Origin of the sequence: Pararhizobium arenae (assembly GCF_001931685.1) — a bacterium.
Lineage (GTDB): Bacteria > Pseudomonadota > Alphaproteobacteria > Rhizobiales > Rhizobiaceae > Pararhizobium > Pararhizobium arenae.
The window spans coordinates 449649-562163 of record NZ_MOOY01000003.1; the positions used below are offsets into that span (position 1 = coordinate 449649).

General features: G+C 60.9%; 109 protein-coding genes and 1 tRNA gene (2 of these 110 running past the window's edge). 55 read left to right on the top strand and 55 right to left on the bottom strand.

The features are described from left to right. From BLX89_RS08710 to BLX89_RS08725, 4 genes are all read left to right on the top strand, one after another. Positions 1 to 1916, top strand: the 3' portion of a protein-coding gene (locus BLX89_RS08710) for a Tex family protein (RefSeq protein ID WP_075290251.1). 424 nt of this gene lie to the left of the window's left edge; the window shows 1916 of its 2340 coding nt (coding positions 425-2340); its start codon lies off the left edge, out of view; the stop codon is at positions 1914 to 1916. Positions 1917 to 2093: 177 nt separating this feature from the next. Further along, on the top strand, positions 2094 to 3533 hold the full coding sequence (locus BLX89_RS08715) for a lipopolysaccharide biosynthesis protein (protein WP_158025943.1): 1440 nt from the start codon (positions 2094 to 2096) through the stop codon (positions 3531 to 3533). Continuing rightward, positions 3502 to 4689 carry a glycosyltransferase family 4 protein gene (locus tag BLX89_RS08720; protein ID WP_075290253.1) on the top strand — a complete coding sequence of 396 codons (1188 nt, stop codon included), beginning with the start codon at positions 3502 to 3504 and terminating at the stop codon, positions 4687 to 4689. The genes BLX89_RS08715 and BLX89_RS08720 overlap by 32 nt, the downstream gene beginning before the upstream one ends. Next, positions 4683 to 5876 (top strand): glycosyltransferase, encoded by a 1194-nt coding sequence (locus BLX89_RS08725; RefSeq protein ID WP_075290254.1) that lies wholly within the window; start codon positions 4683 to 4685, stop codon positions 5874 to 5876. Before BLX89_RS08720 ends, BLX89_RS08725 begins: the two co-directional genes overlap by 7 nt. A 7-nt stretch (positions 5877 to 5883) precedes the next feature. On the opposite strand, the gene BLX89_RS08730 is transcribed toward BLX89_RS08725, so the two are convergent. Both BLX89_RS08730 and BLX89_RS08735 read right to left on the bottom strand, forming a co-directional pair. Then, positions 5884 to 6588 carry a hypothetical protein gene (locus BLX89_RS08730; RefSeq protein ID WP_075290255.1) on the bottom strand — a complete coding sequence of 235 codons (705 nt, stop codon included), beginning with the start codon at positions 6586 to 6588 and terminating at the stop codon, positions 5884 to 5886. Position 6589: 1 nt separating this feature from the next. After that, positions 6590 to 7780 (bottom strand): endo-1,4-beta-xylanase, encoded by a 1191-nt coding sequence (locus BLX89_RS08735; protein WP_158025944.1) that lies wholly within the window; start codon positions 7778 to 7780, stop codon positions 6590 to 6592. 191 nt (positions 7781 to 7971) lie between these two features. Between BLX89_RS08735 and BLX89_RS08740 the strand changes: the two genes are divergently transcribed. Further along, positions 7972 to 8334, top strand: coding sequence for a hypothetical protein (locus tag BLX89_RS08740; RefSeq protein ID WP_075290257.1), 363 nt, complete (start codon positions 7972 to 7974; stop codon positions 8332 to 8334). Between the two features lie 121 nt (positions 8335 to 8455). Here BLX89_RS08740 and BLX89_RS08745 read toward each other — a convergent pair whose 3' ends face one another. After that, positions 8456 to 8698 (bottom strand): hypothetical protein, encoded by a 243-nt coding sequence (locus BLX89_RS08745; protein WP_075290258.1) that lies wholly within the window; start codon positions 8696 to 8698, stop codon positions 8456 to 8458. Between the two features lie 296 nt (positions 8699 to 8994). On the opposite strand from BLX89_RS08745, the gene BLX89_RS08750 reads away from it, so the two are divergent. Further along, positions 8995 to 9084: transfer RNA gene (locus BLX89_RS08750), tRNA-Ser, on the top strand. A gap of 522 nt (positions 9085 to 9606) precedes the next feature. On the opposite strand, the gene BLX89_RS08755 is transcribed toward BLX89_RS08750, so the two are convergent. Then, positions 9607 to 11829, bottom strand: coding sequence for a caspase family protein (locus tag BLX89_RS08755; RefSeq protein WP_075290259.1), 2223 nt, complete (start codon positions 11827 to 11829; stop codon positions 9607 to 9609). A 281-nt stretch (positions 11830 to 12110) separates the two neighbouring features. Between BLX89_RS08755 and BLX89_RS08760 the strand changes: the two genes are divergently transcribed. The 3 genes from BLX89_RS08760 to BLX89_RS08770 all read left to right on the top strand — a co-directional run bounded on the left by BLX89_RS08760 (position 12111) and on the right by BLX89_RS08770 (position 14293). After that, a complete protein-coding gene (locus tag BLX89_RS08760; RefSeq protein WP_075290260.1) occupies positions 12111 to 12467 on the top strand; it encodes a PilZ domain-containing protein in 357 nt (118 codons plus the stop codon). A gap of 217 nt (positions 12468 to 12684) precedes the next feature. Further along, positions 12685 to 13056 (top strand): pilus assembly protein PilZ, encoded by a 372-nt coding sequence (locus tag BLX89_RS08765; RefSeq protein ID WP_075290261.1) that lies wholly within the window; start codon positions 12685 to 12687, stop codon positions 13054 to 13056. A 124-nt stretch (positions 13057 to 13180) separates the two neighbouring features. Then, positions 13181 to 14293, top strand: coding sequence for a pyridoxal phosphate-dependent aminotransferase (locus tag BLX89_RS08770; RefSeq protein ID WP_075290262.1), 1113 nt, complete (start codon positions 13181 to 13183; stop codon positions 14291 to 14293). Positions 14294 to 14404: 111 nt separating this feature from the next. Here BLX89_RS08770 and BLX89_RS08775 read toward each other — a convergent pair whose 3' ends face one another. After that, positions 14405 to 14671, bottom strand: a complete 267-nt coding sequence (locus tag BLX89_RS08775) for a sel1 repeat family protein (protein ID WP_075290263.1) — start codon at positions 14669 to 14671, stop codon at positions 14405 to 14407. Positions 14672 to 15190: 519 nt separating this feature from the next. Here BLX89_RS08775 and BLX89_RS08780 point away from each other — a divergent pair. From BLX89_RS08780 to BLX89_RS24790, 3 genes are all read left to right on the top strand, one after another. Beyond that, entirely contained in the window at positions 15191 to 15532 is a 342-nt protein-coding gene (locus BLX89_RS08780; protein WP_075290264.1) for a DUF2147 domain-containing protein, read from the top strand. 482 nt (positions 15533 to 16014) lie between these two features. Next, a complete protein-coding gene (locus tag BLX89_RS08785; RefSeq protein ID WP_075290436.1) occupies positions 16015 to 16197 on the top strand; it encodes a hypothetical protein in 183 nt (60 codons plus the stop codon). 25 nt (positions 16198 to 16222) lie between these two features. After that, on the top strand, positions 16223 to 16396 hold the full coding sequence (locus tag BLX89_RS24790; protein WP_198935135.1) for a hypothetical protein: 174 nt from the start codon (positions 16223 to 16225) through the stop codon (positions 16394 to 16396). On the opposite strand, the gene BLX89_RS08790 is transcribed toward BLX89_RS24790, so the two are convergent. Continuing rightward, a complete protein-coding gene (locus BLX89_RS08790; protein ID WP_075290265.1) occupies positions 16381 to 17826 on the bottom strand; it encodes a glycosyltransferase family 4 protein in 1446 nt (481 codons plus the stop codon). The two genes, BLX89_RS24790 and BLX89_RS08790, sit on opposite strands and share 16 nt — an antisense overlap. Positions 17827 to 18400: 574 nt before the next feature. Here BLX89_RS08790 and BLX89_RS24995 point away from each other — a divergent pair. From BLX89_RS24995 to BLX89_RS08815, 6 genes are all read left to right on the top strand, one after another. Next, positions 18401 to 19915, top strand: a complete 1515-nt coding sequence (locus tag BLX89_RS24995; protein WP_280950571.1) for a VpsF family polysaccharide biosynthesis protein — start codon at positions 18401 to 18403, stop codon at positions 19913 to 19915. Continuing rightward, complete coding sequence (gene recO, locus BLX89_RS08795) at positions 19818 to 20504, top strand: DNA repair protein RecO (RefSeq protein ID WP_245292796.1); 687 nt, start codon at positions 19818 to 19820, stop codon at positions 20502 to 20504. The genes BLX89_RS24995 and recO overlap by 98 nt, the downstream gene beginning before the upstream one ends. 28 nt (positions 20505 to 20532) lie before the next feature. Further along, positions 20533 to 21060 (top strand): PaaI family thioesterase, encoded by a 528-nt coding sequence (locus tag BLX89_RS08800; protein ID WP_075290266.1) that lies wholly within the window; start codon positions 20533 to 20535, stop codon positions 21058 to 21060. Between the two features lie 70 nt (positions 21061 to 21130). Continuing rightward, complete coding sequence (locus tag BLX89_RS08805; protein ID WP_075290267.1) at positions 21131 to 24007, top strand: DUF2339 domain-containing protein; 2877 nt, start codon at positions 21131 to 21133, stop codon at positions 24005 to 24007. 30 nt (positions 24008 to 24037) lie between these two features. Then, on the top strand, positions 24038 to 24694 hold the full coding sequence (locus tag BLX89_RS08810; protein ID WP_075290268.1) for an HD domain-containing protein: 657 nt from the start codon (positions 24038 to 24040) through the stop codon (positions 24692 to 24694). 80 nt (positions 24695 to 24774) lie between these two features. Then, the gene (locus BLX89_RS08815) at positions 24775 to 25620 is read left to right on the top strand and encodes an MOSC domain-containing protein (protein ID WP_075290269.1); all 846 of its coding nucleotides are present in this window, start codon (positions 24775 to 24777) and stop codon (positions 25618 to 25620) included. A gap of 8 nt (positions 25621 to 25628) precedes the next feature. On the opposite strand, the gene corA is transcribed toward BLX89_RS08815, so the two are convergent. Continuing rightward, on the bottom strand, positions 25629 to 26621 hold the full coding sequence (gene corA, locus BLX89_RS08820; RefSeq protein ID WP_075290270.1) for a magnesium/cobalt transporter CorA: 993 nt from the start codon (positions 26619 to 26621) through the stop codon (positions 25629 to 25631). Between the two features lie 290 nt (positions 26622 to 26911). Between corA and BLX89_RS08825 the strand changes: the two genes are divergently transcribed. The 6 genes from BLX89_RS08825 (at position 26912) to BLX89_RS08850 (ending at position 33776) form a co-directional block, all read left to right on the top strand. Beyond that, positions 26912 to 28147: an MFS transporter gene (locus BLX89_RS08825; RefSeq protein ID WP_075290271.1), complete on the top strand. Its 1236-nt coding sequence runs from the start codon at positions 26912 to 26914 to the stop codon at positions 28145 to 28147. 165 nt (positions 28148 to 28312) lie between these two features. Beyond that, entirely contained in the window at positions 28313 to 29389 is a 1077-nt protein-coding gene (gene nadA, locus BLX89_RS08830; protein ID WP_075290272.1) for a quinolinate synthase NadA, read from the top strand. Between the two features lie 227 nt (positions 29390 to 29616). Then, complete coding sequence (locus BLX89_RS08835; RefSeq protein WP_075290273.1) at positions 29617 to 31215, top strand: L-aspartate oxidase; 1599 nt, start codon at positions 29617 to 29619, stop codon at positions 31213 to 31215. An 81-nt stretch (positions 31216 to 31296) separates the two neighbouring features. Next, on the top strand, positions 31297 to 32199 hold the full coding sequence (gene nadC, locus BLX89_RS08840) for a carboxylating nicotinate-nucleotide diphosphorylase (protein WP_075290440.1): 903 nt from the start codon (positions 31297 to 31299) through the stop codon (positions 32197 to 32199). A 229-nt stretch (positions 32200 to 32428) separates the two neighbouring features. After that, positions 32429 to 33127 carry an EF-hand domain-containing protein gene (locus BLX89_RS08845; RefSeq protein ID WP_158025948.1) on the top strand — a complete coding sequence of 233 codons (699 nt, stop codon included), beginning with the start codon at positions 32429 to 32431 and terminating at the stop codon, positions 33125 to 33127. 136 nt (positions 33128 to 33263) lie between these two features. Continuing rightward, a complete protein-coding gene (locus BLX89_RS08850) occupies positions 33264 to 33776 on the top strand; it encodes a superoxide dismutase family protein (protein WP_075290275.1) in 513 nt (170 codons plus the stop codon). A gap of 29 nt (positions 33777 to 33805) precedes the next feature. Here BLX89_RS08850 and BLX89_RS08855 read toward each other — a convergent pair whose 3' ends face one another. The 9 genes from BLX89_RS08855 to BLX89_RS08895 all read right to left on the bottom strand — a co-directional run bounded on the left by BLX89_RS08855 (position 33806) and on the right by BLX89_RS08895 (position 39803). Continuing rightward, positions 33806 to 34630: a mechanosensitive ion channel family protein gene (locus BLX89_RS08855; protein WP_075290276.1), complete on the bottom strand. Its 825-nt coding sequence runs from the start codon at positions 34628 to 34630 to the stop codon at positions 33806 to 33808. A 74-nt stretch (positions 34631 to 34704) separates the two neighbouring features. Beyond that, positions 34705 to 35667 (bottom strand): NUDIX hydrolase, encoded by a 963-nt coding sequence (locus BLX89_RS08860; RefSeq protein ID WP_075290277.1) that lies wholly within the window; start codon positions 35665 to 35667, stop codon positions 34705 to 34707. Then, positions 35657 to 36196 carry a tyrosine phosphatase family protein gene (locus BLX89_RS08865; protein ID WP_075290278.1) on the bottom strand — a complete coding sequence of 180 codons (540 nt, stop codon included), beginning with the start codon at positions 36194 to 36196 and terminating at the stop codon, positions 35657 to 35659. The genes BLX89_RS08860 and BLX89_RS08865 overlap by 11 nt, the downstream gene beginning before the upstream one ends. Position 36197: 1 nt before the next feature. Then, positions 36198 to 36806: a YfbR-like 5'-deoxynucleotidase gene (locus BLX89_RS08870; RefSeq protein WP_143523553.1), complete on the bottom strand. Its 609-nt coding sequence runs from the start codon at positions 36804 to 36806 to the stop codon at positions 36198 to 36200. Further along, positions 36803 to 37642: a CAF17-like 4Fe-4S cluster assembly/insertion protein YgfZ gene (ygfZ, locus tag BLX89_RS08875; RefSeq protein WP_075290280.1), complete on the bottom strand. Its 840-nt coding sequence runs from the start codon at positions 37640 to 37642 to the stop codon at positions 36803 to 36805. The genes BLX89_RS08870 and ygfZ overlap by 4 nt, the downstream gene beginning before the upstream one ends. Positions 37643 to 37733: 91 nt before the next feature. Then, positions 37734 to 38480, bottom strand: coding sequence for a hypothetical protein (locus tag BLX89_RS08880; RefSeq protein WP_075290281.1), 747 nt, complete (start codon positions 38478 to 38480; stop codon positions 37734 to 37736). 12 nt (positions 38481 to 38492) lie between these two features. After that, entirely contained in the window at positions 38493 to 38762 is a 270-nt protein-coding gene (locus tag BLX89_RS08885; protein ID WP_143523554.1) for a hypothetical protein, read from the bottom strand. Positions 38763 to 38889: 127 nt separating this feature from the next. Then, the gene (locus BLX89_RS08890) at positions 38890 to 39273 is read right to left on the bottom strand and encodes a TIGR02301 family protein (RefSeq protein ID WP_083637402.1); all 384 of its coding nucleotides are present in this window, start codon (positions 39271 to 39273) and stop codon (positions 38890 to 38892) included. 122 nt (positions 39274 to 39395) lie between these two features. Then, entirely contained in the window at positions 39396 to 39803 is a 408-nt protein-coding gene (locus BLX89_RS08895) for an NUDIX hydrolase (protein WP_143523555.1), read from the bottom strand. Positions 39804 to 39882: 79 nt separating this feature from the next. Here BLX89_RS08895 and BLX89_RS08900 point away from each other — a divergent pair, with 79 nt between their 5' ends. Beyond that, entirely contained in the window at positions 39883 to 40647 is a 765-nt protein-coding gene (locus BLX89_RS08900; RefSeq protein WP_075290283.1) for an SOS response-associated peptidase, read from the top strand. 13 nt (positions 40648 to 40660) lie between these two features. Here BLX89_RS08900 and BLX89_RS24795 read toward each other — a convergent pair whose 3' ends face one another. Next, entirely contained in the window at positions 40661 to 40804 is a 144-nt protein-coding gene (locus tag BLX89_RS24795; protein WP_198935136.1) for a hypothetical protein, read from the bottom strand. Between the two features lie 432 nt (positions 40805 to 41236). Between BLX89_RS24795 and cysS the strand changes: the two genes are divergently transcribed. The 8 genes from cysS (at position 41237) to BLX89_RS08945 (ending at position 49306) form a co-directional block, all read left to right on the top strand. Then, entirely contained in the window at positions 41237 to 42691 is a 1455-nt protein-coding gene (gene cysS, locus BLX89_RS08905) for a cysteine--tRNA ligase (protein WP_075290284.1), read from the top strand. 104 nt (positions 42692 to 42795) lie between these two features. Then, the gene (locus BLX89_RS08910) at positions 42796 to 43179 is read left to right on the top strand and encodes a VOC family protein (protein WP_075290285.1); all 384 of its coding nucleotides are present in this window, start codon (positions 42796 to 42798) and stop codon (positions 43177 to 43179) included. 21 nt (positions 43180 to 43200) lie between these two features. Then, on the top strand, positions 43201 to 43692 hold the full coding sequence (locus tag BLX89_RS08915) for a GFA family protein (RefSeq protein WP_075290286.1): 492 nt from the start codon (positions 43201 to 43203) through the stop codon (positions 43690 to 43692). Beyond that, complete coding sequence (locus BLX89_RS08920; RefSeq protein ID WP_075290287.1) at positions 43689 to 44189, top strand: GFA family protein; 501 nt, start codon at positions 43689 to 43691, stop codon at positions 44187 to 44189. The genes BLX89_RS08915 and BLX89_RS08920 overlap by 4 nt, the downstream gene beginning before the upstream one ends. Then, positions 44186 to 44662, top strand: coding sequence for a GFA family protein (locus BLX89_RS08925; RefSeq protein ID WP_075290288.1), 477 nt, complete (start codon positions 44186 to 44188; stop codon positions 44660 to 44662). Before BLX89_RS08920 ends, BLX89_RS08925 begins: the two co-directional genes overlap by 4 nt. Then, on the top strand, positions 44635 to 45612 hold the full coding sequence (pip, locus tag BLX89_RS08930) for a prolyl aminopeptidase (RefSeq protein ID WP_425348600.1): 978 nt from the start codon (positions 44635 to 44637) through the stop codon (positions 45610 to 45612). The genes BLX89_RS08925 and pip overlap by 28 nt, the downstream gene beginning before the upstream one ends. Before the next feature lie 229 nt (positions 45613 to 45841). Beyond that, entirely contained in the window at positions 45842 to 47458 is a 1617-nt protein-coding gene (gene cimA / locus BLX89_RS08940; protein ID WP_075290291.1) for a citramalate synthase, read from the top strand. A 195-nt stretch (positions 47459 to 47653) separates the two neighbouring features. Then, entirely contained in the window at positions 47654 to 49306 is a 1653-nt protein-coding gene (locus BLX89_RS08945; protein ID WP_075290292.1) for a M10 family metallopeptidase, read from the top strand. 71 nt (positions 49307 to 49377) lie between these two features. Here BLX89_RS08945 and BLX89_RS08950 read toward each other — a convergent pair whose 3' ends face one another. Continuing rightward, a complete protein-coding gene (locus BLX89_RS08950) occupies positions 49378 to 49788 on the bottom strand; it encodes an ester cyclase (protein WP_075290293.1) in 411 nt (136 codons plus the stop codon). A gap of 43 nt (positions 49789 to 49831) precedes the next feature. Next, positions 49832 to 51817, bottom strand: coding sequence for a bifunctional 2',3'-cyclic-nucleotide 2'-phosphodiesterase/3'-nucleotidase (locus BLX89_RS08955; protein WP_075290294.1), 1986 nt, complete (start codon positions 51815 to 51817; stop codon positions 49832 to 49834). A gap of 201 nt (positions 51818 to 52018) precedes the next feature. Here BLX89_RS08955 and rarD point away from each other — a divergent pair, with 201 nt between their 5' ends. Further along, on the top strand, positions 52019 to 52972 hold the full coding sequence (gene rarD, locus BLX89_RS08960; RefSeq protein ID WP_075290295.1) for an EamA family transporter RarD: 954 nt from the start codon (positions 52019 to 52021) through the stop codon (positions 52970 to 52972). A gap of 77 nt (positions 52973 to 53049) precedes the next feature. Here the strand turns inward: rarD and BLX89_RS08965 are convergent, their stop codons facing one another. Further along, positions 53050 to 53670 carry an LOG family protein gene (locus BLX89_RS08965; protein ID WP_075290296.1) on the bottom strand — a complete coding sequence of 207 codons (621 nt, stop codon included), beginning with the start codon at positions 53668 to 53670 and terminating at the stop codon, positions 53050 to 53052. Positions 53671 to 53919: 249 nt separating this feature from the next. Between BLX89_RS08965 and BLX89_RS08970 the strand changes: the two genes are divergently transcribed. The 4 genes from BLX89_RS08970 (at position 53920) to pssA (ending at position 59654) form a co-directional block, all read left to right on the top strand. After that, a complete protein-coding gene (locus BLX89_RS08970; protein WP_425348601.1) occupies positions 53920 to 55794 on the top strand; it encodes a LysM peptidoglycan-binding domain-containing protein in 1875 nt (624 codons plus the stop codon). A gap of 167 nt (positions 55795 to 55961) precedes the next feature. After that, positions 55962 to 57845 carry an ABCB family ABC transporter ATP-binding protein/permease gene (locus BLX89_RS08975; protein WP_075290298.1) on the top strand — a complete coding sequence of 628 codons (1884 nt, stop codon included), beginning with the start codon at positions 55962 to 55964 and terminating at the stop codon, positions 57843 to 57845. Positions 57846 to 57985: 140 nt separating this feature from the next. Then, on the top strand, positions 57986 to 58702 hold the full coding sequence (locus tag BLX89_RS08980) for a phosphatidylserine decarboxylase (protein WP_280950574.1): 717 nt from the start codon (positions 57986 to 57988) through the stop codon (positions 58700 to 58702). Between the two features lie 79 nt (positions 58703 to 58781). Next, on the top strand, positions 58782 to 59654 hold the full coding sequence (gene pssA / locus BLX89_RS08985; protein ID WP_075290300.1) for a CDP-diacylglycerol--serine O-phosphatidyltransferase: 873 nt from the start codon (positions 58782 to 58784) through the stop codon (positions 59652 to 59654). A gap of 67 nt (positions 59655 to 59721) precedes the next feature. Here the strand turns inward: pssA and BLX89_RS08990 are convergent, their stop codons facing one another. The 8 genes from BLX89_RS08990 to BLX89_RS09025 all read right to left on the bottom strand — a co-directional run bounded on the left by BLX89_RS08990 (position 59722) and on the right by BLX89_RS09025 (position 67877). Then, entirely contained in the window at positions 59722 to 60462 is a 741-nt protein-coding gene (locus BLX89_RS08990; protein ID WP_075290301.1) for an SDR family NAD(P)-dependent oxidoreductase, read from the bottom strand. Between the two features lie 208 nt (positions 60463 to 60670). After that, positions 60671 to 62155: an amidophosphoribosyltransferase gene (gene purF / locus BLX89_RS08995; protein WP_075290302.1), complete on the bottom strand. Its 1485-nt coding sequence runs from the start codon at positions 62153 to 62155 to the stop codon at positions 60671 to 60673. A gap of 150 nt (positions 62156 to 62305) precedes the next feature. After that, a complete protein-coding gene (locus BLX89_RS09000; RefSeq protein WP_075290303.1) occupies positions 62306 to 62935 on the bottom strand; it encodes a CvpA family protein in 630 nt (209 codons plus the stop codon). A gap of 146 nt (positions 62936 to 63081) precedes the next feature. Beyond that, a complete protein-coding gene (gene radA, locus BLX89_RS09005; RefSeq protein ID WP_075290304.1) occupies positions 63082 to 64485 on the bottom strand; it encodes a DNA repair protein RadA in 1404 nt (467 codons plus the stop codon). After that, positions 64485 to 64799, bottom strand: coding sequence for a type II toxin-antitoxin system RelE/ParE family toxin (locus BLX89_RS09010; RefSeq protein ID WP_075290305.1), 315 nt, complete (start codon positions 64797 to 64799; stop codon positions 64485 to 64487). The genes radA and BLX89_RS09010 overlap by 1 nt, the downstream gene beginning before the upstream one ends. After that, on the bottom strand, positions 64796 to 65062 hold the full coding sequence (locus BLX89_RS09015) for a type II toxin-antitoxin system ParD family antitoxin (protein WP_075290306.1): 267 nt from the start codon (positions 65060 to 65062) through the stop codon (positions 64796 to 64798). Before BLX89_RS09015 ends, BLX89_RS09010 begins: the two co-directional genes overlap by 4 nt. A 170-nt stretch (positions 65063 to 65232) precedes the next feature. Beyond that, positions 65233 to 66369, bottom strand: a complete 1137-nt coding sequence (gene alr, locus BLX89_RS09020; protein ID WP_075290307.1) for an alanine racemase — start codon at positions 66367 to 66369, stop codon at positions 65233 to 65235. 5 nt (positions 66370 to 66374) lie between these two features. Beyond that, positions 66375 to 67877, bottom strand: coding sequence for a replicative DNA helicase (locus BLX89_RS09025; protein WP_075290308.1), 1503 nt, complete (start codon positions 67875 to 67877; stop codon positions 66375 to 66377). Between the two features lie 339 nt (positions 67878 to 68216). On the opposite strand from BLX89_RS09025, the gene BLX89_RS09030 reads away from it, so the two are divergent. The 3 genes from BLX89_RS09030 to BLX89_RS09040 are packed head-to-tail and all read left to right on the top strand — an operon-like array spanning position 68217 to position 71465. Next, positions 68217 to 68663: a MarR family winged helix-turn-helix transcriptional regulator gene (locus BLX89_RS09030; protein ID WP_075290309.1), complete on the top strand. Its 447-nt coding sequence runs from the start codon at positions 68217 to 68219 to the stop codon at positions 68661 to 68663. 4 nt (positions 68664 to 68667) lie between these two features. Next, a complete protein-coding gene (locus BLX89_RS09035) occupies positions 68668 to 70392 on the top strand; it encodes an MFS transporter (RefSeq protein WP_075290310.1) in 1725 nt (574 codons plus the stop codon). A gap of 20 nt (positions 70393 to 70412) precedes the next feature. Continuing rightward, entirely contained in the window at positions 70413 to 71465 is a 1053-nt protein-coding gene (locus tag BLX89_RS09040) for an HlyD family secretion protein (RefSeq protein ID WP_075290311.1), read from the top strand. 73 nt (positions 71466 to 71538) lie between these two features. Here BLX89_RS09040 and rplI read toward each other — a convergent pair whose 3' ends face one another. The 5 genes from rplI to BLX89_RS09065 all read right to left on the bottom strand — a co-directional run bounded on the left by rplI (position 71539) and on the right by BLX89_RS09065 (position 76310). Continuing rightward, a complete protein-coding gene (gene rplI, locus BLX89_RS09045; RefSeq protein ID WP_075290312.1) occupies positions 71539 to 72114 on the bottom strand; it encodes a 50S ribosomal protein L9 in 576 nt (191 codons plus the stop codon). A 12-nt stretch (positions 72115 to 72126) separates the two neighbouring features. Further along, positions 72127 to 73110: a DUF2232 domain-containing protein gene (locus tag BLX89_RS09050; protein WP_075290313.1), complete on the bottom strand. Its 984-nt coding sequence runs from the start codon at positions 73108 to 73110 to the stop codon at positions 72127 to 72129. 211 nt (positions 73111 to 73321) lie between these two features. Next, positions 73322 to 73570 (bottom strand): 30S ribosomal protein S18, encoded by a 249-nt coding sequence (gene rpsR, locus BLX89_RS09055; RefSeq protein ID WP_056314955.1) that lies wholly within the window; start codon positions 73568 to 73570, stop codon positions 73322 to 73324. Between the two features lie 18 nt (positions 73571 to 73588). Next, positions 73589 to 74032 carry a 30S ribosomal protein S6 gene (rpsF, locus tag BLX89_RS09060; protein WP_075290314.1) on the bottom strand — a complete coding sequence of 148 codons (444 nt, stop codon included), beginning with the start codon at positions 74030 to 74032 and terminating at the stop codon, positions 73589 to 73591. Between the two features lie 289 nt (positions 74033 to 74321). Beyond that, positions 74322 to 76310 (bottom strand): putative bifunctional diguanylate cyclase/phosphodiesterase, encoded by a 1989-nt coding sequence (locus BLX89_RS09065; RefSeq protein WP_075290315.1) that lies wholly within the window; start codon positions 76308 to 76310, stop codon positions 74322 to 74324. A 280-nt stretch (positions 76311 to 76590) separates the two neighbouring features. Between BLX89_RS09065 and BLX89_RS09070 the strand changes: the two genes are divergently transcribed. After that, positions 76591 to 77634 (top strand): class I SAM-dependent methyltransferase, encoded by a 1044-nt coding sequence (locus BLX89_RS09070; protein ID WP_075290316.1) that lies wholly within the window; start codon positions 76591 to 76593, stop codon positions 77632 to 77634. A 78-nt stretch (positions 77635 to 77712) separates the two neighbouring features. Here the strand turns inward: BLX89_RS09070 and BLX89_RS09075 are convergent, their stop codons facing one another. Continuing rightward, positions 77713 to 78756 carry an aldo/keto reductase gene (locus BLX89_RS09075; protein ID WP_075290317.1) on the bottom strand — a complete coding sequence of 348 codons (1044 nt, stop codon included), beginning with the start codon at positions 78754 to 78756 and terminating at the stop codon, positions 77713 to 77715. A gap of 257 nt (positions 78757 to 79013) precedes the next feature. Here BLX89_RS09075 and fabD point away from each other — a divergent pair, with 257 nt between their 5' ends. The 4 genes from fabD (at position 79014) to fabF (ending at position 82836) form a co-directional block, all read left to right on the top strand. Continuing rightward, complete coding sequence (gene fabD / locus BLX89_RS09080; protein WP_075290318.1) at positions 79014 to 79961, top strand: ACP S-malonyltransferase; 948 nt, start codon at positions 79014 to 79016, stop codon at positions 79959 to 79961. A 107-nt stretch (positions 79962 to 80068) separates the two neighbouring features. Beyond that, positions 80069 to 80806, top strand: coding sequence for a 3-oxoacyl-[acyl-carrier-protein] reductase (fabG, locus tag BLX89_RS09085; RefSeq protein WP_075290319.1), 738 nt, complete (start codon positions 80069 to 80071; stop codon positions 80804 to 80806). A 312-nt stretch (positions 80807 to 81118) separates the two neighbouring features. Further along, positions 81119 to 81355, top strand: a complete 237-nt coding sequence (locus tag BLX89_RS09090) for an acyl carrier protein (protein WP_056314938.1) — start codon at positions 81119 to 81121, stop codon at positions 81353 to 81355. Between the two features lie 218 nt (positions 81356 to 81573). After that, entirely contained in the window at positions 81574 to 82836 is a 1263-nt protein-coding gene (fabF, locus tag BLX89_RS09095; protein WP_075290320.1) for a beta-ketoacyl-ACP synthase II, read from the top strand. 8 nt (positions 82837 to 82844) lie between these two features. Here fabF and BLX89_RS24210 read toward each other — a convergent pair whose 3' ends face one another. Beyond that, positions 82845 to 83066 (bottom strand): hypothetical protein, encoded by a 222-nt coding sequence (locus tag BLX89_RS24210; RefSeq protein ID WP_143523556.1) that lies wholly within the window; start codon positions 83064 to 83066, stop codon positions 82845 to 82847. 75 nt (positions 83067 to 83141) lie between these two features. Here BLX89_RS24210 and mltG point away from each other — a divergent pair, with 75 nt between their 5' ends. The 3 genes from mltG (at position 83142) to gmk (ending at position 86009) form a co-directional block, all read left to right on the top strand. After that, entirely contained in the window at positions 83142 to 84320 is a 1179-nt protein-coding gene (gene mltG, locus BLX89_RS09100) for an endolytic transglycosylase MltG (RefSeq protein ID WP_075290321.1), read from the top strand. A gap of 136 nt (positions 84321 to 84456) precedes the next feature. Further along, positions 84457 to 85344 (top strand): YicC/YloC family endoribonuclease, encoded by an 888-nt coding sequence (locus tag BLX89_RS09105; protein WP_075290322.1) that lies wholly within the window; start codon positions 84457 to 84459, stop codon positions 85342 to 85344. 2 nt (positions 85345 to 85346) lie between these two features. After that, positions 85347 to 86009, top strand: coding sequence for a guanylate kinase (gene gmk, locus BLX89_RS09110; protein WP_075290323.1), 663 nt, complete (start codon positions 85347 to 85349; stop codon positions 86007 to 86009). Between the two features lie 26 nt (positions 86010 to 86035). Here the strand turns inward: gmk and rsmA are convergent, their stop codons facing one another. The 8 genes from rsmA to BLX89_RS24630 all read right to left on the bottom strand — a co-directional run bounded on the left by rsmA (position 86036) and on the right by BLX89_RS24630 (position 94581). Next, complete coding sequence (gene rsmA, locus BLX89_RS09115; RefSeq protein ID WP_075290324.1) at positions 86036 to 86866, bottom strand: 16S rRNA (adenine(1518)-N(6)/adenine(1519)-N(6))-dimethyltransferase RsmA; 831 nt, start codon at positions 86864 to 86866, stop codon at positions 86036 to 86038. Further along, positions 86866 to 87894 (bottom strand): 4-hydroxythreonine-4-phosphate dehydrogenase PdxA, encoded by a 1029-nt coding sequence (gene pdxA / locus BLX89_RS09120; RefSeq protein ID WP_075290325.1) that lies wholly within the window; start codon positions 87892 to 87894, stop codon positions 86866 to 86868. Before pdxA ends, rsmA begins: the two co-directional genes overlap by 1 nt. Positions 87895 to 87900: 6 nt before the next feature. Then, on the bottom strand, positions 87901 to 88857 hold the full coding sequence (locus BLX89_RS09125) for a SurA N-terminal domain-containing protein (RefSeq protein WP_075290326.1): 957 nt from the start codon (positions 88855 to 88857) through the stop codon (positions 87901 to 87903). A 243-nt stretch (positions 88858 to 89100) separates the two neighbouring features. Then, on the bottom strand, positions 89101 to 91443 hold the full coding sequence (locus BLX89_RS09130; RefSeq protein WP_075290327.1) for an LPS-assembly protein LptD: 2343 nt from the start codon (positions 91441 to 91443) through the stop codon (positions 89101 to 89103). Further along, entirely contained in the window at positions 91443 to 92528 is a 1086-nt protein-coding gene (lptG, locus tag BLX89_RS09135; RefSeq protein WP_075290447.1) for an LPS export ABC transporter permease LptG, read from the bottom strand. The genes BLX89_RS09130 and lptG overlap by 1 nt, the downstream gene beginning before the upstream one ends. Beyond that, positions 92528 to 93703, bottom strand: a complete 1176-nt coding sequence (gene lptF, locus BLX89_RS09140) for an LPS export ABC transporter permease LptF (protein ID WP_075290328.1) — start codon at positions 93701 to 93703, stop codon at positions 92528 to 92530. Before lptF ends, lptG begins: the two co-directional genes overlap by 1 nt. A 307-nt stretch (positions 93704 to 94010) precedes the next feature. Continuing rightward, the gene (locus BLX89_RS24625) at positions 94011 to 94352 is read right to left on the bottom strand and encodes a type II toxin-antitoxin system PemK/MazF family toxin (protein WP_158025945.1); all 342 of its coding nucleotides are present in this window, start codon (positions 94350 to 94352) and stop codon (positions 94011 to 94013) included. Then, positions 94345 to 94581 (bottom strand): ribbon-helix-helix protein, CopG family, encoded by a 237-nt coding sequence (locus BLX89_RS24630; protein WP_075290329.1) that lies wholly within the window; start codon positions 94579 to 94581, stop codon positions 94345 to 94347. Before BLX89_RS24630 ends, BLX89_RS24625 begins: the two co-directional genes overlap by 8 nt. Before the next feature lie 177 nt (positions 94582 to 94758). On the opposite strand from BLX89_RS24630, the gene BLX89_RS09155 reads away from it, so the two are divergent. From BLX89_RS09155 to BLX89_RS09165, 3 genes are all read left to right on the top strand, one after another. Beyond that, positions 94759 to 96252, top strand: a complete 1494-nt coding sequence (locus BLX89_RS09155; protein WP_075290330.1) for a leucyl aminopeptidase — start codon at positions 94759 to 94761, stop codon at positions 96250 to 96252. 7 nt (positions 96253 to 96259) lie between these two features. After that, positions 96260 to 96709 (top strand): DNA polymerase III subunit chi, encoded by a 450-nt coding sequence (locus BLX89_RS09160; protein WP_075290331.1) that lies wholly within the window; start codon positions 96260 to 96262, stop codon positions 96707 to 96709. Positions 96710 to 96865: 156 nt separating this feature from the next. Continuing rightward, positions 96866 to 98422 (top strand): DUF2235 domain-containing protein, encoded by a 1557-nt coding sequence (locus tag BLX89_RS09165; protein ID WP_075290332.1) that lies wholly within the window; start codon positions 96866 to 96868, stop codon positions 98420 to 98422. 57 nt (positions 98423 to 98479) lie between these two features. Here the strand turns inward: BLX89_RS09165 and BLX89_RS09170 are convergent, their stop codons facing one another. After that, a complete protein-coding gene (locus tag BLX89_RS09170) occupies positions 98480 to 99403 on the bottom strand; it encodes a Gfo/Idh/MocA family protein (RefSeq protein ID WP_075290333.1) in 924 nt (307 codons plus the stop codon). A gap of 151 nt (positions 99404 to 99554) precedes the next feature. On the opposite strand from BLX89_RS09170, the gene BLX89_RS09175 reads away from it, so the two are divergent. Next, the gene (locus BLX89_RS09175) at positions 99555 to 100397 is read left to right on the top strand and encodes a GNAT family N-acetyltransferase (protein ID WP_075290334.1); all 843 of its coding nucleotides are present in this window, start codon (positions 99555 to 99557) and stop codon (positions 100395 to 100397) included. A gap of 3 nt (positions 100398 to 100400) precedes the next feature. On the opposite strand, the gene BLX89_RS09180 is transcribed toward BLX89_RS09175, so the two are convergent. The 6 genes from BLX89_RS09180 to pgsA form a co-directional block, all read right to left on the bottom strand. Then, the gene (locus tag BLX89_RS09180) at positions 100401 to 100622 is read right to left on the bottom strand and encodes a hypothetical protein (protein ID WP_075290335.1); all 222 of its coding nucleotides are present in this window, start codon (positions 100620 to 100622) and stop codon (positions 100401 to 100403) included. An 81-nt stretch (positions 100623 to 100703) separates the two neighbouring features. Beyond that, on the bottom strand, positions 100704 to 102587 hold the full coding sequence (locus tag BLX89_RS09185; protein ID WP_075290336.1) for an ABC-F family ATP-binding cassette domain-containing protein: 1884 nt from the start codon (positions 102585 to 102587) through the stop codon (positions 100704 to 100706). A 70-nt stretch (positions 102588 to 102657) separates the two neighbouring features. Beyond that, a complete protein-coding gene (locus BLX89_RS09190) occupies positions 102658 to 103737 on the bottom strand; it encodes a GGDEF domain-containing protein (RefSeq protein ID WP_158025946.1) in 1080 nt (359 codons plus the stop codon). Positions 103738 to 103901: 164 nt separating this feature from the next. Continuing rightward, positions 103902 to 104390 carry a molybdenum cofactor biosynthesis protein MoaE gene (locus tag BLX89_RS09195; RefSeq protein ID WP_075290338.1) on the bottom strand — a complete coding sequence of 163 codons (489 nt, stop codon included), beginning with the start codon at positions 104388 to 104390 and terminating at the stop codon, positions 103902 to 103904. Positions 104391 to 104394: 4 nt separating this feature from the next. Continuing rightward, positions 104395 to 104655, bottom strand: coding sequence for a molybdopterin converting factor subunit 1 (moaD, locus tag BLX89_RS09200; RefSeq protein ID WP_075290339.1), 261 nt, complete (start codon positions 104653 to 104655; stop codon positions 104395 to 104397). Continuing rightward, positions 104652 to 105257, bottom strand: coding sequence for a CDP-diacylglycerol--glycerol-3-phosphate 3-phosphatidyltransferase (pgsA, locus tag BLX89_RS09205; RefSeq protein WP_075290340.1), 606 nt, complete (start codon positions 105255 to 105257; stop codon positions 104652 to 104654). Before pgsA ends, moaD begins: the two co-directional genes overlap by 4 nt. Before the next feature lie 272 nt (positions 105258 to 105529). Between pgsA and BLX89_RS09210 the strand changes: the two genes are divergently transcribed. Next, complete coding sequence (locus tag BLX89_RS09210) at positions 105530 to 106630, top strand: helix-turn-helix transcriptional regulator (protein ID WP_083637391.1); 1101 nt, start codon at positions 105530 to 105532, stop codon at positions 106628 to 106630. A gap of 2 nt (positions 106631 to 106632) precedes the next feature. Here the strand turns inward: BLX89_RS09210 and uvrC are convergent, their stop codons facing one another. Then, the gene (gene uvrC / locus BLX89_RS09215; protein ID WP_075290342.1) at positions 106633 to 108657 is read right to left on the bottom strand and encodes an excinuclease ABC subunit UvrC; all 2025 of its coding nucleotides are present in this window, start codon (positions 108655 to 108657) and stop codon (positions 106633 to 106635) included. Then, positions 108654 to 109418 carry an SDR family oxidoreductase gene (locus BLX89_RS09220; protein WP_075290343.1) on the bottom strand — a complete coding sequence of 255 codons (765 nt, stop codon included), beginning with the start codon at positions 109416 to 109418 and terminating at the stop codon, positions 108654 to 108656. The genes uvrC and BLX89_RS09220 overlap by 4 nt, the downstream gene beginning before the upstream one ends. 365 nt (positions 109419 to 109783) lie before the next feature. Here BLX89_RS09220 and BLX89_RS09225 point away from each other — a divergent pair, with 365 nt between their 5' ends. Continuing rightward, positions 109784 to 110422 (top strand): outer membrane protein, encoded by a 639-nt coding sequence (locus BLX89_RS09225; protein ID WP_075290344.1) that lies wholly within the window; start codon positions 109784 to 109786, stop codon positions 110420 to 110422. Between the two features lie 79 nt (positions 110423 to 110501). Here the strand turns inward: BLX89_RS09225 and BLX89_RS09230 are convergent, their stop codons facing one another. The 3 genes from BLX89_RS09230 to BLX89_RS09240 form a co-directional block, all read right to left on the bottom strand. After that, complete coding sequence (locus BLX89_RS09230; RefSeq protein WP_075290345.1) at positions 110502 to 111092, bottom strand: glutathione S-transferase; 591 nt, start codon at positions 111090 to 111092, stop codon at positions 110502 to 110504. Between the two features lie 28 nt (positions 111093 to 111120). After that, on the bottom strand, positions 111121 to 111867 hold the full coding sequence (locus BLX89_RS09235; protein ID WP_198935137.1) for a ribonuclease T2 family protein: 747 nt from the start codon (positions 111865 to 111867) through the stop codon (positions 111121 to 111123). 177 nt (positions 111868 to 112044) lie between these two features. After that, positions 112045 to 112515: the 3' portion of a 23S rRNA (adenine(2030)-N(6))-methyltransferase RlmJ gene (locus BLX89_RS09240; protein ID WP_075290347.1), read on the bottom strand. It continues 393 nt past the right edge of the window; only the last 471 of its 864 coding nucleotides appear in the window; its start codon lies beyond the right edge, outside the window — the gene reads right to left on this strand; its stop codon occupies positions 112045 to 112047.

Sequence of the window (112515 nt, forward strand, 5' to 3'; positions counted from 1 at the left end):
GCATCGCGCCTGCCGAACGTGCGACGGCGTTTCTGACCGCCGACGTGACCGACGTAAAGATGGCGCTGGAAGGCGCGCGCGACATCATCGCCGAAGGTATCACCGAAAATGCGGATCTGCTTGGCCGTCTGCGCACGCATATGCGCAGTGCTGCCTTCCTTCGCGCTCGCGTGGTCGATGGCAAGCAGGAAGCCGGCGCCAAGTTTTCCGATTACTTCGATCATTCCGAGCGCTGGGCGACCGTTCCCGGCCACCGGGCGCTCGCCATGCTGCGCGGCTGGAACGAGGAAGTCCTTTCCGTCGATATCGTCGTCGATCAGGATGACACGTCCCCGGTCAAGCCTGTCGAGCGCACCATTGCCGCCGCCTATATGGTCGGAGGCACGCTGCCGGGCGATCAGTGGTTGATGGAGGTGATCGGCTGGACATGGCGCGTCAAGCTCTCCATGTCGCTGTCGCTCGACCTGATGCGCGAGTTGCGCGAGCGGGCTGAAGAGGAAGCAATCCACGTCTTCGCCCGCAACCTCAAGGACCTGCTTCTTGCCGCGCCGGCCGGCTCGCGCGCCACCATGGGTCTCGACCCCGGCATCCGCACCGGCGTCAAGGTCGCCGTCGTTGATGGCACCGGCAAGCTGCTCGAAACCACGACTGTCTATCCCTTCCCGCCGAAGAACGACATTCGCGGCACCCAGGCGGAACTTGCAAGCCTCGTGCGCAAGCACAAGATCGAGCTGATCGCCATCGGCAACGGCACCGGCAGCCGCGAGACCGAGCGCCTCGTCGCCGATATGCTGGCCCAGATGCCCGCGCCGAAACCCACCAAGGTCATCGTCTCGGAAGCCGGTGCCTCCGTCTACTCCGCCTCGCAAGCGGCCGCCGATGAATTTCCCGGTCTCGACGTGTCGCTCCGCGGCGCCGTCTCCATCGCTCGCCGCCTGCAGGACCCGTTGGCCGAACTCGTCAAGATCGATCCGAAGTCGATCGGCGTCGGCCAGTATCAGCACGATGTCGATCAGGGCCGCCTCAGCCGCTCGCTCGATGCTGTCGTTGAAGATGCCGTGAATGCCGTTGGCGTCGATCTCAACACCGCTTCCGCCCCGTTGCTCGCCCGGGTGTCGGGTCTCGGAAAATCCTCCGCCGAAGCCATCGTCGCCCATCGTGATGCCACTGGCCCGTTTGAAAGCCGCAAGGAACTGATGAAGGTTCCGCGCCTCGGTGCCCGCACCTTCGAACAATGCGCCGGCTTCCTGCGCATCCCCAATGGCAAGGAGCCGCTGGATGCTTCTGCGGTGCACCCGGAAGCCTACGGCGTCGCCAAGAAGATCGTCGCCGCCTGCGGCCGCGACCTGCGCGCCATCATGGGTGACAGTTCCGTTTTGAAGGCGCTCGATCCGCGCGTCTTCGTCGACGAGCGCTTCGGCCTGCCGACCGTGAAGGACATCCTGTCGGAACTCGAAAAGCCGGGCCGCGACCCGCGCCCGAGCTTCAAGACCGCAACGTTCGCCGATGGCATTGATGACATCAAGGATCTGAAGCCCGGCATGCTCTTGGAAGGGACGGTGACCAATGTCGCCGCCTTCGGTGCCTTCGTCGATATCGGCGTGCATCAGGATGGTCTTGTTCACGTCTCCCAGCTCGCCGATCGTTTCGTCAAGGACCCGCATGAAGTCGTGAAGGCCGGCGATGTCGTGCAGGTTCGCGTGACCGAGGTCGACGTCCCCCGCAAGCGTATCGGCCTCACCATGCGCAAGGATGGTGGCGCAGAGTCAGGTAATCGCGCGTCAAACGGCGATACCCGCAACGCAAAACCGCAGGGCGGCCGCCCGCAGACGTTCAAGCCTGCACAGAGCAAGCCGCAGGCACCTGCCCAAGGCGCCTTTGGCGCGGCGCTCGCAGAGGCAATAAAGCGCAAATAGCCGGCGCGTCGGCACGCACCTGACACATGCTTGAAAGCCGGGCCGGCTGCGTTCGCGGCCGGCTTTTGCATGACGTGAAAACAGTACGAGACAAAACCTTCCGGTTGTGCTTGGCTGTGTGCTGTTGACACTCCCGGATGCGTTTACCAGATGCTTCTCAGGCAGACCGGATCTTACTTGCCAGCCCAGATCGGCGCGCCGCTTGTACAACTGGCGGCGGTCGTCGTTTGGGCCCATCTTCTCCCGGCCGAGGAACTCGGCAAGCTCATGCTTGTTGTCGCCCTTCAGGATATTCTTTTTTCCCTCTGCCTTGTCTGGTGGTCGCAGTTCATGCTGCGGCATGCGCCGCGCTTACCGCTGATCGGGCAGAAGGGCGGGATGGCAGGGGCGGAATCTGGGGTTGTGGCGGTGTGCCTGCTCGCGCAGTTTATGTTCCTGGCTGTCATCCTGCTCCTCTACATCCCCTCAGCCGCCCTTTCGTTTCATGTCGCCGCAGCGACCTTCGTAACCGTCAGATCGCTCGCCAGCTATTGCGCGGAGCGGGCACGCGCCACGGGCCGGGTGCTGGCCTATAGCGTCATCCAGCTTGTGTTGCCTGCCGCCGCCTTGCTGCTAGCACTCTTCGCCGCGATGCTGCTGGCACCTCGGGCCGATGTCGTTTTGCTGTTTTCCGCCCTTCCGCTTCTTGCCGCTCCTTTGTTCGGCGGCATGAATGTCGCCGGGTTTGGCTGGGATGCAAGGCTCGTGCGGGAAGCCTGGGCTTTTGGACTTCCCGCAATGATCGCCGCTTTGCTCGCGGCTCTCGCCCTGAACATGCCGCGCATCCTCGTCGATCTCTGGTTCGGCCACGCCGTGGCGGGCATTTTCTCGGTCGCGTTCGGGCTCGGCGTCAGGCTATCGGCTGTCGCCGTCATGCTGGTTACGGCAGGCGCTTATCCGCTGGCGGTAAGGCGTATGGAGCTGGAGGGCAGGGCGGCCGGCTTCTCGCAGTTATCGGCAAACATGCTGCTGCTCTGTCTTGTCGCTGCCCCGCTGGGCCTTGGCTTTGCGGGCATAGGTGGCTCTGTCGCCAGCCTGCTCCTGCCCGCGTCCATGCAGGCCGATGCATCCGTCATTCTGCCGTTGGCGGCACTCGCAGGCCTCGTTCGCTACCTGCGTTCCCATACGACGGATCAGGTTTTCCTGTTGATGGCAGATACCAGGCCGGCGGCGATCATCGCTTTCATGGAGTTCTGCATGACGGTGCTGCTTACCGCCACGGCGATCCGGTTCTTCGGCCCTTCCGCAGGCGCGGCAGGCCTGCTGGGTGCCGCGTCTGTCAGCGCGACGGCGAGCATCGTCTGGGCGGTGACGAGGTTCGGTTTTGAGCCGCCCGTCCGTGCGCTTTCCCGGATACTGCTCGCAGCGGCCCTCATGGCGCTTTGCGTGCATATGATGGGGAGGGCGCCTTCCCTGCCGGCTCTTGCCGTGCCGATTGCTTGCGGGGCCTCTCTCTACGCTGTTTGTCTGGCCTTGCTTTTTCCCGGCGAAGTGCAGGCTTCTATCGTCGCTGGCGGGGTTCTCGCGATGCGCAGAAGGGTGCGGGATGAAGATCATGATCCTCTCCAGCGAGTTTGATCCCTTCCGGGGCGGCATCGGAACCTACGCGCGGGAGATGGCGCTTGCCGCAACCGAACTCGGTCATCGCGTAACCGTCGTCGCCGCCGATTATGGAGCAGAGGAAGCAGCCACATCCTTTCCGTTCCGGGTTTTGCGGTATCCCGGCGGGCAGCACCACATGCGGGACGTCCCGGCCAAGATCGCGCTCGTGCGCCGACTGGCGCGGCAGGAACCGGCATATGATATCGTGCACGCCATCGACTGGCCGTTCTACATTCCGCTCGCTCTGTGTGCCTATCGCTCGGCCACCCGCTGCATTCTCACCTTCCATGGAACAGAGGTTGATTTCATCCAGAAGCCCATCCGCGCCGTACCGCTCTCGCTGCTGAGGTTCTGGAATGGCTGGGCACACTATGTCGCCAACAGCCATCATACCGCCCGACGGCTCCGCGTGGCGGTAGGGTTGGAAGAATGCGCCGTCCGCGTCGTGCATCCGGGTGTCGGCCGGGAATGGCTCGCCGCACGGGTGGAGAAGGCCTGTGCTCGCCAACGTCTGGGAATTTGCCAACATCAGTTCGTCATCGCAACGCTCGGCCGGGTTGTTCCGCGCAAGGGGCATGATGTGCTCGCCGAGGCCCTGCAAAGGCTTCCAGCGGAGATCGTCCGTCGGGTCGAATGGCACATCATCGGACCGCTGCTTGACCAGGCATACGAGGCGCAACTTCGCCGCATAACGGAATCCTTGGGGGGGAAGGTCGTCATTCATGGCCCGCTGGCACAGGGCGAGGTCAGTCTTCGTCTCTCCGCTGCGGATGTCTTCTGCCTTCCGGGACGACAGCTGGAAGGCGGTGGTGTTGAAGGCTTCGGTCTCGTCTATCTCGAGGCGGCAGCCCTTGGCCTGCCATCCGTCGCCGCGGATATGGGTGGCATTTCAGAGGCCATCGACCATGGCGAGAGCGGGCTTCTGGTTCCGGAAAACGACCCGCAGGCGCTTGCGCAAGCGCTCGCGAGCCTCATCGCCGATCCGGTTGAACGAAACCGCCTGTCCCGTGGCGCCCGGCATCGCGCCGAAGCGTCGACCTGGCTTCGCGCGGCTCGCGAGATTTACGGATCTCAGGATAATCACCCAGGGCAAGGCGCGTCATCGATCGTGCCAACGGAAATGTCATGCTGACCGGTCAGAGCTTGCCGGCCACACCATCTCGACCGGTCGTCGTCTTCCTCATCAATTCCCTGACCGGCGGCGGAGCGGAGCGGGTCATGGCCGCTTTGCTCGCCGCATCATCTAAGTGGGCGCAGCGCTACGAGCTTCATCTGATCCTGCTTGATCGAGAGGCGGATGCCTATCCGCTGCCGGAATGGCTGCAGGTGCATCGTCTGGACAGCCGCTTTTCCCTTGGCCGGTCGCTGCGGCTTTCCGTGCCGCTGATGAGAAGATTGAAACCGGCTGTTTGTCTGAGCTTCCTGACGCGTGCCAATATCGTTGCGGTCGTCTCTTCGAGGTTATGCGGCTTTCGGGCGATCATCAGCGAGCGTGTCAGTCCGGCGAGCCACCACGGTAGCGGCCCGCGTGGTGTTTTTGCACGACAGACGACACGCTTCTTTTATCCGTTGGCCCATCGCATCATCTGCCCATCCGCGGGCGTGGCCGCCGATCTCGTCGAGGGCTATCGGGTGGCAAGAAGCCGCATCGACGTTATTCCCAATCCTCTGAATATCGATGATATTCGCAGCCGCGCGACTGCGGTCACGTCATGGAAAACTCAGCGCCCCTATATCGTCGCGGTCGGTCGCCTCGTCGAAAACAAGAACTTCGCGCTGTTGCTCTCAGCCCTTGCCAAGAGCAGAGTCCCGCTGGACTTGGTCGTTCTGGGAGAGGGGCGGTTGCGCAAGGCGCTGGAAGAAAATGCCTTCCAACTGGGCCTTGCCGGACGCATACATTTCCCCGGTTTTGTCGAAAATCCGTTTCCGATCATCGCCCAGGCCGAGTTCTTCGTTTCGTCGTCCAATGCGGAAGGCTTCCCAAACGCTGTTGTCGAGGCGATGGCCCTTGGCGTTCCCGTCATATCCACCAATTGCCGCTCCGGTCCATCCGAAATTCTGGACGAGCGCGAGGAGCTTTCGATCGATCGGCTGCATGAGGGACAGTACGGCATGCTGGTGCCGGTGGGGGATGTGGATGCCCTGGCGCAGGCAATCGGAAACATGACGGCTGGCGCTACGCGAGACCGTTATCGCAAGGCAGCCTTGCTCGGAGCAGATCGTTTCGCGACCGCCGCAGCTTTGCGGCGCTACTGGGATGTCGTTGAAGAGCAGATCGGGCGCCCCGTCCGCACGGCGGACGAGGCGGACTTCGCGTGAAATCGAATCATGCGCGCCGAAGCATCAGCACCGGGCCGTCCGATCCGGTGGAGGCGTTCATTGCCGGCGCGTTGGTGGGAAGACTGCCGTAGGGCTGGCCCGCTTCAAGGTAGCGCCAGGCATTGGCGCCGGCGATCTCGTTGCCGTCATTGTTCAGGACATGGCCAAGCAACGCACCGCCGGCCCGGCGTACGGTCGGCAAGGTGCCGGCCGTCTTGTTGAGGGCTGCAAGCCAGTATTGGCCAGGCACGAGCGACCACGAGACCGTGATCGTCTTAAGGCTCGCTGCTCCGGACAGATCGATAACGCCGGCATCGGCGAAAAGCGTACCCGGCAGATCGGTAAAGCTATCCGTACGGTAGAGGCCGAGCCGCATTTCCCCGCCCGTCTGGCCGGTCACGAGCCAGAGTGCTATGCGATCGATGCTGGTGCGGCGATGAACGAGCAGCGGCATCATCGTAAGCTTGTTGGCCGCGACCTGACCGTCATTGACGGCGTAAATGTGGGCCGGCGGGCGATAGTACCCAGGAGGCCATGCGGGCGCGGGCGCGAGCCGAACCCACTGCGCGGCGCCGGTGGTCACGCTGATCGCTTTCCACATCTGCCTGGTCAGCGTGTTGTACCATTCCGATCCCGTCGCATAGCCTTCCGTCCCGTCATTGGCGGCAGACGGATCGGTGGAAGCGGCGATATTGTCCGTGATGCTGGTCATGTCAGAGGTCCTCGAAAGCGGCGCGGATCGCGCGGTAAAGCGGTTTCGGTTGAAGGTTTGTGTCGAAGGGGTGAGGGCGCTCGCCTTCCTCCGCGTCCGGCGGAATCCATGGCGAGATGCGATCGGAAAGCCCCCAGCAAAGCACCGGTTCGCTTCCGACGAAGGGAAGGGCGATATCGAGGTAATGCTTGACGATATCGGCCGCGCGCCGGTCGTAGGACGTCGCGCTGTAGGCCGAGGGCGGCGCTGTATCCTCCTGAGAACCCGTCTTGTAGCCGGTGCGGATATCCAGTTCGCCGATCATGATCTTCAGGCCCAGCGAGGAGGCGTCGGATAGAAAGCTGCGCAGCTTCACGGCGTCGAAACCGAGGCGAATGGTCAGATGCGCCTGGGTGTTCAGCCCGTCGATCGGAGCCCCCGCCGCAAGCTGGCTCTCCAGCATCGACAGGATGTTGGCTGTGTGGCTCTCGTGATAGCCATCGGTAATCTGCTCGCTGTGATCGTGGCAGACGAAAAGCGGCGTCTGCGGCCAGAGTTCCCGGGCTTTTTGGAAGGCATAGGTGATATAGCCCGGACCACCGGCGGCCTGATACCAGGTGTTGGGACGATAGCCGTCGGTCGCGATCTGGGCCGCATCCATCACTTCGTTGACGACATCGATATTGACGGCGAGCTGCGACCACCAGCGTGTGGCGATCGCCGCGAAATGGGTATCGATCTTGTTGCGCCAGTTTTCGGCATTGACCGTGGTGGTGTTGACCCAGGCCATGTCGCGCACCGCATACAGCAACTGATGGATGCGGAATTTCTTATTCTCGGACACGGCGCGTGCGGCAAAGCCATCGGCGGCCGTAAAGGTGAAAACACCCTCCACACCTTGGATACGCGACGGCTGCATGTCGGTGTCGGCGACATAGATCGCCGCTTCCCGCCTCAGGAGTGCCGCGTAAGCTGGATCGGCGGCCAGCTTGTCTGCCGGCGGCAAGGCAGTGCCGAAGCAGATGCCCTTTGCCGCGGCGATACTGCGAAGCTCCGCCGCTGGTGAAAAACGGCTCGCGGGACGGACGCGCCGCTCCGCGCCTGAGGACGCAACCCTTTGCCCGCCGTCTACTGCCGAGCGAAGTACATTTTCCGGCGGTGTCGCGGGACGGTCCATGCCGCCCGGCTCTATCGCCAATCGTGAAATCTGCATGGATGCCATCCTTTCCCTTCTGCCGCAGGTTTGGGCAGCTGATCTGCGCCAAGCATGGCGGAGACTTCGGTGGCGGGAATTCACGGGGATGAAATCACCCAGTTTTGGTGCATGGCGCCGCCCTTCACGGGATTTCGCTGGATGCGGCAAACTGTTAAATTCATGCGCGTTTTGAACCCGGGGGAACATCCATGAAAAAATATCTTGCCTATGCCGCAGCGAGCCTTGCTTTCGCATTGCCTGCTCAGGCGCAGACCGTCAGCGCAGGTACCTACACAGTCGAAGGCACGAACCTTGACGGTTCTGCCTACAACGGAACGGCAACGATCACGCTGACCAGCGAAACCACTTGCGTCATCGAATGGAAGACCGGCGGCACGACGTCCGAAGGCGTCTGCATGTTGCACGAGGACGCTTTCGCTGCCGGCTACGTGCTGCAAGATGCGGTCGGCCTTGTCGTCTACAAGGTCAAAGATGGCGGCGTGCTGGAGGGAAGCTGGACGATTACCGGCAAGGACGGGGCCGGCGCCGAAAAGCTGACGCTCCAGCCTTGATTGCGCGCTGGCTGACGGCTGTTTCGCAGCAGATCCATGGCTTCAAATCGCGTTTATCGCAAACGCCATCAGGTGTCGTGATGTATCGACAATCCCCGCCGTGACGGCGGGGATTTACACGTTACGTTTTCCGCTCAACGCCGTAAGGCACGCCATCCTCGGAAGCGGATGAACCTGCGAGACCGCCGCCAAGACATATGTCGGCAAGTGCTAGGCGTTCGAGAAGTCGTTTGCGTTCCTCCAGCAGCGACCGAATGGCGGCCCGCACATCGCCCCGGTGCCGGCCGATCAGAACCGCCACATCGTCTATGGGCATGTTGTAAACGACATCATGCAGGATGGGGTCCATCGTCCTGACCGACATGGAAGCACTCCCTCGGTTGCTCTCGGGTTTCAGAAGTTTGCAATGCGAATTTTTGTTCATTATTTGTTCTTGTTTTTGGGTTGAGAGTCAAGACTGATAGTTTCTTTGCCGCGGTATGGGAGAGCGATCGGTAATCCCAAACGATGCGCAGAGCGACGGGCTTCCAGGCGCTGTTTGCTGCCAGTGCACCGGCCACAAACAAGCCGGAAAAGCTCCAGCCTAGATTTCGCATTTTCACCGCATAAACTGAAAAACCGCTTGATCGGTCGGGCGTTTCACCCTATCAGGGCGTCAACGGAGAGGTGGCCGAGTGGTCGAAGGCGCTCCCCTGCTAAGGGAGTATACCCGGAAGGGTATCGTGGGTTCGAATCCCATCTTCTCCGCCACTTTCCTTCACATGAAACCACGGATGACCGGAGTGTGATTGTCGCTTCAAAATGCGGCAAGGACGTTGGAACGTCCTGTATCTGGATACGCAACCTGCACTCCGCTTGTGTTGACGGGAGCCTTGGAGAGTGACGGTGCGACACACATACCAGATAGATTTGTCATGCCCTCGTTGTGGAGCTGAAGGTCGCGCCGACGTTGCACAGGTTGAAAAAGCATACACCAACAAGCTCGACTTCCTCGTCGATCGCGTGAGCAAGGGCTTTTATGTATCCAGGCTCACGAACTCCCCGGCAACCACCGAAATTCGGTGCGGGCGTTGCGGCACCGTCGCGGCTCAGCAGTAGACAATTTCCCTCTTGATCGGCGGCTGCGCCCATCTTCCGAAGTCGGAACGCGTCAACAAAAAAAGCCCCCGCTGACGCGGGAGCTTGTGGCTTTATTCTATCGGGGACACCAGACGTTTAATCTGATTTGAGCGCACCCACATCCTTGGAATTTTTAGGGAAACGATGCCGGTTTCACCCTTTTTGTGCCAGCCGGTCTATGGCGGCCTGGGTCGAGGCCCCGAAATCGCCGTCCAGAGGGCCGCTGTAGAAACCTCTTTCTTTCAGGAGCGCCTGGAACTCGCGACGGAATTCGGCGGTGAAATTGTCGGGCTTGGTGCGAACTTCGTCGAGCTTGCCCTGATCGCCCCCCTCGATGCTGGCCGCCGCCCAGCGCACGGCCTCTCTCGGGTCGGGCTTGGTGCCGAGGCCGAAGTCGTAGAGGCGGCTGAGGCCCCCCATGGCATAGGCGCTGCCGGCATTGGCGGCCATCTCGTACCAGTTGCGCGCCTGCTCGTAGTCCTGCGGCACGCCGTTTCCGACATCGTAGAACCAGCCGAGCAGCGCCATCGAATAGGCGTCGCCGACATTGGCGGCCTTCTCGTACCATTTCTTCGCCTCTGCATAGTCCTGCGCCGTACCGAGCCCGTTCTGATAGGCCCAGCCAAGCGAGGACATCGCATTGGCATCGCCACCGTCGGCTGCCTTCAGGTACCACTGGAGCGATTGCGCATAGTCCTGCTTCACGCCCTTGCCTTCACGGTAGAACCAGCCGAGGGTCGCCATGGCATTGGCATAGCCTTGCGCGGCGGACGCCTCGTAAAGCCGCCGGGACTGCTCAAAATCCTGCGGCACGCCGCCGTAGCCTTCGCGGTACAGCCAGCCAAGCGAGGCCTGGGCGTAGGCGTTGCCAGCGTCCGCGGCCTGTTCGAACATGCGCTTGCCGGCGTCGATATCGACCGGACCGTCGGTGCCGTAGATCGAAAACCAGGCGAGATTGGTCAGGGCGTACATGTTGCCGCCATCGACGGCCTTCTGGTAGGTGCGCCGCGCCTCGGCATAGTTTCGGCCGGCGTCATAGGCGCGGCCGAGCATGTTGACGAGCATCATGTCGTCAGGGTTTTCGTTGACGGCCTGGGCGCAGGCCGTCAGAGCCCGCTCCGAATCGATCTTCAGGAAGTTGACGCCCAGGAACCCGGGCATGGACTGCGGTTCGCCGGCGAGCAGGTAGCAGTCGCGCGAGGCCTGCGTGTCCTTGCCGGTCTGCGAGATGTTCAGGCCTTTTTTCGGCTCGAGTGCCGCGATCTGCTGTTCAGCCTCACTCTTGTGCTTGCTGTCGGGATAGCGCTCGAGGAAACGGGTGAGGGCGGCCGCATCCGTCGATTGCTTCAGCGCTTCCCAGGCGATTTCGTCGGGACTGGTGGTGGCGGTGGCTGCTGCCTCGTCCAGAAGCCTCAGCTTCTTCTCTGCCAGCATCTTGTAGACAGGGTCGCTGCCATGCTTTTCCAGGAAGACCTCGATCAGTTCCTTGTCGGCGAGATCGCGGATGTTCTGCCAGTCGGCCGCAGCGGCGGACTGGCCGTTCGGCGACACCTGCTGCTGGCTGTCGGTGGTGACGTTGATATTGATTTCCTTGATGTTCAGGAAAATCTGCGCCCCGCCAAGCGAGCCATAGACGAACGGCTCCTGTTCCCGGTTGGTGACTTCGACCACCTCGTCGCGCACCTTGCCAAGCGCGATGCGAACATCCACGCCCGGCTCTGTCAGATATTTGGAGAGTGCAGTCGCGAAAGGGCTGTTCTTGCCTTCGCCGTCCATCGCAACGGTGCCCGCCTTGGAGGCGAAGGCGATGAGCAGGTCGGCGGCTTCCGGCTCGACACGGGCAAGACCGCGGCTGACGGCGCGGGTGGAAATCGAGCGGGTCATGGATTGCTCGAAAGGATTGTTGCGGCAGGCGTCGAGGATCACCAGCTTCAGCCGTTTTGCGCCTTCCAGCGAGCGCTGCACGCGGTCGAGCGGGATCGCCTCGTCCTCCACATCCTTGTCGCTCTTCAGGGTGACATCGACCGGCAGAAGGAAGTTCTCGCCGTTCATCTCCATGCCGTGGCCGGAATAGTAGATGATCGCCACTTCCGCGCCGGCCGCCATATCCTCGAAATCGCGCAATGCCCGAACCATCGCGCCGCGCGTCACGTCGTGAACCGTGGTGACGCTGTCGAACCCCGCCTGCTCGAAAGCCGCCTTCATGAGCTCGACATCGTTGGCGGGATTGTTGAGCTGCGAGGTCGCCTGGTATTTCTGATTGCCGATCAGCAGGGCAACGCGGGCGGCGGCCTCGGCCACGCCATACTGACATACCAGAACCGAAAGACACAGCACGACTGTCCGCAGGCTTCGCGGCACAAGCGATTTCAACATGCTTCTCCCTCCGCCATCAGGCCCGCTCGCGGACGCGAGGAAAGGGCTGCATGGCATTCCCGTCATGGGCGGTCCGGCCGCCCATGTTTTTCAGGAAGTATTACGTATGGGAGAGGCGGTTTCAATGTAGCTCGCTGTGGATTTTTTGCTTGGTTGAATGGCGTTACACGCGCCGCACAAGTTCAACGCAAGCAAGGCCGTGGAAACTTCGGGAAAATTTGAAATCGGTGACAGGGCATTTGACCCCGTCCGGGTCTGCCGCGGATTTCAGGGAGTTTCAAATGTCTATGCGCATGCATATGGCCGAGCCCCGGCCGGGTGAACTGACGACCACCCACAAGCATTTCTATGTCGAGCGGCCTTGCCGCATCCTGATCATCGGCGAGCATCTGAAGGCGAAGACCAGATACAACTGCCTTCTGCGGCATATCTCGATTGGCGGCGCCATGCTCGATTTCAACCCGAATATCCCGCTGCCGAAAAATTTCTTCCTGGAGATCGAAGGCTTCAAGGAAGAGATCGGCTGCACCCAGGTTCACCGTCTGGGAACCGAGCTTGGCGTGCGCTTCAACATGCTGTTGTCGCAGGAATTCATCCGCCGACTGATCCGCAGTGCGTTCCAAAGCAGCGGTATTTAACCGAAATCCTAAAATATGAACAAATCCTTTCAAGGGTTTGAAACATCCTTGTCCAATCCTGCATGAACGGCCGCTTCCGGGGAGGGAAGAAGGTCGGCGTGTCGAAGGCAGGCGGAATGAACGCCGGTGACGGCCATATCGGCTATCGAACGGCGCCGCCGCAATCACTGATGCAACCCATGTCGTGCTCGATGCAGCGGCTGGACAAGGAGGGAAGATGCAGCAGGAAACGACGATGTACGCGACTGTACGTTCGAAGCTCTATGAGGAGCGTTACGAGCGTTTCAGGGTGGGGCAGGCGGGGACGCTGATGTCGGTCAGGCCGGGTCTCGCCGGGGTCTCGACACGGATATGCAAGATGCTGGAAATTTCCCGTGGCGGCGCGGTTTTTTCCGTGAACACCACGATCGGCTTGCCGATTCACTATTATCTCTCGATCGTCGGCATCAAGAAGCGCATCGGCTGTGCCGAACTCTTTCGCAAGGAAAACCGCATCCAGGTCCATTTTATCGCGCCGATCGATGAAGAGCTGCTCCACGAGATCGTGCGCCACGAGTTCTTCACCGGAGAAAACCAGAAAAAGCACTGATGCAAGAACGAAAACCAGGCGATAGGGACGGCCTGCCCTTAATTCTTGCGGCGGCGATTTCGGTTCGGCGATTTATGCAGTAGTGTCCGCGCCGATTTGTCCTCCTTCGGATCCGTAGAGCCAGATGTCCGCCTTTTCCCGTTTCACGCCGCTTGCGGCCTCCCTTCCATCGACCGTTCCCTTTGTTGGCCCCGAGGCCATCGAGCGTCAGCGCGGCCGTCCTGTTCTGGCGCGCATCGGCGCCAATGAAAACGGCTTCGGTCCGGCGCCTTCTGTGTTGACTGCCATGGCCGAGGCGGCATCCGGCATCTGGAAATACAACGATCCCGAAAATTTCGAGCTGAAGCAGGCGCTTGCCGAACATCTCGGCATTTCCCCGTCAAACCTCGCGATCGGCGAGGGCATCGACAGCCTGCTGGGGCAGATCGTTCGCCTCATTGTCGATCCCGGAACGACCGTCGTTTCCTCGTTCGGGGCCTATCCCACCTTCAATTTCCATGTCGCCGGGCATGGCGGCCGCCTGGTTACGGTTCCTTACGTCGCCGACCGCGAAGATATGGAAGGGCTGCTTGCTGCTGTGCGCCGCGAGAACGCGCCTATCGTCTATTTCGCCAATCCCGACAATCCGATGGGCAGCTGGTGGGATGCGCAAAGCGTTGTCGCCTTCGCGAAGGCTCTGCCGGAGACCTGCCTGCTGGTGCTGGACGAGGCCTATGGCGAAACCGCGCCTGCCGGCTCGATCCCGCCGGTCGATGCCTTCATCGACATGCCGAACGTTGTGCGCACGCGCACCTTTTCCAAGGCCTACGGTCTGGCCGGTGCGCGTGTGGGCTATGCGATCACCACAGCGGGAACCGCTCAGGCCTTCGACAAGATCCGCAACCACTTCGGCATGAACCGCATGGCAACGGCCGGCGCGATTGCGGCCTTGAAAGATCAGGACTATCTCCGGCAGGTGCTGGATCAGATTTCCGCGTCCCGTACCCAGATTTCAATGATCGCAGATCGGAACGGATTGAAGGCTTTGCCGTCGGCCACCAACTTCGTCGCGATCGATTGCGGCCATGATGCCGTCTACGCACGCGCCATCGTCGACAGGTTGATGGCGGATCACGGCATATTCATTCGCATGCCGGGTGTCGCGCCGCTTAACCGCTGCATCCGTATCAGCACCGGGCCGCAAACCGACATGGCGCGTCTGGAAGAGGCCTTGCCGGCAGTGTTGAAGGCTCTCTGATCCTCCAAAACCGAAAGCCCTTGCAGCCGGGAGGGAAACCCGTGATGGCAAGGGCTTGCGGGCATGAGCGCCTTCTGGAGGCAGGCGCATCGGTATTCCGGGGAGAAGATTTTAGTGGAGCGTCATCCATTCGCGGGCGGCGCGCAGCGCCGTCGCGAGTTCGGTCTTGCTCATCGTAGCCGCGAGGTCGGCGCGCAGCGCAGCTGCACGGTCCGAACCCTTGATGGCGGCGATGTTGAGCCATTTGTGAGCTGCGACCAGATCGATGTCGCAGCCACGGCCGGTTGCATACATCAAGCCCATTTCGCAAAAGACGTCCGCGCGGTTTTCGCCACCCATTGCGGCATCCGAAGCATTCTGAATGTCAAAGCGTGCCATTTTCGTGTCCCTGTTTGCCTGGTTGGTACTTTTGTAGTCCCTGTTTTTTGAGCCTTAAGGGCCGTGCCATCTTCGTGGCTTTCGGTCCCTCAAGGTTTGTCGGCGGGGTGTGTTCCCCTGCTCGTCTTGTGGTTTTGAGTATGCCCAAGGTCTTTCAATGGCCGCTTAAAATCCATGATTAATGTGACGCAAACAAAGTTCAAATGATTGGTAAAATTGGATTTTCGTTAAACATGGAAGTCGTTTGAAAACGGGGCTTTCGGCTCAATTTTTACGAAAAGTTCAATTGTCGATTTCAACGGAATGCTAACCACGAAAAACGGTCGCATCGCGGAGATCCACGGGCGGACCTGATTTCCAAAGTCCGTATCGAGCTTGGAACCTGCGATTTTCAACGGAAAACTCCGACTGCTTGTTTACCTTTACGTTCGCGTAAATTATCATCCCGGCATGACGGAGAGGAGCCGTCGATGACGCCAGGCGATGCCTGTGCGATCGATCAGGGATGAAGGAGGAAACATGATCCGCAAAATGACATTCGCTCTTGCGCTGACGCTTGCCACTGCCTCGGCCGGCTTTGCCGCAGAACCCATTGTCGGCAACTGGAAGACCGCCAGCGGCGAAACCGCTGCGATTGCAGCCTGTGGCGGCGCCTATTGCATCACGCTCAAAACCGGCCAGCATGCCGGCAAGAAGATCGGCAGCATGTCGGGCTCTGGCGAAAGCTACACCGGCGAAATTACCGACCCTGCCAATGACAAGACCTACAGCGGTTCCGCGGCCATACAGGGGTCGTCCTTGAAGATGAAGGGCTGTGTGTTGAAGGTGCTTTGCAAGTCGCAGACCTGGACCAAGATGTAAGGTTTTGGTCTGCGTTTCAGACCCGCGCCGAGACGGATGGGTCTGCGGGGCAACGGATAAAGGCGCTTGCGACATCGCGGGCGCCTTTTTATTGCCTGATGGGCCGCCGAAACCTCGATCATATTGCCGAAGCGTTTCCTGCCCAGATCTGCCGCGCTGCATCAATTCTGAATGATTTTACGCATCCGTAGACGCCAGATCGGTTTTTGTTGCCGTCGGAGTGAGGCGCGGTTTGTAGGACGGCAAATGAACAATGGCAGTTGAATCGCGGCTATATATTTGTTTCAGAATGATTTTTTCATTTATCTTTTCGCCTTGCGCGCTCTGGCTAAGCGATAAGCCGGCTCGCCGGGACACCGAAGTATGAATACCGGCCTTGCGAAGATGAACGGGAGATGAACCGGAATCTCAGAAACAGTTCAGTTTGCATATGCGAAAAGGGTCTCATCGAAGTGAACCACTCGCAGAACACGGACAAAACCATGGATATCCTCGCTCGCCGCCTTACCATCATCAGCATGCTCATGGTTGTTTTTGCTCTGATGCTCGCCGCCGCAGTCAGCGCCGACACGCAGCGCCGCCGCAGCTATGCCGGGTCCATTGCCGATTGCACTGCGCACACCGCCCAGTTCTGCCAGACCAAGCTTGCCACGGCAAAATTCTAACAAGATTTCTCATCGAGGGACCGCCATGTCCACCTTACTGACCTCAGCCACGATCGCTTTCCGGATGTTCCTTCTGGCAACAATGCTGATGGCACCGGTGGGCGCAATGGCCTACAGCAAGGCGACGACGCTCGGCATCGGCAAGCAGGGTGCCGGTCTTGTTCTCTTCGTGACGCTGCAGCGTCAGTCGATGAGCTGATCGGGAGATCTGTGTTCGGCTATACTCCCGTTTCTCGCCCGGAGTTGCTCCCAGTCATGATTGTACGGGTGGATCGGTTCTTTCGAAATTGAAGCGCCAGACCCGCCAGCATCGCCTGGATCAACCTGTGGCCGCGCTGCTCGCATGGATAATGCCCTTTCTTTCCCGGACGAACTAGGCCCGATCCTTGGATCGACAGAGCCGAAAATCTCGACAGTCTTTTGCGCAACAGACGACCAGCGATAATGATGCAACAGGCTGCTCCAGTCGCATCGTTCGCCTTTCAGCGTGCCTCGCAGAGCAACGTTGGTGATCCTGGCACTCAGTGAAGGGATGTCTCCGACGCCGTGATAGCGGCCGCTGGTAAAGCCGAGTTCGCGATGGGGCGCGATATCGCTGACGATGATCTCGCATCCATGGGCCATCGCTTCCAGCAGCACAATCGGCAGGCCTTCGTGGCTTGAGGGGAGTGCGAAAACAAGCGCGTTGGCATAAAGAGCCTCAAGCTCTTTACCTCCTCGGTAGCCGGCCATGACGACATTTGGCGCGTTCGCAGCCTTGCGCTTCAGCCAATCCGCATATCTGGATTTGCCTTCACCGACGATCACCAATTTTAAATCGGGAATTTTTTCCACCGCGACGAAAGCGTCGATCAGATCCCCGTGCCGCTTCTCCGGAACCAGCCGGCCGACGCTCAGAATGTAAGCGCCGGGCGTTAGTCCAAGACTTTCCAGCGGGGCCAAGGAGGACAACTCCCTCGGTGCGTGAACACCGTTCGGCACGTAGATATAGTTGCGGTCGTAGCGGTTTTTGAGCGTGTCCCGGAGGGAGCGGGATACGCAGATAATGGTCGTCGCGAATTTTGACTGCATCCATTCTCCAAGTCGCAGAGCGGCTCTGGCCACCAATCCCCATTTTTCTCGCTGATAATCCTGACCATGATGCGTTGCCACGACTGTTAAACCGAGCAAGCACGCGATCGGCGTGACAAGGCCGGGCCCGATCCCATGGATATGGACGATGCGAGGACGCGTAATGGCTGCGTAGAAAACACACAGGAGACTATGAAGGATGGCATCCAACGCGACGATGCGGGGCGCCCAGATCGGGACGATCCTGATGGCAGCGGCCGCGTCATTGTTATCCCCAGCCGTCGGCGAGAGGGGCCTTTGAAGGCCTGTGCCGGTCTCCGTCGTGGTGTGTCCCCGCGCTAAGCCGATCCCGATGTCTTCTCCGTTCCGCTGTCCTTTGGGCTGAAACCCACCGGAGGTTTGCCGCCTGCTTCGCGCGAAATCCCGTGTTCTCACTGCAATCGCGATATTCAGTCCCTGCGCGGCCATTTCGTTCGCCAGATGCCGAACATGCGTTTCAATGCCGCCCTGTGTTGCGTGGATATGGCGAAGTCCCATCATGAATACGTCGATCTTCATCACGCTTCCAATGTCGGTGAGAGCCTGAACAGGCGCACGGAGGACCGATACCGAGGTTTCCCAACCTTCGGCGGCTAAACGTTCACAGGTTGTATGCGTCTGGCATTTTTGCGGGCGCAAAAATATGCTTTTCCGCGCGTCTCACCGGGAGAAGTCGGATGGTCAGGTTACTTCACATGATGGATTGAATGCTACTCATCCGTGAGTCCCTGATCTCACGAATGGGTTATGGACACATCGTATAATCATCTGGAGATCACGCTTTCCGCAATCCCAAGGTTCAAAAAGCTCATCGCAGTTGCGACAACCGCCGAGTATTAATGGGCTTTCTGTCAAGCGCTTGCGCGCATGACAGTCCTTCTTCTTCATTTCCGTGGTCAGTCCCCTGCTGAAACTTATACTCGTATAGGTATAAAACGATTGCAAGCCATTTGATTCGAATTTTCGCCATTCGGTTGCGATGAAGGGTCGGCTGGAATTTTTTGTCGTGCGGACGGCTTTCCTCGATCGTAACGTCACAAGCATCTTTACGAACGCCACTCGCTGTGGTGCAGTGTGCAGTCTATGGTTGTTTATGCTTGTGGGGCGTGTTGTGTTCCAGGCGTCGATATGGCTTTTCGCTCCTTGCCTGTTTCTGTTGTCGAACAATCTGCTGTTCGGTTTCGGCGTGCGTTACATGAGCGGTGCGGGCAGTTTCTGGGAAAAGCTGCATCCTTCCTTTTACCTGCTGTGCCTCCTGTGTTGCATGACTGCACTTTTGCGCGACGGTGCGCGCCGTGCAGTTCCCGCCTGGATAAAGGGAAGCTGGCGGCTTCCGCTCGCCGTTGCCGCAGCCGTCCTGATCGTCGTCGCCATGCTTTCCCGCAGCGGCGGCGGTGATCTTTCCTCGATCGTCATAACGTTTCTCGCCCCGGCCATGCTGGCATATGTTCTGCAATTTGCGGGCGCCGGTGCACTTGTCGCGGTCGGAAGGTTTCTGGAGCTGTTCTTCGTGGCCAATTCGGCCCTCGGGCTTGCCGAATTTCTGTCGGGCTGGAGGCTGCTGCCGTTTTATGCGGCCGATCAGTTGATCACCTTCGACGCCCGCCCCACCGCGCTGCTCGGGCATCCGCTGATCAACGCCTTGCTGACCGGCGCGGTTCTGCTGATAAGCGTTTCACATCTCGTTTCTCGTGGGCTGAGCTTTCGGCTGCTGTGTCAGGCGGTCCTGCATTTTGCCGCGATGTTCGTTTTCGGCGGACGGGCAGCGCTCGTTCTGTGCTGCTGCCTGGTTGCGTTCTTTCTCGTCCGACGCTTCGGGCTGCTCTCCAAAGTCAGGCTTCTCGTCAGCCGTCGCGCGATGTTGTTGGCCTGTCTGGGCTTAATCGGTGTCGGGGTCGTCGTTTCCTCCGGCATCGCCGATCCGCTGCTTGCGCGTTTCGTCTCGTCGGCCAAGAGCGACCAGGCACGTCTGGCATCCGCCATCGTCCTAGCAGAGCTGACGCCGTTGCAGTGGATGATCGGCATGGAGCCCGACACGCGCCGGGCTTATCATGCCATGCTGCAAACACCTTTCGGCTTTGAAAGCGCGCCCGTTGCAATGACGATAGCCTATGGTTTGCCGCTGGCGCTCATGTTGCTGATCGCCGTGTGGCACCTCTTGTCCCGTTTCGCGAAAGACGCCTTCGCTGGTTCTAATGTCGTCGTCCTTTATTTCACGCTTGCCAGCTGGACCTCGCTTTCGATTGGTTCGAAGTCGTTGCTGGTGTCGCAGATGCTCGTGATCCTCGTCTGTGCCCGCGTCCCCGCGCCGATGGAAAAGAGGACTGTGATTTCGCGGAAGCGCGCCTCCGCCTTCCGGCGCTTTGCGTTCCGTCCGAAAGTCAGCGCTTTGCCGGCCCATGGTTCAGCTGCGCTTGTGGCGGGTGAAACAAGCGTTATATGTTCGCCCCATGCAGTGGAGAGATCAGGCCATCATTCTCGGCGTCAGGCGTCATGGCGAAACCTCGGTCATCGCCGAAGTGATGACCCGCTCCCATGGGCGTCATCTGGGTATGGTGCGTTCGGGTCGTTCGCGGATGATGCAGCCGGTGCTTCAGCCGGGAAATGACGTCGAGGTAACGTGGCGCGCGCGGCTGGAAGAGCATATGGGCGAGTTCCGGATCGAGCCCGTGCGGTTGCGGGCAGCGCAGCTTATGGAGAGCGCAACCGCCGTTTATGGCGTTCAGGCCATGGCGGCCCTGCTTCGTCTCTTGCCGGAACGCGATCCCCATCCGTATCTGCACGATGCGCTGTCGGTTATTCTTGAGCATCTCGACAACCCTGCCGATGCCGGCGAACTCTTCGTACGTTTCGAAATCGCCGTTCTCAACGACCTCGGTTTCGGGCTGGATCTCAACGAATGCGCGGCAACCGGCACGCGCTCCGATCTTGTTTATGTTTCTCCGAAATCCGGCCGGGCCGTCAGCCGCGATGCCGGCGCGCCCTATGCGGATCGCATGCTGGCGCTTCCCGCCTTTCTTTCAGACTGCGCAAGGGCTGCAGATCACGACAGCCTGCTTGCGGCCTTCCGCATGACGGCCCATTTCCTCAATCGCCATGTCTACGAACCGCGCGGAATTGTCCTGCCGGCTGCCCGCGACGGCTTTATCCAGTCCGCCCTGAAGGCGCTGCGGCAGCAAACGCCGGCAGCCCAATGAAACCTTTCATTCTCTCCACGAGGCTCCCATGACAGTTGAAATCTATCCCGGCGTCACCGTCCCCGGCATTGGCACATTGCCCCTGGCCGAGGTCGCGCGCGACGGCGGGCTGAAAGCCTTGCAGCGATTGCTCGAGGGAACCTATCCGGCGCCGTCGATGGCAGCGACGTTGAAGTTCACGCTGGATGAGGTCGAGGAGGGCAGGGTTCTGTTTCGCGGGCTGCCAACCAGCGAGCACCTCAATCCGCTCGGCACCGTGCATGGCGGCTGGAGCGCCACCATCATGGATTCCGCCCTTGGCTGCGCGGTCATGACCACGCTGAAGCCCGGCGAAGGTTACACGACCGTCGAGTTCAAGGTGAACCTCGTGCGCCCGCTGCTGCCGGGCATGGGCGAGGTGTTCTGCGAGGGCAAGATCGTCCATCGCGGCCGCACGATTGCCACGTCCGAGTGCTGGCTGAAGGATGCCGGCGGCAAACTGCTTGCCCATGGCACGGAAACCTGCGCCATTTTCCCGATGGAGAATATGATGCGGGGTGGCCGCATCGGCGAATGAATGTGTTCGTCCGCGCGTGAGGGAAGATGAAATGCGTCGTCGTCTCCGGCCGGTTAGTTGAGGAGGAAGCATGATCGAGATCGTAGCGCTGGTCGGTTTCGTTCTGGCCATCTTGGCGTTCATGAACAACCGCCGCACGGCCGAGCGGCTGGAAACGGAACTCGATGCGATCAGGGGCGAACTGAAGCGCCTGCAAGAGAGCGCGGTGCTTCCCGTTTCGCTGGAAAGCGCGGTTGAAACACCGGCCGCCAGCCCGGACGGCGATGAAGAGGCCGTCGTGGCCGGAGCGGACAGTGGCCAAGCCGCAGCGCACGATGAACCCTATCTGCAGGAAACTGTCGAACGTGCATCCCGCGGCGAGCCTTGGGGTAAGATGCCGGAGCCGGCGTCTACGGTCGATGCGGCTGCGCCGCGCCCGAAGGAGAGCCTTGAAAGCCGCCTTGGAGCGCGATGGGCTGTCTGGGTCGGCGGCATTGCGCTGGCCCTCGGTGGCGTGTTCATGGTGCGCTATTCGATCGAGGCAGGACTGCTGAGCCCCGCCGTGCGCCTGGTCCTTGCTGCCGTCTTCGGCCTTCTTCTTGTCGCGGCAGGCGAAGTCATCCGTCGCGGGGCGAGCTTGCCCGGCCGCTTCGGGGCAGGCCAGTTCGACAACGCGATGATCCCCGGCATCCTCACCGCAGCCGGTGCCGTCACGCTGTTCGGCGCGGTTTATGCGGCACATGGCATCTACGGCTTTATCGGGGCCGCTCCGGCGTTCCTGCTGCTCGGACTTGTTTCGCTTGCAACGGTCGGACTGTCGCTTCTCCATGGTCAGGCGCTTGCGGGGCTGGGCCTTCTTGCCGCGATGCTCGCGCCTGCATTGATCGCCTCCGAAAGCCCAAGGCCCTGGGTGCTGTTTTCGTATCTGGCCGTCGCGTGGCTTGCGACCCTTCTGGCAGCGCGGCTGCGGCGATGGTCGGTCGTGCCGGCCATCGGCAATATCGGTCTTTGTCTCTGGTCGCTGGCCTACATCGCATCGTCTGTTCCCTTCGACGTTTCTCCGATCGTGTCCGCCATGCTGGTCATGATCGCCGGCGTTGGCCTTGTCTGGCCCGCCGCTGCTCCACTTTTGCAGAAGCAGGCGGCGCTGATCGGAGCGCGGCAAGAGGAGCCCGGACCGGCACCGCAAGAAGACGTCGAGGCTTTGAACGAAGGAGACATTCCGGTTCAATCCTCGTCGCCGATACCCGCGGCGTCGCTTGACTGGTCATGCATATTGCAGCCGCCGTTCGCCGCGGTGACGGTCACCGCCGCGATTTCCGCTCTGCTCGTCGCACTTGGCCTGGTCGGGCCGCTCTTCACGTCGTCCGGCTATGCCGTCAGCGGCTTCGTTATTATCGTTGCCGCTCTCGCCGCGCTTGGCGCCGTCAGGGAAAATGCGGTCTATGCGGCCATCGGCGCGGCGCTTGCCGCCATCCTCGGTTTGTGGAGTATGACGTCGATCCATGATCTCGTCACGCTCGCCGATCCCAGCCTTTCTGCCGTTTCAGAGACCGCAGCCGACGCGCAGCCTGCCGCCTTCGTGCTCTCGGCCTGCTTTGTGCTGCTCGCCGCTTTGGTCCTGATCTTGCGGGCCACCTCGCGACCGGTGTTTGCAGTATGCTGGTCAGCTATTGCGGCGGCCGCCCCGGCAGCGCTGATGGCGACATCGCTGATCATGACCGGAAATCTCTTCTTCGATGCCCTCCACGGGGGCATTTCAATTCTCCTTGGTCTCGTCCTGATCGGTCTTGCAGAAGGCGCCGTGCGCCGCGGTGCGGATGAAAGGGGTCTCATCTGGATGCAGGCCTTCCTGCTGGCCGGCTCCCTCGGCCAGTTCGTCATCGCGTTGCATGCTCTGACGAACGGGCTTGTCACCACGGTATCGATCGCGGTGGTGGGCGTAGTTTACGTCGCGGCTCTCCGCGTCCGAAGCTGGAGGGCGCTACCGTGGATGATGGTCGGAGCGGCACTCGTCGTTCTTGCGCGGATTGCCTGGGATCCGACGATTGTCGGTACATCCGAGCTCGGTCGCACGCCGATCTTCAATGCACTTCTCCCAGGTTATGGCATTCCCGCGCTGCTGCTCGTGATCTCTGCCTATGCCCTTCGGACATGGCCGGATATCCGCGTGCGAAATCTTCTGCAGGCGCTGGCAAGCATCTTCGTCCTGCTGACGGCGGCCATCCTCGTTCGCCATGCCATGAATGACGGGGTTCTCGACAGCGCGGCCCCAACCCTTGCGGAGCAAGCGATTTACACGCTCCTGGCAATCGGCGCTTCTGGCATCTTCCTGATGCTCGATCTGCGTTCCCCGAGCCCGATCTTCCGCTATGGCGGCATGGCAGTTGGCGTCTGGTCGATGCTTTCCGTTTTGTCGGCCCACCTTTTCTATCTCAATCCGTATTTCAGCGGCGAAAGGCTCGGCCGTTTTCCGGTCTTTGACCTGCTGTTGATCGGTTATTTGTTGCCGGGTGTCGGTTACGGTGTGCTCGCCCGCTACGCCCGCCATCGCCGGCCCTTGCCCTATGTGATGGCGCTCGCCGTTTCCGGCGTCTTGTTGATTTTTGCCTGGGCGACGCTGTCTGTCCGGCGCTTCTGGCAGGGAGAGGCCATCGCCGGCTGGAACGGTTTTCTGCAGGCAGAAACATACACCTATTCCGTCGTCTGGCTGTTGCTGGGTGTGATCCTGCTCGCAGTCGGTTCGCGCTATGATGCCAAGAGCCTGCGGATCACCTCGGCAGTTCTTGTCTTCATCGCCGTCATCAAGGTCTTCCTGATCGATATGGCCAATCTCGAAGGCTTCCTGAGAGCGCTGTCGTTCATCGGTCTAGGCGTCGTGTTGATCGGTATAGGTCTGTTCTACCAGCGCATATTGTCGGCGAAGTCGGAGGCTCCGGTAGACACCGAGCCGACGACAGCCAAATAAGCGCTAACCGTTTCTCGTGCCGGATATGTCATGACCGTTTCAGCCTCGCTTGTTGCCGCCTTCGCGCCTGCCGAAGATATTGCCGCCGATCTCTTGCCCCACGCCGTTTCCGGCAATGACGGCTCCCATGACGTCGCGCACCTGCTCAGGGTGTGGAAGAACGCATGTGCCATCCGGGCCGAGGAGGGCGGCGACATACGCATTCTCGCCGCTGCCGTCCTGCTGCACGATTGCGTCGCCGTGGAAAAGAACTCGCCCCTGAGATCGCAGGCTTCCCGGCTTGCTGCCGAAAAGGCGCGTGGCCTGCTTGCTGATCTCGGGTGGCTGTCACAGGATATCGATGCCGTCGGCCATGCCATCCTGACCCACAGTTTTTCTGCCGGCATCGCGCCTGAAACGCTGGAGGCAAAAATCCTGCAGGATGCCGACCGCCTGGATGCGATCGGCATGGTGGGCGCGGCCAGATGCTTCTACATTGCCGGACGTATGGGAAGCGCGCTTTACGATCCGCTCGATCCGCTTGCGGAAAAAAGACCGCTCGACGACAAGGCTTTTGCAATCGATCATTTCGAAACCAAGCTGTTTCGGCTGGCTGATGGTTTCCAGACCGGCGCGGGGCGGGAGCTTGCAGAGAAGCGGCAGGCGAAACTCTCGCAGGTGCTTGCCATGCTGCTTGAAGAAATATAGCCAATTCAGGGCGCTGGCGGGATGTGCGGAATCGGTTTGCCAGCATCTTGAATCGGAATGGCAACGGACGGAGGCGGGCTTTGCAGGTCATTGGATTGAACATTCACCCGCTGAAAAGCGGCCGGGCCATTGCCCGCGAAATCGTCGATATCGATCGCGACGGCTTGCGCGGCGATCGGCGTTTCATGCTGATCGATCCCGACGGGCGCTTCATAACGCAGCGCGAATTACAAAGCCTTGCCCAGGTCGAGGCAGCGCATGTGCCGAACGGTGTCAGCCTCGCCATGGGCGGCCGCAAGCTTACCGTCACCTTTGATCCTGCAGTCCGCATGGATGTCCGTATCTGGTCGAGCGGGGTCAACGCCGCTGTTGCCTCGGACGATGTCAACGCGACGCTGTCCGGCTGGTTCGGTCGTCCCGTCAAACTTGTCCACATGGACGAGCGGGCAAGCCGCGTCGAGGGCGAGGAATGGGCGGGTGAAGCCGCGCCCGTCGGCTTCGCCGATGGCTTTCCCATCCTCATCACCACCATGGCCTCGCTTGCTGATCTCAACGTCTCGCTGATCGCGAAAGGGCAGGAGCCGGTCGGCATGGACCGTTTCCGCACCAATATCCTCATCGACAGCGACGAGCCCTGGGACGAAGATTTCTGGGAGAGCGTCGAGATCGGCGGCATTGTCTTCGATCTCGTCAAGCCCTGTGCGCGCTGCATCATGACGACGCAAGACCAGATCACCGGCGAGCGCGTCGGCGGCAATCCTATTCAGGGATTGGCCGAGAAACGCATGTCTGCAGACCGCCGGGTACCCGGCGTGCTCTTCGGCTGGAATGCAGTCGCGCGCAGTAGCGGCGCCGTGCGTCTGGGCGACGAGGTGCGCATCCTGAAGACGCGCACCGAACGTTGGCCTATGAAGATCCGCGCCTAGGTTCGGGCCTAAACCCAGCCGCGCCGCTTGAAGTATAAAAACGGCATCAACGCGGAGAAGATCATCAAACCGATCGCCCACGGATAGCCGAGGCGCCATTGAAGTTCCGGCATCAGCTCGAAGTTCATGCCGTACATCGAGGCGACCAGCGTCGGCGGCAGGAAAACCACCGACGCGACGGTGAAGATCTTGATGATCTGGTTCTGCTCCAGATTGATCAGCCCCAGCGTCGCATCGAGCAGGAAGTTGATCTTGCCCGAAAGAAACGTGGCATGGTCGCCAAGCGACGACGCATCCCGCTGCACCAGCTTCATCAACTGGCGTGTTTCCTTTGACGGCTTGCGCACCGGGTTCTCGATTGCGGCATGATAGGCGACAAGCCGCGAGATGCTGACGAGGCTTTCACGCACGCCGCTCAGGAAGTCGCCCTTGCGGCCCAGCTGTTCGATCAGTGCCTCGAGGTCCCGCGTCTTTTTGGCGGAAGACCGCGATTTGCCGCGGAACACTTCGCGTGAAAGGCCGTCGATCTCGTTGCCGAGCCGCTCCAGCACATCCGCCATACGGTCGATGATCGCCTCGATGATGCCGAGCATGACATCCTCGCCGGTTTCGTAGCTGTAGCCGTTCCCGCGCAGCGCACGGTTGCAAAATGCGGCGAAGGGTTTGGCTTCGGCGTAGCGAACGCTCACCAGCGTTGGACCGCGCAGGATGAAGGTGACCGGCATCTTTGCCGGTTCGTCTGTATCGACATGGGTGAGCGCCGTCAGGGTCATGAACTCGGCGCCGTCCTCCTGGTAGAGTCGTGCGGAAAGCTCGATATCTTCCATCTCCTCACGGGTCGGAATGGTGATGTGAAGGGCTGCCTCGACTTCTGCAACCTCCTGAGGCGTTGGGTCCAGCAGGTCATACCAGAGGGCAGGGGAGATCGCCTGCTCGATGGCGGCGTTGGAAACAGGGCGCAGGCAAAAGCGCTCAGCCTTGCGGGCATAAACTTGCAGCATCGTTCACTCCTTCGGCATCTGCCGGCCGGAGCGAAGCGCGACGTGCTTGCTACCGGACAGATCGTGCCATTGCGGTCGATAATCGACTGTCGGTGTCCATTGATTGTGTCCGTTTGACGTTAGCGCCGAATGACGCCCGCCGTGGAAATGATACAAAAACTTGCCACCGTCAAGCCGGCTGCGAGCCGCAGCGCGCTATCAAGGTAAATGATCGATCGGTCAATTTATTTCGCTTTTGCTGATCGATATCTGGACGTAATTTGCGGCTTCGAAATTTCCGGAGAACCCCCATGTCGGCCGTATCGCCATCCACCGCGCAAACCAGTGCCGCTCGCATGCCCTGGCTGATCATCATCGCCGGTTCTCTCGTCGCGATGCTCACCTTCGGGCCGCGCTCGGCCATGGGCTTTTTCCAGCTGCCGATGCTGGCCGATACCGGCTGGGATCGAACCACCTTCGGCCTCGCCATGGCGTTGCAGAACCTGTGCTGGGGCCTCGGTCAGCCCTTATTTGGTGCGATTGCGGATAAGTTCGGCACATGGCGGGTGCTCTGCATCTCCGGCATCCTGTACGCCATCGGCCTGATCATGATGGCGTTTGCCAATGCGCCGATCTGGCTGCATATCGGTGGTGGCGTGCTTGTCGGTCTTGCCGTTGGCGCCGGTTCCTTCGGTATCGTGCTTTCGGCCTTTGCCCGCAACGTCACGCCGCAGCAGCGGTCCATGGCTTTTGGCATCGGCACTGCGGCAGGCTCCGCCGGCATGTTCCTGTTTGCGCCGCTCAGCCAGGCACTGATCTCGACCTATGGCTGGCAGGACAGCCTCGTCTACCTCGGCGTGCTCATGCTGCTGGTGCCGCTGGTCGCCATTCCCTTGCGTGGCAATGCGTCTTCCGGCTCGCAGAAGGAAGCCCAGTACAAACAGTCGATCGGCGAAGCGCTGAAGGAAGCCCTTTCGCACAAGAGCTACCTGCTGCTGATCTCCGGCTTTTTCGTCTGCGGTTATCAGGTGGCCTTCATCACCGCCCATTTCCCCGCCTATATCGGCGATCTCGGCATTGATGCGCGTTACGCCGTGATCGCGCTCGCTCTCATCGGCTTCTTCAACATTATCGGCTCGCTATCGTCCGGCGTCATCGCCCAGAGATATTCCAAGCCCTATTTCCTGGCGCTGATCTATATCGGCCGCTCGATTGCGGTCACGGCCTTCCTTCTGTTGCCGCAGACGCCGTTGTCGGTGATTGTCTTCGCCGTCGTCATGGGCCTGCTCTGGCTTTCCACCGTGCCGCCGACGAATGCGCTGGTTGCCATCATGTTCGGCACGCGCCATCTCGGCCTGCTCGGCGGCATCGTCTTCCTGTCGCACCAGGTCGGCTCTTTCCTAGGCGTGTGGATGGGCGGTTATCTCTACGACCATTTCGGTTCCTACGATCCGGTCTGGTGGTTCGGGGTGGCGCTCGGCATCTTCGCCGCCATCGTTCACTGGCCGATACAGGAAAAGCCGGTCGTGCGTCCCGCGATCGCCTGAGCGAACCCCCATTGCCTCCCGATGAAAAATCGGGAGGCAATCTTGAAAACCGTCACAAAACTTTCTAAATCCACATGACCGGCACCGCCGGTTTTCTTTTGGTCCTATTATGCTCAACTTGAGCAAAATAGATTTCCGCCGGAGGGGCGGAAGAAGGTGGGAGCGATGAGCGTCGTCGAAAACATCAGCGGCACGGGCACCTTGAAGCCGATGACTGCGGCCGAACGTTTCGGCATCATCGAGCGGCCGGACCTGACCTTCACGCCGGCCATCGCCGCGGAGACGGAGCATCTCTACCAGCGCGTCAAAGATTTCATCCCTGCCTTCGAATGGCCGGTCTATGCGCCCTATGTCGCCGCCATCAACCGGCTGAAGCGCGAGCGCAACGCCGTCATCCTCGCCCATAACTACCAGACGCCAGATATCTTCCACTGCGTCGCCGATATCGTCGGCGATTCGCTGCAGCTGGCGCGCGACGCCACCAAGATCGATGCCGAGATCATCGTGCAGTGCGGTGTGCATTTCATGGCCGAGACCTCGAAGCTGCTCAACCCGGAAAAGACCATCCTTATCCCGGATGCCAAGGCCGGGTGTTCCCTGTCGGAATCGATCACCGGCGCGGATGTGCGTCTGCTGAAACAGCGCTATCCGGGCGTACCGGTCGTCACCTATGTCAACACCTCTGCCGACGTGAAGGCGGAAACCGATATCTGCTGCACCTCGTCCAACGTGCTTTCTGTCGTGGAAAGCCTGGAAAGCGATACGGTCCTCTGCATTCCCGACGAATATCTGGCGATGAATGTCGCCAAGCAGACCAACAAGAAGATCCTCACATGGAAGGGCCACTGCGAAGTGCATGAGCGCTTCACGGCTGCGGAACTGCTTGCCTACAAGGATGCCAATCCCGGCATCGAGATCATCGGCCATCCGGAATGCCACCCGGACGTGATTGCCGTCTGCGATTTCGCAGGCTCCACCGCCGGCATGATCAACTACGTCAAGGACAAGCGCCCGCCGCGCGTGCTGCTCGTCACCGAGTGCTCCATGGCATCGAACATCCAGGCGGAGGTCGAGGGCGTCGATTTCGTCAAGCCGTGCAACCTCTGTCCGCACATGAAGCGCATCACGCTGCCGAAGATCCTCGACAGCCTGTTGTTCATGACGGAGGAGGTGCTTGTCGATCCGGCCATCGCCGATCGCGCCCGCCTCGCCGTCGAGCGGATGGTGAACCTGAAGCAGTAGCGACCGACTGTGCTACGGCGCGTTGTTCGGGAGGGAACGATGACAATGACTGGATTTAGGGTTCGGAGCTTGCCTCTTGCGATCTCCCCCCTTGAGGGGGAGATGCCCGACAGGGCAGAGGGGGGCATCCTTGCCGCCCGAGCATGCGGAAACACCCCCCTCTGTTACGTCGTGACATCTCCCCCTCAAGCGGGGAGATCAGTCCGAGACCACCGGAGCTTCCAGCCATGCTGACAGACCATTTCCGCCCGCAATCCTTCAACGGCATCGATGATATCGTCATCGTCGGTGGTGGTCTTGCCGGCCTGTTCTGCGCGCTGAAACTTGCTCCGCGTCCCGTCACCATCCTCGCCGCCGCCCCCATAGGGCATGGTGCATCCTCCGCCTGGGCGCAGGGTGGCATTGCCGCGGCGATGAGCCCCGGCGATACGATCGACAAGCATGTGGCCGATACGCTTGTCGCCGGTGCCGGTATCGTCGATGAAAAGATGACCCGCATGATGGTCGCAGAAGGCCCGGCGCGCATCCACGATCTCTTAGAATACGGCGTTCCCTTCGATCGCGATCTCGAAGGCAAGCTGATCCTGTCGCGCGAAGCCGCCCATTCCGAGCGCCGTATCGTGCGCGTCAAGGGCGACATGGCCGGCAAGGCGATCATGGAGGCGCTTATCGCGGCTGTTCGCAAGACGCCCTCCATCCGCGTTCTCGAAGGCTATGTCGTTGAAGATCTGGTGCGCGAAGGCCGCTTTATCGCGGGCGTCATCGCCCGGCCGGATGCCGGCCAATCTAAGAAGCGTGTGTCGTTCCCCGCCCGCGCTGTCATCCTGTGCTCGGGCGGCGTCGGCCATCTTTTCGCGGTTACGACCAACCCTACCGAGGCCTGCGGCCAGGGCGTCGGCATGGCGGCGCGGGCGGGGGCCATCATCGCCGATCCGGAGTTCGTCCAGTTCCACCCGACAGCGATCAACATTGGCCGCGATCCGGCGCCGCTTGCCACCGAAGCCCTTCGGGGTGATGGCGCGCAACTCATCAACAGCGCCGGGCGCCGTTTCATGCTCGATATCCATCCCGATGCCGAGCTTGCCCCGCGCGATATCGTTTCGCGCGGTGTCTTCGCCGAGGTTCAAGCCGGGCGCGGCGCCTTCCTCGATTGCACCAAGGCGGTCGGCAAACATTTCCCGGATATGTTCCCGACGGTTTACGCCTCCTGCGTGGCGGCCGGCATCGATCCCGTCACGCAAGCCATCCCGGTCGTTCCAGCCGTGCACTATCATATGGGCGGCGTGCTGACAGATGCTGCGGGCCGCACCTCGATCGACGGCCTATGGGCGGCTGGCGAGGTGACGTCGACCGGCGTTCACGGCGCCAACCGGCTCGCGTCGAATTCGCTGCTCGAAGCCGTCGTGTTTGCCGCCCGTATCGCTGAAAACATCAAGGGCATGCTGCCGGAGCCGAAGATCACCGACTGGGGCGGCAATGCCGGCGAAAACGATGATCCGGTGACGCTGGAAGACAGTCCGGCGCTGAAGCGTCTGCGCCTCGTTATGAGCGAGAATGTCGGCGTGATCCGCAGCCGCGAGAGCCTGACGCGGGCGATCCGCGAGATCTCCACGCTGGAGCGGGAAAACACCCGCCTGCGCTTCACCAACATTCTGGCGACTGCAAAGCTGATGGCCGCCGCCGCCTTGCAGCGAACGGAAAGCCGCGGTGGCCACTATCGTTCCGATTGGCCTGAACCGCGCGCCGAATGGAAACACCGCAGCTTCCTGACCCTCGCCGACGCCGAGCGCATCATTGCCGAGGTGACGGAGTTGGAGCCGGCCTGAACCGCTTTAGCAAAAGTACGACCGTGCCGCTCTTCGCGGGCATTCTTCTCCCAAAAAAACTACAGGGCCGCTTTCATGACCATCACCCCGCTTCGTCCCGAACTGCCGGCTCTCATGGTGGAGGAGCAGGTTCGCCTCGCCCTTCTCGAAGATCTCGGCCGCGCCGGTGATATCACCACCTATGCGACGATCGCGCCGCATATGGTCGCGACCGCCGAGATGACCTCGCGCGAGGAGGGCGTGATTGCCGGCCTGGAACTGGCCCGCACCGCCTTCCGTCTCGTCGATCCCACGATCCGTTTCGAAGCGCTGCTCGCCGATGGCGACCGGGTTTCGCCGGGGACGGCGATCGCCCGCGTCAGCGGCCCGGCCCGCGGCCTGCTCTCTGCCGAGCGCGTCGGCCTGAATTTCCTGATGCACCTCAGCGGCGTCGCCACCTATACGGCGACCTTCGCAGCCGAAATCGCCCATACCCGGGCTCGCGTCTGCTGCACCCGCAAGACCATCCCTGGCCTGCGCGGGCTGGAAAAATATGCCGTTCGTCTCGGCGGCGGCTCGAACCATCGTTACGGCCTCGACGATGCCGTGCTGATCAAGGACAACCACATTGCCGTTGCAGCCGGTGTGGCGAGCGCGGTCGAGGCCGCACGCGCCTATTGCGGCCATCTCGTGAAGATCGAAATCGAGGTCGATGGCCTGGATCAGATGCGCGAGGCGCTGACGGCAAGCCCGGATGTGATCCTGCTCGACAACATGGGGCCGGAGATGCTCCGCGAAGCAGTGGCGATCAACGCCGCCCATTGGTCGCTTGACGAGCATGCTTACGTCGCCGATCCGCGCCGCACGAAGCTGGAAGCCTCTGGCAACGTCAATCTCAAGACCATCCGAGATATCGCCGAGACCGGTGTCGATTATATCTCGACATCGAAGATCACTATGGCCGCCCCGACGCTCGATATCGGCCTTGATATCGTCATCAGTTGATGACGCGAAACGCGTGGATATATTTCGTATACATACGGAAATATTTGGATATCGCAGGAAATAGTGGTTAATGATTTCCTGATTCGAGCGATGTCAAATGTATATTATAGTGATAAACAAATAATTTTGACGTAGGACATGAACCGTATTACATCGGTTCATGTCCCCTTTTCATATCGCGTATGGCGGATACACAGTCTTACACGAGGATCTCGAAAAGGAGAGCTTTATGTTGAGTGTCTCGACAGGCACGAGTGCGTATCAGTACCAGAGTATGTTTACCAGTCTGGACAAGAACGGTGACGGGACCGTCAGCCAGGATGAGTTTTCCACAGGCCGTCCGTCGGATGTCACGGCCGAACAGTCCGCCACCCTTTTCGGCAGCCTGAACACCAGCGGCACCGGCGCGTTGACCTATGACGAGTATGTCGCCGGCTCGGAAAGCGCCGCCGACAGCACGTCGGCCAAGCTGTCCGGTGAAATGATGGCGAAGATACTGGACATGCTCCAGCAGACCCAGGGAACCGAACGGCCGCAGCCGCCGTCATCGTCGGACATGTTTGCCGACATGGATACGGACGGTGATGGTTCGGTGACGGAGGCCGAGTTCGTGGCCGCCCGTCCCGAAAACGTGAGTGAGGAGCAGGCCACCGATTTCTTCGCCCGCCTCGATAGCGAAGGTACCGGCGCATTGAGCGAAGAGCAGTTTTCCGCGGCAATGGAAGCAAACCGGCCTGCCGGTCCGCCCCCTGGCATGATGCCACCGCCGGCGGAAGAAACCTCGGAAACCGATAGCACAAGCACGAGTTCCGATAGTGCTGCCGAGACGATCCAGAGCCTGCTTGACCAGCTTTTGTCCGCCATCGAGGCGTACAAGGAAAACAGCGGTAGCGATCTGGACACAACCGAGACGCTGCTTGCCGCCTGACCCGCGGCTTGCAGTATCGACACATGAGGCCGGGTTTCGGGGCAACGGATCCCGGCCTTTCCGTTTCCTGTGGGAACAGCCGTGCCTCCCGCACGTTGGGCTTGATCGTATCTGCTCAATGATTGGAGGAACTATCATGAAACGGTTCGTTTTGACGGCGGCAGTCGCCATATGTGCGGCAACACCCGTGCTTGCCCAGCAATCCGCCCAGACTGCGACCGCCGAATTTGTCGGCAAGGATGGCAAGGAAACCGGCCGTGCCGCGCTGACCGCCGGAAAGGACGGCGTGCTGATCGAAGCGGAAGTCACGGGACTGCCGCCCGGCACCTGGGTTGCCTTCCATGTACATGAAACCGGTGAATGCGATGCCACGCACGGACATGAATCCGCCGGTGGCCACTTCAATCCTGGCAAGACGGAACATGGATTTCTTGCCGCGAACGGTCCCCACGCCGGCGACATGCCCAATCAATATGTCGGTTCCGACGGTGTGATGCGGGCTCAGGTCTTCAACAGCTTCATTCGCCTCGATGACGATACGACCGGTGTGCGCGGTCGCGCGCTGATGATCCACGCAAAGTCTGACGACAATCGCAGCCAGCCAACGGGCGATGCCGGCGAACGTCTGGCCTGTGCGCCGATCAGGTAAGCGGGGTGAACAGGCGGCGCTTTTCCTTACTACTCTGCAGGGGGCGCCGCTTCTTCGGGCTTTGCCGCATAAAAGGTCTGCTTCACCCGCTCCAGCATGTCCCGTGTCGTCGCCCACCATGCACCGGTCGCAACCCAGTAGCGAAGCGTGAGGCTCGTGGTGTCCGTGCCAAGCTCTGCGATAAAGGCCGACGGAGCCGGGGTCTGCTCGATCCGGCTGTCTCCAGAGGCGATCTCGACCAGCTTTGCCTTGGCAGCCTCGATATGGGCTTCATTCGGCAGCGTCACGGAAAGCTCATGCCGGCGCAGCCGCTCGCGGCTGTAGTTGGTCACCGGTACGTTCCAGAGAATGGAATTCGGCGCCAGCCGGTAAAGCCCGTCAGCCGTGCGTAATTCGGTGGCGAAAAGGCCGATTTCCGTCACGGTGCCGCTCACCGCCGGCGTCTCGATCGATTCACCCACACGGAAGGGGCGGAGCACCAGCAACATGATGCCGGCGGCGATGTTCTGGAGGGTGCCTTGGAGGGCAAGACCGATGGCCAGGCCGATGGCACCGACGGCGGCGATGATCGAGGCCGTCTGAACGCCGAACTGCCCGAGAACCGTGATGAAAACGAGGATCAGCACCGCATAGCGCAGGATGTTCGAAAAGAACCGCGCGAGCGTCTCGTCGATCCCTCGCACCCGTGACAGACCGGAGTAGGCCCAATTGTGCAGCAGTCGGGCAATTATCCATCCCACAAACAGCAGTATGATCGCGCCGATGACGGAGAATGAATATTGGACCGCCAAGGCACTCGCTTGGCTGAGTGCCGTGCGTGTGGCAATGATAACGTCGCTGGCCTGCTGTTCCATACCGTCTTCCAGTCCTGAAGTTTTCGTGCTTCGGGAGATGGAGTAGCAGGGACAGGGATCAACCCCAAAAATGATCAGCGGCCGCCGAGCTTCAGTCCGGGCGCGGGGCGTTCGCTCAGAATCTGGCGGCGGAAGCGGAAGAGGGCAGCAGGGCGGCCCCCCGTCGCGGCAGACATCATGCCCGTCGGCTCGACAAGCTCCGCACCTTCGACAAGCCGGCGGAAATTCTGCTTGTGAAGATGTCGGCCGGAGATCGCTTCCACCGTCGCCTGAAGGTCGGTCAGGGTAAATTCCGGCGGCATGAGCTCGAAGATGACGGGGCGGTATTTGATCTTGCCCCGCAGGCGCGCAATCGCGGTTGCGACAATCCGGCGATGGTCGTGGCGCATGGCGCGACCGACCACGGGCAGACCGCCGCTTTTGCAATGGCCGTCGGAAATGGCTTCCGCGACCAGACCGGCCTCGTACAGCAACTCGTAGCGCTCCAGCACGCGCTCCTCGTCCCAAGGAAAATCTCCGACGCCGAAAGCAAGGCGAATACGCGTGCGTCGTTGCGGCAGCCCAAGCCGCTCGTCGGCGCTGCCGCCCGTCTCCCATTGCGACAGCGCGGGCAGGATGACGCGGTCGATGACATCGGGGCGACCTTGCCGCCAGTCCTCCCATGGGAGGTAGCCGTACCAGTCGCGCCACGAGGCGCCGGCTTCCGCAAGCCGGGCATTGTTCTCGGCATCCGTCCGGGTCAGCGCCAGATAGCCGACCGAGACCATGTGCTTGCCGTCTTCACCGGGCAGCCGGTGCCGCCCACGATCGCCGAAGGTGTAGAGCTGTTCGATATAGCCGAGATCGAGCGCCGTCTGCTGTTCCACACGGGCGCGCAGGCTGGTCTCGAAGGTTCGATGCAAAGCCGGATCGAATGGGCCGAAGGGCAAGGCGTCGCGCTCGTCTGCGCCGTCGTTTACTGCAAGGATGAGCGGCGAGCGGTTGTTGACCGCAACGATCGCCGCATTGAGGCCGATCTCGACGGAATCAGCCGTCATCGGTCACTCCCTCCGGCACGGGCGAGAAGACGAAGGGTACGTCGCCGTCCGTATCCTTGCCGCGGCCGATCGCCTTGACGGCGGCCACCAGTTTTCCCTGCCGGGACAGAAGACGATCGCCGATTTCCACGATCCTGGTGTTCGGGGTGGCATAGGGCGAGGCTGCGCGCAGGCGCTGGACGAGCGCGCCGTCGTCCTGATCGGGCTCGACCGCAAGCGCTGCAACCAGTGCGGCGGCCGGCGAGCGCGAGACACCCATCCAGCAATGCACGAGTAGCGGCGAATTTCGATCCCACGTGCGAGCGAAGCTGATGATCTCGGAAACATGCTCATCGGCAGGTGCCACCAGCCCGCCGGTTCCGGCAAAGGCGATATCGTTCATCGAGAGCAGCACGTGGCGGCTTGCATCGATCACGCCCGGCCGATGAAACGCCTGCTCCTTTGCCACGAGGCTCACCATCTCGCGGCACTTATGCCGCACGGCCATTTCCGCAATCCTGCCCAGAGGTGAAACGACGATGAGCGCCATATCAGGATATCACGCCGGCTGTTGCGCGCGCGGCCTCGATCTCGGCGAAGCGTTCCGCAAACCGACGCTGTGCGTTCATCGCCGACATAGGCTCGATGGGGATCATCTCGCGGGTAATGCCGCGCGGCTGGCCGAAGAATTTCTTGGCTTCGGTGAGAGAGAAGCCGGCAAGCAGCGTTGCCTCGAAGAACGCCGCCACCTGATCGGCTTTCTTGATGCGCTCCTTGAGTTCCGTCGGGGTCATGGCGGGTAGGCCAAAGCGCAGGTGAATGGCACTTTCAAGCCGTGCTTCCACCGTCTTGTAGCCACCGCCGACGACGGCCTTGAACGGCGAGATCATGTCGCCGATCACATATTCCGCGGCATCGTGCAGAAGCGCCATCTGACACTCGTCGGCGCTGCAGATGTTCTGACGACGGAAGATTTCTTCGACGACAAGACTATGCTGGGCGACCGAGAAGGCATGCTCGCCCTCCGTCTGACCGTTCCACCGAGCGACGCGGGCAAGCCCGTGGGCGATATCGGCAAGCTCGATATCGAGCGGCGAGGGATCGAGCAGATCGAGACGCCGCCCGGAAAGCATGCGCTGCCAGGCACGCGCAGACATCAGGCGCTCACCTCGTCGGCTGCGCTGGGGAAGGAAAGTCCGGTCCAGGAAGGCAGCGTCAGGGTAACTGGAATTGAGCCGCAGTTGATCGGCTTGCCCTCGGCAATCGCTTCGCCAGCCTTGTCGATCCGCACGATCGCAAGGCCGCTTCTGCCGGAAACGCTGCCGAGTGTGCCGATCGGCCGATCATTGACGGTGATCGGCGTGCCGCTCTCGGGAAGCGGCGCCTCACCCGCGACCAGGACGACGCGCCGACGCGCCGTGCCGCGATGCTGCATGCGGGAGACGACTTCCTGGCCCACATAGCAGCCCTTCTTGAAGGAAAGCCCGCCATTGAGATCGAACAAGACATCATGCGGAAAGGCATCCTGAAGCGGGTAGTCGGCGCCGGCAACGGCGATGCCGGACGCGATGCGGAGTGCATCGTACCAGCCCTTGTCGCCGGTTTCCGTCGATGCTGCGCCGTAATGCCGGTAAAGCGGCGTGCCCGCCTTGGCAAAGCGGACATCGCTATATCCCTCCTGCGCAGCGTCGGAAATCCACACCGAAGCCGGCATGTGCAGATCGAGTTTCACGTCGGCCCGTAGTTTGTACATGGTGAGCCGCTTCAAAAGCGCTTCCGCCTGATAGATGCCGGTTTCCAGCCGAAGACCGTCTCCGTCGCGGCTGACGATGAAATCGAAGAGGATCTTGCCCTGCGGCGTCAGAAGGGCACCCGGGCGGGCTTCGTCCGACGCCAGTTGGTCAAGGTCGGTGGTGATCAGGTTTTGCAGCAGGTCCTCGGCATCCTTGCCCGAAACGAAGACGAGGGCGCGGTCGGGAAGGGCGGTGGGCTGCATGTTGTCTATCCTTTTGACGGGAAGAAACAGGTAAGACGCCGCGCGTCGCTCGGCAAGTCTCTTTCAGACGGGTCGTTCGGTTCTGCCCGGCTCAATCGCCGCCCTGAAGGAATTTCCACTGGCCATCGGGCGTGATGCCGATGCGGTAGAAATTGTAGCTGCCGAATTCTTCCATGCCGGCATAATCGCCTGCTGTAACGAGACGCAGCAGGTCCACCTTTTCCGGCGGGGTCAGCGATGCGAGAGGCTTTTCGGCAAAATAGGGCCAGATATAGAGTTCGTCGGGTGTGTCCTTGTCGACATTGACGAAACCTGTGGAGAGCAGGTCGAGCATGATCGCCAGAATCTCAAGTCCCTCACCATCGCCGGAGAGCGCCTTGATGGTCTCGATCGGGTCCTCCTGACCGTCGCCGACCTGGGTCTGCGTCGGCCCCTTGCCAAGCAGCGGACGTAGCCGCTCAATATCGCCGGAGGCGGCCGCCTCTACGATCAACTCGCGCATGCGCGCGACCGGTGCGGGGATTTTCGAAATGTCCGACAGAACCTCGACAGGGGCGGCGGGAGCCGCGTCTTCGATCGAATCGTCTTTGGTTTCGACGCCGGGCTTTTGCACAAGCGGGTCCGGCATCGGGATACGCATCGGCTGGCCGGTGTCTTCGGCCGGCTCATCCTCGGCGGGCTGCTCCTCGTCCGGGGGCAGGTCGCCCGGGACGCGCTTCAATTCGCTAAGGGCATAGGCGGGGCGGCTATCGACGAACGGCGCAAGGCTGGCCGTCGCCAGCAAAAGGGCACAGAGACCTGCCGCAAAAGGCCGGTTTACCGGTATCAGCCCCGTCATGTCTGCCTCGCCCTATTGCAGGGTCCGTCCTGGAGAAAATTCGCCAGCGAGCATACGCTCGCGAAGGGAGGTAAGCATTGCTTCAGCGCCATCTTCGCCATGAAGGCGAATGGTCTCGCGCATGGCAAGCGCGATCGCCGCGTCGGCAATGATTTCAGGCTCGATGCCATCGGCCATGCCGTCGGCCCAAGCCTCATTCTGGTGTTCGAGCGCTGCCTGCATTTTCTCGTGAACGATCATGTCGTCGATGTCGTTGAGACTTGGTTCCATCATACGTTCCATGCAGATTCTACGCTCTTAACCGAATTCCGATACTAACCCCGGAACCACTTCTTACCACTCTCTTAACGAGATTAGCAGCCTTTTCCCAAAACGACACGGGGTCGTGAAGAAAGAGGTTAATTAATCCTTAATTTCCGAAGCGGGCGACAATTTCTGACGCAAGTGTTGCTCCTTCGGCACGGTATCGCTGGTCTGCCATCACTGCCGCCGGGGTGCAAGAGGTATAAACGGATGCAAAACTCCTGTAACCGCGATTGAAGGAAGCGGTCAGGCGCGCTTTTCGGACAGCTTCGCCCGCCGCTTCCTTGTTCAGAAGGTCTTGCATCGCCTGCCGCCAGTCATCCGGATCGCCCGCCTTGCAGAGCACGCGCAGGTAATGCACCGAGCCAAGAATCTCCGAAAGTCTGAGCAGACGCGCATCGTAAGGGGCCGGTTTTTCCGCCGGTTCCACAGATGTCGCGGCGGGGGTCTCGGGGGATGTCGTGGAGGGGGTCTCAGACGTCTGCGCCATCGCCGGTAAGGCGACGGCAAGAGCAAGGGCACCAAAAACCAGGGCGCGAAAACCTGCGGCGCATCGTTCGATTCGGTTGAGGCGAGCCGAATCAATTACGCTCCTGTGGGTGCTAAAATCCTTCATCGTCCGCTTTCCCGTTCCAGCCGGTCGATGCAATCGCGCACGCTGTCGGGTGCCGGAAGAGCTTCGATCTCGCTTGCGGTGAACCAGCCGAGAGAAAGCGCATCATCGGCGGCCACCGCGATGCTATCGGAATCGGCATCGACCTTGAACACGGAAAGGAAGAAATGGCGCTCGTCATCGGACGCGCGGGGCGGCAGGTCGTAGGTCGCGAAAAGCCGTGCGTTGCGCGCGACGATGCCGGTTTCTTCCTCAAATTCCCTCAACGCGGTTTGCGCCGGCGTTTCACCCGGTTCGGCGCGGCCGCCGGGAAAGGCGTACATATCGGCTGACGGCGGGTTGGCGCGTCTGACGAGCAGGTAGCGGCCGTCGCGTTCGAGAATGGCAGAAGAGGCAAGCTGGGGCATGGACGAACTCAAAATACCGCACTGAAAAGAATCGCAGGCCTTTGTTGACCCAGCATAGGCGAAGTGCCATCTGAAAACCATGTGTGGACGATTTTCACTGACGGCGACGGCAAAAGATCTCGCCGAGTTTATGGCGCTGATGGAAGCCGAGGACTTCCCGGCGCGCTACAATATCGCGCCGACGCAGCCGATCCTCGTCGTGATGACCGGCGATCGCCAAACGCCGGGCAGCAACCTGCCGGATCGCAAAGCCATATTGGTGCGCTGGGGGCTGACACCGTCCTGGGTCAAGGACCCACGCGATTTTCCGCTGCTGATCAACGCCCGCTCGGAAACAGCCGCCTCCAAGGCATCCTTCAAGACGGCCATGCGCCATCGCCGCGTTCTTATCCCCGCATCCGGCTTTTATGAGTGGCATCGCCCGGCGAAGGAAACGGGCGAGCCGTCGCAGGCGTACTGGATACGGCCGAGAAACGGTGGCATCGTCGCCTTCGCGGGGTTGATGGAAACCTGGTCTTCGGCTGACGGTTCCGAGGTCGATACGGGCGCAATCCTGACCGTTGCGGCCAATGCCGCGATTTCGCCGATCCATGATCGCATGCCTGTTGTCATCAAGCCGGAGGATTTTTCACGCTGGCTCGATTGCAAGACGCAGGAGCCACGGCACGTCGCCGATCTCCTCACACCTGTCGAAGACGATTATTTCGAAGCGATCGCGGTCTCCGACAAGGTCAACAAGGTCGCCAACATGGGGCCGGACCTGCAAGATCCCGTCGAGCCGAAGCAAAGGCTCCAGCCCGCCAAGCCTCAACCGAAGACCAGCGATCAGCTTTCGCTCTTTTAAGCCTGTCGACCGCTCAGGCGGTCTGTGGCTTCTTTTTGGGCTTTGGCTTCAGCTGCAGCGCCGCAGCGAGTACGGCCTTAAGGCCGAGGGGACGGTACTGTTCGATGAGATTGGCGGTCGGGCGTTTTTCGGCCTTGTCGCTCTTCTGCACGGTCATTTCAAACTCTCCTTGAGGTGTGTCCCTAGCCGTCTTTGGTTCGCTCCACTTTTGCAGCGGATGCGTAATCTTATTGTTACGGAAGAAACAGGCCATATTGTGCGTGTCCCCGCAAGCCCGAATCCTCAGTCACTTGGCGTCTCTGACGGCCCAAACGTGACAAAAGAATGACGGAGCGATTGCAATCCAAACATATGATGCTGGCGCTGGACTGACCTCTTGACCGCTCTCTGGCCCGCCCCCTTGACCGAATGCCTTTCAGGCGCGATAAAGCTCGCCATGAAAACGGTTATCTGCATCACCTGCGGGATTATTATTCGCTAGCGCTTCAGCTGGCCCGTCCGTTTTCGTCTCCTGAAATCCAAGATGACAACGCGAAGGTCCAGCGGTGGGCTGTCGTGTACCCGTCAGCATGCAATTGGGAGACTTGGAATGGCCGAAAAGCCGACGCTGAAACTGTACAACACGCTCACGCGCGAAAAGGCGGATTTCACGCCAATCGACGCCAAAAATGTGCGTATGTATGTCTGCGGCCCGACCGTTTATGATTTCGCCCACATCGGCAACGCCCGCCCGGTCATCGTCTTCGACGTGCTGAACCGGCTGCTGCGTCATGTCTATGGCGCTGAGAATGTCACCTATGTCCGCAACATCACCGACGTTGACGACAAGATCAACGCGCGGGCGCTGCGTGACTACCCCGGTCTTCCGCTGAACGATGCCATCCGCCGCGTGACGGAAAAGACCGAGACGCAGTTCATCGAGGACGCCAAGGCGCTCGGCTGCCTCGATCCGGATGTCCAGCCGCGGGCGACCGAAAACATCGTGCAGATGGTCGAGATCATCCAGACGCTCATCGACAAGGGCCATGCCTATGTCGCGACGGGCTCGGAAGGCAAGGAAGTGCTGTTTTCGACCGGCTCCATGGCGGACTACGGCGCACTCTCAAAGCGCAAGCTGGAAGACCAGCAGGCCGGTGCCCGCGTGGCCGTCGAGGAACACAAGCACAATCCAGCCGATTTCGTGCTCTGGAAGCAGTCGGCCGAGAACGAGCCGGGCTGGGATGCGAGCTTTACAGTCGAAGGTGTCAGCCAGTCGATCTTCGGTCGTCCGGGCTGGCATATCGAATGCTCGGCCATGAGCGGGCGGTATCTCGGCGACGTCTTCGATATCCATGGCGGTGGGCTCGATCTTATCTTCCCGCACCATGAAAACGAGATCGCTCAGTCGCGTTGCGCCCACGGCACGCCGGTCATGGCCAATGTCTGGATGCACAACGGCTTCCTGCAGGTCGAAGGCCGCAAGATGTCGAAGTCCGAAGGCAACTTCGTTACCATCGCGGAGCTGTTGCACAGCGACGTCTTCGGTGGCCGTAAATGGCCGGGCGAGGTGCTGCGCCTTGCCATGCTGATGACCCATTATCGCGAGCCGATCGATTTTTCGATCAAGCGGCTTGAGGAGGCGGAGCGTATCCTCAAGCGCTGGAATCTCGTTGCGGAGCAGCACGCTCCGGCGAACGACGCGGCGCTGGACGGCGAGGTTCTCGATGCTCTCGCCGACGACCTCGATATGTCGAAGGTTGTGGCGAGACTGCACGCTCTGGCAAAGGAGACGGAAGGCTCTGCCGAAAGGCTGGCGGCAAGCCTGAAGTTCCTGGGCCTCTGGTTCCCATCGGCCGCATGGCGCAAGGATGAGCCGGTTCTTCAGGATGATCTCAAGGCGGCAATCGATGCGCTGGTGGAGATGCGTCTTGAAATGCTGAAGGCCAAGAATTTTGCCGAGGCCGACAAGATTCGCGACCAGCTCGTTGCTCAGGGCATCCAGCTTAAGGACGGCAAGGACCCGGCGACAGGAGAGCGCGTTACGACGTGGGAAGTGAAACGGTGAGCGGGTTGTCCGCGAGCTGTTGCCGACTTGGCCGATGAAACTGACTGGCCGATGATGTGTCGGCCAGGAAGGCATTCCGGGAAACGTTGCAGGGAGGAGTTGAAATGATCGATCATACCGGGATTGCCGTCTCCGACTTCGGGAAGGCAAAGACGTTCTATGATGCAACCATGACCGCGCTCGGCGCCACGCTGATGATGACGGTGCCGAAGGAATATACCGGTGGCATGAACGTCTTCGGTTACGGCCGCGATCACCCAAGCTACTGGCTGACGGAAGGCAAAGACCCGGGTCCGGGCCGCCACATCGCCTTCACGGCCTCTGGTCGCGCCATGGTCGATGCCTTCTATGCGGCCGCGATGGCGTCTGGCGGAAGAGACAATGGTGCGCCAGGGCTGCGTCCCCACTATCATCTGAACTACTACGGGGCTTTCGTTTTTGACCCCGATGGGAACAACATCGAAGCAGTCTGTCACAAACCGGAATAGGCTGGAGGAGGAAGGACCGTCATGAGTACTGACACGACGCCTCGCTATACCGGTGGCTGCCAATGCGGAGCCGTTCGCTTCCGCATCAGCGGTCCGTTGGGCGAGGCCTCGATCTGTCATTGCCGCATGTGCCAGAAGGCATTCGGGGCCTATTACGCCCCGCTGGTCTCAACCCGTGGAGCCGAGCTTGTCTGGACACGCGGCGAGCCGAAACGGTTTCGTTCGTCCAATTCGGTGCTGCGCGGTTTCTGCGCCGATTGCGGCACGCCCTTGACCTTCGAAGCGCCGGATGGCGTGGCGATTGCCTTGGGTGCGCTGGATGATCCGTCTGCCGTACCGCCGACGGTGCAATTCGGCGTCGAGGCGAAGATCGATTTTGTCGATCGGCTGCATGCCCTGCCGCAGCAGAACACCGAGGACGATCTTGAAGGCGCGCCGTATCTCGCGTCTGTTGTTTCCTATCAGCATCCCGATCATGACACCGTCGATTGGCCGCCGGAGGCACGCCCATGAGCATTTCGCGGATCTACACCGGCGGATGCCAGTGCGGCGCGGTGCGCTACCGCGCCGAGGGCACGCTTGCCGACCCGCATCTCTGCCATTGCCGGATGTGCCAGAAGGCGGCCGGCAACTATTTCATGCCGCTCGCCAATGCCGCCCGCGCGACCTTTTCGCTGACGCGCGGCGAGCCGTCCTGGTTCCAGTCGTCCCATCTGGTGCGCCGTGGCTTTTGCGAGAAATGCGGCACGCCGCTGTTCTACGACATGCCGGCGGAGGACTTCATCAACATCGTGCTCGGTTCGCTTGATGATCCCGACGATGTTCGCCCTATCGGCCAGTCCGGCGTGGAATCGCGCGTGCCATGGTTTTCACAGCTGCCGCGTTTGCCGGAAAAGGAAACGGATACGGAGGGCGAGGGCGCTGTCGAGCGCCATATCGCCATCCTTGAATCGAACAACCAGCATCCCGATTACGACACCGTTCACTGGCCCCTGGAGGATGATCGATGACCGATACCGAACGTACCGGAGGCTGCCAGTGCGGCGCTGTCCGTTTCCGCATCAGGGGCACGCTTGGCCGCCCGTCGATCTGTCACTGCCGCATGTGCCAGAAAGCGTTCGGGGGTTTCTTCGGCCCGCTGGTCACCGCGCCGGAAGGCGGTGTCGAATGGACCCGCGAAGAGCCGAGCTACTTCCAGTCCTCTGTCAATATTTCCCGTGGCTTCTGCGCTTCCTGCGGAACGCCGCTGACCTACCGCCATCCCGGCGGGCTGGAGATCGCCATCGGCGCCTTCGACGATCGCTCCGATCTCGCGCCACAAATTCAGGTCAACTATGCTGCCCGCATTCCCTGGGTCACGACGATCTTCGAGCAGCCGGTCCATAAGGACGCGGATTATTACTCCCGGCAGGAGCAGATCATCTCCTTCCAGCATCCCGATCACGATACGGCCGAATGGCCTCAACACGGCATGAATCTATGACATTGCGCACGCTTTACCCTGAAATCGAACCCTACGCGTCCGGCCATCTCGATGTCGGCGACGGTCACGTCATCTATTGGGAAAAGTCCGGCACGCCCGGCGCCAAGCCGGCCGTCTTCCTGCATGGCGGCCCCGGCGGCACGATCTCGCCGAGCCACCGCCGCCTGTTCGATCCAGCGCTTTACGACGTCACCCTGTTCGACCAGCGCGGCTGCGGACAATCGACGCCGCATGGCGAACTTGAGGCCAATACCACATGGCATCTGGTGGCCGATATCGAGCGCCTGCGCGAGATGGCGGGTATCGACAAGTGGCTGGTTTTCGGCGGCTCCTGGGGCTCGACCCTGGCGCTCGCCTATGCCGAAAAGCACCCCGAACATGTGTCCGAACTCGTCCTGCGCGGCATCTACACGCTGACCAGGGCCGAACTCGACTGGTACTACCAGTTCGGCGTCTCCGAGATGTTTCCGGACAAGTGGGAGCGCTTCATCGCGCCGATCCCGGAAAATGAGCGTCACGAAATGATGCACGCCTATCATCGCCGCCTGACCAGCGACGACAAGGCGACCCGGCTTGCCGCTGCCAAGACCTGGAGCATCTGGGAAGGCGAAACCATCACGCTGCTTCCTGAACCGTCCACCAGCGACAAGTTCGAGGAAGACGAGTTCGCCTACGCCTTCGCCCGCATCGAAAACCACTTCTTCGTCAATGCCGGCTGGATGGAGGAGGGACAGCTGCTGCGTGATGCACACAAGCTCCAAGGCATTCCCGGCGTCATCATTCACGGTCGCTACGACATGCCGTGCCCGGCGAAATATGCCTGGGCACTGCACAAGGCATGGCCGGATGCGGATTTCCATCTGATCGAAGGGGCGGGGCACGCCTATTCGGAGCCCGGCATTCTCGATCAGCTGATCCGCGCGACGGACAGGTATGCGGGGAAGGTGTAATGACCAGTTCTGCCGCTTTCACCCCCCTCTGTCCCTTCGGGACATCTCCCCCTCAAGGGGGGAGATCGTTCTTTCCTCTTGCAAAGGTTAGGGACGCAGGCAGTCTGCGGCTGATCTCCCCCCTTGAGGGGGAGATGTCGGCGTCGCCGACAGAGGGGGGTAAGGCCGCCGGCCAGGGCCTCCGTGATAAATCACCAACTGCCGTAATCCGCTTTCGGAGCAAAGCCGCATGACCCGCGAACGCATCTACCTCTTCGACACCACCCTACGTGACGGGCAGCAGACGCCCGGCATTGATTTTTCCGTCGAGGACAAGATTGCGATTGCCGCTTTGCTCGATGATTTCGGCGTCGACTATGTCGAGGGTGGTTATCCCGGTGCCAACCCGACGGATACCGAGTTCTTCAAGACCCGCCGCACCCACAGTGCCCGGTTCGTGGCCTTCGGAATGACCAAGCGCGCCGGTGTTTCCGCCTCCAACGATCCGGGCCTCAATGCTTTGCTGCAGGCCAACAGCGACGCGATCTGTCTTGTCGCCAAGAGCTGGGACTATCATGTGAAGGTCGCACTCGGCTGTTCCAACGAGGAAAACCTGGAGTCGATCCGGGAATCCGTTCAGGCCGTGGTAAGGAGCGGCCGCGAGGCTATGATCGACTGCGAGCACTTCTTTGACGGCTACAAGGCCAATCCCGAATATGCGCTCGCCTGCGCCACGACGGCCTACAACGCAGGCGCCCGCTGGGTCGTTCTCTGTGACACCAATGGCGGCACCCAGCCGCCGGAAATTCGCGACATCGTCGCGGCCGTCATCGCCGCCGGTGTCCCCGGTGCCAATCTCGGCATCCATGCCCATAACGACACCGGACAGGCCGTCGCCAATTCGCTGGCCGCCGTGGAGGCTGGCGTCCGCCAGGTCCAGGGCACGCTGAACGGTATCGGCGAACGTTGCGGCAACGCCAATGTGGTGACGCTGATCCCGACACTGGCGCTGAAGGAAACCTATGCCACCCGTTTTGAAACCGGCATAGATTCAGAAAAGCTGCAGGAACTCACCCGCCTATCCCACGCCTTCGACGAGCTACTGAACCGCTCCCCCGATCACCAGATGCCCTATGTCGGCGCCTCCGCCTTCGCCACCAAGGCCGGCATCCACGCCTCTGCGCTGCTGAAAGACCCGCGTACCTATGAACACGTGACGCCCGAAAGCGTCGGCAACCTGCGTAAGGTCATGGTCTCAGATCAGGGCGGCAAGGCCAATTTCATCAATGCGCTCAAACGCCGTGGCATCGTGGTCTCCAAAGACGATCCGAAGCTCGACAAGCTGATTTCCATCGTCAAAGAGCGCGAGGCGACCGGCTACGCTTATGAAGGGGCTGATGCGAGCTTTGCGATCCTTGCCCAGCGTACCCTCGGTTCCGTGCCGGATTTCTTCCACGTCGACAGTTTCCGCGTGATGGTCGAGCGTCGCTACGATGCGAACGGCAATCTCAAGACCGTCTCGGAAGCAGTGGTTCGGGTCTCGATCGATGGCGAGACAACCATGTCGGTTGCCGAAGGTCACGGGCCGGTCAACGCGCTCGATCTGGCGCTGCGAAAGGATCTCGGCAAATACCAGTCCGAGATCGCCGATCTGGAACTGGCTGACTACAAGGTCCGCATCCTCAACGGCGGCACGGAAGCGATAACCCGCGTGCTCATAGAATCCCTAGACGGCACCGGCCAGCGCTGGTGGACCGTCGGTGTCTCCGACAACATCATCGATGCGTCTTTCCAGGCGCTTATGGATTCCATCGTCTACAAGCTCCTGAAGAACCGCAACCATCAAGGGCTGGTGGCCGCGGAATAACAGTCGAGGCGTCCACCAAAGCGCTGGCAAGGTGGACGCCACTTCCTCAACGAATCGGCTGGATTCCGAGAGTGACGTCGCTGTTCAGTCACCCCGGTAACCATTTTAGGTGCGATCTTACTTATATTTCCCCGAACCGTTTCTTGGCAGGAACGAATCTGCTTTCTGGAAGACGGGAAACACAGGGGGAAATCCATGGCCACGAAGCCATCTCTGACGACGACACAGGCCGGTGAGCAGCTGACACGCAACGATTCCAGCTGGGCGGTAAATCTCGCTGAAAAAGTAACGATAACATATGCTTATCGTACCAGCATTCCCTCCGGTTATCAGGGGGACTCCGTCGAGGCGCAGACATTCGAAAAGTTCACGGCGTCCCAGATTGCCGTCAGCGAAAAAATCTTCGATCTGTTCGAGGAGGTCTGCGGCGTCACCTTGAAGCGGGTCGCCGGCACCAATGGCTATTCCAATGCGGCTACGATGCTGCTTGGCAATTACAGCGATGCCGAGAATGGCGGGATCTACGGATACTCCTACGGCGTCGGCAGCGGCAGGACGAGTTCCGCCGCTCTTGACGGCGACTTCTGGTACAATCTGGAAGGACCGAATTCCAATGGTTCCAGCCCGCAGATCGCCATCGGCTCGGATGACTATAACACCATCATGCACGAGCTCGGCCACTCCCTTGGCCTCGAACACCCCACGGATTATCCTGAAAATTTCGACTATGAGCGGGACGCCGCCTACAGGCAGGATTCGCTGCAATACACCGTGATGAGTTATTTTTCCGCCTCGGAGACCGGGGCAGTGCATCAGGGGCAACTTCTGAAGACGCTTGGCCTGCATGACATCGCAGCCCTCCAGCGGCTCTATGGCGCCAACATGACGACGCGGACCGGTGATGATACCTACGGCTTCGGCGGCAAGGGCGTTTATGGCCTGTCGAAGGCTTCGGACAAGACCGTCTTTTCCATCTGGGACGCAGGCGGTCGCGATACGCTGAATTTCTCGAAGTACACCGCTACCCAGACCATCGACCTCAACGCCGAAAAGTTCTCGTCCGTCGGCGGGTTGAAGTGGAATATCTCGATTGCCAAGGGCGTGACGATCGAAAACGCGGTCGGCGGCTCTGGCGCCGACACGATTAACGGCAATAAGGCGGCCAATCTGCTGAGCGGCGGTGCCGGCAAGGATACGCTGAACGGCAATGCCGGCAATGACAGGCTCATCGGCGGCTCCGGCTACGACAGCCTCGATGGCGGTACCGGCCAGGATACGGCGGACTACAGCTCCTCGACCACGACGATCCAGATCGCCTTGAAGGGTGCCTCCTGGGCGAATGTCACCAATCAAAACGACACGATTCTCGACCGCGTCCGCAATATCGAAAACCTCACGGGCGGCTCGGGCGACGATGTTTTCGTCGGTGACGGCTTCTCCAACCGGCTTTCCGGCAAGGCGGGGTCGGACTATCTGGACGGCGGCGCCGGCAGCGATATCCTGACCGGCGGAAGCGGTAACGACTTCTTCGTTTTCGGTGCTGTCACGCTCGCCAAGCTTGGGCTCGACCTCTTGATCGATTTCGCCACGGGCGACAAGATCACCCTGCTGGCCGATACCTTTACCGGGCTGGGCAATCCGAAAGATCCCGTCGGTCTTTCCAAAGGCGATTTCTCGTCCGGTACCTCGGTCAAGTCGATGGCCAAGGGCGACCACCTGTTCTTCGATACCGACGACTCGTGGATTTACTACGATAACGACGGTGCGGGTACCGGCGGTTCGGCCATCAAGTTTGCAGAGCTCGATAACAGCTACAAGGTCACCTATAGCGACTTCCTGATCGTCTGACGATCCACCCGCGTCGATACGGTCCCGCTTCCGAGCGTGGCATGGCCTGATGGACATGCCACGCTTTCGCGTTATTCGCCGGTGTCGGACATGCCGGAAAGTTGCCCTTCGATGGCCGCCTTGTCGATGATCGACAGGACCTGCCATATCTTCCCATCCCGAAAACTATAGAAGACGTTCTCGGCAAAGGAGACTTTCCCGCCATTCACGGGGAGGCCGAGAAAGGTTGCGCGTGGCGTGCAATGAAAGCCGAGGCGGCTGGCGATCACCGGTGGATCGGCCGCCAGCATGTCGATGCTGAAGTAAAGGTCGGGAATATCGTCGAAATCCTTTTCCAGCATCGCCCGATAGCCGGAAAGCCCGATCGATCGGCCATTGTGGCTTGCGTCCTTATGCACGAACTGACCGAGCGACGGCCAGTCCTGCCGATTGAGGCAATCGATGTAACCGCGATAAAGCGCGCAAAGTTCGTCTTTCGTCATAGCCGTCGCCTTCCGTTGGCTGCGGGATGCGTCAGCCCGCGCCTCACAGCACCAGCCTGAACTTGGCGAAGCCGTCCGCCCCGTCGCCTGCATCCTCGAGCTTCACGCTCTTGACCTCACCGAGCAGCCCGCGCGCCCTCGGGCCAGTCTCGAAGATAGCAGTCGTGTTGGCCAAGGGTTTGAAGGTCCAGTTGGCATCGGCAGAGGGATTGATCGTTCCCTGTTCGTGGATATAGCGGACGATGACGTCGCGGTTCGTGTCGGGTGCCACGAACACCACCTTGTCGGCTGCGATGTCGGGAAACTTTCCGCCGCCGCCCGCACGATAATTGTTGGTCGCGACCACGAATTTTTGCGCGGGATCGATCGGCTTGCCGTCGAACGTCAGGTTCTGGATGCGGTTTGAGCCGGCGTTCACGACATTGCCGTCATTGTCGTATTTCGCCGGCTGGGAAAGGTCGATTTCGTAGGTCACGCCGTCGATGATATCGAAATTGTAGGACGGGAAATCCGGGTTCAGAAGCGGTGCATCCTTTGCGCCTGCCTCGACCGTGTTGAACATGCCGGCCGACATTTCCAGCCAGTTCTTTACCTGTTCGCCGGTGATAACGACGGCCTGCACGGTGTTCGGATAAAGATAGAGATCCGCGACGTTCTTGATGGCGATGTCGCCCGCCGGAACGTCGGTATAGTAATCGGCACCGCCGCGACCGCCGGCCTTGAAGGGAGCCGCGGCCGAAAGCACCGGAAGATCCTTGTGCTCCGTGTCCTTCAGCATGTCCTTGATGTACCAGGTCTGTGCATTGGAGACGATCTGGACGGACGGGTCGTCCGCCACCAGCGCGAAGTAGGAGTAGAGGGGAGCGGAGGTCTTGCCGACCGGCGTGCGCACATAGGCGAGCGTCGCCTCATGTTCGGCCTTCGCCGCCGTCAGCACGTCGGCGCGATCGACCACATCCGCCACGACCTTCTTGTCCTCGCGGTGGTAGATCGGCCGCGCTTCGGTCGTGAAATCGACGATCCGCCAGCTGTTGCCGTCCTTCTCCAGCAGCAGGTCGATTAGGCCGAGATGCGATCCCCAGAAGCCGCCCATGACGGCCGGCTTGCCAAGCAGCGTGCCCTTGACGGGATCGACGCCTTCGATGCCGTCAAAACTCTTCGGGCCGGGAAAGACGAGATGCTGGTGTCCGGTGAAAACGGCATCAATGCCCTCCACCCCTGCGAGATAGAGCGAGGCGTTTTCCATGCGGTGGGACTGGCCCGAGCCATCGATGCCGGAATGGGAAAGCGCGATAACGATATCGGCGCCGTCTTCCTTCATGACCGGCACCCAGGCCTTGGCAGCCTCGACGATATCGCGCGTCTGCGCCTTGCCTTCGAGGTTCTTGATGTCCCAGATCATGATCTGGGGCGGCACGAAGCCGATGATGCCGATCTTCAGCGGGCTGGTTGCGCCGGAGCCGTCGGTGATCACCTTTTCGACGATCGTATAGGGCTTGAAGAAAAGCTCGTCTTTCCTGGGATCGGAGGCAAGCTGGCCCTTGGTCAGGTTGGCGCAGACGAAAGGATAGTTGGCGCCGGCAAGCACCTTGTTCATATAGTCCAGGCCGTAGTTGAACTCATGGTTGCCCAGAGTGCCGGCCTCGTAGCCCAGAACGTTCATCGCCTTGATGACCGGGTGAACATCGCCTTCCTTCATGCCATGCTGATAGGCCATGAAATCGCCCATCGGATTGCCCTGCAGGAAGTCGCCGTTGTCGACCAGCAGCGAGTTGGTCGCTTCCGCGCGGATTGCGTCGATGATCGAGGCGGTGCGGGCAAGGCCCATCGTGTCGTTCGGCTTGTCGGCATAATAGTCGTAGGGGAAGACATGGACATGGATGTCGGTCGTTTCCATGATCCGCAGGTGGGCCTGGTTGTTGGCTGCGCGTGCTGCGAAAGGATGCAGCAGGACAAGACCGGAGGTGGCGGCAAGGCCGCCAAGCAGAGAGCGGCGCGTGATGGCGTGAAGTCCGAGACTGGCTGACATGCTGTACCCTTTTCTTCATGTGGTCTGGACGAAAGCTAGAACGGGTTCGTTTGGAAAGCATGCCCGGAAATATGACGGTTTTTCGCCGGTGACGCGGGAGTGTCAAACTTATTGCATCAAGCTTCACCGAAATGAATTGGTCGCCCCAGCCGCTTTGGAGTAGGACGACGCAAAGCAGAAAAACATTCGGGATGAAACGCCATGGCTGATGCCAAAGACACTCCGGCCCCGGCCCCAGCCCTGGCAAATGGCGATTCGCCGCGCGGTTTTGCCTTCGCGCTTACGGCCTATCTGCTGTGGGGTTTCCTGCCGTTCTTCATGAAGGCGGTCGCTCACATTCCGGCTTTCGAGGTGGTTGCCCACCGCATCGTCTGGTCGGTACCGCTTGCCGGTCTCGTGCTTTTGTGGCTCGGGCGTACCGGTGACGTGAAGGTGGCGCTGCAATCGCCGCGCATGCTAAAAATGGCCTCCGTCACCGCGATCCTCATCACCATCAACTGGGGCATCTATGTCTGGGCGATCGGTGCCGGCAGGGCGCTGGAGACGGCGCTCGGCTACTACATCAACCCGCTGTTTTCGATTTTCCTCGGAGCCGTTCTCCTGAAGGAGCGGCTAAGCCGCGCACAGATGGTTGCCATCGGTCTGGCGGCCATTGCGGTTGCGGTGCTTGCCTTCGATGCCGGCGGCCTGCCATGGGTGTCCATCAGCCTTGCCCTGACATGGGGCCTCTATGCCTTTTTCCGCAAAACCCTGCCGGTTGGCCCCAACCAGGGTTTCTTCCTTGAGGTGCTGCTCCTCAGCGTTCCGGCGCTGGGCTATATCGTCTACCTCGAAGCGAGCGGGCAGGGCCATTTCTTTGATACCGGCGTGACGGATGGTCTCCTGCTGCTCGCCTGCGGCGTCGTCACGGCCATTCCGTTGATGATCTACGCCAATGGCGCAAAATTGCTCCGTCTTTCGACGATCGGCATCATGCAATACATCGCGCCCACGATGATCTTCCTGATTGCCGTCTTCGTGTTCCATGAGCCGTTCAACACCGCCAAGCTCGTTGCCTTCATCTTCATCTGGGCAGCGCTTGCCGTCTATTCCGGCTCGATGCTGATGGAAAGCCGGCGCGCGGCTCGCCGGCTGCAGGCGCACCCGGCAGAGTAGGTCGCAAGCCTGCTTCAATAGAAACGCCGCGTTTCCTGAGGAAGCGCGGCGTTTTCGTATCAGGCTGTTATGATGCCTTACATCTTGTCGATGATGTCGCCTTCGCCGTCGCGGTCCACCTTGCTGGCCCAATGGTTGAGCAGGGCAGGGACGATCTCGTCGACGCTGTCGATGACGAGCGGCTGCAGGAGATGCGCCGAGTGAATGAAGCCGGCGTCGGCCATGTGGCGGATGAGTTCCATCAGCGGGTCCCAGAAGCCGCCGATATTGGCAAGCACGATCGGCTTGCGATGGCGGCCGAGCTGCGCCCAGGTCATGATCTCCACGACCTCTTCCAGCGTGCCAATGCCGCCGGGAAGGGTGACGAAGGCATCCGCCCGCTCAAACATCTTGTGCTTGCGAACGTGCATGTCCGGGGTCACGATCAGCTCGGAAAGCTGGCCAAGCGAATGGCGCGTCGCCTCCATATCGACAAGAAATTCGGGGATAATGCCCGTAACGCGCCCGCCATTGGAAAGAACGCCGCTGGCCACTGCGCCCATGATGCCCTTTGTGCCGCCGCCGTAGACCAACTGCAGATGGTTTTCCGCCATGGATTTGCCAAGCCGGCGGCCTGCATCCATGAAGGCTTTGTCGCGGCCCGGCTGGGAGCCGCAATACACACAAACGGATCGAATCGGGATATTTTGCTCATTCATAGGCCCAAAGAGACATTGCCCGGTCCGATGCGTCAAGAAAAATGAAGGGAAAGCGTCTGCCCACGGGCCTTCAAGGGGCTCTGATGCTTGTGAAGGAGTGGGGAAATCGTTAGCAATTTCAGGGTTGAATGAATTGCCGTGCAGGCTGGTCTATCCCGGGGGCGGGAAGAGGACCGGGACCTGCGCATATGGGGACTGAGCTCGATCAGACGATGACGTGAACATCGCAGGTACCGGGCTTTCTTGGAGATGTCGAAAATGAAGAACAAGGCCGGTCTGGTGGCCCTCATCGTACTCGCGGCTGCGACGGCCCTGATGGTCTTCTTTGTTCTGCCGAATGTCAGCGGCGACAAGGAAACTCCGTCCGCTGAAAGCAAGAGCGAGCCTGCGGCCGAAACACCGGCCGCCGATGCGAAGGGCAGCCGCCCCACAACGGAGGGTTCGACAACGGACGGTCAGGCTGCCGCGCCGCAGACGGCAAGCCCGGATGCAGCGGCCGGCCAGAACGCTACCGCGCCACAAACTGATAAGCCTGCCGATGCGACAGCCGCGTGGGTCGTTCCGAGTTTTGATATCCTGCGCGTCGAGCCCGATGGCTCCACGGTTATCGCGGGCCGTGCCCAGCCGGGCACCAAGCTTGAGATTGTCAACGGCGACAAGGTCGTCGCGACCGCAGATGTCAGTGCCGCCGGAGATTTCGCCGCTGTGTTCGAACAGCCGCTCGATCCGGGCGATTATCAGTTGCTGCTGCGGAGCCTCGGCGCGGGCAATCAGGCCAAGACCTCGGAAGAGGTCGCGACGGTTTCGATCCCGAAGGACAAGAGCGGCGAGCTTCTGGCGATGGTTTCCAAGCCGGGTACGGCGAGCCGTATCATCACCGCCCCGAAGGAGGCCGTCGCTTCGCAGGCGAACCAGCAGCCGGCCGCTGAACAGCCAGCTGCGGCCGCAGACGGCGCGGCTTCGGCCGATACCGCTGCCGCGGACGCAAATGCCAAGCCGACCGCAGAGACCGCCGCTGCAAATCCGGCCGCCGCCACCACAGAACCCCCGGCTGTCGCCGTGTCCGCAGTCGAGCTTGAAGGCAGCAAGATTTTCGTTGCCGGCACAGCCAAGGCCGGTTCTCTCGTTCGCGGCTACGCGGACGACCGACTGATTGGCGAGGCTAAGACCAACGACCAGGGTCGTTTTGTTATCGACGGCTCGCTCGATCTTTCTGTCGGCAAGCATACGATCCGTGTCGACATGATGGCTGACGACGGCAAGACCGTCGCCGTGCGTGCCTCCGTGCCTTTCGATCGTCCTGCAGGCGAGCAGGTCGCGGCCGTCGCCCAGCCCTCCGCCAACGGCGCGATCATGCCGTTCGATGGCGGTGCCTTTGACGGTCTGCGCCTCGAGGCCGCCAAGGCGTTCGGTCTCCTGAAGGGGCTCTTTGCCGATGGCAAACTCCCGAATGCCGAACAACTGGCAGCCGCACGCTCCTCGACGGAATTCGCTCTGGGCTCGCTTGCCGACTTCAAGGCCCCGGAAACGCTGGAAGCCAGCGTCAAGGACATGGTGGCCAGGACTTCCAAGGCTGCCGCCGATGCGCTCGCACTCCTGAAGGCTCTGCCGCAGGATGCGCAGAGTGTTGGCGCCGCCCTTGGCAAGATCGAGGCTGCGATCGGTTCCGCCTTGATGCCGCGGACGGACGGCGCCGGCGGAACGGTCTCGCAGGAAACCGCGCCAACCACCCCGGCTCCGGACACCGCAGGCGGTGCGACCACCCAGGAACCCGTCGCTGAAGCGCCGGCGACGGAAGAGCCGGTTGCACAGGCTCCTGCTGCGGACAATTCGGCCGCGCCTGCCACAGGGGAAACGGCCGCCGCTCCGCAGACTGTCGAGCAAGCTCCGCTGACCGAGAGCAAGTCCTCCGTGATCATTCGACGCGGTGATACGCTGTGGCAGATCTCGCGCCGCGTCTACGGGGCGGGCGTTCGCTACACCACGATTTACATGGCCAACGAGGACCAGATCAGCGATCCCGACAGGATCCAGCCGGGCCAGATCTTCGGTGTGCCGGACAAGGCGCTGCCGGATGCGGAATCGGAAGAAATCCACCGCAAGCGCATCACGAACCAGCCATAAGGTTTTCCCCGACCGTTGCATTGCAGCGGTTATGATGAAGCCCTATCTGAAGACAACCAAGCGGCGCCGACGAGGCGCCGCTTTCCATTGGAAACCAAGGCACGGACGGATGTTCCGCGTGTCCTTTGCCGCGGCAATCGCCGCGGCACGACGGCAAAGCAGAAGCGATGGCCCAGAAGAAGACCGTATCGGCAGATGCCGGCAATCCGCTCCAGACCATTCTCAATCTCTGGCCCTATATGTGGCCCAGCGACCGCAACGATCTCAAGATGCGGGTGGTATGGGCGACACTGATCCTGCTGGTCTCCAAGGTCGTCCTGCTGCTTGTTCCCTATTTCTTCAAGTGGTCGACCGACGCCCTGAACGGCAAGGCGGATGTGGTCGGCATCCTGCCGGCGTTCTTGACCGGTGCCGTCATGCTGGTGCTGGCCTATAATGTCGCCCGTCTTCTGCAGGCGGGGTTGAACCAGCTGCGGGATGCGCTTTTTGCCAGCGTCGGTCAGCATGCGGTGCGCCAGCTTGCCTATCGCACCTTCGTCCATATGCATCAGCTGTCGCTGCGCTTCCATCTGGAGCGCCGCACCGGCGGGCTTTCGCGCATTATCGAGCGTGGTACCAAGGGCATCGAAACCATCGTCCGCTTCACCATTCTCAACACGGTGCCGACGCTGATCGAATTCCTGCTGACGGCGGTGGTCTTCTGGTGGGGATACGGCTTCAACTACCTGCTGGTGACGGCTGTCACGGTCGTTCTCTATATCTGGTTCACCGTCAAGGCGAGCGATTGGCGCATTTCCATCCGCCGTTCGATGAACGACAGCGATACGGAAGCCAATACGAAGGCCATCGACTCTCTTCTCAACTTCGAGACCGTCAAATATTTCGGCAACGAGGAGATGGAAGCCAAGCGCTTCGATCAGTCTATGGCGCGGTACGAGAAATCCGCAACGCAGGTCTGGACCTCCTTGGGCTGGCTGAACTTCGGCCAAGCTCTGATTTTCGGCGGTGGCACGGCGGTCATGATGGTCATGTCGGCGCTCGCCGTGCAGCGCGGCGAGCAGACGCTGGGCGATTTCGTCTTCATCAATGCCATGCTGATGCAGCTCTCCATCCCGCTCAATTTCATCGGCTTCGTCTACCGCGAAATCCGCCAGGGCCTCACGGATATCGAGCAGATGTTCGATCTTCTGGAAGTTGAGGCCGAGGTTCTCGACAAGCCCGACGCTCGCGAACTCGCCATCGACAAGGGGGCGATCGTCTTCAAGGAGGTGCACTTCGCCTATGACCCGGCCCGTCCGATCCTCAAGGGCATCAGCTTCGAGGTGCCGGCTGGCAAGACCGTCGCGGTCGTCGGCCCCTCCGGTGCCGGCAAGTCGACGCTCTCGCGTCTGCTCTATCGCTTCTACGACGTGCAGGAAGGCTCGATCACCGTCGATGGTCAGGATGTGCGCGATCTGACGCAGAAGAGCCTGCGCGCCGCGATCGGCATGGTGCCGCAGGATACGGTGCTGTTCAACGACACGCTCGCCTATAACATCCGCTACGGCCGACCCTCCGCCAGCGATGCGGAGGTTCAGGCGGCGGCCGAGATCGCCCAGATCGGCGATTTCATCAAGCATCTGCCGGAGGGCTACAATGCCATGGTCGGCGAACGCGGCCTGAAGCTTTCCGGCGGAGAAAAACAACGTGTTGCGATTGCGCGAACCGTTCTCAAGAGCCCGCCGATCCTGATCCTCGACGAGGCGACATCGGCGCTCGACACCCGCACCGAGCAGGAAATCCAGGCGGCTTTGGAAGTCGTGTCGCAAAACCGGACGACGCTGGTCATCGCCCACCGCCTTTCGACGGTCATTCATGCGGATGAGATCATCGTGCTGAAGGATGGCGGTATCGCAGAGCGGGGCACCCACGGGGAACTTATCGACCGCAATGGTCTTTACGCCTCCATGTGGAGCCGCCAGCGCGAAGCGACGCAGGCAGAGGAGCGCTTGAAGAAGGTTCAGGAGGAAGACGATTTGGGTGTCGTGGTTCGTGGGCCGGTGGCGGGATGAGTGAGAAACAGTAGGGGGTAGGCAATAGGCAGTAGAGAGAGATGCGGGATTGTCGACTATTGCCTGCTGCCTAATTCCTACTGCCTCCAACCGCGCATTGCCCCCCGCCCGATTTCCCTGTAACCCGTGGGCGCAATACAATTCGGAGACGAGAATATATGAGCCTCATCAACACTGTCCGTAACACGCTGGTCCCGGTGCATAAGGCGGGTTATCCGTTCATTGCCGGCTTCTTCGTCGTTTCGCTTCTCCTGGGTCTGCTCTGGGAGCCGCTGATGTGGCTGGGCTTCATTCTAACGGCGTGGTGCGCATACTTCTTCCGCGATCCGGTGCGCATGACGCCGCTGGATGACGATCTCGTCATCAGCCCTGCCGATGGCCGCGTATCCTCCATCGCCATTGTGTCCCCGCCCGATGAACTCGGTATCGGAAACGAGCCGATGCTGCGCATCACCGTTTTCATGAATGTGTTCAATTGCCACGTGAACCGTTCGCCGATGCGCGGCACGGTCCGCCGCATAGCCTATCGCGCCGGCAGGTTCGTCAATGCCGAACTCGACAAGGCCAGCCACGAAAACGAGCGCAACGGCCTTGCGATCGAAACCGCCCATGGCACCATTGGCGTTGTCCAGATCGCCGGTCTCGTTGCCCGCCGCATCATCTGCTGGTCGAACGAGGGCGACACGCTGCAGCCGGGCGAGCGCTTCGGCCTCATCCGCTTCGGTTCTCGCCTCGACGTCTTCCTGCCGGCAGGCGCGCAGGCGCGTGTGACGCTCGGCCAGACGGCAATTGCCGGGGAAACCGTGCTTGCCGAATTCGGCTCCCCCAAGGGCCCGGTCATCAGCCGCCGCGACTGAGCCGAGGAGCATTTCCAGCAAAAGTGTGAAGCGGTTTTGCGTCCGGGAATGCGTAGAAGCGAATAACAGGAGCGAGTCCATGGAAACGCCTTTTCCGTCCTATGAGCCGAACGGCCCGAACAACGAAGCGCGGGGACCGCGCCTGCGGGAAATTCCCCTGCGGCTGATCGTCCCGAATGTTGTGACCGTGCTGGCGATCTGCGCCGGCCTGTCGGGCGTTCGGCTGGCGATCGAGAACCGTTTCGAGCTTGCCGTTGCGATGGTCCTGCTTGCCGCCTTTCTGGATGGTATCGATGGCCGTCTCGCCCGAATGATGAAGGCGACGTCGAAATTTGGTGCGCAGATGGATTCGCTCGCCGACATCGTCAACTTCGGTGTCGCACCGGCCCTCGTGCTTTACGCCTTCATTCTGGATCAGGCCCGCTCGCTGGGCTGGATTGCGGCCCTGATCTATGTAATCGCTGCCGGGCTGCGGCTTGCCCGCTTCAACGTCATGGCCGAGCGCGAGGTCAAGGCGACATGGCAGTCGGAATATTTCGTGGGCGTGCCGGCGCCAGCGGGCGCGATGCTGGTGCTGTTGCCGGTCTATCTGGGTCTTCTCGGTGTCGTACCGGATCGCACCATCGCGATCATCGCCTCGGCTTACACGGTCCTGATCGGCTTCCTCCTAGTCTGCCGCATGCCGGTCTGGTCGGGAAAATCGACGAACCGTATCCGTCGCGACCTCGTGCTGCCGATTATCCTGGTCGTTGTTTTCTACGTGGCGACCCTGATGACCTACACCTGGGAGACCATGGTGGTGACGGCGCTTGCCTATCTCGCGACGCTGCCCTTCGGCGCCCGCAAGTGGCAGAAAAAATACGGCAACTGGCCGGATCACCCGGATCATCCCGACCACCCGGAAGGGCTGGATGACGGTCTGCCGGTTGAACGCAAAAGCGATCAGCCATAAGCACCAAGAACAAAAAGCCGCCCGTGCAAACGAGGCGGCTTTTTCAATGATGCGGCGTTTGTGCTGATCAATCCGGCAGCCGGTAATCCACGATCCGGTTCTCGCGGACGATAAAGAGCTTGCCCGTTTCGGTCTGATCCGGCCCAACCAGCGGAACGAGCTTGGCGGCGACTTCTGAAGGATGCGGCACCGTCATCGGGTCTTCGCCGGGAATAGCCTGCGCCCGCATGGCCGTGCGCGTGCCGCCCGGATCGACCGAGAGGATGCGCAGCGGCAGGCGCTGGGTCTCGCCGGCCCAAGTGCGCGCCAAGGCTTCGACGGCGGCCTTGGACGCGGAGTAGGGCCCCCAGAACGGCTTGCACTTGTGTGCGGCGCTCGACGACAGGATGAGGGCGCGGCCGGCATCGGATGCCTGCAGCAGCGGATCGACGGAACGGATCAGCCGCCACGTCGCGGTGACATTGATGTTCATGACTTTCTCGAAAACCTTGGCCTCGACATGCCCGATCGGCGAGATGACGCCAAGCATGCCGGCATTGGCGACGAGAATGTCGAGCTTACCCCAGCGCTCATGGATAGCGCCGCCGAGCTTGTCGATGGCCCCCATGTCGGCGAGATCGAAGGGCACCAGCGTCGCGGGAAGACCGCCAGCCGCCTTGATCGCATCATCAAGCTCTTCCAGACCACCGATCGTGCGGGCGCAGGCGATGACCTGCGCACCCGCCTTGGCCAACTCCAATGCGGTGAAATAGCCGATGCCGCGGGAGGCTCCGGTGACCAGCGCGAGGCGGCCCTTGAGATCGATCATGTCTGGATGGCTCCGGTTTCGAAAATGCTGGCTTGCTCTGCCATAGCATTGCCCCCGGATGCAAGACGGCAAGGCCAGTTAAGCCTCCCTCTTCCGTCATGCTCGGGCTTCCCGAGCATCTGCAAGTCTTTGATTTTAGGAGGGGTCAGCAGATCCTCGGCACAAGGCCGAGGATGACGTCAGATATGTATTCTAAACCGACAAACGATCAGCCGTTGCTGGCCATAACCGAAAGCTTCAGGCCGGCGGTCTCGCCATTCTTGTCGAGCAGGCGGGTCGGGTAGTCGCCGGTGAAATAGTGGTCGGTGAACTGTGGACGCGCATTGTTGCGATCCTCGCCACCGACGGCCCGGTAGAGACCGTCGATCGTCAGGAACTCCAGCGAGTCAGCACCGATGTACTTCGCCATCGCCTTGACGTCCGCATACTGGTTGGCGATGAGCTTCTCGGCGTTCGGCGTGTCGATGCCGTAGAAATCCGGATAGAAGATCATCGGGCTGGCGACGCGAAGATGCACTTCGGTCGCCCCGGCATCGCGGATCATCTGCACGATCTTGAGCGAGGTCGTGCCGCGCACGATGGAATCGTCAACGAGAACGACGCGCTTGCCTTCGATCATCGCCCGGTTCGCAGAATGCTTCAGCTTCACGCCGAAGGCGCGGATCTGCTGTGTCGGCTCGATGAAGGTACGGCCGACATAGTGGTTGCGGATAATGCCGTATTCGAAGGGAATGCCGCTTGCCTGGGCAAAGCCAAGGGCTGCCGGCGTGCCGCCATCCGGAACCGGAACGACGACGTCTGCCTCGACCGGCGATTCCTTGGCGAGGTTGATGCCCATGTTCTTGCGCGCGACATAGACGCTCCGGCCGCCCACAACCGAATCGGGGCGGGCGAAGTAGACGTATTCGAACAGGCAGAGACGTTCAGGCTGCTGGTTGGCCGGCTTGCGCGCATCGATCTGAACCGAACCGTCCGGCTGGATTTCGCAGATGATGACTTCGCCATTTTCGACGTCGCGGATGTACTTCGCGCCAATGATATCGAGTGCGCAGGTTTCCGAGCAGAAGATCGGCTTTCCATCAAGTTCGCCCATGACGAGCGGCCGGATGCCGATCGGGTCGCGTGCGGCAATGAGCTTCGTGCGGGTCATCGCCACCATGGCGTAGCCGCCTTCCATCTGGCGAATGGCGTCGATGAAACGGTCGGCGGTCGAGGAGTGGCGGGAGCGGGCGATAAGGTGAAGAACGACTTCCGTATCCGAGGTCGACTGACAAATGGCGCCGGTGGCGATGATCTGGCGGCGCAGCGTCAGGCCGTTGGTGAAGTTGCCGTTATGGGCGATGGCGATGCCGCCGACTTCGAGTTCGGCAAACAGCGGCTGGACGTTGCGCAGCGCGACTTCGCCGGTCGTGGAATAGCGGGTATGGCCGATCGAGATAGAACCGGGCAGCTTCGCCAGAACCGCGGGGTTTGTGTAGTGGTCGCCGACAAGCCCCATATGCTTTTCGGTGTGGAACTGCTTGCCGTCGAACGTGACGATACCGGCCGCTTCCTGTCCGCGATGCTGCAGGGCATGCAGGCCGAGTGCCGTCAGCGTTGCCGCATCCGGATGGCCCAGGATGCCGAACACGCCGCATTCTTCATGCAGGGTATCGCCATCGAGTATGTTTTCAATCTCTGCGGAACGGGTCATCGCTTTGGCCTTTTGTCAGCACGGACGCGGAGGAGCGCATATCGTATTGTAATGCCGATCCGTCAAGTCGCGAGGATTGAGGGACAAGCATGGCATCATTGCAAAATGGACAAGGCCCGCCGGAGCGGGCCTTCATTCTATCATCGGACCTCAGCCGTTGGTAGCTGCGCCGTTGGTCGCGGGCGCGTCGTCGGCCGGAGCCTGTTCGGCCGGCGCCTGATCCGAAGGGGCAGCCGGCGTGTCGTTCTCGTCGCCGGCCGTCGGCTCCTTGCCGCGCAAGCGGTCGAGGATCGTGGCATCGGCATTTTCAGGCAGGAGCGCGATCAGCTTGCCGCCGAGATTGTCGAGCAAGGGCTTGGACTTGGCCTGGGTAACCCACGGCGGCTGCTGCTGCGGCGCAACCAGCCAGTTGAAGAACAGCATGGCGACCACGACAAGCAGAACGCCGCGGGCAGCCCCGAAGAGGAAGCCAAGCGTCCGGTCCAGCGCCCCGATCCGGCTGTCGATGATGAAATCGGCAATCCGCATGGTGATGAAGGAAATGATGATCAGCGCCACGAGAAAGACGACGCCGGCCGAGCCGATCATCGCAACGGTGTCGCTGGTCGTATATTTCGTCGCGTAGGGCAGGAGGTAAGGATAGAGAAAGTAAGCTGCGGCAGCCGCGCCCACCCAGCTTGCGACCGACAGGACTTCCCGGGAAAAGCCGCGCACCATTGCCAGAATGGCGGAAAACAGCGCGACGCCGAGAACGATACCGTCGAGAATTGTTATGGGCATATTGACCTACTCCGAACCCGCACCTGAAGCGGCCTCATGTCGATGTGTGCGAACCATATATAACATCCCGAAGCAAGCGTCCCGGGGCGTCATGGCGGTGAACACTGTTTTCACCGGATTTTCGGCGTTTCCGCATGGAAAATCCGTCAGTATTCCTCGTCCGCCTGCTTCAGGGCACCCTTCGAGCCGGCAATGCGCGCCACCAGATCCGGAAGCCCCTCCATCTCGCTCCAGCGCAGACCCGTTCCCTTGGGAAGATCCGGCGAAGCCGATGGCAGGACGACCTGTGAAAAGCCGAGCTTTTCGGCTTCTTTAAGGCGCTGGGCGGTGTGCGCAACCGGTCGGATTGCCCCCGACAGGCTGACCTCGCCGAAATAGACGCAATCGGGAGGAAGGGCAAGACCGGCGAGCGACGAAACAAGTGCGGAGGCGACCGCAAGATCGGCGGCGGGCTCCGTGATGCGGTAGCCACCGGCGACATTGAGATAGACGTCGTGCTGCCCGAGGCGAACCCCGCAATGCGCTTCGAGAACGGCAAGAATCATCGATAGACGCGACGAGTCCCAGCCGACTACCGCGCGGCGGGCGGTGCCGAGCGATGTCGGCGCCACCAGGGCCTGCACCTCGACCAGAACCGGCCGTGTTCCCTCCATGCCGGCAAAGACAGCGGCGCCCGGCGCTTTGGCATTGCGCTCCCCAAGGAAAAGTTCGGAAGGGTTGGTGACTTCGCGAAGCCCCTTGTCCGACATTTCAAAGACGCCGATCTCGTCGGTCGGCCCGAAGCGGTTCTTGACGGTGCGCAGGATGCGGTAGTGATGGCCGCGGTCACCCTCGAAATAGAGAACCGCATCGACCATATGCTCGACGACGCGGGGACCGGCGATCTGGCCTTCCTTGGTCACATGGCCGACAAGCACGACCGTCGCGCCCGTCTGCTTGGCGAAACGGATCATCGCCTGCACGCCGGTTCTCACTTGCGTTACCGTTCCCGGCGCGGAATCGACGATATCGCTCCACAGCGTCTGGATCGAGTCGATGATGACGAGATCCGGCCTTTTGCCTTCGCTGAGCGTCGCCAGAATATCCTCGACATTGGTCTCTGCCGCGAGCAGCACGTCCGTGTCGGCGGCGCCAAGCCGCTGGGCGCGCAGCCGCACCTGCGCCACGGCCTCTTCGCCCGAGACATAGATGACCCGGTGTTTCAGCCGGGAGAGGGCGGCCGCAGCCTGCATCAGCACCGTCGATTTGCCGATGCCGGGGTCGCCGCCGATCAGGACGGCCGAGCCGCGCACGAAACCACCGCCGGTCGCTCGATCAAGCTCGGAAATACCCGTCGCAATACGCGGCGCTTCCTCGATCTCGCCGGAAAGCGTTGTCAGAGCGACCGGCCGTCCTTTCTTTGGCGTCTTGCCAGGCCCGCCACCGATCCCGCCCATCGGGTCTTCCTCGACGATCGTGTTCCACTGGCCGCAGCCTTCGCATTTTCCGACCCAGCGCGGATGAACCGTTCCGCAGTTCTGGCAGATGAAATTCGTACGGGCTTTCGCCATCAGGTCTCGCTTTCGGGGAAGTCTTGTGAGGAAACATCCTGGCGTCCGTGCAGGATGCGGACGACGTGGAGATGGTTTTCCTCGACGTGAAAATAGATGCAGTGGCTTTTGTAGGGAAACGCTCTTAGTCCAGGAGCGAACTGTTCCCGCGAGACGCCCGGGAAGTTAATTCGCGCCAATGCAGCTATCTTGCTTTCCAAGCTGTTGACTAGTCGTTGCGCAGCAATCGGGTCTTTCTCAGATATGAATCGGAAGATTGTGGCAAGGTCGCGAATCGCTCTACGCGATAACCGGAATTTCCCAGATGCGCTCATTGCTCCTTTTCGGCCTCTTGTTGGATATAGGCCAACAATTGTCCAGGTTCGGAAAATTCGACGTAGTCGCCGTTCGCGAAATCCTCCAGCCCCTCATCGATCAGCCGTTTGAGTTCAGCGAATTTGGTTTCGTCACGTTCCAGAAGTCTTAGGCCGGCGCGCACGACTTCGCTCGCATTATTAAAACGGCCGGTTGCCACCTGTTTGTTGATGAAGGCGTCAAAATGATCACCGATAACGAAGGACTTTTTCGTGTTGGACATAACTATTTCTCGCGAGGGCTTCACTGGGACGCAGTATAGCAGCGGGTGAGAACTATTCCTACCGGTCAGCTTTGGGGGGCAAACCGATATCACCGTCGCTCGTTTTGATCTTCTTTTGTTCTAATTTACAGAATGGCCTTGATGATTCCAAGCCCAGGTTGAAGAAAACTTCATTCCGCCGGAACGTAGGCCCTGTCGTAGCGCTGCCCAAGGCTGGTCAGCATCTCGTAGCCGATCGTGCCGCCGGCGCGGGCCACATCGTCTATCGCGATGTTTTCGCCGAAGAGCTCGATATAGTCGCCAGCGCGAACGCCGTTTTCCGGCAGGTCGGTGACGTCAAACAGGCTGAGGTCCATCGTCACCCGGCCGAGATGCGGCACCTTCTGGCCATGCAGAAAACCGTAAGCGCCGGAGGGGCGCGCTTGCCGGAGCGTCACACCACCACCGGAGACGGAGCGGTGATACCCGTCGGCATAGCCGACGGCGACGACGGCTACACGGCTGTCGCGCGAAAACTGGGCTGACGCTCCGTAGCTTGCCGTATCTCCGCTCTTGACGGTGCGGATCTGCAGGATGCGCGCTTCCGCGGTCACGACGGGCTTCATCGGGTTCGGCATGTCGTTGACGGCTTCACCGCCATAGACCGCGATGCCGGGGCGGGTGAGATCGAAATGGAAATCCGGGCCAAGATGCACGCCGGCCGAATTGGCAAGGCTCATCTCCACACCGTCAAAGGCATCCGCGATCGTGCGGAACGCGTCGAGCTGGCGGCGATTGAGCGGGTGTGCCTGATCGTCGGCGCAGGCGAGGTGGCTCATCACCAGAACGGGAGAGAAACTTGCCGGTCGCACCGGATCGTTGGCAAGCGCCAGTGCTTCCTGTGGCGTCAGGCCGAGCCGGTTCATGCCGGTATCGACGTGCAAAGCGCAAGGATAATCGCCGCGTTCGGAAAGGGTCGACATGAAGAAGGCGAGCTGCTCTTCCGAGTTGATCACCGGCACGAGGTCATTGTCGAAGAAGTGCTTTTCATTGCCCGGCCACATGCCGGCAAGGATAAAGATGCGGCCTTCCGGAACGTAGGGACGAAGGGCAACGCCTTCCTCGACGCTCGCAACGAAAAAGTCGCGCGCGCCGGCTCCGTAGAGCGTTTCGGAGGCTGGCTCGAAGCCGATGCCATAGGCATCCGCTTTCAGAACGGCCGCCGCGCGGGCCTTGCCCGATATCTTGGCCATCATCCGCCAGTTGTCCGCAAGTGCTGAAAGATCGATGATCAGGCGATTGGAGGCGGCGGAGAAGATGTCGTCCATGCGGCTCAGTGTTCCTCGTATTGCGAGAAGGACGGGTCGGCGAGGTCGGTAAAGCGGGTGAATTCCGACTGGAAGGCGAGCTTCACCGTACCGGTCGGCCCGTGACGCTGCTTGGCGATGATCACGTCCGCCGTGCCCTTCACCTTTTCGAACAGCATCTTCCATTCTTCGTATTTCGGGTCGAACTCGTCGCGGGGTTCGAGGTTCTTGACGTAGTATTCTTCACGGAACACGAACAGCACCACGTCGGCGTCCTGCTCGATCGAGCCGGATTCACGCAGGTCGGAGAGCTGCGGGCGTTTGTCTTCGCGGCTTTCCACCTGACGGGAGAGCTGCGAGAGCGCGATGATCGGCACGTTCAGCTCCTTGCCGAGCGCCTTCAGGCCGGTGGTGATCTGGGTGATTTCCTGCACGCGGTTGTCGCTGGATTTGCCGGAGCCGGTCATCAGCTGGATATAGTCCACCACCAGGCAGTCGAGGCCGCGCTGGCGCTTCAGGCGGCGGGCGCGGGCTGAAAGCTGGGCAATCGAAATGCCACCGGTCTGGTCGATATAAAGCGGCACCTTCTGCATCATCTGGCTGCAGGCGACGAGCTTTTCGAAATCGGCTTCGGAGATATCACCACGACGGATCTTGGAGGAGGAGACTTCCGTCTGCTCGGAGATGATACGGGTCGCCAGCTGTTCGGACGACATTTCCAGCGAGTAGAAGCCGACGACGCCGCCGTTCCTCGCCTTGAACGAACCGTCCGCCTGCACTTCGGGTTCATAGGCTGCGGCAATATTATAGGCGATGTTGGTGGCAAGTGAGGTCTTGCCCATGCCGGGACGCCCCGCCAGCACGATCAAGTCGGAGCGCTGCAGGCCGCCCATGCGGGCATCGAGAGACATGATTCCGGTGGAAATACCCGACAGCGAGCCGTCGCGCTCGAAGGCCTGACCGGCCATGTCGATCGCCAGTGCCACGGCGTCGTTGAACGACTGAAAGCCGCCATCGTAGCGGCCGGTTTCGGCGAGTTCGAACAGGCGACGTTCGGCGTCTTCGATCTGGCTCTGCGGCGGCATGTCGAGCGGCGCGTCGAAGGCGATGTTGACCATGTCCTCGCCGATGGTGATCAGCGAGCGGCGCAGCGCCAGATCGTAGATCGCGCGGCCATAATCTTCCGCATTGATGATCGTCACGGCATTGGCTGCAAGCTGCGCCAGATATTGCGAGATCGTCATGTCGCCGACCTTCTGGTCGCCGGGCAGGAAGGTTTTGACCGTCACGGGATGGGCGGTCTTGCCCATGCGGATGATGTCGCCGGCCACTTCGAAAATCTTGCGGTGTAGCGGTTCGTAAAGATGAACCGGCTTCAGAAAGTCCGAAACGCGGTAGAACGCGTCATTGTTGACGAGGATGGCGCCGAGCAGCGCCTGTTCCGCCTCGAGGTTGTTCGGGGCTTCGCGATACTGCGCTTCGGACTGGTCTTTGGCCGCCGGGGCCAGCTTGCGCGCGATCTCGTTCATGGTTGTCGTCTCTTCCTATCCGTCCAAGGCCTCGGTTTAGGCTTCCTGCCGAAAGGGTCAAGCGCATTCATGCCACAGCTCTGTGTCGCATGCCTGCGGGCGCTGAGTGTGCACGATGTCCACAGGGCAGAGCCTATGATCGCGAATATCCAATTTTCCCGTTGACTGCGGCGCAGGCCGCGAGTCCGGCAGGGCGATCCCGAAATCTAGCACGGGCAACGCCGATCCCGAAAGATTTGTCATAGCTGCCTCCCGAATTTTGCAGCTTGAAAAAATCGATGCTCCGGACTAAGTAGTGACATAATAATTAGTAAGCTAGTAATATGTAAAAGGTACGAAATGACGGATCCCGTAACCGATCGCGATCTCTTCGATGCGCTGGCGAGCGTGAATCGCAAGCTGCGCGTGCTGTTCGATGCGCGGGTGAAGGAAACGGGATTGACGCTCTCGCGGGCGCGGGTTCTCTTTACCCTGCTGCGCCGCGACGGGTTGAACCAGCGGGAGCTGGCCGAAGATCTCGGCATCGAAACGCCGACCATCGTCCGGCTGCTGGATGGCATGGAATCGCAGGACTTCGTCGAGCGCAGACCGGAGGCGACTGATCGCCGCGCGAAACGCATCCATCTCACCAACCATGGCCGCCGGAGTGCCGAGGAGATAGAGGAACTGGCCCGGCAGATCCGTGTCGAGGTTATGGAAGGCATTGAGCCCGCCGAAAAGAAGGTGGCGCTCAAGGTGATCAATAAGATCGTCGACAACATGCTTCAGCGGATCGGCAAGGAGTAGGGCGATGAGTGTCCTGTCACGTCAGAACGAAGATCCGCTTCCATCCGATATCCGCGAAACAGCACAGCCGGAGTTGCCAGCGGCGGCAATGTCGGCAGCCGCTTCTTCTGCGGAGAAACCTGTTTCCGCCGCACCGGCCGCGCCTGTCGTTCATAGCCGTGGCAGGGCAGCGCTTTATATCTTCACATCGACCCTGATGGCGTTGACGCAGGGTCTCGGCATGAACCTGATGACGGCCAATATCTACCAGCTTCAGGGCTCGCTTTCGGCAACCGTCAACGAGCTGGCCTGGCTGTCGGCCGTCTACATGGCGCCCTATGCCAGCATGTCGATCGGGCTCTTCAAGATCCGCACGCAGTACGGTTTGCGTCCCTTTGCAGAACTCGGAATCGTCTGCTTCGTCCTGGCAACCATCGCCAATCTTTTCGTGTCCGATTTTCATTCGGCGCTTGTCGTGCGCTTCATCAGCGGCATGGCGGCGGCGCCGCTTTCCACCATCGGCTTCCTCTATATGCTCGAAGCCTTCCCGCCGGAAAAGAAGCTGACGCTGGGCTTAAGCCTCTCGCTCACCAACACGCTGCTGGCCGCGCCGCTTGCGCGCATCATCTCGCCGAGCCTTATCGAATATGGCGGCTGGCACGCACTCTACACCTTCGAGATGGCGTTGGCGTTGATCGCCCTGCCGTTCATCTATCTTCTGCCGATCACCGCGCCGCCGCGCCTCAAGGTCATCCAGAAGATGGATATCCTGAGCTACCTCGTCCTCGCCGCCGGCTTCGGTTGCCTTGCCGTCTTCCTGACGCTTGGCCGTCTTTACTGGTGGTTCGAGGCCTGGTGGCTCGGCGCCTTGCTTGCCTCTGCGATCGGCCTGCTGATCCTGTTCGGCGTTATCGAGCTGAACCGGCAGTCGCCTTTGATCGATCTGCGCTGGGTGTTCAGCTGGCCGAACCTGCACATGGCGGCCGTGCTGATCGCCTTCCGCACAGTTGCGTCCGAGCAATCGACCACGGCAGCCAACTTCTTCATGCAGATCGGCCTCACCAACGATCAGACCGTGACGCTTTACACGATCATCCTTTGCGCTTCGATCGCCGGTGGCCTGTTCTGCGCCATGCTGATGACGACGCGCCATGTCGATCTCGCCCATATCCTGGCGCTGATCCTCATCGGCGCCGGCGCCTACATGGACAGCAATTCGACAGCGCTGACACGGCCGGAGCAGATGTATCTGAGCCAGGCGATGGTGGCAGCCGGCGCCGCGATGTTCCTGCCGCCCGCCATGGCCGCCGGCCTGAAGATGGTGTTCGCCAAGGGCATGACGTATATCGTCAATTTTCTGGTCATCTTCCTCTTCACCCAGAGCATCGGCGGCTCGATGGCTTCGGCCGCACTGGGGACTTTCGTTACCCTGCGTGAAAAATTCCATTCAAGCGTGCTGGTCGAAAAGATTGTCATGAGCGACCCGCTGGTCGCCCAGCGCATCTCCCAGCTTGCCGCAAGTTACGGCAAGGTGATCACCGACAAGACGCTTCTGAATGCGGAAGGCTTGACCCTGCTTGGCCAGCAGGTCAGCCGCGAGGCCTATATCCTGGCCTATAACGATACCTTTCTGATGATCGCTGTCGTCTCGGCGGTCTCTCTTCTCCTCCTGCTGTTGCATCTCGGCTGGCGTTTTATCGCCGCCAATGTCGCCAAACCGGCAGAAGCAGCCGTGCCGCAGCAAGCCTGATCAAACTTCGAGCAAAGACAATGTTGAAAGCTTTACGTTCCCCATCCACCATCATCACCCTGATTGCCGGCGTCGCCGGTGTTTTCTTGGCGCTTTACGCTTGGCGTCTGCCACCTTTCGCGACCTCCGTCGAAACCACGGACAATGCCTATGTGCGCGGCATGGTGACAATGATGAGCCCGCAGGTCAGCGGCTATGTGGTGGAGGTTCCGGTCAAGGATTATCAGGCCGTCAAACAGGGCGATCTGCTCGTCCGTATCGATGACCGCACCTATGTCCAGAAGGTGGCGCAAGCGGAAGCCTCGCTTGCAGCGCAGAAGGCGACGCTTGCCAATTCACACCAGCAGGAATTGTCGGCCAAGGCGAATATCGCGGCAGCCGAGGCCCAGCTTCAGGGCAGCCAGGCTGCGGAAAAACGCGCCGAGCTTGCCTGGAACCGGATCCAGAATCTCAACGAGCGCAGCATTGCTTCGACCAGCGAGGTCGAAGCCGCGCGCGCCACGCTCGATCAGGCGAAAGCAACCGTTGCACAGCATCAGGCGGCGGTTGATGTTGCGCAGCAAAGTCTGCAGACGATCATCGTCAACCGTGCTTCGCTTGAAGCCGCCGTGTCCGGCGCAGAAGCCACAGTTGAACTCGCGAAAATCGATCTCGGCAATACCCGGATCGTGTCGCCGCGCGACGGTCATCTGGGCGAGGTTGGTGTACGGCTTGGCCAGTATGTGACGGCAGGTACGCAACTTGTTGCCGTCGTTCCCCAGGATCTCTGGGTCGTTGCCAATTTCAAGGAAACCCAGCTTGACGGCATGCAGATCGGCCAGCCCGTGACCTTCACCGTCGATGCTCTGCGAGGCACGGAGCTGAAGGGGCATATCGAGCGCTTTTCGCCAGCTGCCGGTTCCGAGTTCAGCGTCATCAAGGCCGATAACGCTACCGGCAACTTTACCAAGATCGCCCAGCGTGTCGGCGTGCGCGTATCGATCGATCCCGGTCAGGAACAGGTCGAGCGGCTTACGCCCGGTCTTTCGGTGATCGTGCGGGTCGATAAGGCTGCAGCACCGTCCGCGCCCTGAACCCCGGATAAAGAAAAAGCCCGGATCGGCATGAACCGATCCGGGCTTTTTTATGTGGGTACGAAACGGACGATTATTCTTCGTCGGCGTCGTATTCAGCTTCCGGGTTGAAGAAGTCTTCCGGCTTCAGGGCATCTTCGTCAACACCGTAGATGGCGTCGACCGAGGTCAGGCTTTCGCCCTTGGCCTGGCGCTCGGCTTCGTCAGCCGAACGGGCAACGTTCACGGTGATGTTGATTTCGACTTCCGAATGCAGGTGCAGAACAACCGTGTGCAGGCCGATGGACTTGATCGGCTGGTTCAGGTCGACCTGGTTGCGGCCGATGTTGAAGCCTTCGGCAGCGAGCACTTCAACGATATCGCGGGCAGCGACCGAACCGTAGAGCTGACCGGTTTCGCCAGCCGAGCGAACGACGACGAACGACTTGCCGTCGAGCGTTTCGGCAACGGCCTGGGCTTCGGACTTGCGTTCGAGGTTACGGGCTTCGAGCGTTGCACGCTCGGCTTCGAAACGCTTCTTGTTGGCTTCGTTGGCGCGCAGCGCCTTGCCAAGCGGCAGCAGGTAGTTACGGGCAAAGCCGTCGCGAACCTTGACGGTTTCGCCCATCTGGCCGAGCTTGGCGACGCGTTCGAGAAGAATGACTTGCATTGGAGTGTCCTTTCAGTTCGATGTTTCAGTTTCTTTGGTTTCAGTTGTTTTCCCGGTCGGTGACAGCGCGATGGCGCGTCTGGTGTCCATGAGACCCGACAGGAGAAAGAAGAATGCCGGGATCGTGAACAGCACGACCGACAGATATCCGAGCCACAAGACCGGCAGCCGCCAGGACTTGCCGCGCGTGCGAAAATGGAAGACGGCAAAGCCGGAGATGAGGAAGCCTGCGCCAAACGAGCCGCAGATGAGCGCACCGAGCGCACCGAGCGTGCCGCCGGCAAAGCAGAGCAGCAAACCACCGAGGAACGCGAAGATCGCATAGCGGTGCATGCGCAGTGTCGAGGGCATGTCTTCGCGCGGGCGCAGGTTGTTCTTGGCGATCTGGGTGATGCGGGTTGCGATATAATAGGCCGCAAACAGCATCACCATCCACAAGGCGCCCTGTATCAGCGGCAGTGCGACGGAGAAGATGCTTTTGAACTGGGCGACGGCATCCGCATCCGGGTTGTAGAGCGGCTCCTGTGCCTTCAGGGCTTCCAGCACCAGCTCGACAAGCCGATCCGACATCGCCTGATCGTAACCGACGATCAGGCCGACGACGATCATGCCCATGGTCACGAGAACCGCGAGCTGGGTCAGGATGTCAGAGAGGGGATACCAGGCCATCGCGTCATCCGGGCCGCCGAGTTCGGAAGCAGGACGCGCGAGATTGGCAAGGTGGCTCAGCCACGCAGCCGGAATGAGCGTGATGACGAGAATGAGAAGGGCGTAGTAGGGTGAAACCAGGACCGAACTGATCAGGCCCGCGACGACGACGGCGGCGATGGCGGCAAGGTTGCCCCAACCAAGGCCGGCGATCAGGATCGGAAGAGCAGACCCAGCGTAAAGCGCGATCGCAAGCGACGACTGTGTGTTCGCGCCAAGCGAAAGCAAGGCGGCGGTCACGCCGGCGAGGACGCCGATTACCAGCGATGTCGAGTTTACGGTCTTCACGTTCGCTGTCCTGCTATCAAGCAGTTAGAGGCGTTCCCTGATAAATCGATTCAGGACGATGCCCCAACATGGGTTTGAGCACTCAACGAGTGCCGGTTTGCCGATCCGCGCCCAACGCGGAAGGGAAAAGGTGAGGCGACGCCGTCAGGCATTCGCCTCACCCTGAGTCGGTTAGCGCTGAGTCAGGAGACTCACGCTCAGTCGAGCCTGATTAGGCGACGACGTACGGCAGCAGGCCGAGGAAACGTGCGCGCTTGATGGCCTGGGCCAGTTCGCGCTGCTTCTTCTGAGAAACGGCCGTGATGCGGGACGGAACGATCTTGCCGCGCTCGGAAATGTAGCGCTGCAGGAGACGGATGTCCTTGTAGTCGATGCGCGGAGCGTTTGCGCCCGAGAAGGGGCAGGTCTTGCGACGACGATGGAACGGGCGGCGTGCCGGAGCGGAAGAAATATCAGCCATTGTCTTTTCTCCTATACCTTATGCACGATCTTCGCGCGGACGGCGCGGACGGTCTTCGCGGTCACCACGGGGCGGACGGTCACCGAACTCGCGGCGCGGGCCACGGTCGTCGCCATCGCGACGCGGACGGTCGTCACGGTCGCGCTTCTGCATCATGGCAGACGGGCCGTCTTCGTGCTTTTCAACAGCGATGGTCATGTAACGAAGAACGTCTTCGTTGATGCGCATCTGGCGCTCGACTTCGTGAACGGCCGGTGCAGGAGCATCGATGTCCATCAGAACGTAGTGAGCCTTGCGGTTCTTGTTGATGCGGTAGGTGAGGGACTTGAGGCCCCAGTTCTCTACGCGACCGACCTTACCGCCGTTTGCTTCGATAACACCCTTGTACTGTTCGACGAGGGCGTCGACCTGCTGGGCGGAGATGTCCTGCCGAGCAAGGAATACGTGTTCATAAAGAGCCATAGTGGCTTGCCTTTCTTGCGTTAAACGTCACCCGGAAATCGGCGGCTAAGCCTCAACGACTGTTCTTAGTGGCTCGTGAGAGCCGGCAAGAAAGTGTTGTTTCGAGACGGTCGAGAGCGGAGACACGGGAGGCTGGACCCCTTTGGTCCTGACAGGTTTCTTGAGGGAAACCGGCCCTCCGTTCAGCCACCAGCCAGAAGACCGGGTGTTTCGAACAGGGCGGCTTATACGGATTTTTGGCGCAATAGCAAGGCTTGGCGGCAATCGCGGGTGAAAAAACCCCGAGGGCTCAGCGGCGCGCGGGCTTAAGCGCCCGATTCGCCAGGAGCGTGGACTGGAAATCCGCCGCAGCCTGCGGACGCCCCACATGATAGCCCTGAACATGGTCGATCCGGAACCGATGCATCAGCGCGAGTTGCGCCTCGGTCTCCACACCCTCCACGAGGATTTTCGGGCCGCGATTGCGGATCAGGCCAATGATGTCCTGCAGCATCGCCTTGCCGCGCTCCGATCCGCAGTCATGCAGGAACGAGCGATCGATCTTGACCGTATCGAAATCGATAAGCCGCAGCCAGGAGAGACCTGCGAAACCCGTGCCGAAGTCATCGAGCCAGATGCGGATGCCCAGCATCTTCAGATCGCTGATGCAGCGCAGGATATCCGAGTTCATCTCCATCTCGAGACCTTCGGTGATCTCGAAGGCAAGCCGGTTGCCGGCAACCCCGGTCTCGCCGAGGATCGCGGCGACGGAGGCGGCAAATCCGGGGGCCTTCAACTGGATGGGGGACACGTTGACGCTGGCGACGGGCACGACGTTCGTCGCCAGCATATCGCGGCAGACCGTGCGCACGGCCCAGCGGCCGAGATCGAGGATAGCCCCCGTCCGCTCGGCAATGGGGATGAAGAGGCTCGGTGTAACCGGCGTACCATCCAGCATCTTCAGTCGCATTAGCGCTTCGGCGGCATCGAGCTTGCCGGTGCCGACATTGCGGATCGGCTGGTAGACCATCGACACGAGGTTCTGCTCGATGGCGATCTTCAGGATCGCGGCGATGTTTTCGCTTTCGTCGCTGCTTTGCGGGTCGTTGGGGTCGAAAAGCCGCACGCCGTTGCGCCCGCCGGCCTTGACGGCGTAAAGCGCTCGGTCGGCCTCATGGATGATCTTTTCAAGCTTCGAACCCGATTGGTTACGGGTAAAGGAAGCGCCGATGCTGACCGTGACGATCGAGGTGCCGTCGCGGCGCTGGCCGTGGGGCAGGGCCATGTCCTCGACCGTGCGGCAGATGACTTCGGCGAGTTCGCCCGCCTGTTCGCGGGTCTCGAGCCTTGCCAGCACGATAAATTCTTCTCCGCCGTAACGGCCGATCGTGGCATTGTACGGCTCAATGGCATCGCTGAGCGCATTTGCCACGAGAATCAGGCAGCGGTCGCCTTCCTGGTGGCCGTAGAAATCGTTGTAGTGTTTGAAGAAGTCCACATCGATCAGCAGAACCGCGAAATTGCGTCCGTACTTCTGCCAGCCTTCCCAGCAAGCGCGCAGGCGCTGATCCACCGCGCGGCGATTTTCCAGGCCGGTGAGAGGGTCGGTGTTCGACAAGCGAAGCAGGGCCTTGCCGCGCTCGGTCGCTTCCTTTTGCTGGAAACGCGCCTCAAGCGCATTGAGGAAGACCTTGTAGCGCTCCTTGTTGAGCTTGAAGTTCACATAGGAGGTGAAGACGAAACAGGAGACGCAGAAGGCGCCGAGCGTCAGCTTCTGCAGCGTCGCCATGGGGTCGAACGTGTAGAGCGAACCGAGGAAGATCAGCATCGACGTAACCGACGAGATCAGCGCAAGCCGGAACTGGAAACTGAAAAACAGGTTGACGCTCATCATGAAGATCGCGCCGAAAACCATGTAGTAGGAGATGGCCTGCGTGTCGGTGGTCATGCGCGCCGTATAGAGCCACCCGGCATAGGCGATGATCACCGCGGCTGCCGACCAAGCGTCGATCACATCGGCGCTGACCCGTGTTCTGATCTGAACTTCAAGCACGGCAAGCGCGATGATGCCCACGGCGAAACGGGCGGCGATCGTATAGACCGCGACATCCGGAACGATCAGCAGATCGGTGAGCGAATAGAGCAGATAGGCAAGAACTGCGATCCAGAGACCCTGGCGGGTCGCGCGCTTGCGCGTGCCTTCGCTTTCCTCGCGAAAAAGCGCGCGCAATTCCCCAGCCGCCGGTCTCGGCGGCTCGTGCTGGAGATCGATCTCAACATTGGCCAGCGTGTGCTTCATGCACCATCCATTGCGTTGCGTCGTACTTTCCGGAGCGAGGTTCATTCCTGCAACCGGCAGTCATTCGATACGCTCTTGAGTGCCGTCAATTTAGACAACCTTCCGGCGAGGCCCGGCACATCGTCCAGACCCTAGTTGATCGGCATTAAGTTTCTCTAAATCCGCAAAACCACTAATATTTTATGGAAGTTAACCATAGTTGTCGAAAATTTGAACCATTGCTGGAACTGCACGCAATCTTACGCATAATGTTAACCTTCCAGTAACGAGTGAGGTTTGCGTGTCTCAGCTTCAGATTGCTCTCGACGGCCAAAGTCTTATTACACCTGAATCCATTTCAGATGAACTGTCTTCTTCCAGGACACATTTGCACGACGAACAGCTGCCGACTGCCAAGGCGCAGTTGGCGCTTGTGATGAAAATTGCCACCCAGCGCATCGAAGAGGGACGCGATGGCGGCGAAACGGTGAAGTGGCTCATCGCGGCGCTCAGGGATGTGCGGCGCAAATATGAGCCGACTGTCTGGCAGGAACTGATCCAGATCGTGCAGGCGCATCCGTCCGCGAAGATTTTCCAGCAATGCCCGTTCACCCGCTGGTCGTTCGAAAAGCCGCGTGGCTATTCGGGCGATGCGAGCCTCATCGATTTCATCTACGGTCACGAGGACGTGGCCCACGAAGTCGCCAAATGCACGCCTCTCGGCCTCGATATCTACGAGTACACGCGCAATGCGCCGGGCCCCGTCGCGGTTCGCGAGCGTCGCGACATTCTCACCCGCTATGTCGATGAACTTGCGGCGGAGAAGGGCCCCGATATCGAAATCCTGACGGTCGCCGCCGGCCACCTGCGCGAAGCGAACGCATCCGTTGCCCTCAAGCAGGGTGGGATCAAGCGTTGGGTGGCCCTCGATCAGGACCCGATCAGCATCGGCACCATCACGCGCAACTTCCAGGGAACCTGCATCGAGGCGGTGGATGGTTCCGTCCGCGGCTTGCTCAGCAAGAAGCATCAACTCGGTAAGTTCGATTTTATCTATGCCGCCGGCCTCTACGATTACCTGAACGACAAGGTCGCCATCAAGCTGACGCAGACCTGCATGGAGATGCTGAAGCCGGGTGGGGTCTTCCTGTTCGCCAATTTCGCCGACGAGATGGCGGACGACGGCTATATGGAATCCTACATGAACTGGACGCTGCTGCTGCGGTCGCAAGCCGATATGTGGAAGGTGATCAATTCGAGCGTCGAGCGCAACAGCGTCGACGCGGACGTCTGGTTCGGCGAGAACCGCAACATCATCTACGGCACGATCCGCAAGCACGCATGATCATGCAAACCAAACGGCCCGCCGATCGATCGGCGGGCCGTTTGGTTTCAGACGTCTTGCCGCGAAGGCGGGAGGTTTTCAGATCGGCATCGGATGCGCGCGGTGGATTTCCGCGATGCCCCGCATCACGTCCTCAGAGAGCTTGAGGTCGGCCGCTCCGATGTTGTCCTTCAGCTGCCCCATGGTGGTTGCGCCGATGATGGCGGACGCCATGAACGGGCGCGTGAGGCAGAAGGCGAGCGCCATCTGGCCCGGATCGATGCCATGCTTTTTCGCCAGTTCGACATAGGCGGAAACGGCGGGCTCCTGATGCGGCGTGTAACGGCCGCCAAGATCGCCATTGATCGAAAGCCGGGTTCCGGCCGGTTTCCTGCCGCCGAGATACTTGCCGGTCAAAAGCCCTGCCGCCAGCGGCGAATAGGCCAGCAGGCCGACATCCTCGTGATGGGAAAGCTCGGCCAGATCGAGATCGTAGCTGCGATAGAGCAGATTGTATTCGTTCTGGATCGAGACGACGCGCGGCAGGCCGTGCTTTTCGGCGAGGTTCAGCAGGCGATGCGCACCCCAGGCCGTGTCGTTGGACAGGCCGATGGCGCGAATCTTGCCGGCGCGGACTTGGGCGCCGAGCGCTTCGAGGATGGCCAGCAGCTCGGCGGCGACCTTTTCCCGGTTTTGCTTGGAGGGGTCGTAGGTCCAGGCATTGCGGAAATGGTAGTGGCCGCGATTCGGCCAGTGCAGCTGGTAGAGATCGACATAGTCGGTCTTCAGGCGCTTGAGGCTCGCATCGAGCGCCGTCTCGATCGCCTCCGGGGTGATCGGTCCGCCGCCACGAATATAGTCGCGGCCAGGCCCGGCGATCTTGGTGGCGATGACGACGTCGTCACGACGTCCGCGCTTCTCCAGCCAGTTGCCGATGATGCGTTCGGTGTTGCCGTAGGTCGCTGGCGAGAGCGGTGTCGTGGGGTAGAGTTCGGCCGTGTCGAAGAAGTTGACGCCCTCGGCAACGGCGTAGTCGAGCTGCTCGTGGGCCTCGGCTTCGGTGTTCTGGGACCCCCAGGTCATGGTGCCCAGACAAATTTCCGAAACCTTGATGTCGGCAGAGCCGAGCGATCTATATTGCATGAAGGAAACCTCGATATGAAAAAGCGGCGCCTGCGGTCGCGGGAGGGGCAGCGGCAGCCGTCGAGAAAGATGATCGTAAGCAGCCTCATGCTTCCCGGGAGGGAAACGTGGCGAGGCGCGCGGCGCAAACTTAAGCTTCCTGCTGCCAAGTTCAAGGCGTAATTGCCGGGGCAGGATGTTTGCCAAAAACCCCGCAAGCCTTGACTCGCGGCGACGGAATGTGAATGGAGAGGTAAAAACCAGGGAAGGATCGTCCCATGAGCGTTGCATTTACATTTCCCGGTCAGGGTAGTCAGGCTGTCGGCATGGGCAAGGAACTGGCCGAAGCTTTTCCTGAAGCTGCCGCCGTTTTTGCCGAGGTCGATGACGCGCTTGGTCAGAAGCTTTCGGATGTCATGTGGAACGGTCCGGAAGAAACGCTGACGCTCACCGCAAACGCCCAGCCAGCGCTGATGGCCGTTTCCATCGCGGCCTTGCGTGTTCTCGAAAAGGGCGGTCTCGACCTGAAGTCCAGGGTTTCCTACGTCGCTGGCCACTCGCTCGGCGAATACTCTGCACTCTGTGCGGCCGGCACCTTCTCTCTTGCTGATACCGCTCGTCTCCTGCGTATCCGGGGCAATGCCATGCAGGCGGCCGTTCCGGTCGGCAAAGGCGCGATGGCCGCGATCATCGGTCTTGAGCATGGCGATGTCGAAGCCGTATGTGCGCAAGCCGCCGCGCTTGGCGCCTGTCAGATCGCCAACGACAATGGCGGCGGCCAGCTTGTCATCTCCGGCGAAAAGGAAGCCGTTGAGAAGGCAGCCGCACTTGCGACCGAGAAGGGCGCAAAGCGCGCCATCCTGCTTCCGGTCTCTGCACCCTTCCATTCGAGCCTGATGGCGCCGGCTGCGGACGCCATGCGGGTCGCACTCGCCGAGGTGAAGGCATCCGATCCTGTCGTGCCGCTGATTGCCAATGTGCGCGCCGCGCCGGTCACCGATGCGGCGACCATCACGGGCCTTCTCGTCGAGCAGGTCACCGGCCAGGTGCGCTGGCGCGAAACCGTCGAGTGGTTCGGCGCCAACGGCGTCACTACGCTTTATGAAGTCGGTTCCGGCAAAGTGCTGACCGGCCTTGCCCGTCGCATCGACAAGTCTGTGACCGGCGTTGCCGTCAACACGCCCGCCGATATAGAGGCGGCGCTGGCCGCTCTTCGCGGCGAATAGGGAATAGCGAATGGCGAATAGTTGAATTGCGCGCTGCTCTTCCCCTATTCGCTACTCCCCACTCGCTATTCGCTAAAAACACTCGCTCTTAAACAGAGGACCCTCCCATGTTCGATCTTTCCGGCCGCAAGGCACTCGTCACCGGCGCTTCCGGCGGCATTGGCGAGGAAATCGCCCGTATCCTCCACGCTCAGGGCGCGATCGTTGGCCTGCACGGCACCCGCGTCGAGAAGCTTGAAGAACTTGCCAATTCGCTTGGCGAGCGCGTTCACCTGTTTCCGGCCAATCTCGCCGACCGCGCGGCCGTCAAGGCGCTCGGCGAAAAGGCCGAAGCCGATCTCGGTGGTGTCGATATCCTCGTCAACAATGCCGGCATCACCAAGGATGGCCTGTTCGTGCGCATGAGCGATGAAGACTGGGATGCGGTCATCGAAGTGAACCTGACGTCCGTCTTCCGCCTGACGCGCGAACTGACCCATCCGATGATGCGCCGCCGCCATGGCCGCATCATCAATATTACGTCGGTCGTCGGCGTCACCGGCAATCCGGGGCAGGCCAACTACTGCGCCTCCAAGGCCGGCATGATCGGCTTTTCGAAGTCGCTCGCCCAGGAAATCGCCACCCGCAACGTCACCGTGAACTGCGTCGCTCCGGGCTTCATCGAGAGCGCCATGACCGGCAAGCTCAACGACAAGCAGAAGGATGCGATCATGGGAGCGATCCCGATGAAGCGCATGGGAACGTCTGCCGAAGTGGCTTCAGCCGTCGCATATCTCTCTTCCAACGAGGCCGGCTACGTCACCGGACAGACGATCCACGTCAACGGCGGCATGGCGATGATCTGATCCGGCTTCTGGCCGCTTGCCGAGGTCCGTTCCCGGCAGGCGGAAAAGAGCATCAAAAAAGCCGGAAATTGCATGTTGACCAAGCCGTTGTCGGTGATTTTCAGGCTTTGCGCAGAAGTTAAACCGTGTTAATCGGGCCATGACTGTGCGCAGTCCATCGGAAGAAGCAAAGGCATATGCAGGCTCTTGGCCGCGTGCAGCCGCTCTTCCGGTTGCAAGGATTGCCCGGTGGATCGTGTTGGTCTATCAGGCGTTATAGAGATACCGGCGCCAGAACGGCGCTGGAGAGAAACAAAGGTCGAGGAATCCGACATGAGCGACACCGCAGAACGCGTGAAGAAAATTGTTATCGATCATCTTGGCGTTGATGCCGAAAAGGTTACCGAAGGCGCAAGCTTCATCGACGACCTCGGTGCTGACTCGCTCGACACGGTCGAACTGGTCATGGCGTTCGAAGAAGAATTCGGCGTCGAGATCCCGGACGATGCGGCCGACTCGATCCTGACCGTCGGCGACGCTGTCAAGTTCATCGAGAAGGCACAGGCCTGATCTCGGTTTTCAAGGCGGGGCGCTCTGCGGCCCGCCGGTAGCCCTCGCTGACTGCAGGGCACGCATTCCTCTACGGGGTGCTCAAGGGGCGGTTGGGAGGCCTCTCGGCTTCCGTCAAGACCGCCCGATAGGCGTTTCCAGGCATGGATGTTCAGGTCCGGTTTTCATAGCAAGGTCCGGTCCGGTTCTGGGGTAACAGGCAGGGTGGATCACGGGTTATGAGACGGGTCGTTATTACCGGTACCGGCATGGTATCTCCCTTGGGGTGTGGAACCGAGGTGAGCTGGTCCCGTTTGCTGGCTGGCGAAAACGCAGCTCGCAAGGTTACGGAATTCGAGGTCGAAGACCTTCCCGCCAAGATTGCCTGCCGCATTCCAACCGGCGATGGCTCCAACGGCACATTCAATCCAGATGACTGGATGGAGCAGAAGGAACAGCGCAAGGTTGACGCCTTTATCGTTTACGCGATGGCAGCGGCCGATATGGCGCTTGACGATGCCGGCTGGCATCCTGAGAGCGACGACGACCAGATTGCGACCGGCGTTCTCATCGGTTCCGGCATCGGTGGTCTGGAAGGCATTGTCGAAGGCGGCTATACGCTGCGTGACAAGGGCCCGCGCCGCGTATCTCCCTTTTTCATTCCCGGCCGCCTGATCAACCTCGCTTCCGGTCAGGTTTCGATCCGCCACAAGCTGCGCGGCCCGAACCATTCCGTCGTGACGGCCTGTTCGACCGGCGCGCACGCCATCGGCGATGCGGCCCGGCTGATCGCGCTCGGCGATGCCGATGTGATGGTGGCCGGTGGCACCGAATCCCCGATCTCGCGGATCGCGCTTGCCGGCTTTGCCGCCTGCAAGGCGCTTTCCACCCAGCACAACGACGAGCCGACCAAGGCCTCGCGCCCCTATGACGTCAACCGCGACGGCTTCGTCATGGGCGAGGGCGCCGGTATCGTGGTTCTCGAAGAGCTGGACCATGCTCTGGCTCGCGGCGCCAAGATTTATGCCGAAGTCGTCGGCTACGGTCTTTCGGGCGATGCGCATCACATCACCGCGCCTTCCGAAGACGGCGACGGCGCCTATCGCTGCATGAAGATGGCGCTGAAGCGCGCGGGCCTCGATCCCTCCGAGATCGACTACATCAACGCACACGGCACCTCGACCATGGCCGACACGATCGAGCTCGGCGCAGTCGAACGTGTCGTCGGCGATGCCGCTTCCAAGATTTCGATGTCGTCCACCAAGTCGGCCATCGGCCATCTGCTGGGTGCGGCCGGCGCTGTCGAGGCGATCTTCTGCGCGCTGGCCATCCGCGACAACATCGTGCCGCCGACCCTGAACCTTGACGAGCCTTCGGTTGAGACCAAGATTGATCTGGTTCCGCACAAGGCGCGCAAGCGCGAGGTCAACGTCGCACTCTCCAATTCCTTTGGTTTCGGCGGCACCAATGCTTCGCTGGTCTTGAAGCGCTATACGGCCTGAACCGTCGTTTACGAGCAATCCTCCGGCATCGTCTCCCGGATGCCGGACGGAACGGATGGGCTGCGGCATCGCGGCGTTCGGATAATTTGAAAACTATCCTGTTTTTGCCGCATTGCTCGGCTCAAACGTGCAATGCGGATGGTCGGAGGAGTGTGCGCTTCATCAAGAATGCGTTCAGTCGTGATAAACGGCCCGTCTTCCTCAGCGACCATGCATGAACTTTTGCTCATTTCTGGCTCTCCTCCGGAGTTCGCGTCGGAAAATCGAGACACTGGAATGTTGCGAACACCGGATTCAGGAAGATCGTGAACGACACAAACGAAAACGGCTCTCAGCCTTTCGGCCGCAACGAAACCGGCAGCAAGGGACCGATTATCCCGAAGTCGGCAAATGAAGCCCTGCGCCCGGAAAAGGTGCCGCAGCCGCCCAAGCGGTCGCGCAAGGCGCGCAGTCAGGTCGTTATCTTCCTGAACTTCCTGATGACGCTGATCGTCTTCATCACGATTGCTGCCGCCGGCACCGTCTATTACGCGATGACGGCTTATGAGGCCAAAGGCCCGCTGACCTCGAACACAAATTTTATCGTTCGCAACGGCGCGGGCATCCAGGAGATCGCCTCCAGCCTCGAGCGCAACAGCATCGTGACCGACGGCCGCGTGTTCAGGTTCATGTCTGAAGCCTATCTCGATGACGATACGCTGAAGGCCGGCGAATACGAGATCAAGGCGGGCTCCTCGATGCAGGAGATCATGCAACTCCTGAAGTCGGGCAAGTCCATCCTTTATTCCGTTTCCCTGCCGGAAGGTCTGACCGTCAAGCAGATGTTCGACCGCCTGCGCAACGATCCGGTTCTGGAGGGCGATCTGCCGCAGGAGCTTCCTGCCGAAGGGTCGCTGCGCCCGGATACCTATAAATTTTCTCGCGGCACCAAGCGTGGAGAAATCGTTGCCCAGATGTTGGCCGCCCAGAAATCGCTGGTCGATCAGATATGGGAACGTCGTGACGACGACCTGCCGATCGCTACCCGTGAGGAGTTCGTGACGCTCGCCTCCATCGTCGAGAAGGAAACCGGCATCGCCGACGAGCGCTCGCGCGTCGCCTCGGTCTTCCTCAATCGCCTCGACAAGGGCATGCGGCTCCAGTCCGATCCGACGATCATCTACGGCATCTTCGGCGGCGAGGGCAAACCGGCCGACCGGCCGATCTTGAAGTCGGACCTCGAGAAGCAGACGCCTTACAACACGTACCTGATCAAGGGCCTGCCCCCAACGCCAATCGCCAATCCCGGCCGGGCGGCGCTCGAGGCGGTTGCCAATCCCTCGCGCACTAACGACCTCTATTTTGTCGCGGACGGTACCGGTGGTCACGTCTTCGCGACGACGCTGGACGAGCACAATGCCAATGTCCGGCGCTGGCGCAAGATAGAGGCTGAAAAGGCGGCTGCAGCGGCGAAAGCGAGCGAAGAAACGCCGGTTCAGGAGTAATCCCGAGCGGCAACTGTGGATCATGCGGCCCCGGCGTGCTTATCCCTTGCGGGAGATGGCGCCGGGGCCGTAAACATTTTGGCCAACAGCTGCCGTTCGCGTGCCTTCACAGACCCTCGGCCGCCGGAGGATAATCATGCCATTGCAATCCATGACCGGGTTCGCCCGACGCGAAGGCTCATCCGGGCGCTACCGCTGGGCCTGGGAACTGCGTTCCGTCAACGGTAAGGGGCTCGACCTGCGCCTGCGTCTGCCGACGGGCGCGGAGGCCATTGAGGCGGACGTGCGCAAGCTCGCGGGCGAGATGTTTTCCCGCGGTAACATGCAGATCGGCCTGTCGATCAGTGCCAGTGAAATCGGCGTCGAAACGGTCGTCAACCAGAATGCGCTGGCCGCCGTGCTGTCCCTTCGCGAGCAGCTGGCCGGCATGATCGATCCGGCGCCCCTGCGGCTGGATACGCTGCTCGGCGTACGCGGCATCGTCGAATTCCGCGAGCCGGAGGAGAAGGAGGGCGAGAAAGCCGCCCGTGACGCCGATATCATGGCCGGGCTGCGGCTTGCTCTCCACGACATCATGATGATGCGTGAAACCGAAGGTGCGGCGCTGCATCACGTCCTCCTGGGCCAGATCGCGCGCATCGAAGAGCTTGCCTACACCATCGAGGCAGACCCGTCGCGCAGTCCCGAAACGATTGCGGCCCGTCTTTCCCAGCAGTTGTCGTTGCTGATGGATGGCGCCGCGACGCTCGATCGCGACCGGCTCTATGCCGAAGTCGCGGTTCTGGCCGCCAAGGCCGATATCCGCGAGGAGATCGATCGTCTGCATGCGCATGTGGCGGCAGCCCGCGATCTGCTTGAAAAAGGCGGTCCGGTCGGGCGAAAACTCGATTTCCTTTCCCAGGAATTTAACCGCGAATCGAATACGATCTGTTCGAAGTCCAATGCGGCCTCCGTCACGGCGGCCGGCATTGAGCTGAAGGTCGTCATCGACCAGTTCCGTGAACAGGTCCAGAATCTGGAGTGACCATGAGCCCCGCCAGCCGCCCTTCGACCATCAATATCCCGCGCCGCGGCCTCATGCTGGTGATTTCCTCGCCGTCAGGCGCAGGCAAGTCGACCATCGCCCGCAATCTGCTGGAAGCCGATCCGCAGATGAGCATTTCCGTGAGCGTCACCACCCGCCAGCGCCGCCCGAGCGAAATCGAGGGGCGTCATTACTTCTTCAAGTCGATCCGCGAGTTCGAAGGTCTGCGCAAGGCAGATGCCCTGCTGGAATGGGCCGAGGTCCACGGCAATTTCTACGGCACCCCGCGCGATGCCGTTGAGCAGGCGATGGCCGAAGGCCGCGACATGCTGTTCGATATCGACTGGCAGGGCGCCCAGCAGTTGCAGGAAAAGATGGCCGGCGATGTCGTCTCGATCTTCATCCTGCCGCCGACCATGGCCGAACTGCAATCGCGCCTGCATCGCCGCGCGGAAGATACGGAAGAGGTGATCGCCACCCGACTCGCCAACTCCCGCTCCGAGATCGAACACTGGCTGGAATACGACTACATCGTCGTCAATGAGGATCTGGACAGCGCCTTCGCCTCGGTCCGCGCTATTGTCGAAGCCGAACGCCTTCGCCGCGATCGTCGCCCCGGCCTGTTCGATTTCGTCAACGGACTGCTGACGGAAAACCCGTTCTGAGGTTTTTCAAGGCGCGGCTACTCCGCCTAAAGGCAATTCGCCAGCCGGCAAAACTCTTCGACGGACAGTGTCTCGGCCCGCCGTTGCGGGTCGATCTCTGCCTTTGCCAGCAGCGTTTCGCCCCCCAGCGATTTCACGCTCTGCCGCAGCATCTTGCGTCTCTGTCCGAAGGCGGCTTGGGTGACGCGCTCCAGCGCTTCCACGCGGCAGGGGATCGGGTTTTCCCGCGGCTCCAGATGCACGACGGAGGACGTCACCTTCGGCGGTGGCGTAAAGGCCTGCGGCGGCACGTCGAAGGCCATGCGCGCATGGGTGCGCCAGCCGCAGAGCGCACCGAGGCGCCCGTAGTGATCGTCATCCTCTTCGGCGACGATGCGCAGGCCCACTTCGCGCTGGAACATCAGCGTCAGCGACTGGTAGAAGGGTGGCCAGTTTTTCGTAAGCAGCCAGTTGACCAGCAATTGTGTGCCGACATTGTAGGGCAGGTTGGCGATAATCTTGACCGGGCTGCCGTCGGTGACCAGCGTCTCGAAATCGACCCTCAGCGCGTCGCCCTCGATAACGTCCAGACGACCCGGATAGTGATCGGAAATTTCGGCCAGCGCCGGCAGGCAGCGGCTGTCGCGCTCGATGGCGATGACCTTCTTTGCCCCAAGCGGCAGGATAGCGCGTGTGAGGCCGCCGGGACCGGGACCGACCTCGATCACCGTCACGCCTTCCAGCGAACCGGCGGTGCGCGCGATTTTCTGGGTGAGATTGAGGTCGAGCAGAAAGTTCTGTCCCAGCGCCTTTTTGGCATCGAGCCCATGGCGGGAGATCACGTCCCTGAGCGGCGGAAGCCCGTCAATCGCAGCCATCAGCCATTGGTCCTTTCAGCATTGTCCGCAAGCTCGCGCGCCATGCGAAGCGCCGCCATCAGGCTGTCGGCGCGGGCAACGCCCCGGCCGGCGAGAGAAAAGGCGGTGCCGTGGTCAGGCGAGGTTCGAATGAAGGGCAGGCCGAGCGTCGCGTTGACGCTGTCGTCGAAGCCGAGCGCCTTGGCCGGGATCAGCGCCTGATCGTGATACATGCAGATCGCCACATCGTAGGTCGCCCGCGCCCGGTCATGGAACATGGTGTCGGCGGGCAGCGGGCCGGTCACCGCGTTGCCTTCGCTGATCAGCCGCTCGACAACCGGGCGGATGATCGCGTCGTCTTCGAGCCCCAGGGCGCCACCTTCGCCGGCATGCGGGTTTAGACCGGCAACAGCAAGCCGCGGCCGCGAGAGCCCGAACCGGGCCTTCAGGTCGGCTATGGTCACGGCGCAGGTCCGGTAGATCAGATCGGACGTCAGTTCGGACGGAACATCCTTCAAGGGAATATGGATGGTGACCGGCACAGCCTTCAACTTCGGACCTGCCAGCATCATCACAGGCAAAAGGCTCTCGCCGGTCGCCTTCTGGCCGAGATCGGCGAGGAACTCCGTGTGTCCGGGAAATGCGAAACCGGCATCGTAAAGAACGGATTTGGCAATCGGGCAGGTGACGACGGCGGCCGTGTCTCCGGCCATTGTCAGCCGCACGGCCTCTTCGATCGCGCCGATGATCGCGCCGGCATTGGCGCTGTCCGGCTGGCCGACGATAACGGGTGCCGCGCAGTTTACGGGAAATACCGGCAGGGCCTCGGAAAAAATGGAGTTGGCGTCGGCGGCAGATGCTTCCCTGATTGCAACATCATGACCCAGGAGCCGCGCACGTTCGCGAAGCGCCCGGGGATCGCCGATCAGCACAAAAGGCGGCGTCTTCCATTCACGCCGCCTCAGCCAAACGTCAAGGCTGATATCAAGCCCGATACCGGCCGGATCGCCCATGGAAAGCGCCAGGGGCGCCGGATCGTGCTTCGTCATGAAAGCTTACTTGTCGAGGATCTGTGCCTTGGAGCGCAGTTCGTCCATATATTTCTTGCTGTTGGAATCTTCGCCTTCCTGCTGCTTCTTGCCGAGGTCTTCGGCGCGGAAGACGACTTCGGCGGCCAGATCGTCGTTCACCTGGCGCTTCTTGCAGATCGCGAGATATTCCACGCCCTTCTCGGTAACGCGGGTGCCGGTCGTGTTGCCGTCGCCGGCCTTTTCCACGAGCGTCTTCCAGTCATCCGGAATTTCCTGGATCATCATGCGGCCGAGGCTGCGGATGGAAACGTCGCGCATGGTGGCAGCAAAGGCCTTGGCCTGCTCGCAGCCCGGAAAGTTTGCGCGGGAGGCATTCGCCTCGGCCTGACGCTTGCCGATGATCGCGTTGCGCTTCGAGGCGGGTACGACGAAGATCACCTGCTGCAGGAAGTATTCGGTCGTGACCGGCTTCTGCCCGCCGTTCTCCTGCATGCGGCGAACCAGTTCCTCATTGGAAAGGCGGCCGTTGCCTCTGCTGCCGTAACGCAGATTGACCGCGCGCGGCCAGCTCATGGAGATGGCAACATACTGCTTGAAGTGATCCAGCGTCACGCCGGACCGATCGAGGATCTGCGACAGCTGCTCGACGCTCAGCTTGTTGCCGGCAGCGAACCGCCCCACGGCCGCATCGACGTCGCTCATGCTCACGGACACGCGCAGCCGCGCGATTTCCTCGCGCTTCAGGGCTTCGTCGATCAGCTGCTTCTTGGCTTCCGCCGCTCCGCCGCCCTGCTTTTGCAGGCGCATGAACGCGACACGCTTGGCGATGTCGCCCGATGTGATCGGGGCATTGTTGACGATGACCGCGACCGAGCTTGCGGCCTGGGCTGCGGGAGCCGTCGCCGACATCATGGAGCCTGCCAGCAAGCCTGCGACCAGCGCCGCCCTGGCGACCCGCTTCATCGAGAATGTTCCACCCATGTCATGTCCTTTTCTAAGCCCTGCCTGCATCCGGGCGGTCAGCTTCCGGTCTCGACCGGTTGTCACGCAACCACGACGCCGGCTCCATCCCGCGGCATCATCGACTGTCCGGGAAAATCCATAATGGTGCCGCCGTGGTATGACAAGGCCCGCCCATGGCCACAAAGGGCCGGATCGCAGTTCAATCCGGCCGTTTTACGGCAACAGGGCAATTTAATGGGAAAATCGAGCGTAGCCGACCGGCTATCGTGCATCGAGACCGTCAAAGGTGGTGTCGCCGACATTGATGTCGCCAAGCGTACGGAAGCTGATCCGCGCACCGATGGACCAGTCGTTGGCCACCGAGTCCTCGTCGTCCCGCTCGCGCTGATAGACGAGCGAGAAGAGCGTGTCCTGGTCGTCGTAGGTTATGCCCAATCCGTCGCGGGTAATGACCTCGTCGTTGATGTCATAGGTGACGGATCCAAACACCGACCAATAGTCGTGGAAACGGTAGGCCGCTGCCGTCTGGATTTCATCCTGATCGAACCGCGAGCCATAGGTGGGCTGGGCTTCGATGCGGGTATAGGTGAGGGCGGTCTGCCAGCGAATGCCCTCATAGCCGAGCGTCGTGTCGGCGCGGCGAAGGTCCAGCGTGCGCTCGTCGAACCGGCCGCTGAGGCTCGCCGTAAGGCCGGAGGGGGCATCGATGCCGATCATCGAGACATAATCGGAGCGATCCGTTTCGAGGCCCGAATCCGAACCCGCCTTCACGAGGTCGTCCGTTGCGAACGAGTTCAGCCCGCCGAGGTGGAACGACTGACCGGCGATGGCGCGTACGGCGTAACCATTGCCAAGCGAGCCGGTATAGCGGAAGCCGAGATTGGCACGGCTGCCGCCCTCGATCCGGTCGTATCCGGAGAACTTGTCACGATCGAACAGGGACGTCGCGTCGAAAACGAAGCTCTGCGCGTCTTCGTTGGGCAGCGCCCCGGCATAGTCTTCGTCCGGGCGGACATAGACCTGAGCGATCGGCTCGAAGATGTGGCTGCTGTTCTCGGTCGCCATCAGGATCGGATAGCGTGCTTCAAGCCCAGCCGTCAGCATGGAGCGGGTGGCGGCGTCATCGTTATAGTAGGAGCCGCTATAGGCAGCGCCCGGATCGTCCATGGTCAGCCCGAGGATGTCGCCGCGCGCCGCCAGCAACGGCGTCAGCGACAGCCCGCCCGGCGTGATGAAGGTGCGCTGCCATTCGGCCTCTGCCGTCAGGCGATGGGACGTGCCGCTAAGCCCGGGGAAGCGGTTGACACCGAGCACGGTGTAGCGATCCTCGCGGTTGCGGTGAATGTTGGTCAGGTTGACGTCGATGTTGAGCTCGCCACCGGCGACCGGGTCTTCGGACGTGTAGGAATAGTCGAGAACCTGGGCGACCGGCTGCTTGTTCTCGGCAACGCTTTCCGGATCGGCGTCCTGAATGTCGAAGTAGAAGGCGCGGGCATCGAAATAGTTACGCTTGCCGAGGCCGGTCAGATAAACCTGGTTTGTCAGCGTGCGCCCGTCGAAGGTCGAAAGCTCATAGGTCTTGGCGAAGTTGTTGTCGCTCTGGACCAGCACGTCCCAACCGAAGGTCCAGCGCGGATTGATCTCGAACTTGGCACGGGAGGCGATCATGCCGCGCGTGGTTTCCTGCGCGTCGACGGTGTCGTCGGTAAAGGCGGAGCTGTCCATCTGGCTGATGCCGGCCATGCGCAGCACATGCTCGCCGCTTTCGAAGCTCTGCCGGAATTCTCCTTCCAGCAGGAAACCCTGGCGGGTAAGCCCGGTCGCCGTCACGGTCGCGTCCATATAGGGCGAGATCGCCCAGTAATAGGGAACGCTGACGCCGGCGCCGAGCTTCTGGGTATATTTGAATTGCGGGAAGAGGAAGCCGCTCTTGCGCTTCACCGTATGGTCGGGAAGCTCCAGCACCGGCAGGAAAATGATCGGCTTGCCGAACAGTTCGAACTTCGCATTTTCGAGGCGAACGGTACGCGTCTTGCCGTTCTGGATGATTCGCTGGGCCTTGATGTTCCAGAGCGATCGATGATTCGGATTGGTCGCGCAGGGCGTGCAGGCGGTGTAGACAGCATTGTTGAGGATGATCTCCTCGCCGTTAACACGCTCGCCATTGACGGCCGCAAGCTTGGTCAGGTCCGTCGTTTCGATGCGCATGGCCTCGACGAAACCGTTGCCGAAATCGTCGGTCACGTCCATGCGGTCGGCATAGACCTTGTTGCCGCCGGGCTCGATCAGCTCGATTTCGCCGGTCGCGACGATTCGGCCGGTGCTCTGGCTGTATTCGACCTGCTGGGCCACCATCTGGTAGCCGCCGTAATTGATCTGAACAGCGCCACGCACGATCACGCGCTCGGTATCGCGGTTGTAGACCATCTCGTTGGCCGAAAGCAGCATCTTGGCGTCTTCGGGCAGGGAGGGCTGCAGCGAATCAATATCCGTGGATTGCGCCCATGCGGGCGCAATCATGCCGGGGATCATTGCCGAAAACGCAACACCGGAAAGCAGAATGGCCGTTAGCAGCCTGTTATGTTTGCGGTTGCCTGCCGCCACTAGCCATCTTCCTCATGCAATAGAATCGTTGCCCCCAATGCCATCGCCACGACGACTGGCAGCCAGGCTGCAACGAAGGGAGGAACGATACCGCTACTCCCGAATGCTTTCACAAGCACGGTGACGACATAAAGCACGAAGCCCGAAAGGATGCCACCGAGAATCACCGAGCGGGATTGGTTAAACCGGCTAAATTTTAAAGAGACGCTTGCAGCAATCAGCGTCATTGCAACGAGAAGGAGAGGCAAAGCCAGCATGGTGTGGAATTGCGTTTTCATCCCGTCGGTCGGGAAGCCGAAGGATTTCGCGACTTCGATCTTGTGAAGGAGGTCGAAAAACTGAATAGAATCAGGCTTCGTCAGCGTTTCCTGGATGAATTCGGCCTTCAGGTTGGTGGGCAGTTGTGCCGTTTCGAGACTGCGCGGCAACTCTCCGTTGCGCGTTTCCGTCACCTTGTTAAGAAGCCAGTAACCATCTTCGAGCTTTGCGCTCTCGGCATCCTGCCGCGAGACGATCGCGCCCTGTGGATCAAAGTGGATCACAGTGACCCCGACGAGCGTCTTTCCCTCGTCCTGGACCGAGCGCGCGCCGATGATCGTATCGTCCTTGTTGTAGATTTGGCGCAGCCACGGAATCGAGAGGCTGGAGCGCGTCGAAGAGCTGCTCCCCCAGGACGCTTCGAGCGCTTCCGCCTGGCTCGATCCCCACGACGCGATCGGATTGAGGATGGCGACGGCCAGCGCGCCGAAGAGAAACGCGCCGAACACGAAGGGCTGCAGGAACTGCCAGACGGATATGCCGGCAGCCCGCGTCACAACCAGCTCGTATCGTCGGTTGAGGGAGATCAGCGACGCCATGCCGGCAAAAAGCGCGACGAAGGGAACAGTCTGCTGAAGAATCATCGGGATGCGCAACGCCGTCATCAGCAATGCGCCGTTGATCGAGTAGCGCGGCAACTGCGCCATGCGGTTGGAGACTTCGCTGAAGTCGATGATGAAGATCAGAGCGAAAATGCCGGTGAGGAACCAGAAGGTCGTGATCGCATACCGCTTGAAGAAATAGCGTCCGAGCGTGGAAAACAGGATCAAGACGTCGATCCTCCATCCGTCGGCGCTGCGGACTTGAACATCCCCGTTCGCGCCATGGTGTCCTTGGCGATCTTCTCCCAGGTCACCGGTATCTCAAGCCGACGGTTCCCGAACAGTTGCCGGATGGCGAGATAACCGGAAATCAGCGGTATAAGGTACATGACGGGCACGAAGGCCCAGGATTCCTCGGCGCTGTTGCCGGCATAGAAGGTTGCCCAGCGGATGAAGAGGCAGGTGAGGAGCGCCGCCACCATCGGATGCAGGCGGGCTTCGCGGTGCGAGCGCGCATCGCTGGAAAAGACCAGGGCGACGAGTGCGAACAACAGAGGGAAAGTCCATTCCGTCAACCGGCGATGCAGTTCGGCGGTAAAGGTCATCGGGGATTTCTTGTAGACCTCGTCTTCCGGATCGGGATGGAAGAGATAGGGAAGGTCACGATCCTTGGCGCGGATATTGGCTTGACTGGCCATGCGCGTCATGTCGGTCAGGTCGAAGGCATAGGAATCGAACTTGATGATCGAGACACCGCCATCCGGCAGCTTGCGATGCACCTCGCCGTCCTTCATCACCAGAGCGGAGCTGTTTTCGTCCACCGCGCCCTCGCGCGCATAATAGATGAGTTCGGCTGCGGGGCTTCGGGTGTCGGCCACGAAGATACCACCCAGCACGCCGCCGCTGCGCCGTGAGGCGACCTGCACGTAAAGGCCGTCGGCGATCTTGCGAAAGGTGTTTTCCTGCACGACGGAAGAAAGCAGGTCCGCGTGGGCCGTCGCGATCATCTTTCGCACGGCCACGCGGGAGTAGGGCTCGACGAAATTGTCGACGGCAAACGACAGAACACTGAGCGCTATGCCGAGATAGAGCACCGGGCGAATGATCGTCATGCGGGAGCTTCCGGCGGCGTTCAGCACCGTCAGTTCCGAATCGCTGTTCATCGCCGTCAGCACCTGCGCCACGCCGATGACCAGCGCAAACGGCAGGATGAGGGGCACGATCGAAGGAAGGATCAGGGTTGCCAGCTTGAGGAAGGCCAGAATCGATTGCCCGGTATCGGTCACCAGATTGACGCTCGCAAGCGCCTGCGTCACCCAGACGATCGCCAGGAGCGGCAGGAGCGTCGCGAGGAACATGCCCGTTGCCCGCCGCAGTATATAGCGCTCGATCAGTTTCATCTCAGGCCTTTGCCGGCGCTTACAGGCGCCCGGACGTCCGCTGCCGGCGCACCTTTCGGGCCGGTACCGATATGCTTGCTGTCACGTTGTACATCTGCAAATTTCCACGACAATAAGGCCATAAACAAACGCGGACGTGCGGCATATCTAAACGGCTATTAGCACTGCGCTGCGCAGAGGGTCAACAACCCGCGGTAAGCCTTGATTTTAAAGTATAATCTGAAACCGTAAAATTCTTATGAAAGATACAATTCGGCCACACGAGAAAAGCCGAACCGCATTCGAATCCGTTCGCTGCGCCGCGGTTTCAATTCGGAGATACGCCCTCATCGATCAGATCGTAAATCGTATCCTGTATCTGCTTGAGCGTTTCGGCGGGAAGGGTGCCGACCGGCGGTTCTACGAGGTTTTCCGCGCGAATGGCCGCAACCTTGTCACACATTACATATGAGCGTTTCTCCAGCCCGTTTTCGGGTGTCGGATCGACCGCGATCCGGATGGGCTCGCCCTGACTGTCGTTTGATGTCATCAGAACCACGATCACGCTGTCCAGTTGAACGTTCGGGTTCTGCATGACGACAACCGGCCGAGCCTTGCCTGTGTAGTCGCCCTTTTCCCGCAAGCGGTAGATCGCGCCGCGCTCAATCATCGGCCCCGGCCTGATGGATATCAATGAGGTGCAGTGCGTCTTCCTCGTCGCCTCGGTTGCCACGGATGCGAACAGCCGCGGCCTGAAGCTCTTCGTTGCGTACGCGCTTGATGTAGAGCAACAGAGCTTCGCGTATGGCGTCGCTCTGTGACTGTTGCTTGCTGATAGCAGCCTTCGTAAAGCTCTTCTTGAGGTCGTCATCGACCCGGAAACTCATGAGTGTTGTCATGCGTGCCTCCTGTATTACAAAATATATTACAGTCACCCTTGCCTGTTACAAGGTCGGATTTCGCTGTGCGGGAATGAGCATGATGGAATCTGCGGCTTGCAAGCTGCCGGCCACGAACTACAACAGTTCGCAATCCGCTTGCGTTTAACCCAAGCCCAATATCCCCGGAGTTGTTTCATGTCCTTCAAGTTCGATATCGGTTTTTCGAAGTCCGCGGCCGTCTCTGGCGGCGTCGCGATTCTGGCAAAGGCCATTGATGGCGCGGTTGCCGGTGCGGCCGTTGCGGACCCCGCCGGTATACTCGAAAACGCGATGCGAATCGGCAAGTTCACCGGCAAGTCGCTGGCCCTGCTCGATATCGTCGCGCCGCACGGTTCGGCCGCCGATCGCATCCTCGTCCTCGGTCTCGGCAAGGCGGGTTCGATCACCGCCCACGATTGGCTTAAGGCCGGCGGTGCCGCCGCCGCGAAGGTTCGCAACGCCGATTCCTCCATCACGATCTTTCTTGATACGCCCGGTGTCGAGGTCACGGCCAAGGCCGCCGCTGATTTCGCTCTCGGCATGGAAATGAACGCCTACAGCTTTGACACCTACAAGACGAAGAAGGACGACGACGAGGAAAAGGCGCCGAAGAAGCCGGTTAAGGTCACCATCGTTACCGCCGCGGCCGCTGAAGCCAAGAAGCTCGCAAGCGTGACGGAAGCCGTCGCCGGTGGCGTTTTCCTCGCCCGCGATCTCGTCAACCTGCCGCCGAACGATCTCGGGCCGGTGGAGTTCGCCGACAAGGCCAAGGAGCTGGAAAAGCTCGGCGTCGACGTCGAAATTCTCACCGAAAAGGAGATGAAAAAGCTTGGCATGGGCGCACTGCTCGGTGTAGCTCAGGGCTCTGTCCGACCGCCGCGCCTGGCGATCATGAAGTGGAACGGCGGCAAGGCCAAGGACCAGCCCATCGCCTTCATCGGCAAGGGCGTCGTCTTCGATTCGGGCGGCATCTCGATCAAGCCGGGCGCCGGCATGGAAGACATGAAGGGCGACATGGGCGGTGCCGCCGCCGTCACGGGCCTCCTGCATGTGCTTGCCGCCCGCAAGGCCAAGGTCAATGCCATCGGCATCATCGGTCTCGTCGAAAACATGCCCGACGGTAACGCCCAGCGCCCGGGCGATATCGTCACTTCCATGTCCGGTCAGACGATCGAGATCATCAATACGGATGCCGAAGGCCGTCTCGTGCTGGCGGACGCGCTCTGGTATTGCAACGACCGTTTCAAGCCGAAGTTCATGATCAATCTGGCGACGCTCACCGGTGCCGTTATGGTGGCACTCGGCAGCCATCATGCCGGCCTGTTCTCCAACGACGACGACTTGTCGGAGAAGCTTCTCGCTGCCGGCCTTTCCACGCAGGAGCGCCTCTGGCGCCTGCCGCTCGGCAAGGACTACGACAAGATGATCGACAGCAAGTTCGCCGACATGAAGAACACCGGCGGCCGTTACGGCGGTTCGATCACCGCAGCCCAGTTCCTCAAGCGCTTTGTCAAGGATACCCCGTGGGCGCATCTCGATATCGCCGGCACCGCCATGGGCTCGCCGACCGACGAGATCAATCGCTCCTGGGCCTCCGGCTTCGGCGTGCGACTGCTCGACGAGCTGGTCCGCGCCAACTACGAAGGCTGATAGCAAGGTGACGGAAATCCTCTTCTACCATCTGACCGAGTCGAAGCTCGAAGACGCGCTTCCTGCCCTGCTCGACCGTAGCGTCGAGCGCGGCTGGCGCGTCGTCGTGCAGACGGTGGACGAGGAGCGTCGCGACAAGCTCGATCAGCATCTCTGGCTCTACCGTGACGACAGCTTTCTGGCCCACGGTACGCCAGACATGGCGTTTGCCGAGGAGCAGCCCATTCTCCTCACGACGGACGGTGACAATCTCAATGGCGCCACCGTCCGCTTCATGGTCGATGGCGCCGCGCCGCCTGATGTCGCGACCTACGAGCGCGTCGTCTTCATGTTCGACGGATATGACAATGCCCAGCTCGACGCCGCCCGGGCCAACTGGAAGCGCCTGAAAGGCGAGGGGCACACGCTGACCTATTGGCAGCAGAACGAAGACGGCCGCTGGGTGAAGAAGGCCTGATCGGACCCGCAGCGTCCGGTGGCGGCGGTGGAGAAATGAGCCCCGCAAAGCTCCCGGCTGCCCCAGATGCCGGTTAGAGGCAGGGCCGGACAATATTTTCATGGATGTCAACCCTTAGTTGATTTACCCTTCTCTGTAGCAAGAGGAGGGGTCGCCATGCATCTGGTTGTCTTCTGCGATGGAACCTGGAATACGCCCGACCAGATGGAGGACGGGCTGCCTGCGCCGACGAATGTCGTGAAGCTGCGCAATGCGCTGGCCGCAGTTGACAAGAACGGCCAGGAACAGCGGGTCTATTATCACCCCGGGGTCGGAACCGACGGCGGTTTGTGGGATCGCGTTGCCGGCGGCGGCATGGGCGAAGGGCTCGATAAGAACATCATGAGCGCCTACAACTGGCTGGCGCGCAACTATACGAATGGCGCCAGCATCTGGCTCTTCGGTTTCAGCCGCGGGGCTTATACGGTGCGCAGCCTCGGCGGCATGATCGCCCGCTGCGGCCTGCTCAACGCCACTGCCGGCGGAATGAGCGAAAAGTCCATCTGGGCGGCCATCGAAACCCTCTTCGAGAACTATCGTACACCGGCAAAGGCGGCGAAAGCCGTCAAGGCGACGACGAAAATGCCGTTCCACGGCGTTGCGACCGGTAATGCGACCAAACAATCGATGCCCATCCATTTCATCGGCGTCTGGGATACGGTGGGCGCGCTCGGCGTGCCCGACGACCTTGCCCTGTTGAACCTGCTTGATGATCCCGCCAAACACAGCTTTCACGATACCGACCTGAACCGGATCGTGCTCAACGCCCGACATGCCATTGCCATCGACGAGAAGCGCCAGAGTTTCACGCCGACGCTCTGGACAAATGTCGAGGATCGCAAGGACACCGTGAAGCAGGTCTGGTTTCCCGGCGTGCATGCGGATGTCGGCGGCGGTTATGGCCGCTCGGCGCTTTCCGATGGCGCATTGTTGTGGATGATCGACGAGGCGCGGGCGCTGGAACTGAATTTCCGGGAGAACATCGAGCAGCAGCTTTCGATCGATCCCCTCGGGCTCCTGCATGATTCCGTCACCGGCGTTTTCAAGTCGCTGAAAACCCGCCCGCGCGACGTGCCGCTTTTTATGGACGGCAGCGGCGAACTGCACAAGTCGGCTCTGGACCGTCACAACACGCCGCCGCTGTCGCAGGGCGACTACTGGAAAACCACACGCCTCGACGATGGGCAAAAGAAGACGGTGGACGTGTTCGCGCGAGAGCGCTGGAATTTCACGGGCCTCTTTCTGGAGGCGGGAGTCCGCTATGTCTTCAAGGCCGAAGGCGAATGGATGGATAGCAGCATCGCCTGCTCGCCGGACGGTACCGACGACGGAAAATTCCAGTTGGGCGAGGCCGTGCACATTGCCTCGTCCATCTGGGGCAAGGGTGAGGCGCTGTTCTCCCGGCTTACGGGAAACCATCAGGTCGATTTCTGGTATACCAAACGCGCCGAGAATTTCCCGTGGTTCGCGCTGGTCGGAATGGTCGCCAACGGCGTGCTTCCGGAAATGAAGCCCGAAGACCGGCTGAGCTATGAACCGCACGAGGTTTTCAAGATCGGCAAATCGGCGGAGTTCACGCCCAAGAAGAGCGGCTATCTCTACGCCTTCGCCAACGACGCCTGGCAGACCTATGACAACAATCGTGGCAGCGTGCGGCTGACGGTCAAGCGGTAGGCCAAAGAGCGTACGGCAGGGGGCCCGACTGCGGCCCCCGTGCCGGTAATCGCTCAATCAATCGTGAAACGCTTCCACGAACTTGCGCTTGCCAAGCATGAAGGCGTCGGCGACATGGCGCAGCGGTGCCTGATCGACGTCGGACTTGCCGGCTTTCACGATCTCGGCAAAACGCTCGTACAGCGCCGGATATTCGCGTTCCGGCGTGTCCTTGCGCAGTTCGCCGTTGATCGAGAGTTTCGCACCACCTTCGGCAAGAACCATCTTGCCGGCATCGGTCTCGGCAATGATGTCCCAGCTCTGGTGGCCGGTTTGGCGCCAGTCGAACTCGGCCGAAACCGGCAGACCCGTCGCATCCTGGAAAGTGATGCTGGCCGCGATCGGCGCATCGCGGTTTTCCGGGAATTCCAGTGTGGCGGCGGTGATGAACAGGTTCGGCAGGATATGGGTGACGATCGACAGCGCGTTGATGCCGGGATCGAAGACACCGAGACCGCCGGCCGCCCAGATCCATTCCTGGTTCGGATGCCAGTGGCGCACGTCTTCCTTCCAGTTGACCTGCACGCTGTTGATCTTGGTCGAGGCGAGGAACGTCTTGGCTTCCTCGACGGCCGGCGCATAGCGCGAGTGCCAGCTGGCGAAGAGCGACAGGCCCTTCGAGTCTGCGAGCGCCTGCAGATCGGCCACTTCGCTCAGCGTCGCGCCGGGCGGCTTTTCGAGGAACACATGCTTGCCGGCCTGCAGCGCCGTGTGGGCCGCCGCGTAGCGGTATTGCGGCGGCATGCAGAGCGAAACGGCGTCGATGGCCGGCACGGCCTCGAGCATGGCTTCGATCGACTTGAAATTGTCGATACCGTCCACGACGCCGTTTCGGCTCGCGGCGGCGATCAGCTTGTAATCGGAATTGGCGGCAAGGGCGGGCAGATGCTGGTCGCGGACGATCTTGCCGACACCGACGATGGCGATATTGATGGGGCTCATGGGGTTTCGCTCGATTAGTATGATTTTATGATGCGCTTTGTATCAGAAAGCGGAATGCGGGCAAGCGGCGCTGAACGGATGATCGTTGCCGATCATGGACAAAACCATAAAGCGCCTATTTGCATAATGAGAATCGTCCACAGGAGCCGCCATGCCGCCGATCTTCCGAAAAGCCACCCGTGCCGAACTCGATACCATGCTCGAATGGGCGGCACGGGAAGGCTGGAATCCCGGCCTCGATGACGCCACGCCGTTTTTTGCGGCCGATCCCGATGGCTACTGGGTGGCTGAGGATGAAGGTCGGATCGCCGCTGCCATTTCGATCGTGCGTTATGGCGAGGATTACGCCTTCCTCGGCTTTTACATGGCTCATCCGGATTTTCGCGGGCAGGGGATTGGCCATGGGCTGTGGCAGAAGGCGCTCGCCGAAACCACCTCCGCAACGGTCGGGCTCGATGGCGTGGTTGCTCAGCAGGAGAACTACCGCAAATCGGGTTTCGCCTATGCCCATGCAAACTTTCGCTATGGCGGTGAGGTGAGTTGCAGCGAACCTCCGTCATCGGAGCTTGTCGAGGTCTCGCCTGTCCATATCCCCTCGATCATCGAATACGACCGTCGTTTTTCGCCCGGCCAGCGCGATGCTTTCCTCAAGGAATGGCTGCGTCCGCTTTCGAGCCGAAACAGCGTGGCGCTGATCCGCAACGCTGAAATCCTCGGTTACGGCACAATCCGCACCTGCCGCGAGGGCCACAAGATCGGGCCGCTGTTTGCTGATACGGAAACCAATGCCGATCTGATCTTCCGCAAGCTTGTGACCGTGGCGGGCGGGGGCCAGATATTCCTCGATATCCCCGAGCCCAATGCCGCCGCCCGGGCACTCTGCGATCGCTATAACCTGAAACCGGTGTTCGAAACCGCGAGGATGTATCGCGGCCCGGCACCGGACCTGCCGCTTTCGCAGATCTACGGCATCACGACGTTTGAGCTGGGTTGAGGATCAGAACAGCCGCGTGCCCGTTGCAATCAGGAAGACGCTGAAGAACGAAAACGCCGACAGGCAGACGACAGCCATCCAGAACCAGAGCCCGGCCGCTTCACGCTCGCCTTCCGCCATGGCCGGCGTGGCATTGCGCAGCTTGTTCATCTGGTGGCGCGGGTTGCCCCACTTCACCCGGCGAAACCGGTAGACATCCGCATCTTTGTCGCGCGCGTTGCTCATGGCGCAAAAGAGTAGGGCGAGTCGATGAACGCCATTTTAAAGCAACTGCTAAGATTTTAACGGAGGTTTACGGCGGAGACGTCAATCCGCCATCGCTTCCTCGTATTGGGTGGAAAGCTCCATCCACTCATCCTCGGCTTTGGCAAGCTTGCCGGAAAGTTCGCCGCGTTCCTTGATCTTGGCAGCGGCCTTGTCCGGGGATTTTTCGTAGAGCGCCGGGTCCTCAAGTTCCGCATCAAGAGCCCGAATCTGCTTCTGAAGCTTTTCCGTCAGGGATTCGATTTCATTGATCTTTTTCTTGAGCGGTGCGAAAGCGGCGCGCTTTTCGGCAGCCGCCTTGCGCTGGTCGGCCTTGTTGACGGCCTCGTCGACCGGCTTCGTCTTCGCCCCCTTCGGCTTGTTGCTGGCGACGATGACGCTGCGATAATCCTCAAGGTCGCCATCATAGCTGGTCACGGTGCCGTCGCGCACCAGCCATAGCCGGTCCACGGTTGCCTCGATCAGATGACGGTCGTGCGAGATCAGGATGACCGCACCTTCGTAGTCGTTCAGCGCCTCGATCAGCGCGTTGCGGCTGTCGATGTCGAGATGGTTGGTCGGTTCGTCGAGGATCAGCATGTTCGGCGCGTCGAACGCCGCAAGGCCCATCAGAAGGCGCGCTTTCTCGCCGCCGGAAAGATCCTTGGCCGGCGTATCCATCTTCTCGGTTGCAAGCCCCATCTGCGCAACGCGCGAGCGAACCTTGGCTTCCGGGGCATCCGGCATAAGCGGGCGCACATGCTCGACGGCGCTTTCGTTCGGCCGCAGATCGTCCAGCTGGTGCTGGGCGAAGAAGCCGATCTTCAGCCCCGGCGCCAGCTTGATGTCGCCCGCCTGCGCCTCCAGCCGGCCGGAGATGAACTTGGCGAAGGTCGACTTGCCGTTGCCGTTAGAGCCAAGCAGGGCGATGCGATCGTCATTGTCGATACGCAGGTTCAGGCCCTTCAGGATCGGCTTGCCGGGCGTGTAGCCGACAGCGCCGCCCTGTATGGCGATGATCGGCGAGGCCGGCTGCTTTTCAGGCTCCGGGAAGGTGATGGGATAGACGTGATCCTCGATGACGGCCGCAACGGTGCCCATGCGCTCCAGCGCCTTGACGCGGCTCTGCGCCTGCCGGGCCTTGGTCGCCTTCGCCTTGAAGCGGTCGATGAACGACTGCAGGTGTTTCCGTGCCGCCTCGTTCTTGACCTTGGCCTTCTGCTGCAGCTCGATCGCTTCGGCGCGCTGGCGCTGGAACTGGTCGTAGGAGCCGCGATAGAAGGTCAGCTTCTGCTGGTCGAGATGGATGATCGAATTGACCGCCGTGTTGAGCAGGTCGCGGTCGTGGCTGATGATGATGACCGTATGTGGATAGCGGCGGATATAATCCTCAAGCCAGAGCGTGCCTTCGAGGTCGAGATAGTTGGTCGGCTCGTCGAGCAGCAAAAGGTCGGGTTCGGAAAACAAGACGGCTGCGAGCGCCACACGCATGCGCCACCCGCCCGAGAAGGACGAGGCGGGGCGCTTCTGTGCCTCGTGATCGAACCCGAGGCCGGCGAGTATGCTGGCGGCGCGGGATTCCGCCGAATGGGCCTGAATGTCGGCAAGCCGCGTCTGGATTTCGGCGATCCTGTGCGGGTCGGTGGCGCTCTCGGCTTCTTTCAGCAGCGCCTCGCGCTCCTTGTCAGCCTTGAGCACGATTTCGATCAGCGGCTCCTCGGTGCCGGGCGCTTCCTGCGCCACCTGCCCGATGCGGGCATTCCGGGGGATCGAAACGGAGCCGGACTCGCTGTCCATCGTGCCGGTGATGATGCGAAACAGGGTCGACTTGCCGGCGCCGTTCTTGCCGACGAGACCGGCCTTGGTGCCGGCGGGAAGCGAAACCGTCGCCTGATCGATGAGTAGGCGTCCGGCAATGCGGGCGGAGAGGTTGTTGATCGTGATCATGGCCGGGGTTTTGGCCGATGTTATCCCGGAAGGCAAGAGCGGCTGCGGTCAAAGCCGCCGTCGGCGAGACCTATGCCGCGTGCGGGGAATAAAGGCGTTTGGCGCGCGCGCCGACGATAGCCGAAAACACCATCTGGCCCGGCCGCCCCGAAGCTTTCACGGCCTGCAGCGCGAGTTCCGCCTGGTTCATCAGGTCGGTCTCGCTCTGGGCTGTATCGCTCATGGAAATGCCGGCTGACAGCGACAGCCGTTCCGGCGTGAAGGCGCGTTCCGGCAGGGGGATATCGAGGGCTTCGATGGAGGCGCGAATGCGCTCCACGATCGTCTCGGCATTGCTTGCATTGACGTCGCAAAACAGGAATGCAAGCTCGTCGAGCCCGATACGCCCGACGAAATCGTTCTTCTTGATCGATTTGCGGAAGGTGGGTGCCAGCTTCTTCAGTGCCTTCTCCAGCGCGCCGACGCCGTAGCGCTCTCCGATGCTGCGCAAACCGCTGACCGATACCACAACGAGGGCAGACTGTGACCTTGGTGAAGCATCGAGGAATAGTGTGGAAAGTCGTGCGGCAAAGGCGGTGCGGTTGGGAAGCCCGGTGGAGGGATCGCGCGTGGCGGCCGCACGCAGGGCATCGATATCGGCTTCCATCGAGGAAAGCTGGCTGGCGGTATCCGAGAGCCGCCCGCAAAACGCCCCGTCTTCCCGCAGCACAGCGGCTGCCTCTCGCCGCAGCACGTCCGCATCATCGGCAAAATCGGTCATGCCGACGACGGGATCGTTCTGGAGCCGTTCGATGAAATGCTGAAGCTGACGGATGAACGCCGTTTTTCGGCCTGCGGTCTCCCGCATGGCGCCGGAGAGTTCGGAAAGTAGCTTTACGGCCTGCGCCTGAACCTTGTCTGCCTTCAATGTTGCGTGGCTGGCAAGATTGTGCCGAATGCCGAGTTCATCGATGCGCGCCGCATCGGGGGAGGAGCCAAGTGCGGAAAGTTCGCGGGCAAGCTCCGGATTGCGGCCCGAAAGCGCCTCGTAGAACAGCGCATAGTTTCGCGGCAAGGGCAAGACGCCAAGCGTCGCCATGGCCTGGCTGATCTTGCCCACCACGGCCTCGATTTCCGCGGGGACGATCTTTTGCGCGTTTTGTCTGGTCATCGGCTCAACCCCTGCAACGGCGTTTTCCGCCATCCTGCGGCCATTTCAAGCCGCTTTTCTCCTGTTGTGGAGCAAGGGATAAGCCTTTGACATTTAAAAGAGCGTCAATCGCGGGTTGCGCTTATGGGGCATGGTTAGCAGACTGCTATGGCAACCGGTCCAATTTAAGAGTTCGCCTTGCCATCGCTTTCGGTCCAGCGATCCCGCGCGCTGTCGTCGGCATCCTTGGCGGAAACCCATTGGCCTGCCTTGCCGGCCGTATCGATTTCCTTCTTCCAGAAGGGCGCCGACGTCTTCAGGAAATCCATGACAAAATTCGCGCCGTCGAAGGCGGCCTGCCGGTGCGGCGATGCGGCAACCACCAGCACGATATTTTCGCCCGGAAGAATACGGCCGTACCGGTGGATGGCGGTGAGAGCGATCAATCCGAAACGGACCATTGCCGCTTCGCTGACACGGCGGATTTCTGCTTCCGCCATTCCGGGATAATGCTCGAGTTCAAGGGCTCCGAGCGTGCCTGCCTCATCGCGGCAAAGGCCGGAAAAGGTCACGACGGCGCCGATATCCTTCCGCCCGGATGACAGCGCGGAGACTTCGGCCGCGAGATCGAAATCCTCCCGCTGCACGCGCACCGATATTGCCGGATCGGTCATGGCCTCAGCCGCCGGTCATCGGCGGAAAGAGCGCGATCTCGCGTGCGCCGACGATCGATTCGCGGTGCTCGACGTGCTCCTGGTTGACGGCAACGCGGATGACGTTGTCATGCTCCAGCGCCATCTCGTATTCTTCGCCAAGGCTTTTCAAATGCGTCAGCAGATCGCCGGCCGTGAGCACACTTTCGGGAAGCGTGATCTCTTCCTCGTCCTTGCCGATCCGCTCGCGCACCCAGGCGAAGTAGACAAGCCGGACGCTGCTCATTCGTCGATCACATGCTTGATGCCGGCGCGGAAATAGTCGTAGCCGGTATACATCGTGATCAGCGCGGCGGCCCAGAGCATGGCGATGCCGGCGCCGGTGACGAGGCCGGTCATTTCGCTTTCCGGGGGATTGTTGTCGATCGCCGGTCCGACGAGCAGCATGGCGATGGCAACCATCTGGATTGCCGTCTTCCATTTGGCAATCCGCGTCACCGGCACGCTGACCTTCAGCGCGGCAAGGTATTCCCGCAGGCCCGAGACGAGAATCTCACGGCACAGGATGATGATGGCGGCCCAGATCGTCCAGCCGGCGATGGTCCGGTCGGCGGCCATCAGCAACAGAATGGAGGCGACAAGCAGCTTGTCGGCGATCGGATCGAGCATGCGACCGATATTCGATGTCTGGTTCCAGATGCGGGCGAGGTAACCGTCGAGATAGTCGGTGATGGATGCGGCTGCAAACAGCCAGAAGGCTGTCCAGCGCGCGAAATCCGAACTCTGCAGCCTGCCTTCCACGAAGAAGCACAGCACGATCAACGGAACGGCCAGAATGCGGCCATAGGTCAGGAGATTGGGTATGTTGTAGGCGGCAGGCGTGGACATCGAATTCCATTCTCTGGGAAGCGTGGCGACAGATGAGGCCTTTATGACCGCAAGGTCAACCGGTCGGCGTAAAATCAGGGTGAATTATGGCGATATCCACCTGAATGCAAAATGAACTTTTCGACACGTTAATCCTGTATGGTGGTTTTCAGGTTGTGGTTGCATTTTGGTCACGAGAACGTGAAAACGTGCATGTGGATCGTGTTCGCGCTTTGAATCGTTTCCCCGTCTGTTAAAGAAGAACCCCCTGAATTTACAGGGGGAAGAGGCGCATGAGCAGAGTCATGGATCAAGCAGCCCTTGTTGATCGCATATATGAAGCCGCCGTCATCCCCGAGCTTTGGGCGGATGTCTGTGACAGGCTTGCGGCGGCCGTGGATGGGTTCGCGACCTGTATCCTTTCGGTGGATTCCCGGCAGGATGTCCGCTGGGTCTGCTCACCCCATATCGAGGATGCCCTGAACACCTATTCCCGCAGCGACCTTCGCTATGGAAACGTGCGTCCGGGCCGGTCCATGCGCCTGTTTCCCATGTCCTTTGCCCGTGATGTCGACGTCATGACGATGGCGGAAATCGAGGTCGACGCGATTTACGATACGTTCATGCGCCCAATGGGGGTCGGTTGGAGCATGGGTACGGTCATGCCCGAACCCGCCGGCCAGACGCTCATCTTCGATGTCATGCGTCGGACGGACCTTGGGCCTTTCGAGCCGCAGCATCTGGAAATCGTCAACGGCCTGAAGGGTGATCTCGCCCGTGCAGCTCTGATTTCCTCGCGCATGGTTTTCCAGCAAGCACGATCCATCGCAAACGCCCTGTCGATGGTCGGTCTGCCGGCTGCCGTGCTGGGGGATGACAGGCAGATCATCGCCATGAACGCCGAGATGGAAGCGCTTGCGCCACGGATCCGCACCGGCGCAGGCAACAGGGTCTCTGTCGAGCATCCCGGCGCGAACCTGCTTCTCCAAAGAAGTTTCGAGCTTCTGAACGCCTCCGACGCCCCGCGTGTGCAGTCGATCCCGCTTGCCGCCTCGGAGACGGAGGCTGCCATGGTGCTTCATGTCCTGCCCGTCCGCCGCAACGCGCGCGACATTTTTGCGCGCAGCATGGCTGTGCTGATGGCGAGCCCCGTCGGCGGGGCGGGATTGCCTGACCTGGGCGTGCTGTCCGGCCTGTTCGATCTGACCCCCGGAGAGGCGAGGGTCGCCCGGGAACTGGCAAGCGGGGCCAGCGTCGAGATGGTGGCAGGCGCGCTCAATCTCAGCATCGAAACGGTGCGCAGCTACCTGAAACGCATTTTCCTGAAAACCGGAACGCGCCGCCAGCCGGAGCTGGCGAGCCTGCTCAGCGGCTTGGCAAGGGTGGCGGCCTGAGGCTATTTTCCAGCATCCTCGTGGAAGTGATCGTAAACGAGCTTCGCGACCGAGGCTGAAATACCCTCAACCGACATCAGATCGTTGATCCCCGCCCGCGAAACGGCCTTTGCCGTTCCGAAATGGTGAAGCAGGGCCCGCTTGCGCGTCGGGCCGATGCCGCCGATCTCGTCCAGCGGATTTTTGACCATTTCCTTCTTGCGCCGCGCCCGGTGTGAGCCGATCGCAAACCGGTGGGCCTCGTCGCGCAGCCGCTGGATGAAATAGAGAACCGGATCGCGCGGCGGCATGGTGAAGCTTTCGCGGCCCGGCGGGAAGAACCGCTCGCGCCCGGCATCGCGGTCCACGCCCTTGGCGACGCCGATCGCGATCACGCTGTCCTCGATATCCAGCTCTTTCAGGATCGCCCTCACTGCCGTCATCTGCCCTTGACCGCCATCGATCAGGATCACATCCGGCCACGCCGGAAATCCCTGATCTTCTGATGGCGGTGTGGAGCGATCCGGCTTGCCCTCTTCTTTCAACAGCCGCGAGAACCGTCGTGTCATCACTTCGCGCATCATGCCGAAGTCGTCGCCGGGGGTGATGTCGGTCGATTTGATATTGAACTTGCGATACTGGCCTTTGACGAAACCTTCCGGCCCCGCCACCACCATTCCACCGACGGCGTTGGTGCCCATGATGTGGGAGTTGTCGTAGATCTCGATGCGTTGAGGTACGCGCTCCAGCTTGAACGTCTCGGCAAAGCCCTGCAGCAGCCGCGATTGCGATGCGGTTTCCGCAAGCTTGCGGCCGTGGGCCTCGCGGGCATTGGCGACAGCGTGATCCACGAGGTCTTTCTTTTCGCCCCGCTGCGGAACGGAAATCGCCACCTTGTAAGCGGATTTTTCAGACAGCGCCTGTCCCAGCAGTTCCTGCTCCTCGACCTGCTCGCAAAGCAGAATCTGTCGCGGACAGGGCTTGTCGTCATAGAACTGCGCCAGAAAGGCGCTGAGCACTTCCGCGGACGTCATGGCCGGGTCTGCCTTGGGGAAGTAGGCGCGGTTGCCCCAGTTCTGACCCGTGCGGAAGAAGAACACCTGGATGCAGGAAACGCCGCCCTCGTGGTGGATGGCGAAGACATCAGCTTCGTCGACGCCAGCCGGGTTGATGCCCTGATGGCTCTGGACGTGCGAAAGCGCGGCGAGACGGTCGCGGTAAAGCGCGGCCCGCTCAAAATCGAGATTTTCCGAAGCCTCGCTCATGGCGGACGCGATCGTCGCCTTTACCGCCTGGCTCTTGCCCGACAGAAAGTCCTTGGCTTCGCTCACAAGCTCCGCATAGCCCTCGTCGGAAATCTCGTGAGTGCAGGGCGCCGCGCACCGTTTGATCTGATGCAGGAGGCAGGGCCGCGTCCGCGTTTCGAACACGCTGTCCGTGCAGGTGCGCAGAAGAAAGGCGCGCTGCAACGAATTGATCGTGCGCCCGACGGCGCCGGCCGAGGCGAAGGGTCCGAAATAGTCGCCCTTTCGGCTGCGGGCGCCGCGGTGCTTGTAGAGCGCCGGCGCCCGGCTGTCGCCGGTGACGAGAATGTAGGGAAACGACTTGTCGTCGCGCAAAAGCACGTTGAAGCGAGGACGCAAGCGCTTGATGAGGTTCGCTTCGAGCAGCAAAGCCTCGATTTCGGTGCGCGTTGTGACGAATTCCATGTTCGCCGTCTCGCGCACCATGCGGGTCAGGCGGTTGGAATGCACGCGACCCTGCGCATAGTTGCTGACGCGCTTCTTCAGGCTGCGCGCCTTGCCGACATAGAGAACGTCGCCCGCCTCGTTGAACATCCGGTAGACGCCCGGGCTGTTCGGCAAAAGCTTGACAAAGGCCAGGATCAGTTCGGCGCCGCGTAAGGTATGGTCGAACTCGCCCGCCTCGGCCCAGTCTATCGCAGGCAGGGCTTCGGGGAGGGTGACCTCTCCTTGGACCAGGTCATCATCGTCAGCGGCATTCTCGTCATAAAGGAGGCCGCCATCGCTGGGCGTGCGTCCGCTCATTCCACGATCTCCAATATGTCCGGCGTCTCCCAGGCTAGATGCTGGCCGCCATCAAGCGCGATCATCTGCCCCGTGATCGAGGGGGTCTCGAACAAAAAGCGGATCGTCCGCCCGAATTCCGAAAGTTCCGGACCTCTCCGCAGGATCAGGGCCTCCACCTGGGCTTCGAAGTCGGACTGGTTCTGTCGCTCGTTCGGCAGCGTCGGCCCGGGCCCGATGCCATTGACCCGGATGGCAGGCGCGAGCGCCTGCGCCATCGTCGTCGTTGCCATCAGAAGTGCCGCCTTCGACAGCATATAGGAATAAAATCTCGGATTGGGAGCCCAGACCCTCTGGTCGATGATGTTGACGATCAACCCGCCATGACCGGACGGCAGCTGCGCCGCGAAATCGCGGGCTAGGATGGAGGGTGCCTTGACGTGAAGGGCAAAGTGCCGGTCCCAGACGTCAGCGTCGAAGCTGTCGATGCTGTCCTTCTTGAACACGGAGGCATTGTTTACAAGAAGGCCGATCGGACCAATGGCTGCGACGGCCTCGGCCATCAGACGTTCCGTGGCCGCCGTGTCGGAAAGGTCGGCGACAACGACGGCGGCGGTTCCACCCTGTTGACGGATATGCGCTGCCAGCGCCTGCGCCTCCTCGCCTCCCTGGTGCGCGTGGATCGCGACGGCAAAACCATGGGCGGCGAGATCCTCGACAATGGCCTTGCCGATGCGCTTGGCGCTGCCGGTGACGAGGGCGGTTTTCAGCGGTTTTCTCAAGGCCTGTCCCGATGCCAGATTCGAACGATATGAACGGCAAGATATAGGTGGCTGAGGCGCAATGCGAAACTGGCAATGCACAATAGTTTCGAAAAAATTAATGGATGAAACAAATCTTGAGATAAAATGAAGCTATGTAAGTATAGTCTCATTAATTATTATTTCATGGTTAACAAATATCCTGTGGCGTTGAAGCAACATCGAAATTTGGTCATGCTTGTGCCACCAAAATTTCACATTTTGGCTCTGGTGAATCCTCATTTGAAATCCAATTTCATCTCAACCGGGCGGGGTTAAATGCAATTGCCGATGTCCCAGAATAGGCCGCAAGGGCCTGTGACATCGGTCGTATAAGGAGAATTTGTATGCGTACTCTCATCACCACCCTCATGGCATCGGCTGTGACCCTCATGACGTTCTCGGCTGTTCAGGCTGCCGACGCGATCGACGAAGTTCCGGCTGCTCCGGCTGCCGACTACACCGAGCCGGCTGTCAAGAACTGGTCCGGCGCCTATGTCGGCGGTACCGCTGACTGGGCTCATGGAAAGTTCGATCGCAACGGCGGCAAGACGGCTGCTGGTTTCGGCGGCGGTCTCTACGGCGGCTACAACATGCAGAGCGGCCAGATGGTTTACGGTGCCGAAGCGGACGTGAACTACCGCGGTAACGATGCCTCCAGCGGCGATCGTTCGTTCAAGCAGGGTGTCAACGGCTCGCTGCGCGCTCGCGTCGGCGTCGACGTCAACCCGGTTCTCGTCTACGGCACGGCCGGTGTTGCCGTTGCTGATCTGGAAGGCAGCGAAACTGGCGGTTCCGACAACAAGACCGCCTTTGGCTGGACGGCCGGTGCCGGTGCGGAAGCCTTCGTGACCGATAACGTCACGGCCCGCGTCGAATACCGCTACACCGACTATCAGAAGAAGGACTTCGACCTGCCGAGCGGCAACGTCTCGGCCGGCTACGACGAACACAGCGTTCGCGTCGGTATGGGCGTGAAGTTCTGATCTGGAAAAAACGGAATGCGGAAAAGGCCGGAGCGATCCGGCCTTTTCTGTGTCTGCGTGCGCGTCGCGGCCGCCGCTGTCAGGCTTTGAACTTGCCGTAGTCGGGAAACTGCTTCTCGAATTTCTTCGGCCAGTTTTTCAGCTTCGGGCGGCCGCGCTGCCATTCTCCCTCGAAGCGCAGCTCGATATACCGCAGCATGGCGGCAAGCGCGAAATGACCGCCGTGCAGCTTGGACGTCGTCTTGGGGAGGTTGGCTTCGAGATAATCGAGGCCACGCAACACCTTTTCCCACTGCTTGTCGATCCAGGGTTGGTGGATCTTTTCCGGCGGGTGGAAGCGCTTTTCATAGACAATGGCGAGCAGGCTGTCGCAGATGCCGTCACAAAGCGCTTCGAGGATTTCGATATCCGTGCGCTTTTCGGCGTTGCGCGGATAGAGCTTGCCCTTCGTCTCGCGGTCGATGAAGTGCATGATCGCCCGGCTGTCGAAGATCGCTTTGCCCTCATCGGTAATCAGCGTCGGAATCTTGCCAAGCGGATTGTTGCCGGTCAGTTCCTGCGGCGCTGCATTGGTGTCGGTCAGCACGCTTTCGGCGGAGATGCCGGCGTAATGGGCGGCCATGCGGACCTTGTTGGAATAGGGGGAGGCGGGCGAATAGAGAATTTTCATCGCTTCGGCTTTCTGTTCGGAAACGTGGTCAAAGGGCAGGCAATGTCAGCGCCCGCGCCCGGCAACTGCGTCGATCGACTTCGGGGCAGGCGCGAAAACTGAGGTCGGTGTCCATGCAGATCCGGATTTCATCGAGCTGGTTGGCCGAGCAGGTGACCGCGATCGCACCGGCGGTCAGGCCGGGATTGGCAGCGATCAGATCCGCCTCGATCTCCTGCGGCGAAGCCTTGGAGGATCGCGCGCCGGATGTGAGCTCCGGCGGCAGTGCAAGCTTCTGCCATGCCGCCCGCAAGGTCGCGAAATAGTCCTTCTGGCTCAGCCCCGAGCAGGTGCCGTGCTTGCGCCATTCATGGCCGATGAGACCCATGGAGGGCATGATATCGAACAACTGCCGCCCCAGCGCCTCCGGCACCCGGTCCGGGTCGCGGCTTCGGCAGAATTCGGGGTAGCCGCTCTCATTCTGCGGCCAAAGGCCATGCACGATCAGACCGTGGTTACGATGCGCGTCGCATTGCATTGTCTTGCCCTGCGGGTCGTTGTCGCCGCACCAGCTCGGCGACCAGGAAAGGGAGAGGACATAGAAGTCGAAGCCGCTACCGAGGGGAAGGGTGGTCTTGGCGGTTTCGGCTGTCTTGGTTGCGCCTGTGGAGGCGATAGGTGTTGGCGGCTTCTGGCTGCCCTGTGCATTGTCGTTGCCGCTATCGCCGCATGCGGTGAGCGCAAGTGTTATTATTGTGAGACCAAAGAGTAGAGCCAGGGTCCTCAAAGCTGCCACTCCGCTATTCTGGAGTATGCCGCCTTACCCCCCTCTGTCAGCTTTGCTGACATCGGGAGCGAGAGGCGAGCCCCAGTCGATCTCCCCCCTTGAGAGGGAGATGCCCGACAGGGCAGAGGGGGGTGAGGCGTCACGGCGCAAACACCATGCCTTGATCTACCCCTCCATCCCATCACCTCACTCCTCCTCGACCGTCTCGCCGCGCAGCCAGAGACTGCGGGCCGAGGCAAATTTGTCCTGCGCCAGACGTCCCTTCAGGAACGGCAGCAGCACATCCAGCTCGCCCTTCAGCGTAAACGGCGGGTTGACGATGATCAGTCCCGAGCCGGAAAGCCCGGTCGTATCGCGTTCGCTACGCACCGAAAGCTCGGCACACAGCATCTTCGGAATGTTCAGCGCCTGCAAATCCTCATGGAACTTGCGGATCGGAGTACCCTGCTTCAGCGGATACCACAGGCAGAACACCCCGCCCGAAAACCGTTTGTAGGCCTTGGCCAGTCCCTCCACCAAGCGATCGTATTCGCCAGCAATCTCGAAGGGCGGATCGACCAGCACCAGCCCGCGCTTTTCCTTCGGCGGCAGATGCGCTCCGAGTGCCAGCCAGCCGTCGAGTTCGGTGATCCGGCTCTGGAAATCGCCATCGAACAG

What these genes read in the sequence shown, in the direction of transcription:
- BLX89_RS09105 (WP_075290322.1), top strand. Translation starts at nt 84,457, where the DNA reads ATGCCATTGCAATCCATGACCGGGTTCGCCCGACGCGAAGGCTCATCC.
- rpsF (WP_075290314.1), bottom strand. Translation starts at nt 74,032, where the DNA reads ATGGCTCTTTATGAACACGTATTCCTTGCTCGGCAGGACATCTCCGCC.
- BLX89_RS08890 (WP_083637402.1), bottom strand. Translation starts at nt 39,273, where the DNA reads ATGGCGCAGACGTCTGAGACCCCCTCCACGACATCCCCCGAGACCCCC.
- pdxA (WP_075290325.1), bottom strand. Translation starts at nt 87,894, where the DNA reads ATGACGAAGCACGATCCGGCGCCCCTGGCGCTTTCCATGGGCGATCCG.
- BLX89_RS08760 (WP_075290260.1), top strand. Translation starts at nt 12,111, where the DNA reads ATGTCTATGCGCATGCATATGGCCGAGCCCCGGCCGGGTGAACTGACG.
- BLX89_RS08725 (WP_075290254.1), top strand. Translation starts at nt 4,683, where the DNA reads ATGCTGACCGGTCAGAGCTTGCCGGCCACACCATCTCGACCGGTCGTC.
- BLX89_RS08825 (WP_075290271.1), top strand. Translation starts at nt 26,912, where the DNA reads ATGTCGGCCGTATCGCCATCCACCGCGCAAACCAGTGCCGCTCGCATG.
- BLX89_RS08720 (WP_075290253.1), top strand. Translation starts at nt 3,502, where the DNA reads ATGAAGATCATGATCCTCTCCAGCGAGTTTGATCCCTTCCGGGGCGGC.
- radA (WP_075290304.1), bottom strand. Translation starts at nt 64,485, where the DNA reads ATGGCGAAAGCCCGTACGAATTTCATCTGCCAGAACTGCGGAACGGTT.
- BLX89_RS08780 (WP_075290264.1), top strand. Translation starts at nt 15,191, where the DNA reads ATGATCCGCAAAATGACATTCGCTCTTGCGCTGACGCTTGCCACTGCC.
- BLX89_RS09195 (WP_075290338.1), bottom strand. Translation starts at nt 104,390, where the DNA reads ATGACCGATCCGGCAATATCGGTGCGCGTGCAGCGGGAGGATTTCGAT.
- BLX89_RS08765 (WP_075290261.1), top strand. Translation starts at nt 12,685, where the DNA reads ATGCAGCAGGAAACGACGATGTACGCGACTGTACGTTCGAAGCTCTAT.
- BLX89_RS08945 (WP_075290292.1), top strand. Translation starts at nt 47,654, where the DNA reads ATGGCCACGAAGCCATCTCTGACGACGACACAGGCCGGTGAGCAGCTG.
- BLX89_RS09185 (WP_075290336.1), bottom strand. Translation starts at nt 102,587, where the DNA reads ATGATCACGATCAACAACCTCTCCGCCCGCATTGCCGGACGCCTACTC.
- BLX89_RS08790 (WP_075290265.1), bottom strand. Translation starts at nt 17,826, where the DNA reads ATGAAGATCGACGTATTCATGATGGGACTTCGCCATATCCACGCAACA.
- fabG (WP_075290319.1), top strand. Translation starts at nt 80,069, where the DNA reads ATGTTCGATCTTTCCGGCCGCAAGGCACTCGTCACCGGCGCTTCCGGC.
- BLX89_RS08900 (WP_075290283.1), top strand. Translation starts at nt 39,883, where the DNA reads ATGTGTGGACGATTTTCACTGACGGCGACGGCAAAAGATCTCGCCGAG.
- BLX89_RS09030 (WP_075290309.1), top strand. Translation starts at nt 68,217, where the DNA reads ATGACGGATCCCGTAACCGATCGCGATCTCTTCGATGCGCTGGCGAGC.
- BLX89_RS08965 (WP_075290296.1), bottom strand. Translation starts at nt 53,670, where the DNA reads ATGAATGAGCAAAATATCCCGATTCGATCCGTTTGTGTGTATTGCGGC.
- rplI (WP_075290312.1), bottom strand. Translation starts at nt 72,114, where the DNA reads ATGCAAGTCATTCTTCTCGAACGCGTCGCCAAGCTCGGCCAGATGGGC.
- BLX89_RS09075 (WP_075290317.1), bottom strand. Translation starts at nt 78,756, where the DNA reads ATGCAATATAGATCGCTCGGCTCTGCCGACATCAAGGTTTCGGAAATT.
- BLX89_RS08735 (WP_158025944.1), bottom strand. Translation starts at nt 7,780, where the DNA reads ATGCAGATTTCACGATTGGCGATAGAGCCGGGCGGCATGGACCGTCCC.
- BLX89_RS08855 (WP_075290276.1), bottom strand. Translation starts at nt 34,630, where the DNA reads ATGGAACAGCAGGCCAGCGACGTTATCATTGCCACACGCACGGCACTC.
- BLX89_RS08955 (WP_075290294.1), bottom strand. Translation starts at nt 51,817, where the DNA reads ATGTCAGCCAGTCTCGGACTTCACGCCATCACGCGCCGCTCTCTGCTT.
- lptF (WP_075290328.1), bottom strand. Translation starts at nt 93,703, where the DNA reads ATGAAACTGATCGAGCGCTATATACTGCGGCGGGCAACGGGCATGTTC.
- pssA (WP_075290300.1), top strand. Translation starts at nt 58,782, where the DNA reads ATGGAAACGCCTTTTCCGTCCTATGAGCCGAACGGCCCGAACAACGAA.
- BLX89_RS08740 (WP_075290257.1), top strand. Translation starts at nt 7,972, where the DNA reads ATGAAAAAATATCTTGCCTATGCCGCAGCGAGCCTTGCTTTCGCATTG.
- BLX89_RS09035 (WP_075290310.1), top strand. Translation starts at nt 68,668, where the DNA reads ATGAGTGTCCTGTCACGTCAGAACGAAGATCCGCTTCCATCCGATATC.
- BLX89_RS09210 (WP_083637391.1), top strand. Translation starts at nt 105,530, where the DNA reads ATGAGCAGAGTCATGGATCAAGCAGCCCTTGTTGATCGCATATATGAA.
- BLX89_RS08835 (WP_075290273.1), top strand. Translation starts at nt 29,617, where the DNA reads ATGCTGACAGACCATTTCCGCCCGCAATCCTTCAACGGCATCGATGAT.
- rpsR (WP_056314955.1), bottom strand. Translation starts at nt 73,570, where the DNA reads ATGGCTGATATTTCTTCCGCTCCGGCACGCCGCCCGTTCCATCGTCGT.
- BLX89_RS08860 (WP_075290277.1), bottom strand. Translation starts at nt 35,667, where the DNA reads ATGACGGCTGATTCCGTCGAGATCGGCCTCAATGCGGCGATCGTTGCG.
- BLX89_RS09225 (WP_075290344.1), top strand. Translation starts at nt 109,784, where the DNA reads ATGCGTACTCTCATCACCACCCTCATGGCATCGGCTGTGACCCTCATG.
- cimA (WP_075290291.1), top strand. Translation starts at nt 45,842, where the DNA reads ATGACCCGCGAACGCATCTACCTCTTCGACACCACCCTACGTGACGGG.
- BLX89_RS08880 (WP_075290281.1), bottom strand. Translation starts at nt 38,480, where the DNA reads ATGACGGGGCTGATACCGGTAAACCGGCCTTTTGCGGCAGGTCTCTGT.
- fabF (WP_075290320.1), top strand. Translation starts at nt 81,574, where the DNA reads ATGAGACGGGTCGTTATTACCGGTACCGGCATGGTATCTCCCTTGGGG.
- BLX89_RS08865 (WP_075290278.1), bottom strand. Translation starts at nt 36,196, where the DNA reads ATGGCGCTCATCGTCGTTTCACCTCTGGGCAGGATTGCGGAAATGGCC.
- BLX89_RS09065 (WP_075290315.1), bottom strand. Translation starts at nt 76,310, where the DNA reads ATGAAGCACACGCTGGCCAATGTTGAGATCGATCTCCAGCACGAGCCG.
- rarD (WP_075290295.1), top strand. Translation starts at nt 52,019, where the DNA reads ATGGCTGATGCCAAAGACACTCCGGCCCCGGCCCCAGCCCTGGCAAAT.
- BLX89_RS08970 (WP_425348601.1), top strand. Translation starts at nt 53,920, where the DNA reads ATGTCGAAAATGAAGAACAAGGCCGGTCTGGTGGCCCTCATCGTACTC.
- BLX89_RS09190 (WP_158025946.1), bottom strand. Translation starts at nt 103,737, where the DNA reads ATGACCAGACAAAACGCGCAAAAGATCGTCCCCGCGGAAATCGAGGCC.
- BLX89_RS09170 (WP_075290333.1), bottom strand. Translation starts at nt 99,403, where the DNA reads ATGAGCCCCATCAATATCGCCATCGTCGGTGTCGGCAAGATCGTCCGC.
- BLX89_RS09090 (WP_056314938.1), top strand. Translation starts at nt 81,119, where the DNA reads ATGAGCGACACCGCAGAACGCGTGAAGAAAATTGTTATCGATCATCTT.
- rsmA (WP_075290324.1), bottom strand. Translation starts at nt 86,866, where the DNA reads ATGGCTGCGATTGACGGGCTTCCGCCGCTCAGGGACGTGATCTCCCGC.
- BLX89_RS08770 (WP_075290262.1), top strand. Translation starts at nt 13,181, where the DNA reads ATGTCCGCCTTTTCCCGTTTCACGCCGCTTGCGGCCTCCCTTCCATCG.
- BLX89_RS08845 (WP_158025948.1), top strand. Translation starts at nt 32,429, where the DNA reads ATGTTGAGTGTCTCGACAGGCACGAGTGCGTATCAGTACCAGAGTATG.
- gmk (WP_075290323.1), top strand. Translation starts at nt 85,347, where the DNA reads ATGAGCCCCGCCAGCCGCCCTTCGACCATCAATATCCCGCGCCGCGGC.
- BLX89_RS08895 (WP_143523555.1), bottom strand. Translation starts at nt 39,803, where the DNA reads ATGCCCCAGCTTGCCTCTTCTGCCATTCTCGAACGCGACGGCCGCTAC.
- purF (WP_075290302.1), bottom strand. Translation starts at nt 62,155, where the DNA reads ATGACCCGTTCCGCAGAGATTGAAAACATACTCGATGGCGATACCCTG.
- BLX89_RS08910 (WP_075290285.1), top strand. Translation starts at nt 42,796, where the DNA reads ATGATCGATCATACCGGGATTGCCGTCTCCGACTTCGGGAAGGCAAAG.
- BLX89_RS08850 (WP_075290275.1), top strand. Translation starts at nt 33,264, where the DNA reads ATGAAACGGTTCGTTTTGACGGCGGCAGTCGCCATATGTGCGGCAACA.
- BLX89_RS24625 (WP_158025945.1), bottom strand. Translation starts at nt 94,352, where the DNA reads ATGATTGAGCGCGGCGCGATCTACCGCTTGCGGGAAAAGGGCGACTAC.
- BLX89_RS08810 (WP_075290268.1), top strand. Translation starts at nt 24,038, where the DNA reads ATGACCGTTTCAGCCTCGCTTGTTGCCGCCTTCGCGCCTGCCGAAGAT.
- pgsA (WP_075290340.1), bottom strand. Translation starts at nt 105,257, where the DNA reads ATGTCCACGCCTGCCGCCTACAACATACCCAATCTCCTGACCTATGGC.
- BLX89_RS09165 (WP_075290332.1), top strand. Translation starts at nt 96,866, where the DNA reads ATGCATCTGGTTGTCTTCTGCGATGGAACCTGGAATACGCCCGACCAG.
- corA (WP_075290270.1), bottom strand. Translation starts at nt 26,621, where the DNA reads ATGCTGCAAGTTTATGCCCGCAAGGCTGAGCGCTTTTGCCTGCGCCCT.
- BLX89_RS08990 (WP_075290301.1), bottom strand. Translation starts at nt 60,462, where the DNA reads ATGATCGATCTCAAGGGCCGCCTCGCGCTGGTCACCGGAGCCTCCCGC.
- BLX89_RS08915 (WP_075290286.1), top strand. Translation starts at nt 43,201, where the DNA reads ATGAGTACTGACACGACGCCTCGCTATACCGGTGGCTGCCAATGCGGA.
- BLX89_RS08800 (WP_075290266.1), top strand. Translation starts at nt 20,533, where the DNA reads ATGACAGTTGAAATCTATCCCGGCGTCACCGTCCCCGGCATTGGCACA.
- BLX89_RS09155 (WP_075290330.1), top strand. Translation starts at nt 94,759, where the DNA reads ATGTCCTTCAAGTTCGATATCGGTTTTTCGAAGTCCGCGGCCGTCTCT.
- BLX89_RS08745 (WP_075290258.1), bottom strand. Translation starts at nt 8,698, where the DNA reads ATGTCGGTCAGGACGATGGACCCCATCCTGCATGATGTCGTTTACAAC.
- fabD (WP_075290318.1), top strand. Translation starts at nt 79,014, where the DNA reads ATGAGCGTTGCATTTACATTTCCCGGTCAGGGTAGTCAGGCTGTCGGC.
- BLX89_RS09000 (WP_075290303.1), bottom strand. Translation starts at nt 62,935, where the DNA reads ATGCCCATAACAATTCTCGACGGTATCGTTCTCGGCGTCGCGCTGTTT.
- pip (WP_425348600.1), top strand. Translation starts at nt 44,635, where the DNA reads ATGGCCTCAACACGGCATGAATCTATGACATTGCGCACGCTTTACCCT.
- BLX89_RS08775 (WP_075290263.1), bottom strand. Translation starts at nt 14,671, where the DNA reads ATGGCACGCTTTGACATTCAGAATGCTTCGGATGCCGCAATGGGTGGC.
- ygfZ (WP_075290280.1), bottom strand. Translation starts at nt 37,642, where the DNA reads ATGCAGCCCACCGCCCTTCCCGACCGCGCCCTCGTCTTCGTTTCGGGC.
- BLX89_RS09125 (WP_075290326.1), bottom strand. Translation starts at nt 88,857, where the DNA reads ATGGGTGGAACATTCTCGATGAAGCGGGTCGCCAGGGCGGCGCTGGTC.
- BLX89_RS09175 (WP_075290334.1), top strand. Translation starts at nt 99,555, where the DNA reads ATGCCGCCGATCTTCCGAAAAGCCACCCGTGCCGAACTCGATACCATG.
- BLX89_RS24795 (WP_198935136.1), bottom strand. Translation starts at nt 40,804, where the DNA reads ATGACCGTGCAGAAGAGCGACAAGGCCGAAAAACGCCCGACCGCCAAT.
- BLX89_RS09180 (WP_075290335.1), bottom strand. Translation starts at nt 100,622, where the DNA reads ATGAGCAACGCGCGCGACAAAGATGCGGATGTCTACCGGTTTCGCCGG.
- BLX89_RS08885 (WP_143523554.1), bottom strand. Translation starts at nt 38,762, where the DNA reads ATGGAACGTATGATGGAACCAAGTCTCAACGACATCGACGACATGATC.
- cysS (WP_075290284.1), top strand. Translation starts at nt 41,237, where the DNA reads ATGGCCGAAAAGCCGACGCTGAAACTGTACAACACGCTCACGCGCGAA.
- alr (WP_075290307.1), bottom strand. Translation starts at nt 66,369, where the DNA reads ATGGACGACATCTTCTCCGCCGCCTCCAATCGCCTGATCATCGATCTT.
- BLX89_RS08920 (WP_075290287.1), top strand. Translation starts at nt 43,689, where the DNA reads ATGAGCATTTCGCGGATCTACACCGGCGGATGCCAGTGCGGCGCGGTG.
- BLX89_RS24995 (WP_280950571.1), top strand. Translation starts at nt 18,401, where the DNA reads ATGCTTGTGGGGCGTGTTGTGTTCCAGGCGTCGATATGGCTTTTCGCT.
- BLX89_RS24210 (WP_143523556.1), bottom strand. Translation starts at nt 83,066, where the DNA reads ATGAGCAAAAGTTCATGCATGGTCGCTGAGGAAGACGGGCCGTTTATC.
- moaD (WP_075290339.1), bottom strand. Translation starts at nt 104,655, where the DNA reads ATGAGCAGCGTCCGGCTTGTCTACTTCGCCTGGGTGCGCGAGCGGATC.
- uvrC (WP_075290342.1), bottom strand. Translation starts at nt 108,657, where the DNA reads ATGAGCGGACGCACGCCCAGCGATGGCGGCCTCCTTTATGACGAGAAT.
- BLX89_RS08925 (WP_075290288.1), top strand. Translation starts at nt 44,186, where the DNA reads ATGACCGATACCGAACGTACCGGAGGCTGCCAGTGCGGCGCTGTCCGT.
- BLX89_RS09025 (WP_075290308.1), bottom strand. Translation starts at nt 67,877, where the DNA reads ATGAACGAGATCGCGCGCAAGCTGGCCCCGGCGGCCAAAGACCAGTCC.
- BLX89_RS24790 (WP_198935135.1), top strand. Translation starts at nt 16,223, where the DNA reads ATGTCCACCTTACTGACCTCAGCCACGATCGCTTTCCGGATGTTCCTT.
- BLX89_RS08755 (WP_075290259.1), bottom strand. Translation starts at nt 11,829, where the DNA reads ATGTTGAAATCGCTTGTGCCGCGAAGCCTGCGGACAGTCGTGCTGTGT.
- BLX89_RS08785 (WP_075290436.1), top strand. Translation starts at nt 16,015, where the DNA reads ATGGATATCCTCGCTCGCCGCCTTACCATCATCAGCATGCTCATGGTT.
- BLX89_RS08950 (WP_075290293.1), bottom strand. Translation starts at nt 49,788, where the DNA reads ATGACGAAAGACGAACTTTGCGCGCTTTATCGCGGTTACATCGATTGC.
- BLX89_RS09015 (WP_075290306.1), bottom strand. Translation starts at nt 65,062, where the DNA reads ATGTCCAACACGAAAAAGTCCTTCGTTATCGGTGATCATTTTGACGCC.
- nadA (WP_075290272.1), top strand. Translation starts at nt 28,313, where the DNA reads ATGAGCGTCGTCGAAAACATCAGCGGCACGGGCACCTTGAAGCCGATG.
- BLX89_RS08730 (WP_075290255.1), bottom strand. Translation starts at nt 6,588, where the DNA reads ATGACCAGCATCACGGACAATATCGCCGCTTCCACCGATCCGTCTGCC.
- BLX89_RS09010 (WP_075290305.1), bottom strand. Translation starts at nt 64,799, where the DNA reads ATGAGCGCATCTGGGAAATTCCGGTTATCGCGTAGAGCGATTCGCGAC.
- BLX89_RS08975 (WP_075290298.1), top strand. Translation starts at nt 55,962, where the DNA reads ATGGCCCAGAAGAAGACCGTATCGGCAGATGCCGGCAATCCGCTCCAG.
- BLX89_RS08805 (WP_075290267.1), top strand. Translation starts at nt 21,131, where the DNA reads ATGATCGAGATCGTAGCGCTGGTCGGTTTCGTTCTGGCCATCTTGGCG.
- BLX89_RS09230 (WP_075290345.1), bottom strand. Translation starts at nt 111,092, where the DNA reads ATGAAAATTCTCTATTCGCCCGCCTCCCCCTATTCCAACAAGGTCCGC.
- BLX89_RS09040 (WP_075290311.1), top strand. Translation starts at nt 70,413, where the DNA reads ATGTTGAAAGCTTTACGTTCCCCATCCACCATCATCACCCTGATTGCC.
- BLX89_RS24630 (WP_075290329.1), bottom strand. Translation starts at nt 94,581, where the DNA reads ATGACAACACTCATGAGTTTCCGGGTCGATGACGACCTCAAGAAGAGC.